This is a genomic window from Erwinia endophytica (genome assembly GCF_009295515.1).
GTDB classification, from domain to species: Bacteria; Pseudomonadota; Gammaproteobacteria; order Enterobacterales; family Enterobacteriaceae; genus Erwinia; species Erwinia endophytica.
The window spans coordinates 1-107,866 of record NZ_RQVV01000040.1; the positions used below are offsets into that span (position 1 = coordinate 1).

General features: G+C 51.8%; 100 protein-coding genes, 1 tRNA gene, 1 other RNA gene and 2 pseudogenes. 61 read left to right on the top strand and 43 right to left on the bottom strand.

What is annotated here, in order from left to right:
- Positions 1-45: 45 nt before the first annotated feature.
- The 3 genes and pseudogenes from EH228_RS12425 to smpB all read right to left on the bottom strand — a co-directional run.
- Positions 46-327, bottom strand: a pseudogene (locus EH228_RS12425) (integrase arm-type DNA-binding domain-containing protein); the annotation flags it as partial.
- 184 nt (positions 328-511) lie between these two features.
- Positions 512-875: a transfer-messenger RNA gene (ssrA, locus tag EH228_RS12430) on the bottom strand.
- 47 nt (positions 876-922) lie between these two features.
- Positions 923-1,405 carry an SsrA-binding protein SmpB gene (smpB, locus tag EH228_RS12435; RefSeq protein ID WP_152321972.1) on the bottom strand — a complete coding sequence of 161 codons (483 nt, stop codon included), beginning with the start codon at positions 1,403-1,405 and terminating at the stop codon, positions 923-925.
- Positions 1,406-1,565: 160 nt separating this feature from the next.
- Between smpB and EH228_RS12440 the strand changes: the two genes are divergently transcribed.
- On the top strand, positions 1,566-2,000 hold the full coding sequence (locus EH228_RS12440) for a type II toxin-antitoxin system RatA family toxin (RefSeq protein WP_152321973.1): 435 nt from the start codon (positions 1,566-1,568) through the stop codon (positions 1,998-2,000).
- Positions 1,993-2,274 carry an RnfH family protein gene (locus tag EH228_RS12445; protein WP_152321974.1) on the top strand — a complete coding sequence of 94 codons (282 nt, stop codon included), beginning with the start codon at positions 1,993-1,995 and terminating at the stop codon, positions 2,272-2,274. The genes EH228_RS12440 and EH228_RS12445 overlap by 8 nt, the downstream gene beginning before the upstream one ends.
- A 58-nt stretch (positions 2,275-2,332) precedes the next feature.
- Here the strand turns inward: EH228_RS12445 and bamE are convergent, their stop codons facing one another.
- From bamE to nadK, 3 genes are all read right to left on the bottom strand, one after another.
- Positions 2,333-2,680, bottom strand: a complete 348-nt coding sequence (bamE, locus tag EH228_RS12450; RefSeq protein WP_152321975.1) for an outer membrane protein assembly factor BamE — start codon at positions 2,678-2,680, stop codon at positions 2,333-2,335.
- Between the two features lie 152 nt (positions 2,681-2,832).
- On the bottom strand, positions 2,833-4,494 hold the full coding sequence (recN, locus tag EH228_RS12455; protein WP_152321976.1) for a DNA repair protein RecN: 1,662 nt from the start codon (positions 4,492-4,494) through the stop codon (positions 2,833-2,835).
- 88 nt (positions 4,495-4,582) lie between these two features.
- Positions 4,583-5,461, bottom strand: coding sequence for an NAD(+) kinase (nadK, locus tag EH228_RS12460; RefSeq protein WP_152321977.1), 879 nt, complete (start codon positions 5,459-5,461; stop codon positions 4,583-4,585).
- 124 nt (positions 5,462-5,585) lie between these two features.
- On the opposite strand from nadK, the gene grpE reads away from it, so the two are divergent.
- The gene (gene grpE / locus EH228_RS12465; protein WP_152321978.1) at positions 5,586-6,167 is read left to right on the top strand and encodes a nucleotide exchange factor GrpE; all 582 of its coding nucleotides are present in this window, start codon (positions 5,586-5,588) and stop codon (positions 6,165-6,167) included.
- A gap of 178 nt (positions 6,168-6,345) precedes the next feature.
- On the opposite strand, the gene ung is transcribed toward grpE, so the two are convergent.
- The gene (ung, locus tag EH228_RS12470) at positions 6,346-7,026 is read right to left on the bottom strand and encodes a uracil-DNA glycosylase (protein WP_152321979.1); all 681 of its coding nucleotides are present in this window, start codon (positions 7,024-7,026) and stop codon (positions 6,346-6,348) included.
- A 295-nt stretch (positions 7,027-7,321) separates the two neighbouring features.
- On the opposite strand from ung, the gene grcA reads away from it, so the two are divergent.
- Complete coding sequence (grcA, locus tag EH228_RS12475; protein WP_152321980.1) at positions 7,322-7,705, top strand: autonomous glycyl radical cofactor GrcA; 384 nt, start codon at positions 7,322-7,324, stop codon at positions 7,703-7,705.
- A gap of 491 nt (positions 7,706-8,196) precedes the next feature.
- Here grcA and srmB read toward each other — a convergent pair whose 3' ends face one another.
- On the bottom strand, positions 8,197-9,528 hold the full coding sequence (gene srmB / locus EH228_RS12480) for an ATP-dependent RNA helicase SrmB (RefSeq protein ID WP_152321981.1): 1,332 nt from the start codon (positions 9,526-9,528) through the stop codon (positions 8,197-8,199).
- 132 nt (positions 9,529-9,660) lie between these two features.
- On the opposite strand from srmB, the gene trmN reads away from it, so the two are divergent.
- Positions 9,661-10,398, top strand: a complete 738-nt coding sequence (trmN, locus tag EH228_RS12485) for a tRNA(1)(Val) (adenine(37)-N(6))-methyltransferase TrmN (RefSeq protein ID WP_152321982.1) — start codon at positions 9,661-9,663, stop codon at positions 10,396-10,398.
- Here the strand turns inward: trmN and nadB are convergent, their stop codons facing one another.
- Positions 10,399-12,000 carry an L-aspartate oxidase gene (gene nadB, locus EH228_RS12490; RefSeq protein WP_152321983.1) on the bottom strand — a complete coding sequence of 534 codons (1,602 nt, stop codon included), beginning with the start codon at positions 11,998-12,000 and terminating at the stop codon, positions 10,399-10,401.
- A gap of 49 nt (positions 12,001-12,049) precedes the next feature.
- Positions 12,050-12,379: a hypothetical protein gene (locus EH228_RS12495; protein WP_152321984.1), complete on the bottom strand. Its 330-nt coding sequence runs from the start codon at positions 12,377-12,379 to the stop codon at positions 12,050-12,052.
- A 96-nt stretch (positions 12,380-12,475) separates the two neighbouring features.
- Between EH228_RS12495 and rpoE the strand changes: the two genes are divergently transcribed.
- The 11 genes from rpoE (at position 12,476) to acpS (ending at position 21,923) form a co-directional block, all read left to right on the top strand.
- Complete coding sequence (gene rpoE, locus EH228_RS12500) at positions 12,476-13,051, top strand: RNA polymerase sigma factor RpoE (RefSeq protein WP_152321985.1); 576 nt, start codon at positions 12,476-12,478, stop codon at positions 13,049-13,051.
- A gap of 30 nt (positions 13,052-13,081) precedes the next feature.
- Entirely contained in the window at positions 13,082-13,747 is a 666-nt protein-coding gene (rseA, locus tag EH228_RS12505; RefSeq protein WP_152321986.1) for an anti-sigma-E factor RseA, read from the top strand.
- A gap of 2 nt (positions 13,748-13,749) precedes the next feature.
- Complete coding sequence (rseB, locus tag EH228_RS12510) at positions 13,750-14,703, top strand: sigma-E factor regulatory protein RseB (RefSeq protein WP_152321987.1); 954 nt, start codon at positions 13,750-13,752, stop codon at positions 14,701-14,703.
- A complete protein-coding gene (gene rseC / locus EH228_RS12515) occupies positions 14,700-15,164 on the top strand; it encodes a SoxR-reducing system protein RseC (protein WP_152321988.1) in 465 nt (154 codons plus the stop codon). The genes rseB and rseC overlap by 4 nt, the downstream gene beginning before the upstream one ends.
- Before the next feature lie 329 nt (positions 15,165-15,493).
- The gene (gene lepA / locus EH228_RS12520; protein WP_152321989.1) at positions 15,494-17,293 is read left to right on the top strand and encodes a translation elongation factor 4; all 1,800 of its coding nucleotides are present in this window, start codon (positions 15,494-15,496) and stop codon (positions 17,291-17,293) included.
- Positions 17,294-17,318: 25 nt separating this feature from the next.
- Positions 17,319-18,281 (top strand): signal peptidase I, encoded by a 963-nt coding sequence (lepB, locus tag EH228_RS12525; RefSeq protein WP_152321990.1) that lies wholly within the window; start codon positions 17,319-17,321, stop codon positions 18,279-18,281.
- 133 nt (positions 18,282-18,414) lie between these two features.
- A complete protein-coding gene (gene rnc, locus EH228_RS12530) occupies positions 18,415-19,095 on the top strand; it encodes a ribonuclease III (protein ID WP_152321991.1) in 681 nt (226 codons plus the stop codon).
- A complete protein-coding gene (gene era, locus EH228_RS12535) occupies positions 19,092-19,997 on the top strand; it encodes a GTPase Era (RefSeq protein ID WP_152321992.1) in 906 nt (301 codons plus the stop codon). The genes rnc and era overlap by 4 nt, the downstream gene beginning before the upstream one ends.
- Before the next feature lie 5 nt (positions 19,998-20,002).
- Positions 20,003-20,737 carry a DNA repair protein RecO gene (gene recO, locus EH228_RS12540; protein ID WP_152321993.1) on the top strand — a complete coding sequence of 245 codons (735 nt, stop codon included), beginning with the start codon at positions 20,003-20,005 and terminating at the stop codon, positions 20,735-20,737.
- 74 nt (positions 20,738-20,811) lie between these two features.
- Positions 20,812-21,543 (top strand): pyridoxine 5'-phosphate synthase, encoded by a 732-nt coding sequence (pdxJ, locus tag EH228_RS12545; RefSeq protein WP_152321994.1) that lies wholly within the window; start codon positions 20,812-20,814, stop codon positions 21,541-21,543.
- The gene (gene acpS, locus EH228_RS12550; protein ID WP_152321995.1) at positions 21,543-21,923 is read left to right on the top strand and encodes a holo-ACP synthase; all 381 of its coding nucleotides are present in this window, start codon (positions 21,543-21,545) and stop codon (positions 21,921-21,923) included. The genes pdxJ and acpS overlap by 1 nt, the downstream gene beginning before the upstream one ends.
- Before the next feature lie 24 nt (positions 21,924-21,947).
- Here the strand turns inward: acpS and EH228_RS12555 are convergent, their stop codons facing one another.
- The 3 genes from EH228_RS12555 to EH228_RS12565 all read right to left on the bottom strand — a co-directional run bounded on the left by EH228_RS12555 (position 21,948) and on the right by EH228_RS12565 (position 25,067).
- Positions 21,948-22,205 carry a YfhL family 4Fe-4S dicluster ferredoxin gene (locus tag EH228_RS12555; protein ID WP_152321996.1) on the bottom strand — a complete coding sequence of 86 codons (258 nt, stop codon included), beginning with the start codon at positions 22,203-22,205 and terminating at the stop codon, positions 21,948-21,950.
- A gap of 304 nt (positions 22,206-22,509) precedes the next feature.
- A complete protein-coding gene (locus EH228_RS12560) occupies positions 22,510-23,784 on the bottom strand; it encodes an O-antigen ligase family protein (RefSeq protein WP_152321997.1) in 1,275 nt (424 codons plus the stop codon).
- 443 nt (positions 23,785-24,227) lie between these two features.
- Positions 24,228-25,067 (bottom strand): MurR/RpiR family transcriptional regulator, encoded by an 840-nt coding sequence (locus EH228_RS12565; RefSeq protein ID WP_152321998.1) that lies wholly within the window; start codon positions 25,065-25,067, stop codon positions 24,228-24,230.
- Between the two features lie 282 nt (positions 25,068-25,349).
- Between EH228_RS12565 and murQ the strand changes: the two genes are divergently transcribed.
- From murQ to tadA, 3 genes are all read left to right on the top strand, one after another.
- On the top strand, positions 25,350-26,252 hold the full coding sequence (gene murQ, locus EH228_RS12570) for an N-acetylmuramic acid 6-phosphate etherase (protein WP_152321999.1): 903 nt from the start codon (positions 25,350-25,352) through the stop codon (positions 26,250-26,252).
- A 131-nt stretch (positions 26,253-26,383) separates the two neighbouring features.
- The gene (gene yfhb, locus EH228_RS12575) at positions 26,384-27,025 is read left to right on the top strand and encodes a phosphatidylglycerophosphatase C (protein WP_152322000.1); all 642 of its coding nucleotides are present in this window, start codon (positions 26,384-26,386) and stop codon (positions 27,023-27,025) included.
- Positions 27,026-27,068: 43 nt separating this feature from the next.
- Positions 27,069-27,581: a tRNA adenosine(34) deaminase TadA gene (gene tadA, locus EH228_RS12580; RefSeq protein ID WP_152322001.1), complete on the top strand. Its 513-nt coding sequence runs from the start codon at positions 27,069-27,071 to the stop codon at positions 27,579-27,581.
- A 77-nt stretch (positions 27,582-27,658) separates the two neighbouring features.
- Here the strand turns inward: tadA and mltF are convergent, their stop codons facing one another.
- On the bottom strand, positions 27,659-29,122 hold the full coding sequence (mltF, locus tag EH228_RS12585) for a membrane-bound lytic murein transglycosylase MltF (RefSeq protein WP_152322002.1): 1,464 nt from the start codon (positions 29,120-29,122) through the stop codon (positions 27,659-27,661).
- A gap of 271 nt (positions 29,123-29,393) precedes the next feature.
- Between mltF and purL the strand changes: the two genes are divergently transcribed.
- From purL to glnB, 5 genes are all read left to right on the top strand, one after another.
- Positions 29,394-33,281, top strand: a complete 3,888-nt coding sequence (gene purL, locus EH228_RS12590; RefSeq protein ID WP_152322003.1) for a phosphoribosylformylglycinamidine synthase — start codon at positions 29,394-29,396, stop codon at positions 33,279-33,281.
- Positions 33,282-33,911: 630 nt separating this feature from the next.
- On the top strand, positions 33,912-35,339 hold the full coding sequence (locus EH228_RS12595; protein WP_152322004.1) for a sensor histidine kinase: 1,428 nt from the start codon (positions 33,912-33,914) through the stop codon (positions 35,337-35,339).
- Positions 35,340-35,343: 4 nt separating this feature from the next.
- Positions 35,344-36,045, top strand: coding sequence for a two-component system QseEF-associated lipoprotein QseG (gene qseG, locus EH228_RS12600; protein WP_152322005.1), 702 nt, complete (start codon positions 35,344-35,346; stop codon positions 36,043-36,045).
- Positions 36,042-37,376, top strand: coding sequence for a two-component system response regulator GlrR (gene glrR / locus EH228_RS12605; RefSeq protein ID WP_152322006.1), 1,335 nt, complete (start codon positions 36,042-36,044; stop codon positions 37,374-37,376). Before qseG ends, glrR begins: the two co-directional genes overlap by 4 nt.
- Positions 37,377-37,518: 142 nt before the next feature.
- The gene (glnB, locus tag EH228_RS12610; RefSeq protein ID WP_152322007.1) at positions 37,519-37,857 is read left to right on the top strand and encodes a nitrogen regulatory protein P-II; all 339 of its coding nucleotides are present in this window, start codon (positions 37,519-37,521) and stop codon (positions 37,855-37,857) included.
- Positions 37,858-38,008: 151 nt separating this feature from the next.
- Here the strand turns inward: glnB and mgtE are convergent, their stop codons facing one another.
- Together mgtE and EH228_RS12620 are read right to left on the bottom strand one after the other, a co-directional pair.
- A complete protein-coding gene (gene mgtE / locus EH228_RS12615; protein ID WP_152322008.1) occupies positions 38,009-39,445 on the bottom strand; it encodes a magnesium transporter in 1,437 nt (478 codons plus the stop codon).
- Positions 39,446-39,574: 129 nt separating this feature from the next.
- Complete coding sequence (locus tag EH228_RS12620; protein ID WP_152322009.1) at positions 39,575-39,754, bottom strand: YfgG family protein; 180 nt, start codon at positions 39,752-39,754, stop codon at positions 39,575-39,577.
- Between the two features lie 300 nt (positions 39,755-40,054).
- Here EH228_RS12620 and EH228_RS12625 point away from each other — a divergent pair, with 300 nt between their 5' ends.
- Positions 40,055-42,325: a sensor domain-containing phosphodiesterase gene (locus tag EH228_RS12625; RefSeq protein WP_152322010.1), complete on the top strand. Its 2,271-nt coding sequence runs from the start codon at positions 40,055-40,057 to the stop codon at positions 42,323-42,325.
- Here the strand turns inward: EH228_RS12625 and tehB are convergent.
- Genes tehB through ppk1 form a run of 3 tightly spaced genes read right to left on the bottom strand, consistent with a single transcriptional unit; the run spans position 42,315 to position 46,516 of the window.
- Positions 42,315-42,920 carry a tellurite resistance methyltransferase TehB gene (tehB, locus tag EH228_RS12630; protein WP_152322011.1) on the bottom strand — a complete coding sequence of 202 codons (606 nt, stop codon included), beginning with the start codon at positions 42,918-42,920 and terminating at the stop codon, positions 42,315-42,317. The genes EH228_RS12625 and tehB overlap by 11 nt on opposite strands.
- A complete protein-coding gene (gene ppx / locus EH228_RS12635) occupies positions 42,917-44,449 on the bottom strand; it encodes an exopolyphosphatase (protein ID WP_152322012.1) in 1,533 nt (510 codons plus the stop codon). The genes tehB and ppx overlap by 4 nt, the downstream gene beginning before the upstream one ends.
- Positions 44,450-44,455: 6 nt before the next feature.
- Positions 44,456-46,516 carry a polyphosphate kinase 1 gene (gene ppk1, locus EH228_RS12640; RefSeq protein WP_152322013.1) on the bottom strand — a complete coding sequence of 687 codons (2,061 nt, stop codon included), beginning with the start codon at positions 46,514-46,516 and terminating at the stop codon, positions 44,456-44,458.
- Between the two features lie 135 nt (positions 46,517-46,651).
- Between ppk1 and EH228_RS20220 the strand changes: the two genes are divergently transcribed.
- Positions 46,652-46,801, top strand: a complete 150-nt coding sequence (locus EH228_RS20220) for a hypothetical protein (RefSeq protein ID WP_193323339.1) — start codon at positions 46,652-46,654, stop codon at positions 46,799-46,801.
- 173 nt (positions 46,802-46,974) lie between these two features.
- On the opposite strand, the gene purN is transcribed toward EH228_RS20220, so the two are convergent.
- The gene (purN, locus tag EH228_RS12645) at positions 46,975-47,613 is read right to left on the bottom strand and encodes a phosphoribosylglycinamide formyltransferase (RefSeq protein WP_152322014.1); all 639 of its coding nucleotides are present in this window, start codon (positions 47,611-47,613) and stop codon (positions 46,975-46,977) included.
- Entirely contained in the window at positions 47,610-48,650 is a 1,041-nt protein-coding gene (gene purM / locus EH228_RS12650) for a phosphoribosylformylglycinamidine cyclo-ligase (protein ID WP_152322015.1), read from the bottom strand. Before purM ends, purN begins: the two co-directional genes overlap by 4 nt.
- A gap of 245 nt (positions 48,651-48,895) precedes the next feature.
- Here purM and upp point away from each other — a divergent pair, with 245 nt between their 5' ends.
- The 3 genes from upp (at position 48,896) to hda (ending at position 51,722) form a co-directional block, all read left to right on the top strand.
- On the top strand, positions 48,896-49,522 hold the full coding sequence (upp, locus tag EH228_RS12655; protein ID WP_152322016.1) for a uracil phosphoribosyltransferase: 627 nt from the start codon (positions 48,896-48,898) through the stop codon (positions 49,520-49,522).
- Between the two features lie 122 nt (positions 49,523-49,644).
- Positions 49,645-50,928: a uracil permease gene (gene uraA / locus EH228_RS12660; protein WP_152322017.1), complete on the top strand. Its 1,284-nt coding sequence runs from the start codon at positions 49,645-49,647 to the stop codon at positions 50,926-50,928.
- 92 nt (positions 50,929-51,020) lie between these two features.
- Positions 51,021-51,722: a DnaA inactivator Hda gene (gene hda / locus EH228_RS12665; RefSeq protein ID WP_240116287.1), complete on the top strand. Its 702-nt coding sequence runs from the start codon at positions 51,021-51,023 to the stop codon at positions 51,720-51,722.
- Between the two features lie 66 nt (positions 51,723-51,788).
- Here the strand turns inward: hda and arsC are convergent, their stop codons facing one another.
- Positions 51,789-52,151: an arsenate reductase (glutaredoxin) gene (arsC, locus tag EH228_RS12670; protein WP_152322019.1), complete on the bottom strand. Its 363-nt coding sequence runs from the start codon at positions 52,149-52,151 to the stop codon at positions 51,789-51,791.
- 11 nt (positions 52,152-52,162) lie between these two features.
- The gene (bepA, locus tag EH228_RS12675; protein ID WP_152322020.1) at positions 52,163-53,623 is read right to left on the bottom strand and encodes a beta-barrel assembly-enhancing protease; all 1,461 of its coding nucleotides are present in this window, start codon (positions 53,621-53,623) and stop codon (positions 52,163-52,165) included.
- A gap of 882 nt (positions 53,624-54,505) precedes the next feature.
- On the opposite strand from bepA, the gene EH228_RS12680 reads away from it, so the two are divergent.
- From EH228_RS12680 to EH228_RS12705, 6 genes are all read left to right on the top strand, one after another.
- Positions 54,506-55,111: a DsrE family protein gene (locus EH228_RS12680; RefSeq protein WP_152322021.1), complete on the top strand. Its 606-nt coding sequence runs from the start codon at positions 54,506-54,508 to the stop codon at positions 55,109-55,111.
- A gap of 282 nt (positions 55,112-55,393) precedes the next feature.
- On the top strand, positions 55,394-56,410 hold the full coding sequence (locus tag EH228_RS12685; protein WP_152322022.1) for an ABC transporter substrate-binding protein: 1,017 nt from the start codon (positions 55,394-55,396) through the stop codon (positions 56,408-56,410).
- A 74-nt stretch (positions 56,411-56,484) separates the two neighbouring features.
- Entirely contained in the window at positions 56,485-57,288 is an 804-nt protein-coding gene (locus tag EH228_RS12690; RefSeq protein ID WP_240116288.1) for an ABC transporter permease, read from the top strand.
- Positions 57,288-58,109, top strand: a complete 822-nt coding sequence (locus tag EH228_RS12695) for an ABC transporter permease (RefSeq protein WP_152322024.1) — start codon at positions 57,288-57,290, stop codon at positions 58,107-58,109. Before EH228_RS12690 ends, EH228_RS12695 begins: the two co-directional genes overlap by 1 nt.
- Positions 58,109-59,089, top strand: a complete 981-nt coding sequence (locus tag EH228_RS12700; RefSeq protein WP_152322025.1) for an ABC transporter ATP-binding protein — start codon at positions 58,109-58,111, stop codon at positions 59,087-59,089. Before EH228_RS12695 ends, EH228_RS12700 begins: the two co-directional genes overlap by 1 nt.
- Positions 59,090-59,109: 20 nt before the next feature.
- Complete coding sequence (locus tag EH228_RS12705) at positions 59,110-59,946, top strand: phosphodiesterase (protein WP_152322026.1); 837 nt, start codon at positions 59,110-59,112, stop codon at positions 59,944-59,946.
- A gap of 112 nt (positions 59,947-60,058) precedes the next feature.
- On the opposite strand, the gene bcp is transcribed toward EH228_RS12705, so the two are convergent.
- Together bcp and EH228_RS12715 are read right to left on the bottom strand one after the other, a co-directional pair.
- Positions 60,059-60,526, bottom strand: coding sequence for a thioredoxin-dependent thiol peroxidase (gene bcp, locus EH228_RS12710; RefSeq protein ID WP_152322027.1), 468 nt, complete (start codon positions 60,524-60,526; stop codon positions 60,059-60,061).
- Between the two features lie 2 nt (positions 60,527-60,528).
- Positions 60,529-61,098 (bottom strand): glycine cleavage system transcriptional repressor, encoded by a 570-nt coding sequence (locus tag EH228_RS12715; RefSeq protein ID WP_152322028.1) that lies wholly within the window; start codon positions 61,096-61,098, stop codon positions 60,529-60,531.
- Positions 61,099-61,255: 157 nt separating this feature from the next.
- On the opposite strand from EH228_RS12715, the gene dapA reads away from it, so the two are divergent.
- From dapA to ypfH, 6 genes are all read left to right on the top strand, one after another.
- A complete protein-coding gene (gene dapA / locus EH228_RS12720) occupies positions 61,256-62,134 on the top strand; it encodes a 4-hydroxy-tetrahydrodipicolinate synthase (RefSeq protein ID WP_152322029.1) in 879 nt (292 codons plus the stop codon).
- A 15-nt stretch (positions 62,135-62,149) separates the two neighbouring features.
- Positions 62,150-63,184: an outer membrane protein assembly factor BamC gene (gene bamC, locus EH228_RS12725; RefSeq protein ID WP_152322030.1), complete on the top strand. Its 1,035-nt coding sequence runs from the start codon at positions 62,150-62,152 to the stop codon at positions 63,182-63,184.
- Positions 63,185-63,313: 129 nt separating this feature from the next.
- Positions 63,314-64,027: a phosphoribosylaminoimidazolesuccinocarboxamide synthase gene (gene purC, locus EH228_RS12730; protein ID WP_152322031.1), complete on the top strand. Its 714-nt coding sequence runs from the start codon at positions 63,314-63,316 to the stop codon at positions 64,025-64,027.
- A gap of 254 nt (positions 64,028-64,281) precedes the next feature.
- Complete coding sequence (ypfJ, locus tag EH228_RS12735; protein ID WP_152322032.1) at positions 64,282-65,148, top strand: KPN_02809 family neutral zinc metallopeptidase; 867 nt, start codon at positions 64,282-64,284, stop codon at positions 65,146-65,148.
- The gene (locus tag EH228_RS12740) at positions 65,148-67,163 is read left to right on the top strand and encodes a tRNA(Met) cytidine acetyltransferase TmcA (RefSeq protein ID WP_152322033.1); all 2,016 of its coding nucleotides are present in this window, start codon (positions 65,148-65,150) and stop codon (positions 67,161-67,163) included. Before ypfJ ends, EH228_RS12740 begins: the two co-directional genes overlap by 1 nt.
- Positions 67,164-67,246: 83 nt before the next feature.
- The gene (ypfH, locus tag EH228_RS12745) at positions 67,247-67,942 is read left to right on the top strand and encodes an esterase (RefSeq protein ID WP_152322034.1); all 696 of its coding nucleotides are present in this window, start codon (positions 67,247-67,249) and stop codon (positions 67,940-67,942) included.
- 36 nt (positions 67,943-67,978) lie between these two features.
- On the opposite strand, the gene EH228_RS12750 is transcribed toward ypfH, so the two are convergent.
- Genes EH228_RS12750 through EH228_RS12760 form a run of 3 tightly spaced genes read right to left on the bottom strand, consistent with a single transcriptional unit; the run spans position 67,979 to position 69,668 of the window.
- Positions 67,979-68,167 (bottom strand): YpfN family protein, encoded by a 189-nt coding sequence (locus EH228_RS12750; RefSeq protein ID WP_152322035.1) that lies wholly within the window; start codon positions 68,165-68,167, stop codon positions 67,979-67,981.
- An 11-nt stretch (positions 68,168-68,178) separates the two neighbouring features.
- Positions 68,179-69,306 carry a succinyl-diaminopimelate desuccinylase gene (gene dapE, locus EH228_RS12755; protein ID WP_152322036.1) on the bottom strand — a complete coding sequence of 376 codons (1,128 nt, stop codon included), beginning with the start codon at positions 69,304-69,306 and terminating at the stop codon, positions 68,179-68,181.
- A gap of 2 nt (positions 69,307-69,308) precedes the next feature.
- A complete protein-coding gene (locus EH228_RS12760) occupies positions 69,309-69,668 on the bottom strand; it encodes an ArsC family reductase (protein WP_152322037.1) in 360 nt (119 codons plus the stop codon).
- 144 nt (positions 69,669-69,812) lie between these two features.
- Between EH228_RS12760 and EH228_RS12765 the strand changes: the two genes are divergently transcribed.
- The gene (locus EH228_RS12765) at positions 69,813-70,007 is read left to right on the top strand and encodes a hypothetical protein (RefSeq protein ID WP_152322038.1); all 195 of its coding nucleotides are present in this window, start codon (positions 69,813-69,815) and stop codon (positions 70,005-70,007) included.
- Positions 70,008-70,137: 130 nt separating this feature from the next.
- On the opposite strand, the gene acrD is transcribed toward EH228_RS12765, so the two are convergent.
- Both acrD and narQ read right to left on the bottom strand, forming a co-directional pair.
- Positions 70,138-73,251: a multidrug efflux RND transporter permease AcrD gene (gene acrD, locus EH228_RS12770; RefSeq protein ID WP_152322039.1), complete on the bottom strand. Its 3,114-nt coding sequence runs from the start codon at positions 73,249-73,251 to the stop codon at positions 70,138-70,140.
- A gap of 302 nt (positions 73,252-73,553) precedes the next feature.
- Positions 73,554-75,233, bottom strand: a complete 1,680-nt coding sequence (gene narQ, locus EH228_RS12775; protein ID WP_152322040.1) for a nitrate/nitrite two-component system sensor histidine kinase NarQ — start codon at positions 75,231-75,233, stop codon at positions 73,554-73,556.
- 317 nt (positions 75,234-75,550) lie between these two features.
- Between narQ and ansP the strand changes: the two genes are divergently transcribed.
- The 3 genes from ansP to EH228_RS12790 all read left to right on the top strand — a co-directional run bounded on the left by ansP (position 75,551) and on the right by EH228_RS12790 (position 79,524).
- A complete protein-coding gene (ansP, locus tag EH228_RS12780) occupies positions 75,551-77,020 on the top strand; it encodes an L-asparagine permease (RefSeq protein WP_152322041.1) in 1,470 nt (489 codons plus the stop codon).
- Between the two features lie 281 nt (positions 77,021-77,301).
- A complete protein-coding gene (gene nudK / locus EH228_RS12785) occupies positions 77,302-77,898 on the top strand; it encodes a GDP-mannose pyrophosphatase NudK (RefSeq protein WP_152322042.1) in 597 nt (198 codons plus the stop codon).
- A gap of 531 nt (positions 77,899-78,429) precedes the next feature.
- Entirely contained in the window at positions 78,430-79,524 is a 1,095-nt protein-coding gene (locus EH228_RS12790; RefSeq protein WP_152322043.1) for a DUF1176 domain-containing protein, read from the top strand.
- 52 nt (positions 79,525-79,576) lie between these two features.
- Here EH228_RS12790 and tkt read toward each other — a convergent pair whose 3' ends face one another.
- Complete coding sequence (gene tkt / locus EH228_RS12795) at positions 79,577-81,580, bottom strand: transketolase (protein WP_152322044.1); 2,004 nt, start codon at positions 81,578-81,580, stop codon at positions 79,577-79,579.
- A 57-nt stretch (positions 81,581-81,637) separates the two neighbouring features.
- Complete coding sequence (tal, locus tag EH228_RS12800; protein WP_152322045.1) at positions 81,638-82,588, bottom strand: transaldolase; 951 nt, start codon at positions 82,586-82,588, stop codon at positions 81,638-81,640.
- Between the two features lie 632 nt (positions 82,589-83,220).
- Between tal and EH228_RS12805 the strand changes: the two genes are divergently transcribed.
- Positions 83,221-83,970: a helix-turn-helix transcriptional regulator gene (locus tag EH228_RS12805; protein ID WP_152322046.1), complete on the top strand. Its 750-nt coding sequence runs from the start codon at positions 83,221-83,223 to the stop codon at positions 83,968-83,970.
- Here the strand turns inward: EH228_RS12805 and EH228_RS12810 are convergent.
- The 3 genes from EH228_RS12810 to hemF all read right to left on the bottom strand — a co-directional run bounded on the left by EH228_RS12810 (position 83,942) and on the right by hemF (position 86,112).
- On the bottom strand, positions 83,942-84,574 hold the full coding sequence (locus EH228_RS12810; protein WP_152322047.1) for an acyl-homoserine-lactone synthase: 633 nt from the start codon (positions 84,572-84,574) through the stop codon (positions 83,942-83,944). The two genes, EH228_RS12805 and EH228_RS12810, sit on opposite strands and share 29 nt — an antisense overlap.
- A gap of 104 nt (positions 84,575-84,678) precedes the next feature.
- The gene (locus EH228_RS20225) at positions 84,679-84,855 is read right to left on the bottom strand and encodes a hypothetical protein (protein WP_193323340.1); all 177 of its coding nucleotides are present in this window, start codon (positions 84,853-84,855) and stop codon (positions 84,679-84,681) included.
- Between the two features lie 348 nt (positions 84,856-85,203).
- Positions 85,204-86,112, bottom strand: a complete 909-nt coding sequence (gene hemF / locus EH228_RS12815; protein WP_152322048.1) for an oxygen-dependent coproporphyrinogen oxidase — start codon at positions 86,110-86,112, stop codon at positions 85,204-85,206.
- Positions 86,113-86,452: 340 nt separating this feature from the next.
- Here hemF and EH228_RS12820 point away from each other — a divergent pair, with 340 nt between their 5' ends.
- From EH228_RS12820 to EH228_RS12835, 4 genes are all read left to right on the top strand, one after another.
- Positions 86,453-86,878: a GNAT family acetyltransferase gene (locus tag EH228_RS12820; protein WP_152322069.1), complete on the top strand. Its 426-nt coding sequence runs from the start codon at positions 86,453-86,455 to the stop codon at positions 86,876-86,878.
- Between the two features lie 47 nt (positions 86,879-86,925).
- On the top strand, positions 86,926-87,381 hold the full coding sequence (locus EH228_RS12825) for a DUF2919 domain-containing protein (RefSeq protein ID WP_152322049.1): 456 nt from the start codon (positions 86,926-86,928) through the stop codon (positions 87,379-87,381).
- Between the two features lie 118 nt (positions 87,382-87,499).
- Complete coding sequence (locus EH228_RS12830) at positions 87,500-88,123, top strand: RpoE-regulated lipoprotein (protein WP_152322050.1); 624 nt, start codon at positions 87,500-87,502, stop codon at positions 88,121-88,123.
- Between the two features lie 155 nt (positions 88,124-88,278).
- Complete coding sequence (locus tag EH228_RS12835) at positions 88,279-89,175, top strand: Dyp-type peroxidase (RefSeq protein ID WP_152322051.1); 897 nt, start codon at positions 88,279-88,281, stop codon at positions 89,173-89,175.
- An 85-nt stretch (positions 89,176-89,260) separates the two neighbouring features.
- Here EH228_RS12835 and EH228_RS12840 read toward each other — a convergent pair.
- A pseudogene (locus EH228_RS12840) lies at positions 89,261-89,446 on the bottom strand (glycoside-pentoside-hexuronide family transporter); the annotation flags it as partial.
- 335 nt (positions 89,447-89,781) lie between these two features.
- On the opposite strand from EH228_RS12840, the gene EH228_RS12845 reads away from it, so the two are divergent.
- The 7 genes from EH228_RS12845 to EH228_RS12875 all read left to right on the top strand — a co-directional run bounded on the left by EH228_RS12845 (position 89,782) and on the right by EH228_RS12875 (position 96,778).
- Entirely contained in the window at positions 89,782-90,798 is a 1,017-nt protein-coding gene (locus tag EH228_RS12845; protein ID WP_152322053.1) for a sulfate ABC transporter substrate-binding protein, read from the top strand.
- The gene (gene cysT / locus EH228_RS12850; RefSeq protein ID WP_152322054.1) at positions 90,798-91,631 is read left to right on the top strand and encodes a sulfate/thiosulfate ABC transporter permease CysT; all 834 of its coding nucleotides are present in this window, start codon (positions 90,798-90,800) and stop codon (positions 91,629-91,631) included. The genes EH228_RS12845 and cysT overlap by 1 nt, the downstream gene beginning before the upstream one ends.
- Positions 91,631-92,500 (top strand): sulfate/thiosulfate ABC transporter permease CysW, encoded by an 870-nt coding sequence (gene cysW, locus EH228_RS12855; protein WP_152322055.1) that lies wholly within the window; start codon positions 91,631-91,633, stop codon positions 92,498-92,500. Before cysT ends, cysW begins: the two co-directional genes overlap by 1 nt.
- Positions 92,497-93,585: a sulfate/thiosulfate ABC transporter ATP-binding protein CysA gene (gene cysA / locus EH228_RS12860; protein WP_152322056.1), complete on the top strand. Its 1,089-nt coding sequence runs from the start codon at positions 92,497-92,499 to the stop codon at positions 93,583-93,585. Before cysW ends, cysA begins: the two co-directional genes overlap by 4 nt.
- Positions 93,586-93,663: 78 nt before the next feature.
- Positions 93,664-94,545, top strand: coding sequence for a cysteine synthase CysM (cysM, locus tag EH228_RS12865; RefSeq protein ID WP_152322057.1), 882 nt, complete (start codon positions 93,664-93,666; stop codon positions 94,543-94,545).
- 206 nt (positions 94,546-94,751) lie between these two features.
- Positions 94,752-95,432, top strand: a complete 681-nt coding sequence (locus EH228_RS12870; RefSeq protein ID WP_152322058.1) for a response regulator transcription factor — start codon at positions 94,752-94,754, stop codon at positions 95,430-95,432.
- Positions 95,429-96,778 carry an ATP-binding protein gene (locus EH228_RS12875; protein WP_152322059.1) on the top strand — a complete coding sequence of 450 codons (1,350 nt, stop codon included), beginning with the start codon at positions 95,429-95,431 and terminating at the stop codon, positions 96,776-96,778. The genes EH228_RS12870 and EH228_RS12875 overlap by 4 nt, the downstream gene beginning before the upstream one ends.
- Positions 96,779-96,881: 103 nt before the next feature.
- On the opposite strand, the gene crr is transcribed toward EH228_RS12875, so the two are convergent.
- The 5 genes from crr to cysZ form a co-directional block, all read right to left on the bottom strand.
- Complete coding sequence (crr, locus tag EH228_RS12880) at positions 96,882-97,385, bottom strand: PTS glucose transporter subunit IIA (protein ID WP_152322060.1); 504 nt, start codon at positions 97,383-97,385, stop codon at positions 96,882-96,884.
- A 43-nt stretch (positions 97,386-97,428) separates the two neighbouring features.
- A complete protein-coding gene (gene ptsI / locus EH228_RS12885; RefSeq protein ID WP_152322061.1) occupies positions 97,429-99,156 on the bottom strand; it encodes a phosphoenolpyruvate-protein phosphotransferase PtsI in 1,728 nt (575 codons plus the stop codon).
- 222 nt (positions 99,157-99,378) lie between these two features.
- Complete coding sequence (gene ptsH / locus EH228_RS12890) at positions 99,379-99,636, bottom strand: phosphocarrier protein Hpr (RefSeq protein WP_125289603.1); 258 nt, start codon at positions 99,634-99,636, stop codon at positions 99,379-99,381.
- Between the two features lie 388 nt (positions 99,637-100,024).
- On the bottom strand, positions 100,025-100,996 hold the full coding sequence (gene cysK / locus EH228_RS12895; RefSeq protein WP_152322062.1) for a cysteine synthase A: 972 nt from the start codon (positions 100,994-100,996) through the stop codon (positions 100,025-100,027).
- Between the two features lie 132 nt (positions 100,997-101,128).
- Entirely contained in the window at positions 101,129-101,890 is a 762-nt protein-coding gene (gene cysZ, locus EH228_RS12900; protein ID WP_152322063.1) for a sulfate transporter CysZ, read from the bottom strand.
- A 218-nt stretch (positions 101,891-102,108) separates the two neighbouring features.
- Here cysZ and zipA point away from each other — a divergent pair, with 218 nt between their 5' ends.
- From zipA to EH228_RS12915, 3 genes are all read left to right on the top strand, one after another.
- Positions 102,109-103,080, top strand: coding sequence for a cell division protein ZipA (zipA, locus tag EH228_RS12905; RefSeq protein ID WP_152322064.1), 972 nt, complete (start codon positions 102,109-102,111; stop codon positions 103,078-103,080).
- A gap of 113 nt (positions 103,081-103,193) precedes the next feature.
- Positions 103,194-105,212 (top strand): NAD-dependent DNA ligase LigA, encoded by a 2,019-nt coding sequence (ligA, locus tag EH228_RS12910; RefSeq protein ID WP_152322065.1) that lies wholly within the window; start codon positions 103,194-103,196, stop codon positions 105,210-105,212.
- Between the two features lies 1 nt (position 105,213).
- Positions 105,214-105,429 carry a DUF3820 family protein gene (locus tag EH228_RS12915; RefSeq protein WP_152322066.1) on the top strand — a complete coding sequence of 72 codons (216 nt, stop codon included), beginning with the start codon at positions 105,214-105,216 and terminating at the stop codon, positions 105,427-105,429.
- Between the two features lie 131 nt (positions 105,430-105,560).
- Here the strand turns inward: EH228_RS12915 and EH228_RS12920 are convergent, their stop codons facing one another.
- Positions 105,561-106,586 carry a bile acid:sodium symporter family protein gene (locus EH228_RS12920; RefSeq protein ID WP_152322067.1) on the bottom strand — a complete coding sequence of 342 codons (1,026 nt, stop codon included), beginning with the start codon at positions 106,584-106,586 and terminating at the stop codon, positions 105,561-105,563.
- 96 nt (positions 106,587-106,682) lie between these two features.
- Between EH228_RS12920 and EH228_RS12925 the strand changes: the two genes are divergently transcribed.
- Positions 106,683-107,603: a LysR family transcriptional regulator gene (locus tag EH228_RS12925; RefSeq protein ID WP_152322068.1), complete on the top strand. Its 921-nt coding sequence runs from the start codon at positions 106,683-106,685 to the stop codon at positions 107,601-107,603.
- A gap of 129 nt (positions 107,604-107,732) precedes the next feature.
- On the opposite strand, the gene EH228_RS12930 is transcribed toward EH228_RS12925, so the two are convergent.
- Positions 107,733-107,808, bottom strand: a tRNA-Lys gene (locus EH228_RS12930).
- Positions 107,809-107,866 lie beyond the last annotated feature (58 nt).

Genomic DNA, 107,866 nt, shown 5'->3' on the forward strand with positions numbered 1-107,866 from the left:
GGTCATTGGACATTATCTGAACATAAAACACTATCAGTAAATTGGAATCATTACCTGTGTCTGTGGGTCAATGCCATTAGCGAGTAAGGATAGGTAATCAGCACGTAGGCGCCTAGCATCTGCCAGCGACAGGGCAGGGAAGGCACCGAGGCCCATCATAGTACGCTGCTTTGTTGCTGGCCGCTGATAGCGAAAGCGCCAGAGTTTCTTACCGCTCGTTTTCACCACCATAAAAAGCCCGTCGCCATCGTGCAGCGTCAAATCTTTATCGGTAGCTTTGGAGTGGAGTACTTCGGTATTGGTTAGTGGACGCGTTGTCCTTGCCATGTGGGGCGTTCCTTCGTGAATTGGTATACGTAATTGGCATACATCTTAGCGTATACCAATACGTATACCAATTATCGCCGGATTCAGCCGGATATCCTCGGACAACGACAGACACAAAAAAGCCCGCAAACCTAGGTGGGATGCGGGCTTTCCGTACTTCACCGGACGTGTCCGGATCAAGATTTGGTGGAGCTGGCGGGAGTTGAACCCGCGTCCGAAATTACTACACCGTCGGCACTACATGCTTAGTCCAGTTTTTACATTCGCCTGTTAGCTGCGAACGGACACGCCACTAACAAACTAGCCTGATTGGATTTAACGCTTCAACCCCAGGCAGGGCATCCACGCGATCTCTTTTAGGTTTGACCTCTCTTGATCCCCGTCCTAAGAGCGGAGGCTAGGGAGAGAGGGCTCTAAGCAGGTTATTAAGCTGCTAGTGCGTAGTTTTCGTCGTTTGCGACTATTTTTTTGCGGCTTTTAACGAGGCCAACCGCCCCTCGGCATGCTCCTTGGGCTTCGCAAATCCCGTCGAATCCAGAATCAGCCCCAAAGTGTGACGCAGTATAACAGAAAAACTCATCGCCACGCCAGTCACTTAGCGATTAGCATGTTTCATTATACGTGCTTTGTCTAATTTCCATTCGCGATCTTTAATGTCATCGCGTTTGTCGTGCTCTTTCTTACCTTTTGCCACGCCAATTTTCAATTTGGCCCAGGCGTTTTTCCAGTACAACGACAGTGCCACAACGGTGTAACCTTCACGATTAACCCGCCCATAGAGTGAATCCAACTCGCGCTGCTTCAGTAGCAGTTTACGGTTACGAGTTGGATCGCAGACTACATGGGTAGAAGCCACCGTCAATGCCTGGAATGTGGCGCCGAACAGATAGGCCTCACCGTCGCGCAGTAGAATGTAGCTGTCGCTGATATTGGCCTTACCGGCCCGGAGAGATTTGACTTCCCATCCTTGTAGCGAAAGACCCGCTTCGAACTCTTCTTCAATAAAGTATTCATGGCGGGCACGCTTGTTCATAGCAATGGTAGCAGAACCGGGTTTATGTGTTTTTTTCTTCGTCATAGTGCTGGTTAGTGTACATGAAGCGATGATTTATGGCATCCCCTGTAACAACAGCGTCAGGGAAAAGCGTTATGTTAACAGAACACTGGCGGCTGCGAATTTTTGTTTGATCGCCGGATAATGATATTATTGCGATGTTATAAGATTAACAGGAAATACTATGTCCCAGATTAGTCGTTCCGCGCTGGTGCCCTACAGTGCGGAGCAAATGTTCCGGTTAGTAAATGATGTGGATGCTTATCCGGAATTTCTTCCAGGGTGTACCGGCAGCCGGGTTATTGATGCCAATGCTCAAGAGATGACGGCATCAGTGGATGTTTCTAAGGCAGGGATTAGCAAAACTTTTGTGACGCGTAATACGCTGACCGATAATCAAAGCATCCATATGCAGCTGGTTGACGGGCCGTTTCGCAAGCTGACTGGCGGCTGGGTGTTTACGGCGTTAAGTGAAGAAGCGTGCAAGGTTGAGCTGAATCTGGAGTTTGAGTTCACCAATATGCTGGTGGAAATGGCCTTTGGACGGATTTTCAAAGAATTAGCCAGCAGTATGGTGCAGGCTTTTACGCGCCGTGCCAAAGAGGTTTACAGTGCCTGATATTGCAGTTGAAGTGGTCTATGCTCTGCCGGACAAACAGTATCTCTACACGGTAAATGTGGCAGAAGGCAGCACCGTTGAGCAGGCTATTAAAGCCTCTGGGCTTCTGGAACTGCGCAGCGATATTGATCTGGGTAACAATAATAAAGTAGGCGTATTCAGTCGTCCGGTGAAACTCAGTGATGAGGTGCACAGTGGAGACCGGATTGAGATCTATCGTCCTTTGCTGGCTGACCCAAAAGAGTTACGTCGTCAGCGGGCGGCAAAAAAGTAAGGCGCGTTGAGCGCCTTACTGCTTTTCAAAACCCGCGGTGGCAGAACCGCGACTCAACTCAGCCTTTCTGGCCGGCCAGTTTCGGTTTGTTATCAATGTTGGTCAGTATGCCATTTTGGTCAAAGGTCAGCGTCAGCGTTTGCTGTGTCACGGGCTCATGGCCTGGTTCCTGACGGAACACGTAATACCAGACATTGCTACCAAACGGGTCATGCATCATCGGTGTTCCCAGCGTGTAGGCCACTTGCTGCTGGGTCATGCCGGTATGAATTTTAGCAACATCACTGGCAACCAGGTAGTTACCCTGGTTGATATCTGGCCGGTAAACCACACGTTCCAGAGTGGAACATCCAGCGGTCATCATCAGAAGAACCACCGCCGCAACAGTCAGCGTTTTACAGCGCATAAGTATCTTTATTCCTTTTAGGGCCAACAATCTGGCTGCATCGAACACTTGCGACGATAACAGCGTAAGAAGTGGATGATAATAAACCTTTCCGCAGTTTGAAACCTCTACGAAGCATGGTTATGACCACAGGCACCTAAAAAAGTGCGACATCAGGCGGCTAAAAGCTCTTTCGCATTCGCCAGTGTGTTACGGGTTACCTGACTTCCTCCCAGTAAACGCGCCAGTTCCTGCAGACGTGAGCGTTTGTCGAGCGGTTGCATATGTGTTTCTGTCATCTCACCATCAGTCTCTTTGCTGACGTAAAAATGATGATTACCGCAACCCGCGACCTGAGGCAGATGTGTCACGCACATCACCTGAGTGGACTCGCCTAATTGACGCAGCATTTTGCCCACAACAGCGGCGGTTGGTCCGCTGATGCCCACATCCACTTCATCGAAAATCAACGCCGGGGTATCCATTTTTCGTGCGGTAATCACCTGAATGGCTAACGCGATACGTGAGAGTTCACCGCCTGACGCGACTTTAGACAGCGGTTGCAACGGCTGGCCAGGGTTAGTGCTGACATGGAAGTCAATGTGGTCGGCACCTTCTGCGGTGAGATGGTCAGCGTTGAACTGAACCTCAATAGCAAACTGACCATGCGGCATTGATAGCGCGTGCATGCTCTCACTGATCAGCTGGCTGAGTTCCTGTGCGTAATGCATACGACGTTGGTGCAGTTTTTCCGCACAACTCATCGCGAGCTGGCGATATTGTGCAGTGCTAGCCGTCAGTTCGTCCTGATCATTTTCTTGTTGATTGATCAACTCTTGCTCTTCCAGCAACTGCTGATGGAACGCAGGCAATTCCTCCGGCGCAATATGATGTTTACGCGCCAGCGAAATTTGTCGGGAAAGACGTTGTTCAAGTTCGTGCAGGCGGTTCGGATCCAGATCCAGCTGATCACAATAATGGCGCAATTCATCGCTGGCTTCACTAATTTGTATCGCTGCTTCGTCCAACAGGGTATATACGCTGTTCAGTTTATCGTCCATAGCGACCAGTTCACTGAGCAGTTGCTGGGTGTTATATAGCAGGTTTTGCAACGTGTGCTCTTCACCATCGGTCAGTAGCATCAGTGCTTGCTGGCTGGTGGATAATAGCTGCCCACTGTTCGCCAGGCGTTTGTATTCTTCATCGATCTGCTCGTATTCACCGGCCTGTGGTGCGAACTCATTCAACTCTTTCAATTGGTATTGCAATAGTTCACGGCGAGCTTCACGTTCCTGAGAAAGTTGCTGATGCTGGGCTAAAGCACGACAACTTTGGTGCCACTGGTGATAGCTGCTGGCCATATCTTTTAATAGATTGTTTTCACCGGTATAGCCATCCAGCAGGGTTTTCTGATACTCAGATTTCAGTAACAGTTGATGGGCATGCTGGCCATGGATCTGGATCAGCAATTGACCGAGATCGCGCAATTGCGAAAGAGGTACGGCGGTGCCATTAATAAAGCCCCGGGAGCGTCCATCGCTGTTGATAACGCGGCGTAGCAGGCACTCGTTGCCGTCATCAAGCTGATTATCGAGCAGCCACTGTAATGCTGAGGGGGTATCCTGGAGGGAGAAACGGGCGCAAATGTCGGCACGCGCGGCCCCCTGGCGCACCATATCTGCTTCAGCACGTCCCCCGAGACACAGACCCAGCGCATCAATAGCGATGGATTTCCCCGCGCCGGTTTCACCGGTAATTGCAGTCATTCCACGCTGAAAATCGATTTCAAGATTACGAACAATCGCAAAATTACTGATGGTCAGTTGTGCCAACATCGTTATTGCTCCTGTATGAAAACACAGATGTGGTTTTTTATACAGTATATACTGGTTTTATAACCAGTAAAGTAATTGGTGCCGGATTTTAAAACAATTTTTTCGACCAACCCAGTTTTGTGCTTAATGTATTGAAATAACTGTAACTTTTTGGGTGAATTAGGTTGAGGTGATCCTTGTTTTTGCGAATTAACACGTCTTCTCCCTCTTTGATCGGTAACGCTATCTGACTGTCACAACTGATCTCCAGGTCATTGCTCATATGGGAAAAGCGCAGGCGGATACTGCTACTGCTGTCGATGACCAGTGGACGAGCAGAAAGCGTATGCGGAAACATTGGCACAATGGCTATCGCATCCAGAGAAGGGGTCAGGATCGGGCCACCGGCAGAGAGCGAGTAGGCGGTGGAACCTGTCGGTGTCGAAATGATCAAGCCGTCAGAACGCTGTGAGAAAGCAAAGGTCTCGTCGATATAGACTTCAAACTCAATCATGTGCGCCACTTTACCCGGATGGAGCACCACTTCGTTAATCGCCGTGCCAATTCGCGGAGAGCCTTCCTGACTACAAACCTGAGCCTCCAGCAGTAAGCGACTTTCCGTGATGTACTTGCCTTCCAGTACGTCGGCCAACTGCTGCTGGGCATTATCCGGGTCCAGATCGGTAAGAAATCCCAGATTGCCACGGTTGATGCCAATCACTTTGATTCCGTAACGGGCCAGCACACGGGCGGCACCTAACATATTTCCGTCGCCGCCGACTACTACTGCCAGATCCGCCTTTTGACCAATTTCGGTCAGTGTTCCGGTCGCCACATCAGAAAGGTTTAGCTCGCGTGCAATTTGCTGTTCGATAATCACCTCGTAGCCTTTCGCCATCAGCCAGCGATAAAGCATTTCGTGGGTCGTCAGCGCGGTAGGATGGCGCGGATGCCCCACAATACCAATGCAGTTGAAATGGTTGTTCATAATGCTGGCGTTCCTCATGAGGTAAACTACCTCAGACAATGTGACCGGTTCCCTTGAAACCGCAATTCTGATCCCCATAATAAGCGAACCAGCGAGATGAATGTGCATAAACGCGGAGAATTTCATGAGTAGTAAAGAACAGAACACCCCAAACGAGCAAGTCTCAGACGATATTGAGATGGAACAGACGAAAAGTCAGGATACCGAGACGGCAGAAGAGGTTGATCCGCGTGATGAGCGCATTACCGAGCTGGAAGCCCAGTTAGCGCAGGCACAGGGTGGCGTGCGTGAAGCGCAATTACGCGCCCAGGCAGAGATCGAAAATATTCGACGTCGGGTCGAACAGGACGTGGAAAAAGCCCACAAATTTGCCCTGGAAAAATTTGCCAATGAACTGCTGCCAGTGATCGATAGTCTTGAGCGGGCGTTGGAAGTGGCTGATAAAGAAAATCCTGAGTTGACCGCGATGATTGAAGGGATCGAACTGACGCTGCAATCCCTGTTGAGCGCCGTGCGTAAATTTGGCGTGGAAGTGGTTGGCGAAGTCAATGCACCATTTAACCCTGAAATCCATCAGGCGATGTCGATGATGGAATCTGACGAAGTCGCGCCTAATCACGTGTTGATGGTGATGCAGCGTGGCTATACACTGAATGGTCGTCTGCTGCGTCCGGCAATGGTCGCGGTGTCTAAAGCTAAAGCGTAATCGCCAGCCTCAATTAAAAAGCACCGTGATAAAGGGCCATGCTGCGCATTTAAAAGTGCGGTTGAGCGATTTCGGTGATGGGAGCTAAAAGGGTTCATGTCCAGCATGGACCCTTTTTAAATGAAACTTTTACCCACTCCCAGGATGATCAATTTTTATGTTTTATCGCGGCAGCGCGCTAATCCGGCAGAACTGGCGTCCAGTCTATCGGTTGTTCACCGTGCTGGAGCAGCCACTCATTGGTTTGGGAAAAGTGTCTGCAACCAAAAAAGCCGCGATGAGCCGAAAGCGGGGAGGGGTGAGGCGCCTGTAAAACATGATGCCGTTTCCTGTCGATAATTGCGCCTTTCTTTTGGGCGTGTGATCCCCACAGTAAAAACACCACGCCTTCACGGTGCTGATTAATTGCTGCAATAACATTATCGGTAAACGTTTCCCAGCCAAAACGGGCGTGGGAATGGGCCTGACCCGCTTCCACTGTTAAAACGGTATTGAGTAGCATCACTCCCTGCTTCGCCCAGCTTTCGAGAAAACCATGCCGGGGAGCGGTAAACCCCGGAATGTCGCTGGTTAGTTCTTTATATATATTGACCAGCGAAGGTGGAATAGCAACCCCAGGCAGGACAGAAAAGGCCAGACCGTGCGCCTGATTGGGACCGTGATAAGGATCCTGCCCCAAAATCACGACTTTCACCTCGCCAAGTTCGGTGAGTCGAAAGGCGTTAAACACCTCTTTCTGTGGTGGATAGACCGTTTTTCCGGCGGCGCGTTCTTTTGCTACCGACGCGAGAGTATCAATAAAGTAGGACTGTTTTTTTTCTTGTGCCAGCACGTCGTGCCAGGTCAGTGCATTGACCATTTACACCTCCTTAGGGGTAGATGGCCATAGCTTAACGCGGATCGTGATCGGCTCAAAATTAAAATAAAATTGAAAATATACAAAAAAAATACAAAATTGGTTTTTTGGTAAAATTGAACTAAATCAAAAAGTTGATTCTTGGGTGTTTTTGTCATGAGGGGTGATTTTGATTTAAATCAAAGTAGCTGGCTGGGCAGGCTGATATACAGGTCAGATAGCATCTCTGAATTGACTGAACTTTTATTTTTTTACCCGCTGATAATTTTCAGCACAGAACTGCCTGGGAGGCACAATCATGATTACCGGAATCCAAATTACCAAAGCAACCAATGCGGCACTGATGAATTCATTCTGGCTGCTGGATGATGAGAAAGCTGAAGCTCGTTGTGTTTGTGCAAAAGCTGAGTACAGTGAAGACCAGATTGTACCCGTCAGCAATCTTGGCGATATTGAATATCGCGAGGTTCCACTTGAAGTCAAACCTCAGGTACGCGTGGAAGGGGGACAGCACCTGAATGTTAACGTGTTACGCCGTGAAACGCTGGAAGATGCTGTTAAGCATCCAGAGAAGTATCCACAGTTGACTATTCGTGTTTCAGGTTACGCAGTGCGTTTTAATTCTCTGACGCCAGAACAGCAGCGTGATGTTATCGCCCGTACTTTCACTGAAAGTCTGTAATAGATGCTGATGGGACCAGGTTTATCGCCGGGATAAATTAGCGCTTATGGAAAACAACACCAGGGAAGGTTCGTTTCTAATATTATGGAAAATAAAAAATAATTATATTCAGGTTTAAGCTGAAAGCGGATGATTCATGGATAAATGAATCATTCTGCGTAGATACGGTACTGTGGCGCAGGTTTTATAAAAACGCGCTAATGCCGTAAGGCCGATATCAGTTAAGCCTGGCATGTAACGGTTGGACCGGACCAATAAATACCGGAAAAATCCGCGATTACCGAGAGGTGATTGCGTTTTTTTATACCTGCCGTAGATCAATCGGCTGCATGAGTACAGCCAGTTTTGTCGCATTAACGGTGACGGGCCAGCAAACTCGGGGCATGGCCAGGTAACTGTCACAAAAAAACAGCATGCTACCTGATGAATCGCCGCTTAATGCGACAGAACCCCATCAGGCGCTTTGTCTCCAACCGATTATAGCGCTGTGGTTATTCAACGCTTTCAGCTTTAGCTGTTCCGCTTGGCTTGCGACGCTTACCAATATTTTTGGTATCACGATGGCGTTTCTTTATACGCGGTTTAGCCACTTCACTGTCTTTCGCTTTTTGCTCTTTACGTTTGGCCAGCGCTTTCTTTGATGGTTTACCACTCATTTTTTCACTCGGAGCGCGGGTGGTCGGACGCAATTCATCAATAGTACGTGCTTTCAGCGGTTCGTTGATATAGCGGCTGATTTTGCCCAGCAGAGCATAGTCGTGCGCTTCGACCAGAGAGATTGCGCTGCCTTTCTTACCGGCCCGACCCGTACGGCCAATCCGGTGCAGATAGGTATCCGAAGTGCGCGGTAGATCGAAGTTAAAAACGTGGCTGACATCATCAATGTCGATACCACGAGCGGCCACGTCGGTGGCAACAAGCACGTTCACCCGACCATCAACGACGCGTTTGATCGCTTCATTACGCTTGTACTGCTCCAGTTCGCCTTCCAGATAGCTGGTATTGATACCTGCTTCGCGCAGCCAACCGCAAAGCTCATGTACCCGCTCACGTTTACGGACAAAAACCACTGAACGGCTTACTTCCGGCTGCTTCAACAGGTGGATAAGCAACGCGGTCTTATGCTTAACATCATCCGCACGGTAGTACCATTGCAGGATCTTTTTGCGTTCGCGACGGGCAGGAATGGCGTCAATCTCAACCGGATCGTTCAGCAGACGCTCAGAGAAGTCTTTGATCGCCTCGCCTTCCAGGGTGGCGGAAAATAGCAGGGTCTGCTTACGCCAGCGGGTTTCTGCCGCGATGGTTTCAATATCCTGCGCAAAGCCCATGTCCAGCATGCGATCAGCTTCATCCAGAATCAGCGTTTCTACTGCCCGGCAGTCGAAGTTCTCTTCTTTGATGTACTGCAGCAGGCGACCCGTAGTGGCAACCACCACATCCTGGTTTTCACTAAACACTTCGGCATGGTTCATATATGCCACACCACCGGTGATGGTGGCTATATCCAGGTGAGTGTGTTTGGCCAGTTCACGCGCCTGGTCAGCAACTTGCATCGCCAACTCGCGGGTAGGTGTTAGCACCAGGATACGTGGCGGACCTGATTTCTTACGGGGAAAATCGAGTAGATGCTGTAGCGCCGGCAGTAGATAAGCGGCTGTTTTTCCTGTACCGGTTGGTGCCGACCCCAGAACGTCGCGACCCTCCAGTGCAGGCGGGATCGCAGCAGCCTGGATGGCCGTGGGGCGTGTGAAGCCCTTTTCCTGCAGAGCATCCAGCAGGCTTTCATCAAGTTCGAGTTCGGAAAAAGTACTTACAGTCATGGTCTACCTCAGTTTGGGGCGCTGATTATAGACAGATTGAACGCGATCTTCATCTGTTTGTGTGTTCTGAATGGCTTTTCCTTATTTCTTATTTGTCCTATGCTAACGCCGTTTCTTCTTCAGGTCAGTCAAATGTCTCAACAGAAAGTGTCTCTCCGAAGCAACGGGTTTACCTTTAAACAATTTTTTGTCGCCCATGATCGCTGTGCGATGAAAGTTGGGACCGACGGGGTGCTGCTTGGTGCCTGGGCACCGGTTACAGGAGCTCAACGGGTGCTGGATATCGGTACCGGAAGCGGCCTGATAGCGCTGATGCTTGCTCAGCGTACGGGAAAAACGGTGCCCATCGATGCGGTTGAGCTGGATGAACAAGCCGCAGGACAAGCGCAGGAAAATGCCGCGGCCTCACCCTGGAGCGAGCGGATCACTATTTATCAGGATGATATTCTGCGATGGGTGAAAACGAGCGAACAACGTTACTCGTTGATTGTCAGCAATCCACCTTATTTTTCGCCAGGTGTCGACTGCGCCACACCAGAGCGCGCTGTAGCGCGTTATGCCGCTGATTTAACGCATGATGCGCTGCTGACCTGTGTTGAAAGTCTGATTACGCAAGAGGGCTATTTCTGCCTGATCCTGCCGGAGACAGCAGGTAACAAACTGCTGGCGTTGGCGCAGCAACGCGGTTGGTATTTGCATTTTCGTACCGATATCTCCGATAACGAGAGGCGTCCGCCTAACCGCGTGTTGCTGGCGCTGTCACCCAAAGCGGGCGAACCATTTCATGACCGGATGACGATTCGTGGACCGGATCAGCGCTATTCTGCGGCACATTGCAACCTGACCCGGGAGTTCTATCTTTTTCGCTGATTAAGGTGACAAGATGGTCGGTTCTGCTTCATCCAGTTGCTGTGGATAATCCAGCGTATAGTGAAGACCCCGGCTCTCCTTTCTCGCCATGGCGCAACGGACCATCAGCTCAGCGACCTGAACCAGGTTGCGTAGTTCCAGTAAATTGTTGGAAATGCGGAAGTTGGCGTAGTATTCGTCAATTTCTTGCTGCAGCATATTGATACGGCGCAGTGCGCGTTCCAGACGTTTGGTGGTGCGCACTATCCCGACGTAATCCCACATCAGCAGACGCAGTTCGTGCCAGTTGTGCTGGATAACCACGTGCTCGTCTGAATCATCCACGCGGCTTTCATCCCACACCGGAAGCGCTGTAACAAGCGGAACTGCCTGTAGATGTTCGTTGATGTGTAGCGCCGCCGACCAGCCGTAGATCAGGCATTCCAGCAGTGAGTTAGAGGCAAGACGGTTCGCGCCATGCAGGCCGGTGTAGCTGACTTCACCAATAGCATACAGGCCGTTGACATCCGTCAGTCCCTGCTGATCAACCATAACACCGCCACAGGTGTAATGCGCCGCTGGAACGATCGGGATAGGTTCTTTGGTCAGATCAAAGCCCAGCATTTTTAGCTTTTCATCGATAGTCGGGAAATGTGCATGGATGAAGTCAGCCGGTTTATGGCTGATATCCAGATACATACAGTCGGCACCAAGGCGTTTCATCTCATGGTCGATAGCCCGTGCGACGATATCGCGTGGCGCCAGCTCGGCTCGTTGATCAAATTCAGGCATAAATCGTGTACCGTCAGGACGCTTCAGTAGCGCGCCTTCACCACGCAGTGCCTCAGTCAGCAGGAAATTTCGTGCTTCAGGATGGAACAGGCAAGTCGGATGGAACTGATTAAATTCCAGGTTTGCCACACGGCAACCTGCACGCCAGGCCATGGCGATGCCATCACCTGAGGCCACGTCCGGGTTGGTGGTGTACTGATAGACTTTGGCCGCGCCTCCCGTTGCCAGCACGACAGCGCGAGCGCTGTAGGTCTCCACTTTTTCGCGTTTACGGTTCCAGATATAAGCCCCGACAACGCGGCGTTGGCCGGGCAAGCCGATTTTATCAGAAACGATCAGGTCAACAGCGTTGCAGCGTTCGATAATCCGAATATTCGGATGGCTCAGCGCCTGGCTTACCAGCGTGTTTTCTACTGCGCGACCCGTAGCATCCGCACGGTGCAGGATACGACGATGACTGTGTCCTCCTTCACGAGTGAGATGATAGGGACCATCACGGTGCTCAGGACTCTCTTTATCGAACAGCATACCGTTATCAATTAGCCACTGCACACAGTGCCGGGCGTTACTGGCGATAAAAGAGACCGTTTCACGTTCACATAAGCCACTTCCAGCGGTCAGGGTATCTTCAACGTGGGACGCGATGCTGTCACATTCATCGAATACCGCAGCGATACCGCCCTGGGCGTAAAAGGTTGAGCCTTCGCTGACCGGCCCTTTACTTAATACGGCGACCTGGTGATTTTCAGCCAGGCGAAGCGCCAGCGTAAGGCCTGCGGCACCGCTACCAATGATCAACACGTCACAGCTATAATCGGAAGAAGAAAGCATGTTGTTTAATTTACTAAACAGGTTGTTTGCTGAGCATAGCACCCAATTTTCACCGGGAAAAAGTCTTTTTTTGCTGATTACGGGAGAATGTGAACTCGTCGATATTTTTAACATCGCCAGAAATCGGGCTATGGCATCGTTTTTTGTGACAGGAGAGTTTAATATTGCGAACGAACTCGAATCTCAGTGATTTTAAGGTGAAAAAACGGGCTTCATGGGTTACTCTGCGGCGTTGACGGGAGGCTTTCATGCCTGAAGCAAAAGTACCAAAGAGAAGCAGTGGCTGCTTAAATCGGTCAGAAATCATAAAAATGATCGCTGATTTATCCTCTTCCCGCACCGGCATTACAAATAAAACGGATAACGGAACTTTACTCATGATGATCACTCTAAGCGCATGCTTGCTCAAAAAGTATGAGTTATTGTGGGGAGTTCCGATACGCGTGGAACAAGATTTGGGGAGACATTACCTCGGATGAGCGAGCAGTTAACGGACCAGGTTCTCGTAGAGCGAGTCCAGAAAGGAGATCAGAAGTCATTTAATTTACTGGTAGTGCGCTACCAGCATAAAGTGGCGAGCCTGGTTTCCCGTTATGTGCCGTCTGGAGATGTACCTGATGTAGTGCAAGAATCATTCATCAAAGCGTATCGTGCGCTGGAATCGTTCCGTGGCGATAGTGCCTTCTACACATGGCTCTATCGAATAGCCGTCAATACGGCCAAAAATTACCTTGTTGCTCAGGGGCGTCGACCTCCTTCCAGTGATGTGGATGCTATTGACGCTGAAAACTTTGAAAGTGCGGGTGCGCTAAAAGAAATTTCGAACCCTGAGAACTTAATGTTGTCGGAAGAACTGAAACAGATGGTTTTTCGTACCATTGAGATGCTGCCTGAGGATCTCCGTATGGCGATTACTCTGAGGGAGCTGGATGGCCTGAGCTATGAAGAGATAGCCGTCATTATGGATTGCCCGGTTGGTACGGTTCGTTCACGTATCTTCCGTGCTCGCGAAGCCATTGATAACAAAATTCAACCGCTTATCCAACGCTAGCAATAGCGGATACAGGAAGGGTACTGAGGCATGCAGAAAGAACAACTTTCCGCTTTAATGGACGGTGAGACTTTAGATAACGAAGTTTTGTCAGCATTGTCTAAAGACACCAGGTTGCAACGAGACTGGGAAAGCTATCACCTTATTCGCGATACTCTGCGCGGTGATATTGGGCCGGTTATTCATTTAGATATCTCTGCCCGGGTGGCTGCGGCGCTTGCAAATGAACCGCTGAACAAAACGGCAACGCTGATCCCTGAAGCGCAACCAACGCCAGAGCGTTATAGCAACATGCCGTTTTGGCACAAAGTACGTCCATGGGCTGCGCAAATTACCCAGATCGGTGTTGCCGCCTGCGTATCACTGGCGGTGATTGTTGGTGTGCAGCACTATAATCAACCTCAGAACGGGCCAGCCCAGTCTGATTCGCCTGTGCTGAATACATTACCGATGATGGGGCAGGCTTCCCCGGTGAGTTTGGGTGTGCCTTCTGATAGTGTAACGAACGACAACGTGCCACAGCAGGTTCAGGAACAGCGACGCCGTGTGAATGCAATGCTGCAAGATTATGAATTGCAGCGTCGTTTGCATTCCGAACAGATCCAGTTTGAGCAAAGCCCACCTCAGCAGGCCGCTGTCCAGGTCCCGGGTAATCAGTCATTAGGAACCCAGCAGCCGTCAGGAATTCAACAGTAGTAATGAAGCAACTTTGGTGTGCCGTCAGCCTTATGGCTGGCAGCCTGATATACTCCAGTGTCGCCCTGGCGGATACCACCCCCGGGGCGCTGTTGCAGCAAATGGAGCAGGCCAGCCAGTCTCTCAATTACGAATTCGCCTACATCAATGTTTCAAGACTGGGGATTGAATCCTTACGTTATCGTCATGCGGTTTTGAACAACAAAGTGTATGCCCAGATGCTGCAGATGGATGGTCCTCGTCGTGAGATTATCCAGCGTGGTAATGAAATCAGTTACTTCGAACCAGGTTTGATGCCTTTTACCTTGCCTGGTGATCATATTGTTGATGCGCTGCCGTCGCTGGTTTACGCTAATTTCCAGAAACTGGCTGCTACCTATGATTTTGTGTCGGTAGGGCATACCCGTATCGCTGACCAGATGTGTGAAGTTATTCGCATTGTGGCCCGTGATGGTACGCGATACAGCTATATTGTTTGGGTAGACAGTGACACCCGGCTGCCGTTACGCGTCGATTTACTTGATCATGACGGTGAGACGCTGGAACAGTATCGGGTCGTTAGTTTCGCAGTGGATGATGGCGTGCGAAGAATGATGCAGGGACTGGAAAAAGCCAATCTACCGCCGTCTCTTTCGGTGCCGGTGGGCGATAACTCCACTTTTAACTGGAGTGTCAGTTGGTTACCCGATGGCATGCAACAGGTGACGCAGAGCCGCAGGCAGATCCCCTCATTGAATAAACTGGTTGAATCCCGTTTGTACTCTGATGGTTTGTTCAGTTTTTCGGTCAACGTTGGCGCGGCAGACAAAAACAGCGTCCCTCAGCTATTGCGCACTGGACGTCGTACGGTGCAGACTGAAATACGTAATAATGCGGAAATTACGGTGGTTGGCGAACTACCACCATCAACCGCCAAGCGTATTGCAGATGGCGTCAACTTTGGGGTGGCACGATGATGAGAGAATGGGCCACGGTCGTTTCGTGGCAGGATGGGGTGGCCACCTTGCACTCCGAGATGAAAACTTCCTGCAACAGTTGTTCAGCCCGTAAAGGGTGTGGTAGCCATATGCTGAACAAACTGGGGCCGAAAAACGCTCACGTGATGAAAATTGCCAGTGCTGAACCTTTGCAGGTTGGGCAGCGTATTGAGCTGGGTATTGAAGAGAAGAGCCTGCTCAGTTCCGCTTTGCTGGTTTACATGACCCCTCTGTCAGGTCTGTTCCTGATTGCTGGTTTGTTTCAGAGCCTGTTCAACAGTGATTTGTCTGCGGCCGTGGGGGCGTTGCTGGGGGGGATCGGTGGTTTTATCGTGGCGAAGGGGATTTCCAGTTATTGGGGGAAATCGGCTTCTTTTCAGCCCGTGATCCTCAGCGTGGCGCTCCCACCGGATGCTCTGCGGGTGGAGACAGAAGCGTAGTTCGCTGGACTGGCGGTTAAACGTGATTTTAATCAGTTTGTTACGAGTTTCAGGTTTCTGTCTGGGGTCGCTTTGGCGGCCTTTTTACTTTTGTGGCGCGACCGGCTTTTTTATTGGCGGCGCAGTGGTGTCATTAATCGCCCAACCAACAGCTGAATGATATTTCTCGTTGCTAATTTGATTACAGGCAATGTGTGTGAATTCTTTCGTGCGGGGGGCTAACAGTGTAAGATGCGTGCTCATTGATGGCGGGTACATTGCAGTAAGTGTTGACAGCCATGTCCACCGCGAGAATTAAATCGAACGTTTAAGCGAAAATATTCATATAAATGAAGCATATAAGAAATTTTTCTATCATCGCTCATATCGACCATGGCAAATCAACGCTCTCTGACCGTTTGATTCAAATTTGCGGTGGCTTGACCGAACGTGAAATGGCTGCACAGGTTCTGGATTCCATGGAGTTGGAACGTGAACGAGGTATCACCATCAAGGCGCAGAGCGTGACGCTTGATTACCACGCCGCAGACGGTGAAACTTATCAGCTTAATTTTATCGACACGCCGGGCCATGTAGACTTTTCATATGAAGTATCCCGTTCTCTGGCCGCCTGTGAAGGCGCGTTGCTGGTGGTTGATGCCGGACAAGGTGTGGAAGCACAGACCCTGGCTAACTGTTACACCGCGATAGAAATGGATTTGGAAGTGGTGCCGGTACTGAACAAAATCGATCTACCCGCGGCCGATCCTGATCGCGTGGCGCAGGAAATCGAAGATATTGTCGGTATTGATGCTACTGATGCCGTGCGTTGCTCCGCCAAGACGGGGGTAGGTGTACCGGATGTACTTGAGCGACTGGTGCGTGATATCCCGGCACCGCAAGGCGATCCTGAAGGCCCATTACAGGCGCTGATCATCGACTCATGGTTTGATAACTACCTGGGCGTGGTCTCGCTGGTACGTATTAAAAACGGTCGCTTGCGTAAAGGCGATAAAGTAAAAGTAATAAGTACCGGTCAGGTCTACAATGCCGATCGTCTGGGGATCTTCACGCCGAAACGTGTTGACCGTGAGGTGCTGGACTGTGGTGAAGTCGGCTGGCTGGTTTGCGCTATTAAAGATATCCTCGGCGCACCAGTTGGGGATACGCTAACACTGTCGCGTAACCCGGCGGATAAAGCGTTGCCAGGCTTTAAAAAAGTGAAGCCGCAGGTTTATGCCGGTCTGTTCCCTGTCAGCTCGGACGACTATGAAGCTTTCCGTGATGCTCTGGGTAAACTGAGCCTGAATGATGCTTCGTTGTTCTACGAACCAGAAAGTTCCAGTGCGCTGGGATTCGGCTTCCGTTGTGGTTTCCTCGGCTTGTTGCACATGGAGATAATTCAGGAGCGTCTGGAACGGGAATACGACCTGGATTTGATTACTACCGCGCCGACGGTGGTGTATGAAGTGTTGACCACCTCTGGCGAAACGGTCTACGTTGACAGCCCGGCCAAGTTGCCGCCGCTGAATAACATTGAAGAGCTGCGTGAACCGATTGCCGAGTGTCACATGCTGTTGCCGCAGGAATATCTGGGCAATGTCATTACCCTGTGTGTCGAAAAACGTGGTGTGCAGACCAACATGGTTTATCACGGCAACCAGGTTGCGCTGACTTACGCAATCCCGATGGCGGAAGTGGTACTGGATTTCTTCGATCGACTGAAGTCCACCTCGCGCGGCTATGCTTCACTGGATTATAACTTTAAGCGCTTCCAGGCCTCAGATATGGTTCGAGTTGATGTGTTGATTAACGGCGAACGAGTCGATGCGCTGGCGCTGATCACTCACCGCGATAATTCGCAGTACCGTGGGCGTGAGCTGGTGGAAAAGATGAAAGATCTGATCCCGCGTCAGCAGTTCGATATTGCGATTCAGGCGGCCATTGGTAACCACATCATTGCCCGTTCGACAGTGAAACAGCTGCGTAAAAACGTGCTGGCTAAATGCTACGGCGGCGACGTCAGTCGTAAGAAAAAGCTGTTGCAGAAACAAAAAGAAGGTAAGAAACGGATGAAGCAGGTAGGGAATGTTGAACTACCTCAGGAAGCGTTCCTTGCCATTCTCCATGTCGGTAAAGACAGTAAATAACCCCCAAGTTTACGAGGGAACTGGAATGGCTAATATGTTCGCCTTGATTTTGGCGATAGCAACATTGATAACCGGGATTATCTGGTGTGTTGATAAATTTAAATGGGCTCCAGCCCGTAAGGCTAAATTGAGCGAAGCGGCTGCTCAGGCTGGCAACTCAGGGGAGAACATCGCAGCAAAGCCACCCGGTTGGGTTGAAACAGCCGCCTCTGTTTTTCCCGTGTTGCTGCTGGTGTTCGTGGTGCGTTCTTTTATCTATGAGCCTTTCCAAATTCCTTCCGGATCGATGATGCCGACGTTGTTAATTGGCGACTTCATTTTGGTGGAGAAATTTGCATATGGTATTAAAGATCCGATAACCCAGACGACACTGATCCCGACGGGGCACCCTAAGCGTGGTGACATTGTGGTCTTCAAATACCCGAAAGATCCAAGCATGGATTATATTAAACGCGTAGTGGGTCTGCCAGGGGATCGGGTGACTTATGATCCTCAAAGCAAAACGGTGACTGTCAATCCAGGCTGTTCTTCAGGAGATGATTGTCACTCAGCGCTGCCGATAACCTATTCGGATGTGCAACCAAGCGACTTCGTCCAGACTTTCAGCGGCTTTGACGGCAATGAAGTGGGTAATGGTTTTTACTCGCTACCACAGGGAGAGTCTATGCCCGGGGGGCTGCGCCTGGCTACGCGTAATGAAACCCTGGGGGGGGTGACCCATCGTATTTTGTTGGTGACACAGGCACAAAGTCAGCCGGGCTCTTACTATCAGCAGCCCGGTCAGCCACAGTCCACCTGGGTAGTGCCGCAGGGCATGTACTTCATGATGGGCGATAACCGCGACAATAGCGCGGACAGCCGTTACTGGGGGTTCGTGCCGGAGAAAAACCTGGTTGGCAAGGCGACGATGATTTGGATGAGCTTTGAGAAGCAAGAAGGACAATGGCCGACTGGCGTTCGTCTGAGCCGTATTGGTCGTATTCATTAATGGCGCCTCCGGGTACCGTTGGTAAAAAAGGGTGGCTTCCTGCGGGGAGCCACTGCACACGAAACAGTCTTGTGTTGGCGAGGACAGCCCTGTTCCGTGTGCAGCATAATTGACGCATTCAGACTGGTAACACATGAATCCCATCGTAATTAACCGGCTCCAGCGAAAGTTGGGCTACACTTTTACCCATCAGGAACTGTTGCAACAGGCGCTTACTCATCGTAGTGCCAGCAGCAAGCACAACGAAAGGCTGGAGTTTCTGGGCGACTCGATCCTCAGTTACGTGATTGCCAATGCGCTCTATCACCGTTTTCCTCGTGTGGACGAAGGGGATATGAGCCGTATGCGTGCCACCCTGGTGCGTGGAAACACGTTGGCGGAGATGGCCCGTGAATTTGATTTGGGCGAGTGTCTGCGTCTTGGGCCTGGCGAACTGAAAAGCGGGGGATTCCGCCGTGAGTCGATCCTGGCTGATACCGTGGAAGCGTTGATTGGTGGCGTTTTCCTGGATAGTGATATCCAGACGGTAGAAAAATTGATCCTGAATTGGTACGCCAGTCGTCTCGAACAGATAAGTCCAGGTGACAAACAGAAAGATCCAAAAACGCGTCTGCAGGAGTATCTGCAGGGTCGCCATTTGCCGCTGCCTTCCTATCTGGTGGTGCAGGTGCGTGGTGAGGCGCATGATCAGGAATTTACTATCCATTGTCAGGTGAGCGGTATGGCCGATCCGGTTGTAGGAACAGGATCCAGTCGTCGCAAAGCTGAGCAGGCAGCGGCCGAACAGGCGTTGATTAAGTTGGGGCTTGAATGAGCGAACAAACCACCCATTGCGGCTTTATTGCGATTGTCGGCCGTCCAAACGTTGGGAAATCCACACTGCTGAATCAGCTTTTGGGGCAGAAGATCTCAATTACCTCGCGTAAGCCGCAAACTACCCGTCACCGTATTATGGGTATCCACACAGAAGACGGCTATCAGGCCATTTACGTGGATACGCCCGGGTTGCATATGGAAGAAAAACGGGCGATAAACCGCTTGATGAATCGTGCGGCCAGCAGTTCCATTGGTGACGTTGAGTTAGTGATCTTTGTCGTGGAAGGCACACGCTGGACCGCTGACGATGAAATGGTATTGAACAAACTGAAAGACAATAAGGTGCCGGTGCTACTGGCGATCAATAAGGTCGATAACATCACCGACAAAAGCATTCTGCTGCCGCACATGCAGTTCCTCAGCGAGCAGATGAACTTTATGGACGTCGTGCCTATTTCAGCGGAAAGCGGTAAGAATGTTGATACCATCGCCAGTATTGTGCGCAAGCGTCTGCCGCTCGCGGAGCATCATTTTCCGGAAGATTATATCACTGATCGTTCTCAGCGTTTTATGGCCTCGGAAATCATCCGTGAAAAGCTAATGCGTTTCCTTGGCGCCGAGTTGCCCTATTCCGTCACCGTTGAGATTGAGCAGTTTGTTAGCAACGAACGTGGTGGATATGATATTCACGGTCTGATTCTGGTTGAGCGTGAAGGCCAGAAAAAAATGGTTATCGGCAACAAAGGCGCGAAGATTAAAACCATCGGTATTGAAGCGCGCAAAGACATGGAAGACATGTTTGAAGCCAAAGTACATCTGGAACTGTGGGTGAAAGTGAAGTCCGGTTGGGCGGATGATGAACGCGCCCTGCGTAGCCTGGGCTATGTAGACGATTTCTGATCCCGATGGAAGGCTGGCAGCGTGCATTCGTCCTGCATGGACGCCCTTACAGCGAAACCAGCCTTCTGCTTGACCTGTTTTCTGAAAACTATGGTCGTATCCGGGTCCTTGCCAAAGGTGCGCGGGGCAAACGCTCCAGTCTGAAGGGGGCTTTACAACCTTTCACGCCGTTGCTGGTGCGTTGGGGGGGGCGTGGCGAAGTGAAAACGTTACGTAGTGCAGAACCCATTTCTCTTGCTCTCCCGCTTTCTGGCGTCTCTCTTTACTGTGGGCTGTATGTCAACGAATTGCTGTCCCGCGTGCTGGAACAGGAAACCGCGTTTACTGAACTCTTCTTCGATTACCTGCATTGTATTCAGGCGCTGGCTGTTACCTCCGGTTCACCGGAACCTGCTCTGCGTCGGTTTGAACTGGCGATGCTGGGGCATTTAGGGTACGGCGTGGATTTTTTGCACTGTGCTGGCAGTGGGGAAGAAGTGGCTGATGAGATGACTTACAGCTACCGGGAAGAGAAAGGCTTTATTGCCAGCCTGGTGATAAACCATAAAACCTTTACTGGACGCCAGCTGCGAGCGCTGTCTGAACGGACTTTTCCTGATGCTGATACATTGCGGGCGGCCAAACGCTTTACTCGTATCGCCCTCAAACCCTATCTGGGGGGGAAACCTCTAAAGAGTCAGGAGCTTTTTCGCCAGTTTGTGCCGAAAAAACGCGCAGATAAGCCGCCCGAACCGGAGTAAGCCGATCCGTTCATAACGGTTCCGGCGCAGAACGATGTACACTATTGCGACGATGTATAATTCCGAGGACCGTCATGGCTGAGTTATTGTTAGGTGTAAATATCGATCACGTTGCTACTGTCCGGAATGCGCGAGGGACCCATTATCCCGATCCGGTGCAGGCCGCTTTTGTGTCTGAACAGGCAGGTGCTGATGGCATTACTGTTCATCTGCGTGAAGATCGCCGCCATATTACGGACCGTGACGTTAAGATCCTGCGTCAGACTATCCAGACCCGGATGAATCTGGAAATGGCCGTCACCGATGAGATGGTTGACATCGCTTGTGAAATCAAACCGCATTTTTGCTGTCTGGTACCGGAAAAACGTGAGGAAGTGACAACCGAAGGCGGACTGGATGTGGCTGGCCAACTGGACAAAATTACCACGGCAGTGGCGCGTTTGGCAGAGGCCGGGATCCTGGTCTCGTTGTTTATCGATGCTGACCACCAACAAATTGATGCGGCGATGGCTTCCGGTGCGCCGTATATCGAAATCCATACCGGTGCCTATGCTGATGCGCCAGAGGGGCGGGGGCGGGATGCAGAGTTCAGACGCATCAAAGATGCGGCGGTTTATGCTGATGGAAAGGGGCTGAAGGTGAATGCCGGGCATGGTCTGACCTATCATAACGTGTTGCCGATTGCCGCATTGCCACAGATGCATGAATTGAACATTGGCCATGCGATTATTGGGCGTGCGGTAATGACGGGCCTGGCGGAGGCGGTTAGAGAGATGAAAGATCTGCTACGGGAAGCCCGCCGCTGATGGCGATCCTTGGCCTTGGAACCGATATCGTGGAGATCGCCCGTATTGAGGCGGTTGTCTCCCGCACCGGGGACCGGCTGGCTCAGCGGGTACTGAGTGAAAACGAATGGGCGCAGTATCAGGCGCATCAGCAGCCGGTACGTTTTCTCGCCAAGCGATTTGCCGTCAAAGAGGCAGCGGCAAAGGCCTTTGGCACCGGTATTCGCGGCGGTATAGCGTTTAACCAGTTTGAAGTGTACAACGATGAGTTAGGTAAGCCAGGATTGCGTTTTTTCCTACAGGCATCGGAAGTAGCAAAGAAACTGGGGGTGGCCCATGTGCATGTCACGTTGGCCGATGAACGGCACTACGCCTGTGCGACAGTGATTATCGAAAACTAATCAATCAGGGTGCGCGTCAACTCATCACGACGAAGTGTGGTGCAGAGACACAAACTTTTCCCACAGGCGTTCAGTATCCTCGATATGCTTCGGATCAGTAATGATGGTGTTGTCGATAGGGCAGACCTGCTGGCAGGTTGGTGTATCGTAGTGCCCAACGCATTCGGTACAGCGGTTAACATCAATTTCATAAAAGCTGTCCCCCATTGAAATCGCCTGGTTAGGGCACTCAGGCTCGCACATGTCACAATTGATGCAGCGTTGGGTGATGAGTAAAGCCATGCTGGAATCGTTACCTTTATGTGCCCTGAACCGTTGGAAGGGCGATAATTTATCATATCCGGCGGGAACCCCAAAATGAAGATGGGTTTCACTCAACTGCGATGTCGCAGTAATGGTTCAGGTACGCCAGCCTATAACGCGGACATCCTGTTTGCTTATCATACTTCAAGCGGTAGATGTGTTGATAGGTGTTAAGTCAACCGAATCACTTACCCGGGTATGTGATTCGGGATATCTTCGCTGGCCTCATGATTCGGCTGGACGCTTCACCCACGAGGCCATGGTCGTTGTCCAGCAACTTGACTTATTGGGAGGGTAATACAACATCATTAATTCTGTTATTGATAATATTCAGTAGTAAATACAGAACTGAAAATAAAATAATATATTCATTGGAGGTTAAAAGTACGTCAGTCATTCCATAAGCAAAGGCTGATATCGTTATCATGGCAATCGGGTTGGTTAATATATTTCCATCTGATTTCCTGAAAATAAAGCTTGCATAAAAATACAGCAATATAATAATGCCAAAGACGCCAAAAAGAGAAGCGTACTGAATAAACTCATTATGTAAATGTACATCAATATATTCAAGAGCATAAGAGTTAGGATCATTTTTATCGAGAAAGCTCTTGATTACATCATTCCGATGGATTTGCGTCTGGCCAAAAGGTTCTTGAGTGAAAGTGAGTATCCCCATTTTCCACAGTGTAAACCTTGACCCCAGTGAGGTATGATCATTGCCTTGTCCATATTCTGTTATTTCTTCTTTGGTTAGATCAATACGGGATTTCACCGGGCTTTTATTCATAAAAAAAACAGTGGCTATTATGACCAAGATAATTGGGATAAATAATGCTTTAATGCCACTTTTTTTGAATGAAAAATGAATAACGATAATTAAGGATAATAATGTATGAAAAAAAATCGCCGAACGAGTTTCTGTCAGGGAAATAATATAGACAGAAAGCAACCATACCAATATTATTAATGGGTATTTATTGAAAGGAAGAACAGCGCTGCTGATTAAAGCCAGGAGCGCCAGAGCCAGAGCGCTGTATGCATAGGCTGACATGGTGGCGCGATCAATGCCCAGAATAATGCGCTCTATACCATTGCTGTGCTCCCACAGTCCATAACTGCTGGCGAAAATAAAAGCGACGAATAATGAGGATATAGCAGAATATTTTAATAATTTCTTACTGACAGGGGTGTGTGCAATAGACCATGTTACATATATGATGATCAACGATGCCAGAAACCATCTTTTAGCTGCGGTGAATACAACTCCATTATTAGCATGCGGGGGGGAATAAAATTTCGCATAGCATGACCATAAAAAAAATAATGCTGTAAGCGATAATAAAGGTAATGCTGCCTTAATGTAGGGTAGTGCAGACTTTAAGCTTTTATACTGAAGTAACATACCCAGTAAAGATAAGTAACTGCAAAGATAGAAAAATATTCTTCCCAGTTTTTCATCAATAAAAAAAAATGGTAAAACCAGGAAAAGGAATAAAAGAGTAATGAAAAATATGCTCTTTGTGAAAGAGATATCCTGTTTTGCAACTGGAAACAAAATTTAGACCTCCAACAAATAATAAACTGGAAATTGAAGACTTAGTCGGGGAGTGTTGTAATGACCGATGGAATATAATAAGAACAATATGCAGAGGGAAATGTCGTCCGTGTCTAAAAAGAACAGTTTTATTCTTTGTTTGTCTGACATTATTTGAAGCATAACGATAACATCAGAACGCATGTCTCTGTCGGGAAAACCTTCATCAATAATTCTGTCGAACCATCCTTCTTTCATACCAGAAATCCAACTTGACAAGGCCATTTAAGCGCCAAAGTATACTAAATATAGTCGTGAAGCGGCAATCAGTTTATTCCCATCTTTCAGCCAACAGTTACTTACTGACGCATGCTTCGGGCTGATAGCCTCATCTCTTTGGATTCAGCTCTGGATTATTTCGGCCACGGTTGAATTCGGACATGTCTTACTTGCTCTTGTTGCCATTACACTAACTTCTTCACTAACGCTTCGTTATGCCGGATATGGTTGGTGGTACGCTCAGGGTCGCGTTGTACCAGCGCCATAAACAGCAGGTCGGTCAATACCAACTGAGCGGCAGTGGAAGAAATAGCGGCACTGCGGGTAGTCTGTTCTTCGGCGACGGTGTACAGACAATGGGTGGCACGTTGTTGCAGTGTGTTCGGCGTAAAACCCGTTAAAGCCAGTACATTGGCGCCAACACGCTGTGCTTCCTGGGCGGCCAGATTAATTTCACGTCGTTCTCCGGTATAGGAGATCGCCAGGAGTACATCGCCGATGCTCAGTGCCTGCACACTGGCCAGCAGGGCGTGCATGTCCTGTTCGGCCACAGCATTCATACCGATTTTCATCAGCTTCCACGAAAAATCTTTCGCGACCAGGCCCGATGCGCCAATGCCGACTAATACAATGCGGTTGGCCCTTTTCAGCAAGCGCAGCGTCTCCAGCAGCATTTCTTCGCTGTTAATATCCAGAGTGGCTCTGATCGCTGATAGCTTTTCTGCCAGCAGTTTTTCACCTACCATTTTCAGCGGATCATCGCTAAGGATCAAGTTGTGTACGGTGATGGCATCTTTAGCCGCCAGTGATTCGCTGAGCGCCAACTTTAATGCCGGGAAACCTTTGTAGCCCAGTTTCTGGGCAAACTTCACTACACTTGACTGGCTAACGCCAGATTCTTCCGCCAGTTTTTGTGAGCTGAGGTGACGTGCCCGATCCGGTTGCGATAGCAGGAAATCTGCCAGTCGGCGCTCGTTCAGCGCCAATGTCGGATATAACTGACGAATACGCAACAGTGAACTCATCGTTCGAAATCTCCAGATAGTGATGCCAACAGCGCAAATTATCAGAACAGACAATAGACGATTGGCAGATAAGCACTGCGTTATACGGGGCATATTTCAAGTTGTAGCATAATTGGCTGACTCGTTCGTCCTTATCGACTAGCCCTGGATTCCCGACTTTGCACATTTTTTCTCTGCAACTCGAATGATATTGACGATAACATTGAGTAATAATCGACGGTTGTGAATATAATATTCGAAAATTTAACCATCTTAAGAATTAAAAATTCAAAAGAGGATAGCATGAATCTTGCGGCACTGGTTTCCGAAACGCGTAACGCCGAGACAATGGAGCTTGATAACCTCTCCACACTGGAAGTGGTGACCAAATTTAACCAGCAGGATGCCACGGTGGCCGAGGCGGTAGGTAAAACCCTGGCGGATGTCGCCAGCGCGGTAGATGCGGCGGCACAGGCGCTCAGAGAAGGGGGACGACTTATCTATATGGGAGCGGGTACCAGTGGCCGTCTTGGCGTGCTGGATGCGTCTGAGTGTCCTCCGACTTTTGGCGTGCCGCATGGACTGATCATCGGGCTGATTGCCGGGGGCCCCTCTGCGTTACTCAAAGCAGTTGAAGGCGCGGAAGATGATGAACAACTGGGCGTCAGCGACTTGCAGGCACTGGAACTGACTGCGCAGGATATGGTGGTGGGGATTGCCGCTTCTGGTCGAACGCCCTATGTGATTGGCGCATTGCGTTTCGCGCGTCAATTGGGGTGCCGAACAGCGGCGATTTCTTGTAATCCCGATTCTCCCATTGCCCATGAGGCAGAAATCGCTATCTCGCCTGTTGTCGGGCCGGAAGCATTGACGGGATCCACACGTTTAAAGTCTGGTACGGCTCAGAAACTGGTACTGAATATGATTTCTACTGGGGCGATGATCAAAATTGGTAAGGTCTATCAGAACCTGATGGTGGATATGCAGGCCACTAACATTAAATTGCTGGATCGAGCCCGTCGCATGGTTTGCCAGGCGACGGGCTGCGCAGTGGAGGACGCTGAAGCGGCGTTGAAGCAAACGCGCTATGAAGTAAAAACCGCTATTCTGATGGTTCTCAGCGGGTTATCGGCAGAGCAGGCTAAAGCGTTGTTGGTGAAGCATCGCGGTTTTCTGCGGGCCGCGCTGCAGGAAGCAAAGATATAGCCCATGAATGCACGGAGGGCTCTGGTGTTCAATGTTGCCTCTGGCAAGGTGAGGAAATGCCTGTAGGACTGTGGTCGTTCACGGTTTTCTGTTTGCCTGAATGATGGGTTTAATGCCCTGAGGAGTGATATTTGTTAACTGGTCAGGAACGACGGGGGGTGTTTTTCGACCTTGATGGCACGTTGCATCAACAGGATATGTTCGGCACGTTTATGCGCTATTTGCTCTGGCGGCAGCCGTTGAATGTGCTGCTGGTCGTGCCATTGTTGCCGGTTATTGGTGTCTGGCTGTTGCTGAAAGGGCGAGCAGCCCGCAGACCCATGAGTTTGCTACTGTGGGCGATCACCTTTGGGCACAGTGAGGATAACCTCAAGCTGAAAGAAAAGCGTTTTGCCCAGTGGTTTCGTCAACGTGTGAAAGCGTTTCCCACCGTGCAGCAGCGGCTGATGGATTATCTGAACAGCACGGATGTCGATGTCTGGTTAATTACCGGATCGCCTCAGTCACTGGTTGAACAGGTTTATTTTGATTCGGCGTTTTTACCGAAAGTGAAGCTGATCGCCAGTCAGATGAGCCACGGTTTGGGGGGCCGCGTGCTGGTGTTGCGTTGCCTGGGTCATGAAAAAGTTGCACAGTTGGAGCAGCAGATGGGTACACCTTTGCAACTCTACAGCGGTTATAGCGACAGTCATCAGGATGACCCGTTACTGTTTTTCTGTCAGCATCGTTGGCGAGTGACGCCACAGGGCGAACTGCGGCAACTGGACAACTAGAGTAAACAGGGTGACTGCCCCGCGTTTTTAGCTGGAGGCTCAGGTGAGCAATATTGTAAGTGATGAATTCTGGATGCGGCATGCCCTGGTGCTGGCTCGCCGCGCCTGGGACGAGGGGGAGGTGCCGGTCGGCGCCGTGCTGGTACAGGGCGAACGGGTGATTGGTGAAGGCTGGAACCGTCCTATCGGTCATCATGATCCAAGCGCTCATGCAGAGATTATGGCTCTGCGCCAGGGCGGTAAAGTTTTGCAAAACTATCGTCTTATCGACACAACCTTGTATGTGACGCTGGAACCCTGTGTGATGTGCGCAGGGGCAATGGTTCATGGTCGAGTGAGTCGGCTGGTTTATGGTGCTAAAGATGAGAAAACGGGTGCGGCAGGATCGCAATTGAATGTCTTTGGACATCCGGGGATGAATCATCAGGTCAAAATTGAACAGGGCGTGCTGGCGGAAGAGTGTGCGGCATTGCTGAGTGATTTCTTTCGCTATCGCCGGGCAGAAAAGAAGGCACTGCGCGACAAATTACGCGCACAGTCGCCGCAAATTGACTAAAGGCCAGTGACGGGAACGCTATGCGCCAGGCGGTTGTGGCCGCGCTCCCTGTTGCTGGTAAGCAGCCAGCTTTTTCCTCATGGGCTGTTTAACACAATCTGAGGTTCGACCGCGGGATACCCTTTACTCAGAGCGGCTTGCATTGCTTCCTGCTGCGCCATTTTTTTCTCCTGATTCTGCAAATACCCGACCAGACCTGATTGATAAATACGGATGTTTTCCACATAGTTGTAAGCTTCCTGGCCGCGGGCATAGCCGTAACTGGTCTGGCTGTAATAGCGCTTCAGACTTAGCATGGGCAGACGTTGTTTCACATCAGCCCAGCTGTCAGGATTGCCTTTCTGTTTTGCTGTCAGCTTGCGGGCGTCCAGCATATGTGCGTAACCCATATTGTAAGCAGCCAGCGCAAACCAGATCTTCTCATCTTCAGGAATGGTCGCGGGCACTTTTTCCATTATGTGCATCAGATATTCACTGCCGCCGCGGATACTCTGTTCCGGATCGGTACGATCACTGACATTCAGACTTTCTGCCGTGCTGCGTGTCAGCATCATCATCCCGCGTACGCCAGTAGGGGAGGTGGCCTGCGGGTTCCAGTGCGATTCCTGGTATGAGATTGCCGCCAGCAATCGCCAGTCAATGGCGTTAGCGTATTTCTGGAACAGGGGTTTGAGTGTGGGGAGGGTTTCATCAATAGCGCGCAAGAAGGCTCTGGTATCGACATAGTCAAATGTACCGACATGGCCGAGATATTTCTCATCCAGTCTTGCCATCGCGCCTTCTTCTGCCATCTGGTTGAAGTAATCCAGCATTGCCGCCTCCAGACTATCATCTTGATCGCGCTGCATATACCAGGTCACCGGTTCTTCATCAGTCACATCGAACGCGACGGCCAGTTGGGGATGAACCCGCTGTAGTAAAGCAATCGATACTGAATCACCTATCGTGTAGTCGAGTTTGCCATCCGCGACGGCTTCGAGTAGCGAGGTGGGGCTTTGATCGGTTGAAATCGCCCAGTCAAGATCGGGATATTGGTGCTGTTTTATGTTACGCAACGTGGATAAATAGGCAGAATCAGACGCAACGGTTAAACGGCCTTTCAGTGCCCCGAGATCTGCCGGGCGTGGATGACCTATCCGGTATACCAATTGTTGGGATACTGAGTAATATGCCGGTCCACTACGGAAGTGAGACATCCGCTCATTATTGTAAATTAATCCGGCCGCCAGCATGTCAGCTTTATCATCTTCCAGATCGTCAAACAAATCGCTCAGGTTATGACGGACAGTAATTTGCAGTTTTACCCCCAAATAATTGGCGAAACGTTTTGCCAGCTCATAATCCATTCCGGCCGGGGCATTGTTCACAGTATAGTAAGTTAGCGGTGAATTTATCGTACTGACCCGCAGTAGTCCCCGCGATTTTATTTGTTCTATCCGGTTCTGAGTTCCCCCGTACCAGGGAATCGACGGCCATAGCGCCAGCCCGAGTAGCATGGTAACCAGTCCGATGAACAGATAATTAATTTTAAGGCGTCTCAAATAGTTATCTCTCGATTGCTCTCAGGCCTCTGCCTGTATCGGCAGTATTTGTGGTTTATAATGGTTCCTGAGCGTGGGGCATTTTGCGCAACTCAGATGCCCTGTGCAACCGAATTCGTCCTGGTTTGTGTCATTTTTAGTCAGTAATCTAACCTGAAAAAAGCTACGCAAACGGTTTCGTAACGGAGGGGGATTCTCTATAATACCGCCCGTTTTCCCTGTTGCGCCCCAAGAAGCGTCGTCCGGCGCTTCGAAGACGAGAGATCTTTAGATGATGGAAATTCTGCGTGGTTCGCCCGCTCTGTCAGCATTTCGTGTTACTAAATTGCTGGCCCGCTTTCAGGACGCTCACCTGCCGGTGAGTGACATTTATGCTGAGTACGTCCATTTTGCCGATGTCAGTGTGCCACTTGCAGATGCTGAAAAAGCCCGTTTACAACGCTTGCTAAAATACGGTCCCTCTCTCGCCGGGCATGCTCCAGAAGGCCGTTTGATTCTGGTAACGCCCCGTCCCGGCACGATTTCTCCCTGGTCTTCCAAAGCAACTGACATCGCCCATAATTGTGGCCTGTCTCAGGTGTTGCGCCTTGAGCGCGGCATAGCCTTCTATATTACAGCCCCGCAACTGACTGAAGCTCAGTGGTCACAACTGGCCGCCCTGTTGCATGACCGAATGGTGGAAGTGGTTCTCAGCGACCTGTCGCAGGCTGAGCAACTGTTTGTTCATCACCAGCCCGCGCCAATGCAAAGCATCGACCTGTCAGGCGCAGGTCGCCCCGCGCTGGAACAGGCTAACCGTAAGCTGGGCCTGGCGCTGGCGGACGATGAAGTTGACTATCTGCTGGCAGCGTTTAAAAAACTCGGGCGAAACCCGAACGATATTGAACTGTATATGTTTGCCCAGGCAAATTCAGAGCACTGCCGACATAAAATCTTCAACGCAGACTGGATAATTGATGGTCAGCCGCAGGCGAAGTCATTGTTCAGAATGATCAAAAATACCTTTGAGACCACCCCGGATCACGTCCTGTCGGCATACAAAGACAATGCGGCGGTCATGGAAGGTTCTCAGGTTGGTCGTTTCTACGCCGATACAAAGGGTCAGTACGCTTTCCACCAGGAAGAAACCCATATCCTGATGAAAGTAGAGACGCATAACCATCCGACGGCGATTTCTCCCTGGCCTGGCGCAGCTACCGGATCCGGTGGTGAAATTCGTGATGAAGGCGCGACGGGACGGGGGGCTAAACCGAAGGCAGGCCTGGTGGGATTCTCTGTTTCCAATCTGCGCATTCCTGGTTTTGAACAACCCTGGGAAGAAGATTTCGGCAAGCCGGAAAGGATTGTCAGTGCACTGGATATCATGATTGAAGGCCCGCTGGGCGGCGCGGCGTTCAACAACGAATTCGGCCGTCCGGCACTGAACGGTTATTTCCGTACTTATGAAGAACAGGTTAACAGCCACAACGGCATTGAGCTACGGGGCTACCACAAGCCTGTTATGTTGGCGGGTGGTATCGGCAACATCCGTGCGGACCACGTGCAGAAGGGGGAAATCCCCGTGGGCGCTAAACTGATCGTACTGGGTGGCCCGGCGATGAATATTGGCCTGGGCGGTGGTGCGGCTTCTTCGATGGCGTCCGGCCAGTCCGATGCTGATCTGGATTTTGCTTCCGTACAGCGCGATAACCCTGAAATGGAACGTCGCTGTCAGGAAGTGATTGACCGCTGCTGGCAGTTGGGGGAGGACAACCCGATTCTGTTTATCCATGATGTGGGGGCCGGTGGTTTGTCCAACGCCATGCCGGAATTGGTCAGCGATGGGAAGCGCGGTGGTCGTTTCAATCTGCGGGATATTCTGAGTGATGAGCAAGGCATGAGCCCGCTGGAAGTGTGGTGTAATGAATCACAGGAGCGTTATGTTCTGGCGGTCGCACCTTCGAAGTTAGCTGAGTTTGCGGCGTTGTGTCAACGTGAGCGCGCACCTTATGCGGTGATTGGTGAAGCAACGGAAGAGCTGCATTTGTCGCTGTCCGACCGTTATTTCGATAACAAACCGATTGATATGCCGCTGGACGTTTTGCTGGGTAAAACCCCGAAGATGACTCGCGATGTCATCTCGCTGAAAGCACAAAGTCAGGCGTTGGTGCGTGACGGTATTACGCTCGCCGATGCAGTTAAACGGGTTCTGCATCTGCCCACAGTCGCGGAGAAAACCTTTCTGGTGACTATCGGTGATCGTTCTGTAACCGGCATGGTTGCCCGTGATCAGATGGTCGGTCCGTGGCAGATCCCGGTCGCCAACTGTGCGGTGACCACGGCCAGTCTGGACAGCTACTATGGTGAAGCCATGGCGCTGGGTGAACGTGCTCCTGTGGCGTTGCTGGATTTTGCCGCTTCCGCTCGTCTGGCTGTTGGCGAAGCGATCACTAATATTGCCGCCACGCAAATTGGTTCATTACAACGCGTCAAGCTTTCCGCTAACTGGATGGCGGCTGCCGGCCATCCGGGTGAGGATGCCGGTCTGTACGAAGCGGTGAAAGCCGTCGGCGAAGAGCTTTGCCCGGCACTGGGCATCACTATCCCGGTAGGGAAGGACTCGATGTCGATGAAAACCCGCTGGCAACATGGTGCAGAACAACGTGAGATGACCTCTCCTCTGTCATTGGTTATCACGGCTTTTGCCCGCGTGGAAGATGTTCGCCACACTGTGACGCCTCAGTTGCATCCACAACAGGATAATGCGCTGTTGCTGATTGACCTGGGACGGGGCGTTAACGCGCTTGGCGCCACGGCACTGTCGCAAGTATACCGCCAGTTGGGCGACGAGCCTGCCGATGTCCGTGATGCGCAGCAGTTGGCAGGCTTTTTCAATGCGATTCAGGTATTGGTGACTGGCAGCAAGCTGCTGGCCTACCATGACCGTTCTGATGGCGGCTTGTTGGTCACGCTGGCTGAGATGGCCTTCACTGGACATTGCGGTCTGCGGGTGGATATTTCGGCTCTGGGTAACGATGTGTTGGCCGCCTTGTTTAACGAAGAGTTGGGGGCGGTGATTCAGGTTGCCGCCGCTGAGCGTGCCCAGGTTGAGCAGGTCTTGGCTGATAATGGTCTGGCGGACTGTGTTCATTATCTGGGGAGTGCTCAGGAAGGGGATCGTTTTGTTGTCACTTCCGGGGATTCTGTGGTGTACAGCGAAAGCCGTACTACGCTGCGTACCTGGTGGGCGGAAACTACCTGGCAAATGCAGCGTCTGCGTGACAACCCAGCCTGTGCTGATCAGGAACACGAAGCGAAGAAAAATGATCTCGACCCTGGTTTGAATGTGGTGCTGACCTTCCAGCCGCAGGAAGATATTGCGGCACCGTTTATCGCTACCGGTGTGCGTCCAAAGGTGGCCGTGCTGCGTGAGCAGGGCGTCAATTCCCATGTTGAGATGGCCGCAGCTTTCCATCGTGCCGGTTTCAATGCGGTTGATGTGCATATGAGTGATTTGTTGTCAGGACAGCGTGGTCTGGCAGACTTCCAGGCGCTGGTGGCCTGTGGTGGCTTCTCTTATGGTGACGTGCTGGGGGCAGGTGAAGGCTGGGCGAAATCGATTCTGTTTAACCGCCGGGTGCGTGATGAGTTCGAAACCTTTTTCCACCGTCCGCAGACGTTGGCGCTGGGGGTGTGTAATGGTTGCCAGATGATGTCTAACCTGCGTGAACTGATCCCTGGTAGCGATGCCTGGCCGCGTTTTGTGCGTAACCAGTCCGAACGTTTTGAAGCCCGCTTCAGTTTGGTGGAGGTGGCGACAAGCCCGTCACTCTTGCTGGACGGTATGGCAGGTTCGCGTATGCCTGTTGCCGTGTCGCATGGTGAAGGTTTTGTTGAAGTGCGTGACGAAACGCATCTGGCAACGTTGGAGCATAAAGGTTTGGTGGCGCTGCGCTTTGTGGATAACTTCGGTAACGTTACCCAGCAGTATCCGGCTAATCCGAATGGCTCGCCAAACGGTATTACCGCAGTAACCAATGAAAGCGGTCGCGTCACCATCATGATGCCGCATCCGGAACGGGTATTCCGTACCGTCAGCAATTCCTGGCACCCGGCAGAGTGGGGTGAGGACAGCCCATGGATGCGTATCTTCCGTAATGCGCGTCAACAACTGGGCTAACGGCTTGATAATCGGTAATTAATCAGGGGCGCCAGGCCCCCTCAAACAGACAAGGGCAATCTTCAGCGGTTGCCTTTTTTTTCGTTTCTATGGGGGGTGTTGCAAAACCACGACATCGGTTATAAGCAGATGTCTCCAAAAGGAGACACTTAACGTATTGATTTTTATTTATTTTGTGTTTTTTATCTCATGCTGTTTCCGATTAGCGACAAATCGATTTGTCGGGTGGTCAAAAATACGGTGAATGGAGTGATGAGGGTTTTATTTTTCATATATAAATCAATGAATTATTTTTTATTTTTTTGTGTGGCACGATTGTTGCATTAATTATAGCAGTGGCTCATTCACCTGGTTATGGTTAGCCCTGCGCAAGCGGACAAGTGCTCCTTAACACCTCGAATGACGCACAATACGGTGCCTGCCGTCCACCAGACCGATAACAGACCACGCGTGGCTTTATCAAGCATCGGACGTAACGTTGAGTGAGGCACCCCCTTATTTTCGGTGAGGAACCCTCCTTACCCCGAAATGGCAGATTCTTTGAATCTGCCATTTTTCGTTTTGCCGTCCGGGCTTTCTTCCTGCGGCACACTCCGCTAGCATCGGAACAGATTGTATGGAGAGTGTCCCGTGAAAACATGGCGTTTATTTCCCCGTTCCCTGCGTCAACTGGTGTTGATGGCGTTTCTGCTGGTGTTGCTGCCACTGCTGGTGTTGGCCTGGCAAGCGTGGGAGAGTCTCTCGGCGCTGAGTGATCAGGCGGCCGAGACTAACCAGACTACCCTGACCGATGTGCGTCGTAGTGAAGCAATGGCCCGGACCGCACTGGAACTGGAGCGCAGTTACCGGCAGTACTGTGTGCTGGGCGCCCCCATGCTGGCGAATCTCTATCAGACGCAACGCAGCCAGTATGCTCAGTTGCTGGAGGCTCATGCTTCCGTGCTGCCAGACACGCGTATTTACGATTCGTTGCGTCAGTCGCTCTCTCAGTTGAGTAAAATCACCTGTGAAAACAGTAATCCGCTCAAAGCCGCTTCCGGCGAGCTGGAAGCCTTTTCTGCGGCGAATGCTCAGTTGGTGCAATCGACGCGCGAGGTGGTATTTTCCCGCGGATTACAATTGCAGCGAGAGATAGCCGATCGGGGCCAATACTTTGGCTGGCAGGCATTGATTTTGTTTTTACTCAGTCTCGGGCTGGTTCTGCTGTTTACCCGCATGATCATTGGACCGGTGAAAGCGGTCGAACGGATGATCAACCGACTGGGGGAAGGACGGACGTTGGGCCACAATCTGGCTTTCAAAGGCCCACGTGAACTGCGATCCCTGGGGCAGCGGATCCTGTGGCTGAGTGAGCGTCTGGCCTGGCTGGAATCGCAGCGCCACGAGTTTTTGCGTCATCTTTCTCACGAGTTGAAAACGCCGCTGGCGAGTATGCGTGAAGGCACCGCGCTGCTGGCGGACGAGGTGGCGGGGCCGCTGACTTCCGACCAACAGGAAGTGGTCAGTATTTTGGACGAAAGTAGTCGACACCTGCAGCGGTTGATTGAACAGTTACTGGATTACAATCGCAAACTTTCCGAAGCGCAGATAATGCTGGAGCCGGTGCAGTTGAACCCGCTGGTGGATGATATCGTCGCGACCCATAGTTTGACGGCGCGAGCTAAAATGATGCACACAGACATCGAACTGTCTGCCAGCGCCTGTCTGGGGGAGCCAACTCTGCTCGCCAGGGCCATCGATAATCTTTATTCGAATGCGATACACTATGGGGCGGAATCCGGTACCATCTGGATCCGTAGCCATCAACAGGGCCGCAAGGTGGTCATCGAGGTGGCAAACACGGGAACACCGGTGCCAGAGGCTGAGCAGGCAATGATTTTTGAGCCATTTTTTCAGGGGAGCCAGCAGCGCAAAGGGGCTGTCAAAGGTAGCGGACTCGGGCTCAGTATTGCCAAAGATTGTCTGCACCGTATGCAGGGCGATCTGCAACTGGTCAGCAGTGACGGGGCGGATGTTTGCTTCAGAATCGAACTCAACACCACTGCCGGGAATGAATAATCGAATGAGAATAACACCCCTGTTTGCTGTTTTGCTTACTGTGCAACTGGCTGCCTGTAACGCGAAAATGTCTCACCAGGCGAACCAGGATAGCGCGATGGTTGTGCCTGAAATCAAGGTCGCCGATTTCCAACAGGTACCGTGTGATCGCGTCTGGCAGGCTGGCGATGAGCAAAGCTATGCCAATGTACTTTACTGGCTACGGGCAATGGATTGTGCGGTGAAGTTGTCCCCTGCTGATGCACGGGCCGAAGCTGGTCGCTGGCCGGGTGATAACTGGCATAACGCGTTCAAACAGGGTGTGCTGATGGCTAATGGCAACGTCACGCCAACAGAAAGACGTGATTATTTGCAAAAACTGGACTCGTTCAGCCAGGACTATCCCGCTACGGTGCGGGGGGTGATACAACTTTGGCGCGCTGATCAGATGGGGCAATTACAGTTGTCGGAAGAGCGCACACGCTACCAACATCTGCAGCAAAACAGTGACGCGCAGTTGGATATTCTGCGCCAGCAACAGGCCAGCCTGACGAAAGAACTTAACGTTACCCGACATAAGCTGGAAACATTGACTGACATTGAGCGTCAGCTATCGTCGCGTCGTTCGCCTGATTCTGCCGATAATAGCCACGTGGATAAAAGTGATCGTGCAGACACCGGTGGTGCGTCACCGGGTAATAACACAAAGGACCGCAGACAGCCATGATAAAAAAATCGGCCAGCCTGCTGCTGGTAGATGACGATCCCAGTTTGCTTAAGCTGTTGGGGATGCGTTTGAGTAGCGAAGGTTTCAGCGTTCTGACGGCGGAAAGTGGGCCGGAAGCATTGCGGATGCTACAACGTGAGAAAACAGATCTGGTCATCAGCGATCTGCGTATGGATGAGATGGACGGCCTGGCGTTGTTCAGTGAGATTCAGAAGATCCAGCCGGGGATGCCGGTGATTATCCTGACGGCGCACGGTTCCATTCCCGAAGCGGTGTCAGCGACCCAACAGGGGGTATTTAGCTTCCTGACCAAACCGGTAGATCGTGATGCGCTTTACAGTGCCATCGACCAGGCATTGGCCCACCGTGCGCCTGTGAGTGACGATGCCTGGCGGGCAAATATCGTCACCCGCAACCCGTCAATGTTGCGGATGCTGGAGCAGGCAAGAATGGTTGCCCAGTCCGACGTCAGTGTGTTGATTAATGGTCAGAGTGGAACGGGTAAAGAGATTTTGGCGCAGGCGATCCATGCAGCCAGCCCGCGGGCGGATAATGCTTTTATTGCGATCAATTGCGGTGCGTTGCCTGAGCAACTGCTTGAATCCGAACTGTTCGGGCATGCTAAAGGCGCATTTACTGGCGCAGTCAGTCATCGTGAAGGGCTGTTCCAGGCCGCCGAGGGGGGAACGCTGTTCCTCGATGAAATTGGTGATATGCCGCAGGCGCTGCAGGTTAAGCTGTTGCGTGTTTTGCAGGAGCGGAAGGTTCGTCCGTTGGGGAGTAACCGTGATGTGGCTATTAATGTCCGTATTCTGTCGGCCACCCATCGCGATCTGCCTAAAGCGATGGAGAAAAAAGAGTTTCGTGAAGACTTATTTTACCGCCTGAATGTGGTGAACCTGAAGATCCCGGCGTTGCACGAGCGTTCCGAAGATATACCCTTGTTGGCAAATCATCTGCTGAAGCAATCAGCTGAACGGCATAAACCATTTGTGCGCAGTTTTTCTACCGATGCCATGAAACGGCTGGTGGCGGCGAGCTGGCCGGGTAACGTTCGTCAGTTGGTTAACGTCATTGAACAGTGTGTGGCGTTGACTTCGGCGCCAGTGATCAGTGAAGCGCTGGTCGAGCAGGCACTGGTCGGGGAAAACACGGTGTTACCGACTTTCGTGGAAGCGAGAAATCAGTTTGAACTGAATTATTTACGTAAACTGTTACAGATGACCAGGGGGAATGTCACCCATGCCGCACGGCTTGCCGGGCGCAACCGGACTGAATTTTATAAACTGTTGTCGCGTCATGAGTTGGATGCGTCTGATTTTAAAGAGTAGTTTTTTTCAGTGCCGTTTTGTTGCCGGGATATGGTAGTTTAAGCCTCCTGAAAAAGAGACAGACCGCACGGCGGGATCTGTCCGCTGCACATATACTGAAAAAATGACCTTCCGGCTGCGGAGGGCATGAAAAGGGTCTGCCATGAAAAAGATTGATGCAATTATCAAACCGTTCAAACTTGATGACGTGCGTGAAGCGCTGGCTGAAGTAGGGATAACCGGCATGACCGTCACGGAAGTAAAAGGTTTTGGTCGCCAGAAAGGACATACCGAGTTGTATCGCGGTGCGGAATATATGGTTGATTTTCTGCCGAAAGTGAAGATTGAAATCGTTGTTGCTGACGACATTGTTGATGTTTGTGTGGAAACCATCATGCGTACCGCCCAGACAGGCAAAATCGGTGACGGTAAAATCTTTGTCTTCGATGTGTCGCGCGTAGTGCGTATCCGTACTGGCGAAGAAGACGAAGAAGCAATTTAATCACTGACGGTGAGCAGGAATGAGAAAAAGGGGAGACGATCAGATTCTGATGATGTCTCCCTTTTTTGTACCTTGATGCGCGAGCAAACAAGGCGGCTGGCGCTTGGCCTTCTCACCGGTTGCACTGTTGCCCGCTACCATGTTGTCAGACTCAGTGCAGCAGAAAAATCGTTGCCAGCCCCAGGAAAATAAAGAATCCGCCGGTGTCCGTCGTGGCGGTAATCAGCACGCTGGAGCCGACGGCGGGGTCGCGCTTCAGTTTGAGCATGACCAGTGGGATTAACACCCCCATTAACGCGGCGAGCAGCAGGTTCAGGATCATCGCCAGCATCATCACCCCGCCCAGCGCCAGGTTGTCATACATCGCCCAGGTTATCCCGCCCATAATTCCTCCCCAGCACAGGCCGTTAATCAGCGCGACACCCAGTTCCCGGACGATCAGGAAGGAGAAATTACCCGGCTCAACCTGATGTAACGCCAGCGCGCGCACAATCATCGTGATGGTTTGATTACCGGTATTGCCACCGATACCGGCCACGATTGGCATGAGTGTGGCCAGCGCCACCAGATGCGAAATAGTCTCTTCGAACAGGCCGATCACCCTGGAGGCGACGAATGCGGTGCAAAGGTTGATAGCCAGCCACGTCCAGCGAGTACGAACGGCTTTTCTGACGGGCGCGAACACATCTTCATCGGGGTTCACACCCCCCATTTTACGGATATTGCTGTCGTTTTCTTCATTTACCAGATCGACAACGTCCTCAATGGTTACACGCCCCATCAGCTTGCCTTTAGCATCGATCACGGCCGCTGAAATCAGGTTATAACGTTCGAACGCGCCTGCGGCATCTTCCGCTTTGTCATCAACACGGAATGTGGTCGGCATGTCGTTCATCACATCGACGACCCGCATTTCAGGCCGATTAAGCAGAATATCAGTCAGTGCCAATTCCCCTAACAGGGTATTATTTTTATCGATGATAAACAGTTTATCGGTACCTTCAGGGATCATTTTTCTGCGCCGCAGATAGCGCTGCACGGTAGCCAGTGTGACATCGGCTGGCATGGTGATGAGCTTGAAATCCATGATGCGGCCAACGCGATCACGATCGAAGTCCATGACTTCAAGCACACGGGAGCGCTGATCGGGTTCCAGTGACGTCAGCAGACGGCCGGTTAAATCACGAGAGAGGTATTTGACGAGATAAACCTGATCGTCAATATCCAGTGGTTTGATGGTGCGCAGTAAATCACGGTCACTCATCTCTGCAATCAGGCTTTCCCAGACGTTCTCAGAGACCTCGACCAGTACCATCCCCCGGCGTTCGGTACCTATCAGACGCCACAGCGCCAGACGTTCATCTTCCGGCAGGGCTTCAAGCAGGTCAGCAAGGTCAGCCGCATGGAGCAGGGGGATGTAACTTTTTATCTCCGCTACCTGTTCCTCATGCGCTTTGGCTTCCGTTTCGCTCTCTTTTAGCGGTCGTTGCCGCAAGGTATCGACCAAATCGCTGTCATTGAGGAGCAGGTTCAGGATACGGCTTCGGATTTCAGCAAGTTGCTGACGATGAGACTGAGCTACAGACATAAAAATTCCCTTGTGTCTGGCAAAGGGCTGGCGATGCAGTAAGTATTATCTAAATCAGGCATGAGACACGATTAAGTCGCATTTTTCAGGCAACTCCGTAGGTCAGGTCGCCAGCTACCGCCACGATGACTATTTAGTGAGGGTCGTGGAGACAGGAACATCCTGTTTTTTTTGCTGATGGTGGGCGATAGCACCAGGAATGACGTAAATTAAGCGTCCCACTAAGATGATGAAACTGACCAGCAGTACGATACGAGTCATCCGACTGGTTTTCTGACGTTTTCTGATAAATGACATGGCGCGGTTCACGCAGTTAATCCTGAAGTAAGCCCGAGGGCGACGATGCCATTTAGTCACAGCTTATCAGGCGGGTCAATGTGAACCGTCCGTTCGGCGCTCCCCTCCTGTGACATGGCAGGAATAAAATATATCTTGAAACCAGGTCCCTTTTCTAAACCGCAGACATACAGATAAGAAAAAAACGCTGGTAATTGATCTGCGTCAAATTAACCTCTGAATTTATCCCTAGTATTGCGCAAGATCCAGTGTCGCACTGTCTGATTACTTGCTTTTTCCGGGCAAATTATGCCCAAACCTGTAACGAGTATAATGAGAATTTCACCTTGCCTGAGCCGTTTTTACCATAGTTCCTGGGGACTGGCTCTTCTGTTACCCTTGATCCTGATGCCTGTGTCCTCGATGCTGTCCGTGCGCTTATGGGTCCCGGGAGGCTATGTCTATCTGATCTACCTGCCGCTGGCGCTGATGATCGCAATGTTACAGGTCTATGACTGGGGGGCGATGCCAGGCATTATCCTCGGGCTGATAACCTACTATTTTCATCATTATCCTCCGGCACAGGCGGCCATTATTGTTTGCGTTTTTATCAGCGTACTGGTTTGCGGCTGGGCAGGTTACCGCATCCAGGTTCGGCGCCGATGGAGTGTCGATTACGGCGACCTGCGAATGATGCCGATTCGTTTGTTCTGGTTAAGCTTTTTGATCCCGACTCTGCTTGTTTTCGCTACACAGCTGATGGTGTCGATCGGAATGATGCCGCTGGGTCAGTCCGTTTTTCCGCACGAGCTGTTTTCATTGCATACGTTGCTCAATTGGCAGTCTGCCTTATTGTCATGCCTGACCATGGTACAAATTTGCTATCTGTTCATTCGTTGCCTGCGTAATCCCCGATTTATTCGTCTGGCCCGGCAACGTATCATCAGACAAGTTTCGCCAGGCGTCAAAACGAGTGAATGTCTGCTTTGGATTGGGTTGGTGGCTTTTCTGCTGGTTTTGCTGACGCAGTTTAACGAATCAAAACATAATTTGCTGAGTACTGATTATGGCCTGCCGTTACTTCTGCCATTGATGCTGTGGGCAGCGATGCGCTTTGGTTACCTGTGCACTTCGCTGAGCTGGGCCTTGTTGTTGGTGGTGTTGTATCAACTGCGCGATCGTTTTCTTCACCCGACCACCGATCCTTATAACCTGGCGGTTCTGTCGGCGAACTTGCTGATTTTTAGTTTGACTATTTTGTTTATGTCCGCCATCAGTACGCGCCAGCGCGGCACCTTAGCCATGGCTAAAGCTGCCGCGCTGAACGATCCGGTGATGAACATGCCTAATTTACGTGCGCTAAGTCATGCATTGGAAAAAAATTCGCGCTCCACATTGTGTTTTCTGAGTATTCCAGACCTGGATCGTCTGAGCCGGACCTATGGTCTGCGGCTACGTATCCAGTACAAGCGCAGCCTGGCCAGCCATCTAAAGGTCGATTTACTGCCGGGTGAAGAAGTTTATCAACTGCCCGGATTTGATTTGGTAATGCGCCTGAAGGATGAAGGACATCTGGAGAGGATCGAGAACATCGCGGCCCGGCTGAAAGACTATTATCTGAATTGGGAGGGGCTACCCATCCAACCCCAGGTCGGGCTGAGCTACTGTAGTGTGCGTCCGCCGGTGACTCATCTTTATGAATTATTGGGAGAGATGAGTGGGATGGCCGGGGTGTCACTGACCAGTGGGGTGGTGGAGAACCTGCAACAGAATGCCAAACTGTCGGTACAACGTCTTGTTACCCAAAAAATCACCCTGCTGAACGATATTCAGTTGGCGTTGAAAACCGAGGGTTTCCAACTGACGGCGCAAAAAATTTGCGGTGTACGCGGCGATGATTATTACGAGATAACGCCCGGGATGAAAGACAGTCAGGGCGATGAAGTCAAACCAGAATTGTTGCATCTGGTGGTCAACGAATTTGCCCTGCACTGGAATGTAGATCGGTGGGTATTGGTGCAACTGCTGACATTTATTAATCAACACCGGGCAACTCTGCCAGGGCTGCGTTTTTCAATGAGTCTGTTCGCTGCCACTCTTTGCCGTCCACAATTGGCTCGTGAAGTGGAGGCGTTACTGCGGGAGTATAATGTTGAATCCTGGCAACTGATTTTTGATGTGGAAGAGTCGCCGAGCCTGACCGACTATAGTTGGGGGAACCGTACCATTGCTCAGTTGCGAAACCTTGGTTGTCGGGTCGCGATTGACGATTTTGGTCGAGGTTATGCCAGCTATGCCAGGTTGAAAGAACTACAGGTCGATATGTTGAAAATTAACGGTAATTTTGTGCGTAACATGACGCATAGCAGCCTGGATTATCAGATTATTGAGTCAACTTGCGTCATTGCCCGGCTGAAAAAGATGCAGATCCTGGCTAAATGTGTGGAAGTAAAAGAAGAGGACGATTTGCTGCGTGGGCTGGGGGTCGATTACCTGCAAGGGCCGCTATATGGTCAGCCATGCCTTCTGGAAGAGATAGCTGACAGGCGTCATATTGCAGCGCGGAGAATCGTTTCAGAGACGGAGATGGTGACTAGTTTTTGAGTTGTGTTTTTTGGGCCAGCAGCGTGGCGAAACGGAGAGAAATGCGCTTGCCGTGTTCATCCGTGCGGTGCAGTTGGCCCACGTGTTCGTTGTACTTCAGGATATGCCAGCGGCGATAGTACTCGCTCAGTTCGCCGGATTTGAAAGTGAATGGGAAGCCGACGTTGCAAGGATAGTCTTCGCTGTCCATTGCCGACACAACCAGATTGTAGCCGCCCGGAATCGTGCTGGCTTGCATGTCGGCTATCAACTGCGGAATGCTGTTCGGTTGCAGGAACATCATGACCACCGTAGAAATTACCCACTGATAAGCGCCATTAAAACGCAGATCATTGAGATCTTTCTCGGCGGTGTGAATGGCGCTCAGACCTTCGTCAGCAATGATCTGGTTAAGCTGCGCCAGACTGGCCGGATTACGATCCCAGGCGGTGACATCAAACCCTTTCAGGTTGAGATACAGGGCATTGCGTCCCTTGCCGCAACCCAGATCTAACACACGTCCTGGCGGGATGAACTTAACCGCTTCCACCACTTCGGAGTGGGGAGCGGTGAGCTGGTATTTTTCCGTGTAATAGCCTTCCGCTTTGTCGTTCATTCTGCAGGTTCCTCCTGAATAATTAACTGCCAGCCGGTTATCTCCTTCCAGTAGTGCTGCTCACGTTCCAGATCGAGCTGAACCAGCGTGTTTTGGCTGAAGTAATCACGAGGAAACGTCAACGTCCAGTGCCCGTCATCGGTTTCCAGTTTTAGCGAGGAAGGTCGGTTCGTCGCCTGGCGCTGGTTATTCAGCAGCGCCCCCAGGCGTAGCAGGAACACCATCGGTAGAAACTGTTTCTTTTTGAACAGCGTCAGACGGGGCATTTCATCAATTTTTATCGCCTTGCGATGGAAGCGAACCAGGGTTGCCAGCAGCGTTTGTTGTTCCTGAGTAAAACCCGGCATATTGGTATTTTGCAGGATATAGGAGGAGTGGCGTTGCAGGCCGCTATGATTGATGGTTAGCCCCACTTCATGCAGCATCGCCGCCCACTTCAGCAAGGTGGCCAGTTGTGGGTTTGCCTGTTTTGGGTTTTGATCGCGCCATTGTACATACAACTGCTCGGTGGTTTCCAGAACGCGTCTGGCCTGATCGCTGTCAATGGCATAATGATTGGCAAGGCTTTGCGCTGTACGGCTACGAATGTCCTGATGGCGGAAGCGGCCTTCCATCTCATACAGCACGCCTTCACGCAATGCGCCATCTGACAGGCGCAATTCGCGGATAACCAGCGCATCAAACACGCCGCAGATAATAGCCAGTCCAGGTACGAAGACCACTTTGCGTTCGTCTGATAAACCCGGCAGGCTGAGGGCATCAAACGATTTATATTTGATGACCTCATTGTAAAGCATCTCCAGTCGTTCCGGTGTGAGCAGCTTTTCCTTCTCGCCCATCGCCAGCAGCACTTCACAGGCGGCTTTGATGGTTCCTGATGCCCCAAGTGCAGACTGCCAGCCCATCAGACGGTATTGCCAGGCTATCGTTTCCAGCTTTTGCGCGGCGGCCAGGCGCGCACGGCGGAAATTTTCTTTGCTGATAACGCCGCCAGGGAAATAAATATTGGCAAAGCTAACGCATCCCATCCGCCGACTTTCTACCAGACGGGGTTCGAAACCTTCGCCGATCACCATTTCGGTTGAACCTCCACCGATATCGATAACCAGTTTACGGCCTTTTTCCGGCTGCGTATGCGCGACGCCCATAAAGATCAGCCGCGCTTCTTCGTGTCCGGAAATCACTTCAATCGGGTAGGGGATGACCTCTGCGGCTCGATGCAAAAAATCCTCTGCGTTGATCGCCTGGCGTAGCGTGTGCGTGCCAACAATAGTGACATTCGCCGGATTGAATCCCTGCAAACGTTCAGCAAACAGCGTCAGACAACTCAGGCCACGCTGAATAGCATCTTCTGTCAGTTTATTATTGTTATCCAGACCGTCGGCCAGATGCACGCGTTGTTTCAACCTGCCGAGTACCTGCATGGCGCCGTCGACCACGCGAGCAATCACCATGTGAAAACTGTTCGAACCCAAATCGATGGCGGCGAATTCCTGTGGTTTGGGGGTATTCTTCTGGGATATTGGCATAGTGAGTTAATCAGGTTGTTCCAGCGATTTAATGTAATCATAGATAGCTAACTGTGCACGAACCTTGCGACGGTTGCCGCGTGGAACGTAACGATTGCTGAGCTCTTTATCTATGTAGCGCGCTTTAAGCGTATCACTCAACAGGATGTTAATAATATCCAACACCCGTTGTTTCAGAATGGGGTCCAGTATGATGACGGCCACTTCAATACGGTAATCGATATTGCGGGTCATCCAGTCAGCCGAAGAAAGGAACACTTTTTTATCGCCGCTGTTCTCAAAAATATAGACGCGATCGTGTTCCAGATAGCGGTCAACGATGCTAATCACCCGAATATTTTCACTGATGCCTTCCAGGTCGGGGATCAGCGAACACATGCCGCGGATTAAAAGATTGACCTTCACGCCGACGCTGCTGGCGGTGTAAAGCCGGTCGACCAACCCTTTATCCACCAGGTTGTTGACCTTCAGTGTGATGCCAGCCGGGATACCGTTTTGCGCATTGGCGATTTCGTTGTCGATCAACTGATACAGTACCTGGCGAGTGTTTTGTGGCGACACCATCAAATTTTCAAAACTCACCGGACGGTAAGGGTTTTCAATAAAATTGAAGACACGTCGCACTTCATTGGTGATCCGCGCATCGGCGGTCAGCAGTGAATAGTCGGTGTAAAGTCTCGCGGTTTTTTCGTTGAAGTTACCGGTACCGATATGAGCATAACGGACAATTTCACCCTTCTCACGTCTTGATACCAGGAACAGCTTGGCGTGGATTTTCAGACCAGGAGCGGAAAAAATAACATGCACACCCGCTTCAGTCAGGCGTTTCGCCCAGTGGATATTAGCCTCTTCATCGAAGCGCGCTTGCAGTTCTACTACCACGGTCACTTTCTTACCGTTGTAGGCTGCGTGGATCATCGCATCGATAATGCGTGAATGTTTCGCCACGCGGTAGATGTTAATTTTGATCGCCAGCACGGACGGATCAAACGACGCCTGGCGCAGTAGTTCCAGCACATGTTCGAAGGTGTGATAGGGATAATAGAGCAACACATCGCGGTTGCGGATTGCATCAAAGCCGTTGCGGAAGCGGTCAAACCAGATATGACGTAGCTGTGGCAGTGACTTGTTCACCAGATTGGCTTTGCCAACATTAGGGAAGTTGATGAAATCTTTGAAATTATGATAGCGGCCACCCGGTACAATGGAGTCGTAGCTGCTGATGTTCAGCTTTTTACTCAGCATTTCCACCATCGCATCCGGCATATCACGTTGATAAACAAAACGAACCGGCTCGGCCGTCAGGCGCTGTTTCAGGCTGGAAGACATCAATTCCAGCAGACTGGATTCCATTTCCGTCACCAGATCGTATTCGGCGTCGCGGGTCATCTTCATTGAATAGGCGTTAAGTGCATCGTAATCAAAAAAGCCCCGGAATATATCACCCAAACAGTAACGTAGAATATTATCAAGCAAAATCATTGGCTTGCGACGGCGAGGGGCTTCCGGCGGCAGATTGACAAAACGCGGAACTTTATCGGAGGGAATTTCCAGCAGCGCGTAGTCGATCGCCTCACCGTGGATTATCTCTACCGCCAGATAAGTGTAATCATCCTTCAAAAACGCAATCAGATCAGTGTCATGATTGACAAGAATCGGAGTGATGTGCTGGCGCAGATGATGCTTAAAGTAGTGGCGTAACCAGTTCTGTTGATTGGGGGACAACTGGCGCTCGTTGATCAGGAAAATTTGATTACGCGCCATCTCCAGCAACAAATCATTGTACAGACTGTCAAATTCCTGGTCGGCTTTCAGAACCCGGGCCTGAATCTTATTTAACAAATGACGGGGGGTATTAGGAGAACCCTGTTCTTCACCAATTAGTATGCGGCGCTTTAAATCCGCGAAGCGGACTTTATAGAATTCTTCCAGATTATTGGAATAGATACCAAGAAAGCGCATCCGTTCAATCAATGGATTGGTTTTATCCGCCGCTTCCTGTAAGACGCGTTCATTGAACGATAACCAGCTTAACTCTTTTTCTATATACAATTTTTCCTGACCCATTTTTACTCCGATCTGCAGATCCCGCCTGAAACTGGTCATTGTTCAGTATCATTATGGCGAGAGTATGGCAGTGATGTCCACGGACATTGTTTATCGTCTTAGGTTAACTACATCCGGGCAACATAACGACGCCTGATGAAAATGGGGTATCTGTCCAGCGGTTACAGGGGGCGACGGCCGGATCCTTATGACACGGTAGAACGGCAGTTGCGTGCAGTGGCGCTGTGGCCGGAAGCGAAAGAGAATGATGGTATCCAGTCGACAGCAGTAACGACGGGTAATTGAAGAACTGATGAGCAGCTTGAAACAGCATTTCACGCTGGTGTGCATCATGATGCGGCAGGACCGTGTGGCGGAATTGGGTGAGATGGACACCCTGTGTATCACACCGTGTCAGCGTTACCGGTTGTTATGGTTGAGTCAGGTTTTCCTGAGCCGGTATTTAATCCGCAGACAGCTCAGTCGACCGCATACCCTGCGGGGGATAATTTTTCACCATCCAGCCAGGCCGCGCCATCGCGTAACGCCAGTCGTCCTTCAACAAACCAACTCACGACTAACGGATAGATGGCATGTTCCTGGTTTTTGACCCGGGCAGTGACGTCCTGTTCGGTATCATTGGCAAAAATCGGCACTTTCGCTTGCAGAATCACCGGGCCACCGTCCAGATGCTCAGTGACGAAATGTACCGAGGTGCCGTGTTCTTTATCACCGTTTTCAATCGCTTTGCGGTGGGTATACAGGCCAGGATATTTCGGCAGCAGGGAAGGGTGGATATTCAGTATCCGGCCAGCATAGTGTTGCACAAACGCAGGGCTGAGGATCCGCATATAGCCTGCCAGTAGTAACAGATCGGGCTCCCAGACACCGATCTCCCGCATCAGTTGACGATCAAAAGCTTCACGCTCAGCAAACTGCGAGGCGAGAAGGACATGGGCGGGAACCCCGGCCTCACGTGCCCGCTCCAGTCCAAAGGCATCGGACTTATTACTGAACACGGCAACGACATTACCGTGGATCCGTCCCTGCTGGCAGGCATCCAGAATTGCCTGAAGATTGCTTCCCTGGCCGGAAACCAGCACGACTAATCGTTTCATGCGTTAATAACCACTTGCTGCTCAGAATCCGCGCGTTTAATCACGCCGATTTTCCAGGCTTTCTCTCCCGCGTCAGTCAGCAGTTGTAGCGCTTTGTCAGCGTCGTGAGCGCTAAGGGCGATGATCATGCCAACGCCGCAGTTAAAAGTACGGTACATTTCAAAGCGGCTGACATTACCGGCATCCTGCATCCAACGAAAGATGGCCGGCCACTGCCAGCTTGACTCTTCCAGCACCGCCTGAGTGTGCTCTGGCAACACGCGAGGGATGTTTTCCCAAAAGCCGCCGCCGGTCAGATGAGCGATAGCGTGGACCTCAACGTGTTCGATCAGGCTGAGGATATTCTTCACATAGATACGGGTTGGGGCCAGCAGGTGATCTGCTATTGGCCGGCCTTCCAGCAGGGTCGCTGCCGGATCCGTTTGGCTGACGGCCAGAATTTTACGCACCAGTGAAAAACCGTTAGCGTGTGGACCGCTTGAACCCAGAGCAATGAGCACATCGTCTTCTTGTACTTTGCTGCCGTCGATGATGGCTGATTTTTCCACCACGCCGACACAGAAACCGGCTACATCGTAATCTTCGCCGTGATACATACCCGGCATTTCTGCCGTCTCGCCACCAACCAGCGCACAACCTGACTGAGAACAGCCTTCGGCGATACCGGTTATCACCCTGGCCGCGGTGTCGACATCCAGCTTGCCGGTCGCATAATAATCGAGAAAAAACAACGGCTCAGCACCCTGTACCACCAGATCATTCACACACATCGCGACCAGATCGATACCAATAGCGTCGTGGCGTTTCAAATCCATCGCCAGACGCAGCTTGGTGCCAACACCGTCAGTACCGGAAACCAGCACGGGCTCACGGTATTTTTGCGGCAATGCACAAAGTGCGCCGAAACCGCCCAGTCCTCCCATCACTTCTGGGCGACGGGTCTTTTTCACGACACCTTTGATCTGTTCGACTAAAGCATTGCCCGCGTCAATGTCTACGCCGGCGTCTTTATAGCTGAGAGAGGTTTTATCGGTCACTGCGAAATCCCCACGCGATTATGCGGTTGTGGTGGTATGGAAAATAAAGCGCGCTAATTCTAGCAGTGCAGGCAAACGTTTGCGAGTGCCTTCTGCTGTCATATTGCGGATAGATAAATTTTAGCCGATGCTTAATCACAGCATGAGGAAACCGTCAGAAAAGGGATTAATTGGTAGGGCAGAGCAGACAAATGGCGCTATAATCTCGCGATTTTTTTGTAGCTTAACACTCCGGGAGAACAACAATGAAGATCGTGGAAGTCAAACACCCGCTGGTCAAACATAAACTGGGCCTGATGCGCGAACATGATGTCAGCACCAAGCGTTTTCGTGAACTCGCTTCAGAAGTGGGAAGTTTACTGACCTATGAAGCCACTGCTGATTTAGAGACGGAAACTGTCACGATCAAAGGGTGGAACGGCCCGGTCGCCATCGAACGGATTAAAGGCAAAAAAATCACCGTGGTACCGATCCTGCGTGCTGGTCTTGGCATGATGGAAGGGGTGCTTGAGCACGTCCCCAGCGCGCGTATCAGCGTGGTAGGCGTTTACCGTGATGAAGAGACGCTGGAGCCGGTACCTTACTTCCAGAAACTGGTTTCCAATATAGAAGAGCGCATGGCGCTGGTGGTCGATCCGATGCTGGCGACGGGCGGTTCAATGATTGCCACTATCGACCTGCTGAAAAAAGCGGGCTGTAGTAGCATTAAAGTGCTGGTATTGGTGGCCGCGCCGGAAGGCATTGCCGCACTGGAAAAAGCGCACCCGGACGTGGAGTTGTATACTGCGTCAATCGATCAGGGATTGAACGAAAAAGGCTATATTATCCCGGGGCTGGGCGATGCAGGCGATAAAATTTTTGGTACTAAGTAACGATGACTCAGCCCGGCCTGCAACAAAGTCTCCTTTGTCAGGGGGGCACGAATTTTAATTTTTTAATGCCCAAGCCGACCTGAGAGTCGGCTTTTTTCGGCAAAACTAAAAGGATAAATACGATGACGCGTCGCGCTATCGGCGTTAGCGAGCGCCTTCCACTGTTGCAAACCATTCCACTCAGCTTGCAACATTTATTCGCTATGTTTGGCGCAACGGTGCTGGTGCCCATTCTTTTTCATATTAACCCGGCTACCGTATTGCTGTTTAACGGTATTGGCACATTGCTGTATCTGTTTATCTGTAAAGGTAAAATTCCCGCTTATCTCGGTTCCAGCTTTGCTTTCATTTCCCCGGTTTTGCTGTTGTTGCCGCTGGGCTATGAAGTGGCGTTGGGCGGCTTTATCCTTTGCGGCGTGTTGTTCTGTCTGGTGGCGCTGCTTGTCAAAAAAGCCGGAACTGGCTGGCTGGATGTGATGTTCCCGCCGGCGGCGATGGGCGCCATCGTCGCGGTGATTGGCCTTGAACTGGCTGGCGTGGCGGCGAATATGGCCGGACTGCTGCCTGCCAGCGGTACTCCCGCTGACGGTAAAACCATCCTGATATCCATGGTTACCCTGGGCGTGACCGTGTTCGGTTCGGTGCTGTTTCGTGGTTTTATGGCCATTATCCCCATTCTAATCGGGGTACTGGCGGGTTATGCGCTGTCTTACTTTATGGGCATTGTTAACTGGTCTGCGGTAGCGGCCACCCCGTGGTTTGCACTGCCCACCTTCTACAAACCGCGTTTCGAATGGTATGCGATGCTGACTATCCTGCCTGCGGCGCTGGTGGTGATCGCTGAGCATGTCGGGCATCTGGTGGTCACCGCGAATATCGTCAAGAAAGACCTGCTGAAAGATCCGGGTCTGCACCGCTCGATGTTTGCCAATGGGATCTCAACGGTTATCTCGGGCTTTTTTGGCTCCACCCCTAACACCACTTATGGTGAGAATATCGGTGTTATGGCGATCACCCGGGTTTACAGCAGTTGGGTGATTGGCGGTACGGCTATTCTGGCTATTTTGCTCTCTTGCGTGGGGAAACTGGCTGCGGCTATTCAGGCTGTGCCGGTTCCGGTCATGGGCGGTGTGTCACTGTTGCTGTATGGGGTTATCGGCGCGTCGGGGATCCGCGTGCTGATTGAATCGAAAGTCGATTATAACAAGGCGCAGAACCTGATCCTGACCGCCGTTATCCTGATTATCGGTGTTAGCGGCGCAACGGTGCATATTGGTGCCGCTGAGCTGAAAGGGATGGCACTGGCGACCATTGTGGGTATCTGTCTGAGTCTGATTTTCAAGGTCATCAGCCTGAGTCGGCCAGAAGACGAAGTTCTCGATCCGCAGGAGCGTGATCCCAGCTAGACGCCGGGCTGCGGTGTCTGCCTGTTTCATTATCTTCGCCAAGTTATGATAAACTTGCGCCGGATTTTGTCCGACCAACACTTGAGGTGCTTCTGAACACACCGGCACAGCTGTCATTGCCACTGTATCTACCTGATGACGAGACCTTTGCCAGTTTCTGGCCAGGGGATAATCCGTCACTGATTGCTGCGTTGCAAAGCGCGTTGCAACAGGAGCATGGCAGCTATCTCTATTTCTGGTCACGTGAAGGCGGTGGACGCAGCCATCTGCTGCATGCAGCTTGTGCGGAACTTTCAGCCAGCGGCGAAGCCGTGGGTTATGTGCCGCTGGATAAGCGTACCTGGTTTGTGCCGGAAGTACTCGATGGGATGGAACAACTGGCGTTGGTCTGTATCGACAATATTGAGTGCATTGCCGGGGATGCGCTCTGGGAAATGGCGATCTTCGATCTGTATAATCGCATTCTTGAAACCGGCAGAACCCGTCTGCTGATAACCGGCGATCGCCCGCCACGCCAGCTTAATTTGAAACTTCCTGATCTCGCTTCGCGCCTCGACTGGGGACAGATTTACCGTTTGCAGCCGTTATCGGACGACGATAAATTGCAGGCATTGCAACTGCGGGCCAGACTGCGAGGATTTGAGCTGCCGGAGGATGTTGGGCGTTTTCTGCTCAAGCGTCTTGATCGCGAGATGCGCACGCTGTTTGTGACGCTGGACAAGCTGGATCATGCTTCGATCAGCGCCCAGCGCAAACTGACCATCCCTTTTGTTAAAGAAGCACTCGGTCTCTGACCTTCCCGGTGCTTCAGCGTCATTCAACCTCAACACGGCGTCATACTGTGGCCGCAAGATTTATTGTCACTGTGGCGTTAAAATCTCCAGTACCTGCCTGGGTGGTCGGCCCAGCCGCGCTTTACCGTGGGCTACGACGACAGGACGTTCGATCAACTTCGGGTGTTCTGCCATCGCTTGCAACAATTGAGCCTCACTCAGAGTCTTGTCCGCCAGATTTAACGTTTTATAGATTTCTTCCTGGGTGCGCATCAACTGGCGGGCTGAACTGAATCCCAGTTTTTTGAGCAGCGCCTGTAAGGTTGCGACATCGGGCGGCGTATCCAGATACAGCACCACCTCAGGGGTGAGCCCTTGTTCCTGCAGCAGCGACAGCGTTTCACGACTCTTGGAACAGCGTGGATTATGGTAAATCTGTACGTCGGACATGTTTTACATCCTTATGATTTTTGGTACTGGCGAAAACGTTGCTGGAGTTGGCGCAACTGGTCAATACGGGCATCGTAACGGGCCTGTTTCAAACTGCCCAGCGGAACGGAGGCGCTGGCGCTGCTCAGGCTTCTGATCGCTTGATCGAGCTGGCCATTCAGTGCCAGACTTTCAGCCCGGGCCGCTTGTTCTTCGTCAGTCAGACCCTGATCGGCTGAAGCCTGTGCGAGCAGATCCCAGCCGTTAGGATCGTCCTTGTGCGCCCAGGTGTAGCGATAGAGAATTTTACTGGCATTTGCAGGCTGCTTCGCTTCCACATAGGCGTTGGCCAGGTTTAACTGGATAACTGGGTTATTGCTGACGCTTTTGGCGGCCAGTAACATGGCGATAGCCTGCTGAGGTTGTTTCAGACCAATCTCAATATCGGTCATAATATCGAGATACCAGATATTATCCGGCTGTTTTGCCAACAGCGGCGCGATAATCTTTTTGGCGTTATCGAAACTTTTCGCCTGCAGAAACTGCACCGCTTTACCATACTGGGCTGCAGTCTGCTCCCGGCTGTTGCCTTTACTGAGGGTCGTCAGCAGATCATCAGTCAGTTGGTTCTGCCCGGTGGCGTACATGCCCAGTGCCCGCACTTTCGCCATGTAATAATCCTGTGACGATTGTACTTTGACGGGCTTCATCTGATTAGCGCGGTTACGCGTATCCGCCAGACGACTGTCCGGTAGTGGGTGAGTCAGCAATATTTCGGGGGGTTTAGAAGCGAAGCGCGACTGGTCGGCCAGTTTTTGCAGAAAATCAGGCATGGCCTCCGGATCGAACCCTGCGCGTTGTAAGACCTGAAGACCAATGCGATCCGCTTCCTGCTCGTTTTGCTGAGTAAAGCTGATAATCCCTTGCTGGGTGCCAGCCAGCGTACCGCTTAAGGCTGCCATCCCCGCTTGTGGGTTTGCCATCGCCAACAGAATCGAACCCAGCGCGCCAACCCAGGTCAGGGGAGCGTCACGCTGTTGTTGTTCCATCGCACGTGCCAGGTGACGCTGGGTCACGTGCGAGATTTCATGTGCCATTACTGAGGCCAGTTGACTCTCGTTATCGGTATAGCGAAACAACGAGGAATGGAGTACCACGTTGCCACCAAAAAAGGCGAAAGCATTAATCTCATCATTACTGATCAGAAAAAAGTGGAAGGGCGTTTTTACCGACCAGGCATGGGTGACTAACCGTTGTCCCAATTGATTGATGTAGTCATTCAGCAGTGGATCGTTAATCAACGGCGCACTGGCACGCAACTGGCGGACATAAAAGTCGCCCATCTGCATTTCCTGGTTGATGGAGAGTGTGCCGCCAGCGGTAGTGCCAATATCGGGCAGATTATCGCTAACATCGGCTAAGACAGGTATTGATGTCGACATCAGCGCAGCAATCAGCGAGACCAGCGCACATTTTTTCAATCGGTTAATCATGCTGAATCCTATTCTGATGAGGTCCTCATTTAGCCGTTGCCGGCCAGCCTTTCCGAGCCGTAAATCTCCTTATGGGTATCTTAACTACTGGACTGGCGGAAAGAAACGTCTGAGGGAGGGATAAAATGCAGCAGAATGTTATCAATAGTCATCAATGACATAAAAAATTGAACAATATGAACCGCCATTGAGGTTCTCATCAGCGTGATATGATGGAAATACCCTTGCGGTTCTGGCTGGATCGACACTGTTAACTTTTTTAGTTCTACAAGTGTAATTGATTAAATTCAGGTTAATTTATTCAGTTAATTTGATGATAGAACGAAAAACGATGAGGTTTACTCTGAAAAAAGGTGTAACTAAGAGGGGCCGTCAGGTTACGGTAGGGTAAATGGATGTTTATTTTTTATCTTGAGCCATTGTTTTTATTTAGAGCCATATTTAAATGTGAATAATACGATGGTGATAATAATTCCATTCGCAATAATTTTATTTAATAAAGGTCTCACGTATTAAACTGCCTGACAGTTTACTCAATGTCAGTGAGCGGATGTCACTTGTTAGGTTAGCGCTAAAATATGACCAATATAAAATAAATATGATGAGCTTCAGGATTGATTTTTATGGGGGGGTATTTCCGCGGATTCAGTATGAAATGGTCTTATATTTTTACGAGTATTCTAACGTGAGGGAAATACAGGGGAGGGTATGGCCAGCCAGTAATCATCTCCACCTGACGTAAATCCATTATTTCAACTTTTTTCCCGCGTAACATTCTGCTCTGGTTATGTTATAGATCTACGGGTGCTGGCGAAACCCGGCAAGACGATGACTTTTAATCCTCAATTATCTGACCTGTAACCCCGTTACGGAGAGTATTCTATGCGCCAAGTTGTATCCTATGTGTTGATCGCCGTGGTGGCGGGATTTGTCGGAGCCAGTATGTCTAAGGCTCCCGAAATAGTAGAGAAATTTGACCGACATTTCACATCCCAGCCCACTGACCCGGAAGGATTTTGGTCAACGCCGGCTATTGCGGGATATGGCAAGATTCATTACGAATCTGATGTAGCCTATAAACCCTCCATCCGCGACAGTAATAAAATAATTTTCCAAATAACTAAAGCGGAAAATGGCCCGAACGATCCTAACCTGGGTCTGGAGCGTGTTGCTCGTGTCGTGAACTTATATGTGGCATCAGGCGTTCCCGTCGGGCAGCTTAAATTTGTCGTTTCGGTGACCGGCGATGGTACTCCCGCAATGTTGAATAACGAGCAATATAAAAAGATGTTTGGTATGGATAATCCCAATCTCAAGCTGATCAGTGAACTACGCAGCAAAGGGGTGGATGTATCAGTTTGCGATCAGTCGGTGGCTTTTCATCACTTCCAGCGTGACTGGATAGATAAATCGGTCACCCATGCGTTATCCAGTCCGACGACGGTTTCTACGCTGGAAAACCAGGGCTATGCTTTCCTCGCGATGTGAACTGTATGGCGTCTTTACTGTCAGGCGGGTCAGCGACCCGCCGAACAGGACGTCGTCTCTCATGTGTCTGACGTTCAAGAGTTTTGAACACTAAGACCCTGGTTGTTGCTGCCGATGTTGTTCTCTGGACGTATCCCCGCCGCTGTTCGTCATTCATTTTTCTGTCATAAAGCGCTGATAATTTCCCATACCGGAAGCATGCACTGAGTAGTCAATATAAGCGCAAGACGGCTTCATCATATTTGGCCAACGCCTTTACGATATCAACAGCCAGGAAAATGTATGTTACAGCGTAAACCTTTCAGCAAAATAGCCGCCGCACTACTGGCTGGCGCGATTCTGGTCAGCCAACAGGTGATGGCCGCTGATGCTATCTGTTATAACTGCCCACCGGAATGGGCGGACTGGGGCACTCAGTTACACGCTATTGCTAAAGACACAGGCATTAACGTCCCGCAGGACAACAAAAACTCGGGCCAGGCGCTGGCGCAACTGGTCGCGGAAAAGGCTAACCCGGTGGCGGATGTCGTGTATCTCGGCGTGACATTTGGTATTCAGGCGGCGAAATCCGGTGTGGTGGCGGATTATAAACCTGCTGAATGGGATGATATTCCGGCGGGCATGAAAGATCCGCAGGGTAAATGGGTCGCGCTGCACTCCGGCACCCTGGGCTTTATGGTTAACGTTGATGCGTTGGGCGGCCTGCCGGTTCCGCAGTCCTGGGCTGACTTGTTGAAGCCGGAATACAAAGGCATGATCGGTTTTCTTGATCCTTCCAGCGCTTTTGTGGGGTATGTCGGTGCTGTGGCGGCAAATCTGGCGCTGGGCGGCACGTTGCAGAATTTTGCGCCTGGCCTGGCGTACTTTAAAAAGCTTTCGGCCAACCAGCCAATCGTTCCCAAACAGACCGCCTATGCACGCGTGCTTTCCGGCGAGATCCCGATCATGCTGGATTATGACTTCAACGCCTATCGGGCGAAATATACCGACCATGCTAATGTTGCTTTCGTTATTCCTAAAGAGGGCACCATCACCGTTCCGTATGTCATCAGCTTAGTGAAAAATGCGCCTCACGCTGATAACGGCAAGAAAGTTATCGATTATGTCTTATCCGATAAGGGACAGGCGATTTGGGCTAATGCCTATTTGCGACCAGTACGCCTCAGCGCCATGTCGGCAGAGGCGAAGCAGGGCTTTCTGCCGGACAGCGACTATGCGCGGGCGAAAACGGTGGATTATCAGCAGATGGCTGATGCACAGAAAGCGTTTTCTGCCCGTTATCTGAGTGAGATGCAGTAATGTCCGTACCGTCAGTCCACCGCGATGTATACCCGGTGACCGGGGCACGTTTCACTCGCCGGCCTCGCCGTAGAATGGTGCCATGGATGCTGGTTCCGGCGTTGGTATTTTTTGCCGCTTTCTGGCTGCTGCCATTTGCCGCATTGGTCATGATGGGCACGCAGCCGGATAACAACACCCGGATGACGGCCTACTGGACGATATTGGTCCATGTGCAGTATCTGCGCAGTCTCGGCATTACCGTGCTGCTTTCTCTGTTGGTTTCCCTGTCGGCGGTAGCGATTTGCGCCATCGTCGGCTGTTTTCTGGCCCGCCATCACTTTGTCGGTCGTTCACTGTTGTTGGCTGTGCTGACGTTTCCGCTGGCCTTTCCCGGTGTGGTGGTGGGGTTTCTGGTGGTGATGCTGGCCGGGCGGCAAGGCTTGCTGGCGCAAGTCGGCCTGGCGCTGGTGGGTGAGCGCTGGATGTTTGCTTATTCGCTGAGCGGTCTGTTTATCGGTTATCTCTATTTCTCCATTCCCCGGGTGGTGATGACACTGGTTGCCGCATGCGAAAAATTGGATACCTCACTGGAAGAAGCCGCCCGTTCACTTGGTGCTAACCCGTGGCGGGTCATTTGGGATGTGATTGTTCCGGGGATGTCTCCGGCGCTGTTTTCCAGCGGCGCTCTCTGTTTCGCCACCAGTATGGGCGCGTTTGGTACCGCTTTTACCCTCGGTACCGACCTGAATGTATTGCCCCTGACGATTTACGGTGAATTTACCAATTACGCTAATTTTGCCACGGCCGCCGCGCTGTCGGTGGTGATGGGCGGCGTCGCCTGGTTGGCGCTGGTGCTGGCGCGCAGGCTGGCCGGTGAACATCGGGGAGGGGGGTGATGAAACGTTCCGCTCTGTTTTGGCTACAGTTGATTTTCACGCTCAGCCTGTGCCTGTTCATGCTGGTGCCTATCGTATTGTCACTGCTGGCGGGAGTCACCGGGAACTATTTTATCGGCCTGAAAAGCGGCCTGACCCTGCGCTGGGTGATCGAAGTCTGGCAGATGTATGCCGATACCTTCTGGTTGTCGCTGCTGATTGCGATCAGTTGTCTGGCCTCGGTGTTGGTGCTGGGGGTGCCAGCCGCCTGGGGATTATTGAAGACGCCGTCCCGCTGGGCCAGCCGTATTGAAGAATTCCTGCTGTTACCGGTAGCGCTGCCAGGGTTGGCGACGGCGCTGGGACTGATCTTGATTTATGGCGGTTTCCACCGTCTGCGTGACAGCTGGCTGTTTATTCTGATTGGCCATGTGCTGTTTACACTGCCATTTATGGTGCGTCCCGTATTGGCGGTAATGCGTGCCAGTCAATTGCGACAGTTAGAAGAGGCCGCGGCAAGCCTGGGGGCGAGTTTCTGGCGACGTTTTTTCAGCGTGATTGTGCCTAATTGCCGCAACGGCATCCTGGCGGGGGCATTTATGGTGCTGACGTTGTCAGTCGGCGAGTTCAACATTACCTGGATGCTGCACACGCCGCTGACTAAAACCCTGCCGGTAGGGCTGGCGGACAGCTATGCCTCAATGCGGCTGGAAGTGGGATCCGCTTATACCCTGATTTTCCTGATGATGATTCTGCCATTGCTGTTGGCGCTGAGCGGGCTGAACCAATTGACTCAGCGCCAGGCCGCTATGCGTGCGCGACAGGTTAAGGAGACGGTTTGATGACACATTCGCTGAGTATTCATTTACGTCAATGCTCTCGCACTTTTGCTGGTGGCGTTGTCGCTTTGTACCCACTGGACCTGGATATTGTGGCTGGGGAAACCCTGGTGCTGCTGGGGCCGTCAGGCTGCGGTAAAACCACCACCCTGCGTATTATCAGTGGTCTGGAATCACCGGATGCGGGTGGCGAAGTATGGTTTGGCGATCGGGATGTCACCGCGCTGCCGATTGAGCAACGCAATGTCGGCATGGTATTCCAGAACTACGCATTGTTTCCGAATATGAACGTGGCTGAAAACGTCGCTTATGGTTTGCGTGTTCAGGGCATACCGAAGTCTGATATCCGCGCAAGAGTCGATGAGATGCTGACGATGGTCGATCTGCTGCCGTTGGCCACGCGACCTGTTCAGGCGTTATCTGGCGGCCAGAAACAGCGTGTCTCTTTGGCCCGCGCACTGGCTGCCCGGCCTAAGGTCTTGCTGTTTGATGAGCCGCTGGCGGCGCTGGATGTCAAGTTACGGGATCGGTTACGGGAAGATATCGGCCATCTGCTGCGCAAGCTGGGCATGACCGCGGTCTATGTGACGCATGATCAGCAAGAAGCGATGGCGCTGGGTGACCGTATCGCGGTGCTGGAACGCGGGCGAATTGCGCAGATAGCGACTCCGCAGGCGATTTATCAGCATCCTGCCACACGCTTTGTGGCTGATTTTGTCGGCGCCATTAACTGTATCAGCGCGGCACAGCCAGGTTCTCCAGCGCGTTATTGCCGTCCGGAAGATATCCGGTTGAGCGAGGTGACCACGGGTCAGCGTAGCGGACGTATTGTCGGAATGCAGTTTCTTGGCGCCAGTCAGCGACTGTTGATTGATATTGGCATGGATAAACCGGTCCAGGTTGAGTGTTCGGCCCGGGAACGCTGGCAGCCCGGTCAGCAGGTGGGCATGTTGATCAATGATGATGTGCTGATGAATTTCTGAGATCGGGAAGGGGAGAAAAAATGTCCAATCAGCAAGCTGTTCTGGTCGCGCAAATTAGTGACCTGCATATTAAAGCTCACGGAAAATTGTCGTACCGTAAAGTGGATACCCTCGGGGCGCTGCGCAAGGTGATTGCCCGTTTAAATGCGCTACAACCGCGTCCTGACACCGTGGTTATCACCGGTGATCTGGTGGATTTCGGTCATGAGTCTGAATATCAGACCCTGAAAGAGGCGTTGCAGTCACTGGATATTCCGTTCTGGTTGCTGGCGGGTAACCATGATGACCGGCAGATGATGCGACGGGTTTTCGCCGATCAACCCTATCTGTTCCAGCAGCAGGAATTTATCCAGTGGGAGGGCGAGTGCGGGCCACTGCGTTTGCTGGCGCTGGACTCCACTGTGCCACAACAGCCGCAGGGGGCGTTGTGCGCAGAACGTTTGGGTTGGTTGGCTGAACGGCTGAGCGCGGAGCCGACGCGCCCCACGTTGGTGATGTTGCATCATCCTCCGTTCATCAGCGGCATTGGGCATATGGACCGTCAGCGGCTGGTCAATCCTCAGGCGCTGGCCGAAGTAATTGCGCGCCATCCACAGGTCGAACGTGTGTTGTGCGGCCATCTGCACCGCAGTATGCACATTAACTTTGCCGGCACGCTGGCGTGCAGTGCGCCAGGGGTTTCCCATCAGGTGGTGTTTGATCTGCGGGAAGAGGGCATCGCTAATTTCTGTCTGGAACCCGCGGGTTTTCTGCTGCATCGCTGGACGGCGGATCAGGGAGTCATTACACATCAATGCGTGATTGACGCCTTCGACGGACCTTACCCTTTCTATGATGAGAACGGTCTCATCGATTAATGCTGATTATCAGGGATGAACGTTATCACCACGCGGCAGGGGGATGTGGGTAACAGAACCGACGCCGGGGAGATATTGCTAATGGGCGGAGTGATATCCGCCCGTTTTAATCTCAGGCTGATTTTAGATAATCCAGCACAATATCGTGGTGGTTACTGGTTTTGAAATCATCAAACACTTTTTCAACTTTACCGTCAGTGCCAATCAGGAAACTGATGCGATGAATACCGTCATAGGTTTTGCCCATAAACGTTTTTTCGCCCCAGACACCAAACTGTTCGGAAACCTGATGATCTTCATCTGAAAGCAGGGTGAAGTTCAGGAGTTCTTTTTCAACAAACCGTGACAATTTTTCTGGCTTATCGGTGCTGATACCGAGAACTTCAACACCCGCCTTTTTCAGCTCATCCATGCTGTCACGCAAGCCACACGCCTGTACGGTGCAACCTGGCGTCATCGCTTTCGGGTAGAAATACACCAGAACGCGTTGTCCCTGGAAGTCGGTTAAATTTACTTGTTCGCCATCCTGATCGGGCAAGCTAAATTTCGGTGCTAAATCACCGGCTTTCAGTGGATTCATCACTACATCTCCATTTTTTCATCATGCTGTGGATACTGGACCACGCTAATAGTGCCTTGCGCGTACAACTCTGTACAGAGGCGGTTAAATGCCTGCTCAATAAATGAGGCATCCTGGCTGGCAGGACTGTGGGCCGTTATTTGAATATAGAGCAACGGCGGTTGATTTTCTTGCGCGGGTTGAGTGCGTGACACTAATTCGGCGATATGCATCTGATGCGAATCAAAGAGATCGGTAAAACGCTCGATAATATGCGCAGAATCGGCGACTTCCACCTGCACCCAGACCGTCGCAGGCATTGGTGGCCGCTCGCGGAAAGTGGTGCGCTTCATCACTATCAGCAGTTCCAGCTCGGCGCCCTTGAGCGGCAAGGTGGATTCAATCAACGTAATGGCATTCCAACTGCCGGAAAGCAGCATGATGAAGGTGAATTCATCCCCCAGCATGGCAAGACGGCTATCTTCAATGTTGCAACCGCAACTGCTGACGTGACGGGTGATGGTGTTGACAATTCCCGGGCGGTCGACTCCCAGTGCGGTGATAACCAGATGATGTTGCTCTGACAGCGGCAAAATGATGTTTCCTGTCCGTCAAGATGATTAGCCATTGTGATAACGCTAAGGTAAACATAAAAAATACCCTCTGCCAAGAGGCCAGACGGCATGTACGCTTGCTTTTCAATAGCGGTAAACCGTACCATGCAGTACTTGTTTGTGGAGGGGATGGCTAATGTTCACGGGAAGTATTGTTGCGCTCGTTACGCCGATGGATGACAGAGGGTATGTCTGCCGTGCGAGTTTGAAAAAACTGATTGATTATCATGTTGCCAGCGGAACCTCGGCAATCGTCTCGGTAGGAACCACTGGTGAATCTGCCACGCTGAGCCATGAAGAACACGCTGATGTGGTGCTGCTGACCCTGGAACTGGCCGATGGTCGCATCCCGGTTATCGCAGGAACCGGTGCTAATGCTACGGCGGAAGGCATAGCGCTGACCAAACGCTTCGAAAAAAGCGGCGTAGTGGGTTGTCTGACCGTCACTCCTTACTATAACCGTCCTACTCAGGAGGGGTTGTACCAACATTTTAAAGCGATTGCCGAGAGCACCGACCTGCCGCAGATACTGTATAATGTTCCGTCGCGTACCGGTTGTGACATGCTGCCGGAAACCGTTGGTCGTCTGGCGAAGATCAAAAATATTATCGGAATTAAAGAAGCCACCGGGAACTTATCGCGGGTTAGCCAGATCCAAGAGCTGGTTGATGAAGACTTTATCCTGATCAGCGGCGATGATGCCTCTGCTCTGGACTTCATGCAGTTGGGGGGACGGGGGGTCATCTCGGTGACGGCAAATGTCGCCGCGCGCGAAATGGCAGAGCTTTGCTCGCTTGCACAACAGGGTAACTTTGTGGAAGCTCGCCGCCTTAATCAGCGCCTGATGCATCTGCATCAGAAGCTATTCATTGAGCCTAATCCTATCCCGGTAAAATGGGCTGCTAAGAAATTAGGATTAATTGCAACCGACACGTTGCGTCTGCCCATGACGCCGATGACTGATGCTGGTCGTCCGGTTGTTGAGCAGGCATTGAAAAACGCAGGCCTGCTGTAAATTTAGGGAGAATTAATGGCTTACTCAGTACAAAAATCCACGGTCGCGAAAGTCGTTGGATTATCGCTGGTGATGATGTTGGCTGGTTGTTCCAGCGATCAACGTTACAAGCGTCAGGTTAGTGGCGACGAATCCTATTTGCAGGCCGCTGACGTCAAAGATTTGCAAGCGCCTGCAGGGATGATCCTGCCGCTGCAAAACGGGGATTATGATATTCCACCCGCCAGTACTAGCGGGGCGGTAGGCAAACAGTTGGATATTCGTCCGCCCGCTCAGCCGCTGGCGCTGCTCAATGGCGCCCGTACCCAGTTTACGGGCAATTCAGGCGTGCTGATGTTGGATAACAATCGCAGCGGCGCGTTGTGGCCGCAGGTGGTGGATGTGGTGCAGGCGCGTCATTACCCTATCGCCAGCCGTGATGACGCCAGCCAGACGTTGTCGACTGACTGGGTGCAATGGAACCGCGCGGATGAAGACCATCAGTATCGGGGGCGCTACCAGATAAATGTTCAGCAGCAGGGTTACCAGCAGGCATTGACCGTTAAGTTGCTGGAACTGCAACAGGAAGGCAAAAGCGTCACTTCGCCAGTACAGATTCAGCGCTACACCGCGCAGATGATGAATGAGCTGAGCAGTGGTCTGGATAAGATCGAAAGTTCGCGTGAAGATGCCGCCGCTAAACGTAGCGCGACTCAGATTGATGTACAGAGCGGCGCTGATGATACCGGCCTGCCAAATCTGATCGTCCGTGCGCCATTTAACGTCGTCTGGGGACGTCTGCCTGCCGCGCTGGGCCGCGTTGGGATGAAAGTCACCGACAATAACCGTTCGCAAGGTAGCCTCAAAGTGACTTATAAGGCACCCGGCAGTGATGTTTGGGACCAGTTGGGTGCTAAAGATCCTAATCTTCCTGATGGAGATTATAAGCTGCAGGTCGGCGATTTGGATAACCGCAGTAGTTTGCAATTCCTCGATCCTAAAGGCCATCCGCTTACTCAGTCGCAAAATGATGCACTGGTGGCGGTATTCCAGGCTGCCTTCAGTAAATAACATAACAGGCCGGACAGTTCCGGCCTTTTTTCTTTGTTGCTGCGTAAACGATTGCTTCGGTTTTTTCGCCGCAGAACGTACAATAGTTCCCGCCAATATTTTCAGTTCTATTATGTGGAGTTAAAGAAGATGCAAAAGCAAGCTGAGTTGTATCGCGGCAAAGCGAAAACCGTATACAGCACCGAAAATCCGGATCTGTTGGTACTCGAATTCCGCAACGATACATCAGCACTGGACGGTGAGCGCATCGAACAGTTTGATCGTAAGGGAATGATTAACAACAAATTCAATTATTTCATTATGACTAAACTGCAGGAAGCCGGGATCCCGACCCAGATGGAAGCGTTGCTCTCTGACAATGAAGCGTTGGTGAAGAAACTGGATATGGTGCCAGTGGAATGCGTGGTGCGTAATCGCGCGGCGGGTTCACTGGTGAAGCGTTTGGGCGTGGAAGAAGGGACTATCCTGAACCCGCCGCTGTTTGACCTGTTTCTGAAGAACGACGCCAAACACGACCCGATGATCAATGAGTCCTACTGTGAAACATTCGGCTGGGTGAGCAAAGAGAACCTGGCGCGCATGCGTGAGCTGACTTTGCAGGCTAATGAGGTGCTGAGCAAGCTGTTCCTTGATGCGGGTCTGATTCTGGTGGATTTCAAGCTGGAGTTTGGTCTGTTCAAAGGTGAAGTGGTGCTGGGCGACGAATTTTCCCCGGATGGCGCGCGCCTGTGGGACAAAGAAACCCTGAACAAAATGGATAAAGACCGTTACCGCCAGAGTCTCGGTGGTCTGATTGAAGCCTACGAAGAAGTCGCAAATCGTCTGGGCGTTAAGCTGGGCTGATAACTACCGTAGTGGCAGGCGGGTGGGTTCAATGTTGCTACCCGCCTGCCATGTATAGAAATGCTAAAAGTGCCGTCATCCGTGATGGAATACGGGATGTTCGTTCAGCCTCCCGGCGCTTTTCCTTCCGCGTTTTCTATTACTTATTGAAATGTCTCCATACTGTCGTCATATACCCCGATGCTGGTGTTAATCCGTCTCGCCGACTAGAATCACTGCATTAAGCGCAAGGTGATTATAACAAGGGGTAATTTATGCGTTGGCAAGGGCGTCGCGAGAGTGACAATGTGGAAGACCGTCGCGATCAATCTGGCGATGCAATGGGCGGTGGCCGCATCCGTATTCCGCGCGGCAAGGGTGGGATTATCCTGCTGATTATCGTCATGATTGCCGGTTACTATGGCTATGATTTAACGCCATTGCTCAGTGGTGAATCAACCACGCTTTCGCAGCCTGCCCCACAGCGGCAGCACAGCGATCCGCAGCAGGATGAAGCGGCCAAATTCACCAAAGTGATCCTCGCCACGACGGAAGATACCTGGGCGACAATTTTCCAGAAAATGGGTAAAACCTATACACCGCCCCATTTGGTGATGTACCGCGGCGTAACGCGCACGGGGTGCGGTACTGGCCAGTCGGTGATGGGGCCTTTTTACTGCCCAGCCGACAGCACGGTGTATATCGATCTCTCTTTTTATGACGAAATGAAAAATAAACTGGGCGCGGGCGGCGATTTTGCCCAGGGTTACGTGATAGCCCATGAAGTGGGGCACCATGTACAGCACCTGCTGGGCATTGACGCCAAAGTTCGTCAGTTGCAGCAGGGGGGCAGCCAGACTCAGGCGAATAAACTGTCGGTAAAAATGGAGCTACAGGCTGACTGTTTTGCTGGCGTGTGGGGGCATTATATGCAGCAGGAAAACGTGCTTGAGACAGGCGATTTGCAACAGGCGTTAAATGCTGCCAACGCGATTGGCGACGATCGGCTGCAACAGCAGAGCCAGGGACGGGTGGTGCCAGACAGCTTTACTCACGGTACCTCACAGCAACGTTACAGCTGGTTCAAAACAGGGTTCGATAGTGGTCATCCTGGCCAGTGCGACACCTTCAGCCGTAGCTGATGGCTGAAGTCAGCGAGAAGATCATTGCCCATACCGCCGCGCTGAAGCGTCAGGGTATGCGGCAGATGCTGGTGATCAGCGGTGAGGCGGTGTGGTGCCTGCAGCAGGCTGAACAGTGGATGGCCTTGCTGGCGGGTGACTGGTTGTGGTTGGGGAATATACCGTACCGCAAGCCGCACTGCGCACCACATGCCGTGCGCACACTGCTCGGGCAGGAATTTTTACATGCTGTTTTTGACGCGCGTGAGGGGTTTAACGCGGATGCGTTGGCGGCGCTGAGCGGTACGTTGAAGGCCGGAAGCTGGTTGCTGCTGTTGGTTCCTGCATGGCAGAACTGGCCCAGCCAGCCGGATACTGACTCATTACGCTGGAGTGAGACCGACTCCCCGATCCCGACACCGAACTTTGTCCATCGCCTGCAACGGCTGATGCAACAGGACCCGCAGGTGGCTATTCTGCGGCAGCATTTCCCCCTGCAATTACCCGCTCTGCCACCAACGTCCGACTGGCAGCCTGATGACCGGTCACAACAGCAACGGTTGTTGGATGAATTGATCGCCAGTCAGCCTGGTATCTTTGTGCTGATTGCCCCGCGAGGGCGGGGGAAATCAGCGCTGGCTGGTTTGCTGGCAGCACGCTGGCCTGGACGTATCCTGATAACCGCTCCCGCTAAGGCTTCTACTGAGGTGCTGGCGAAATTCGCCGGCGAGGCCTTTACGTTCATGGCCCCTGACCAACTGCTTGCGCGGTCACTGTCCCCATGCTTGCCGGATATTGACTGGTTGCTGATTGATGAAGCCGCGGCCATTCCAGCGCCGCTGCTGCATAAGCTGGTGCGTCTCGCGCCCCGGGTGCTGCTTACCACCACGCACCAGGGGTATGAAGGAACCGGGCGCGGATTTCTGTTGAAGTTTTGCGCCAGCTTGCCAGATGCCACGGTTCTGAAACTGGACCAGCCATTACGCTGGTCGCCGCATGATCCGCTGGAGCGATTTGTCGATAACGCACTGTTGTTTACCGAAGCGGAGCCCCTGAGCGGCCAGGCAGCGATCGATTATTGTTTTCCGCTGCAGGCTGACTGGCACACAACGCCGCAGGTGAATGAGGGAATGTATCAGTTGCTCGCCAGTGCCCATTACCGCACCTCGCCGCTGGATTTACGGCGGATGATGGACGCGCCGGGGATGCACTTCAGCGCGGCATTGCAGGGGGAGACGGTGCAGGGGGCGCTGTGGCTGGTGGATGAAGGGGGCCTGAGCGAGATGCTGGCTCAGGCGGTGTGGGCCGGACTGCGGAGGCCTGGCGGTAATCTGGTGGCGCAGTCTCTTGCGGCCCATGCAGGCTGGCCGGAAGCGGCCCGGATGCGTTCACGGCGTATCAGCCGTATTGCTATCTCTCCGGCGCTACGACGGTGCGGCATGGGGCGAGAGATGGTGCGGCAAAGTCAGGAACGGGCGGAGGGGCTGGATTTTCTCTCGGTGAGCTTTGGTTATACTTCGTCGCTATGGCGGTTCTGGCAGGCATGCGGCTTCCGGCTGGTGCGGTTGGGGTGTAAACCGGAAGCCAGCAGTGGTTGCTATACGGCAATGGCTTTGTTGCCGTTGAGTGCGCAGGGGCAGGCATTGGCTGACAGAGCAGCTGACCGACTGGCGCGGGACTGGCCCTGGTTACAACGCTTTGTCGCTGGCGTCAGTCTGGAGCTGCCGCTGACCCGACACGATGATGAACTGGATGAGTATGACTGGCGTGAGTTGGCGGGATTCGCCTGGGCGCACCGACCGTTTGAAGCCAGCATCGGCGCGCTGGGGCGCCTCGTTAACCTGTGGCAAGGGTTGCCGTTGCTACAGGGAATACTGCTTAACCGTTTAACCCCAGCCGCATTGTGCCAGCAGTTTGGCCTGACGGGGCGAAAAGCCTTGCTGGCGGGGTGGCGACAGGAAGTGCGGCAGGCGCTGGACGCACTGGACGCCAGCCGCAGTGCCGACTGGCAACGTTGCATTAAATCGTTAAATTAAATCCAACATCCTGGTCAATAATTCTCACTTTTCTTCAACGTTAGCCAGCGTATAGTCACTCCGACATCCCTGAGGAGGAAATCATGAAACTTGATCATTTTGTCGTGCAACGCCCCGTGTCCACTCCGTCACAGTTATTTCTGCTTTATCACGGCGCAGGCGATAACCCGGTGGCGATGGGACAGATTGGTCGCTGGTTCGCTGAATCTTTCCCGCAGGCGTTGGTTATCAGCATTGGCGCACCGGTGTCGGGCAGCGATAATTTCCGCCAGTGGTATGCCACTGATAACCTGACTGATGAACATCGGCAATATTGCGTGGATGCGGTGATGGGGGATTTTGTTGATTCGGTTCATCACTGGCAACAGGAAAGTGGCATCAAGGCTGAAGCCACCGCGCTGATTGGTTTTTCGCAGGGCGGCACGATGGTGCTGGAAGGGATCAAAGCCGCGCCGAATCTGGCGGGGCGAGTGGTGGTCTTCTCCGGGCGTTTTGCCAGCTTGCCGCAGCAGGCCCCCCGGCGTACCACCATCCACTTGATCCACGGGGACGACGACGACCAGGTGCCGTTGAATTACGCGCAGGAGGCTGAAGCGAAACTGCTGGAATTGGGCGGTGATGTGACGCTGAATATCGTTGAGGATTTAACTCATGCTATTGACCATCGTGCGATGCAGTATGCGCTCGATCATCTGCATTATACGGTGCCGAAGCGGTATTTTGACGAGGCGCTGAGTGGCAGTACGCCAGGTGATGAGGATGTGATAAGCCTGATTTGATGCGCGGGCTGGGGCGAGGGCCCCGGCCGGGCGGGTTTATTGTTTTTTCGGCCAGTCATCGTCGTCGTCCCACTTATCGTTGCAATCACGATGGGGCGGCAGTTTCGGTTTGTTCGCCATGTATTTTTTGTGGTCGATGCGTTTCAGATCCTTATAGACGTTCATCAGTACGCCCACCATCAGCAGGATCACCAGGATCCACCCGTATTCTTTAAAAAATTCCATATTTTCACCTGTCAGGCTATCAGCTGTTCCATAATGCGCTGGTACATGCGGCTCAGTAGTTGCAAGTCAGCGGCTTTCACACTTTCATTGATTTTATGAATGGTGGCATTGACCGGTCCTAATTCCACCACCTGAGCGCCCATTCGGGCAATAAAGCGTCCGTCAGAGGTGCCGCCAGTGGTCAGCAATTGCGGCTTAATTTCATTATAGTGCTCAACGGCTTTCACTACCGCATTGACCAGTTTGCCGCTGGCGGTCAGGAAGGGCTGACCGGAGACCTGCCAGTCCAGGCTATAACGCAACTGATGGCGTTCCAGCAACGCCTGCACCTGCTGTTTGATCATCGCGTCGGTCAGTTCGGTGCTGAAACGGAAGTTGAATTGCACCAGGAGTTCGCCGGGGATCACGTTGTTGCTGCCGGTTCCGGCTTGCACGTTGGCAATCTGCATACTGGTCGGCGGGAAAAATTCATTACCCTGGTCCCATTCCGTCGCCACTAACTCGTTCAGCGCGGGGAGCGCGCGATGGACCGGGTTATCGGCCAGATGCGGATAAGCGACATGTCCCTGCACGCCGTGTATGGTCAGGTTGGCGGTCATTGAACCACGTCGGCCATTTTTCACCACGTCACCGACGATTTCAGTGCTGGAAGGTTCGCCGACCAGGCAGTAATCCAGCCGTTCGTTACGCGCCATCAACGTCTCAACCACTTTGACCGTGCCGTGAGTCGCGCTGGCTTCTTCATCTGAGGTTATCAGAAAAGCCAGACGACCTTTATGGTTGGGATGATGGGCAATAAAGCGTTCTGCGGCAACGATCATCGCCGCCAGCGAACCTTTCATGTCTGCCGCGCCGCGACCGTAGAGCACGCCATCACGGATAGTGGGTTCGAACGGCGGATTGATCCAGCGGCTGACATCGCCGGTCGGCACCACATCAGTATGGCCGGCAAAGGCCAGTGTTTCGCCCTCGCCGCGCCAGGCCCAGAAGTTCAGGGTGTCGCCAAAGTTCATTGGCTCGACAGTGAACCCCAGCGCTTGCAGACGCGCGATCATAATGGCCTGGCAACCGGCATCATCCGGACTGAGGGAAGGACGACGAATAAGCTGCTGCGTCAGCTCAATGACCGGACAAAACATAATCAGGATTTCTCCGCGATAAAGGATTGGTAAGTGGTTTCACTGAAACCCAGCAGCATAGAGCCGTCGGCGCGACAGAGCAATGGGCGTTTGATGATGGCGGGCTGTTCAAGCATCAGGTCCCGCGCGGTCGCGGCATTATTCACGGCGTTGCGTGTTTCTTCACTCAATTTACGCCAGGTCGTTCCCCGGGTATTGAGCAGCGCTTCCCAGCCCAGGGTATCGATAAAGCTTTGCAGAAGCGGCGCCGTAAGGCCATCGGCACGGTAATCATGGAACTGACAGGCCACGCCGTTAGCATCCAGATATTTACGGGCCTTCTTGATGGTGTCGCAATTTTTGATGCCGTACATCTTCAGCATAACCATTCCCTTCTTTTTTTTATGGGTTTCAACTATATTCGATACTGTTCAGGTGTTTAGTCTACAACGGATGCGCCTGCAAGACAGCATGGAAAGGTGATATAACACCACAGAGACAGAGACTTAGCGAGAAGGAGGGGCCACATGAATTATCTGAAAGCGTCTTCCGTTCATACGGTTGAAGAGACCCAGTCGATGATAGTTATCGCCAGAAAGAAAAAGAGCCGCTGCGATGAGTTCAATCACATCGTTGAGGCGGTACTCGCCGAGTACCCGGAGGCTAAAACGCATATTGATAGTGACAGCGGTGGTTACGACAAAGTGATTGTTTTGAAATAACCGCGACGGTCTCCCTGGTTTTTGAGCTGCCGCTCAGCAATTATCATGTCAGCCCCGTCTGCCTGCGGATTTGTCTTAATGTGTGGTGTCTGACGGCAAAACCGTGCCGCACCACACATTGTCGCTCCGGTCATCTCGGTTTCGCTTTCGCCGGGAAGCGCCGGCGTATCAGCACGAAGAACAGCGGCACGAAGAAGATGGCCAGTATACAGGCAGAAGTCATCCCACCAACGACTCCGGTACCCACGGCGTGTTGGCTACTGGAGCCTGCGCCATGGCTGACTGCCATTGGCAGCACACCGAAAATAAATGCCAGTGATGTCATCAGGATGGGACGCAGACGCTGACGGGAGGCTTCCAGCGTGGCTTCCAGCAGGTTACGTCCCTGGCTATGCAGCTCATTGGCAAACTCCACGATCAGGATGGCATTCTTCGCCGACAGGCCGATAACCGTCAGTAACCCAACCTGGAAGTAGACGTCGTTTTCCAGCCCGCTCAGCCAGGTGGCTAACAGCGCGCCTACTACGCCAAGCGGTACCACCAGCATTACCGAGAACGGTATCGACCAGCTCTCATACAGTGCGGCGAGACACAGGAACACCACCAGCAGCGAAATAGCATACAGCGCCGGAGCCTGTGAGCCGCTCATGCGTTCCTGCAGTGACGCGCCAGTCCACTGCAGGCCAAAACCGTCAGGTAACTGGCTGACGATTTTTTCCATAATATCCATCGCGGTTCCACTACTGACTCCCTGGGCAGGTTCTCCGACGATTTCCACTGACGAATAGCCATTATAGCGTTCCAGACGTGGAGAACCGGTTTCCCAATGGGTAGTGGCGAAGGTGGAGAACGGCACCATACCGCCGCCACTATTACGGACATACCATTTGTCGAGATCATCCGGCAACATCCGGTAGGGCGCCGCGGCCTGTACATAGACCTTTTTCACCCGGCCACGGTCAAGGAAGTCATTAACATAGGTCGAGCCCCAGCCGGTTTGCAGGGTATTATTGATGTCATCAATGGATACGCCCAGTGCCTGTGCTTTGTGCTGATCGATATTGATGCGCAACTGCGGGGTATCATCCAGCCCATTGTGGCGCACACGAACCAGCGATGGATTATGGCTGGCTTTCGCCAGTAGTTCATCACGCGCTTTCATCAGAGCATCGTGGCCCAGTCCGGCGTGGTCCTGCAGCTCCAGATCAAAACCGGCGGCGTTGCCCAGTCCGGTGATCGCCGGAGGACTGCTGGCGATAACCCGTCCTTCACTGACGTTGCGGAAGGCTTTGGTGGCGCGTTCAATAATGGCAAAAGCACTGTTTTCTGCGCCGGAACGATCCCCCCAGTCTTTCAGGCGCACAAACATACGCGCCACGTTTTGACCGTTACCGCCGGGGCCTGCACCGATCGTGGAGAATACCGACAGCACATTATTTTTTTCGTGGGTCAGATAATACTGCTCAACTTGGTTCACCAGCTGGTGGGTTTGTTGCAGTGTTGAGCCTGGCGGCAATTGCACCTGGGTCGTAAAGACACCACGGTCTTCCAGCGGCAGGAAGGACGTCGGCAGATGCAGGAACAGGAAGACCATCCCGATGATGATCAGCAGGTACAACAACAACCAGCGTCCGGCTTTAGCGATAATTTTACCGACGCCCCGCTCGTAGCGCTCTGCATTGCTGTTGAACACCCGGTTAAACCAGCCGAAGAACCCCCGCTGACCGTGATGATGCCCCGGCGGCAATGGTTTAAGCAAGGTGGCGCAGAGGGCAGGAGTGAGGATCATCGCCACCAGTACCGAAAGCACCATCGCGGAAACGATGGTGAGGGAAAACTGACGATAAATAGCGCCAGTGGTACCACCGAAGAATGCCATCGGAATAAACACCGCTGACAACACCAGCGCAATACCGACCAGCGCGCCCTGAATCTGCCCCATTGATTTTCGCGTCGCTTCTCTGGGTGACAGTCCTTCTTCACTCATGATGCGTTCGACATTTTCCACCACCACGATGGCATCATCCACCAGCAATCCGATGGCCAGCACCATGGCAAACATCGTCAGAGTGTTAATACTGGAACCACAAGCGGAAAGAATGGTGAAGGTGCCGAGCAGCACCACCGGTACCGCGATGGTCGGAATTAATGTCGCGCGAAAGTTTTGCAGGAACAGATACATCACCACGAATACCAGTAACACCGCTTCGAACAGTGTTTTCACTACATCCTCAATTGAGGCGGTGACAAATGGCGTGGTCTCGTAGGCGATTTCGGCCTTCAAACCGTGCGGGAAGTAGCGAGAAAGCTCCGCGATACGCGCGCGCACCAGTTTGTCGGTTTGCAGTTCGTTGGCACCGGAGGCCAGCTTGATACCCAGGCCGGAAGCGGGGTGGCCATTGTACTGACTCTCGTAGTCATATTTCTCGGCCCCCATAGCGACGTCGGCGACGTCGCTGAGTTTGACCTCTGAACCATCCTGATTCACGCGTAGGGTGATATTGCGGAACTGCTCAGGTGTATGGAGCAGTGATTGCGAGTTAATCGTCGCATTCAGCGCTTGCCTGTTCACCGCGGGCAGCCCTCCCAGTTGACCGACGGCGACCTGGCTGTTCTGGGCTTTAATGGCGCTGACCACATCTGAGGTGGTCACGGCATAATCGATCATTTTGTTGGGATCGAGCCAGATACGCATCGCATACTGTGAACCGTAAGCATCTACCTCACCCACGCCGTTGATACGACTCAGCGGGTCCTGAACATGGCTGGCGACGTAGTCGGAGATGTCCTGTTTATCCATACTGCCGTCAGTGGAAACAAACGCCACCATCAGGATATTAGCATCGCCGGTTTTGGTCACGGTGACGCCCTGGGACTGAACATCCTGCGGTAATTTACGTAGCGCGCTCTGCAACTGGTTTTGCACCTGTTGACGGGCTTCATCCGGATTGGTGCCAGCCACAAAAGTCAGGGTGATGGTGGCCTGCCCAGTGTTACTGCTCTGGGAGGACATGTACATCAGGTTATCAATGCCCGTCATGTTCTGTTCAATAACCTGGGTCACGGTATTTTCCAGGGTTTCGGCAGACGCTCCGGGATAGTTCGCGGTGATACGGACATTGGGTGGCGTAAGGTCGGGATATTGCTCAACAGGTAGCGATAAAATAGCCAGTGTGCCAGTCAGGCACAGCAGTATCGCTATCACCCAGGCGAAGATGGGGCGATCAATAAAAAAATTCGCCATTGAATATGAACTCCAGGCAATCTATCAAGGAATGAAGGCGCATCACTCCTTGCGCACGAATTTTTAACCGTTGGCCAGAACAAATTGTTTAATTTATTCAATAGGCTTCGGTACCCGTTCACTTTACCTACCACAGGTCGAATAATCGTGGAGAAATTGAGGGGAAAATGTAAATTATCGTGCGATTTCGTTGGACCCCATGTTACCAGATCGAATGACACGGGCTGCGACAACACCTGGGCTGGCAACGGTTTACAGGGTATTGACCAGCCCTGCAGGCGAATTTCCCTGGATGTGGAGCATCAGTCTCCACTGCGCGGAAATTGTAATGTGACCACTGTGCCGCCGCCAGGCGCGACGTTGATCTTCAACTGGCCGTTCAGGTTTTTCGCCCGCTCTTGCATAATCGTCAGACCGTAGTGGTTGGGATGTGTTTGCGGCGAGGTCATGCCCTGACCGTTATCACTAATTTCTATCAGATTATCGCCATTATCCGTCTGACCGCAGCGCAGGATAATCTGTGTGGCATCGGCATGTCTGATCGCGTTGAGCAACGCTTCGCGCACAATCTGCAGGATATGCACGTGTTGCTGCGCATTGAAGTGCTGTTGTGAAGGGTTACCTGTCAGTAACATTTCCGCGGCGGTTTGTGGCTGGAGTTGGGTCACGACCTGTTGCAGCGCCGTGCCCAGGTCTGCGGGTTCAATCGACAGACGAAAGGTGGTCAGCAGTTCGCGCAGTTGACTGTTGGCTTCGGTCAGCGCCCGGTCAATTTCAGCGACAATATTCTGCGCGGGCGAGTCATCGTTGCTGACCATTCGCTTCAGACGCGTGATTTGAATCCGCAGGTAGACCAGCGACTGAGCCAGTGAATCATGTAACTCGCGGGCGATAGTCGCGCGCTCTTCCATCAACAACAGATGACGGACTTTCTGCTCGGCACGTTCCAACTGTAGCGCACGGGTCAGCATACTCGCCAGCCCTTGCATCAACTGGGGTTCACTGTATAACGCCTGCCAGCGCAGTTCTCCCGCCTGGCTGCCAGATGCTGCGTCCAGTGGCAAGCGCAGCCACTGCTGGTGCTCAATAACCTTACCGACGGTTATCCGACAATGAGGCGGGGCGATGAGTTCAATGGCATAAAGCTCGGCGTGTTCCAGCGCTTGTTCCAGTACTTGCGGATAGGCTCTGCCGCCGCTCAGTTGTGGGCTGGTCAGTATCTGTGAACAGCGGTAAAGCAGCGTCAACCTGCGATTAGCCTGTTGTAAATCACTGGTCTTCTCTTTTATTGCCTGCTCAAGATGAATATAGTGTTTTTCCAGTTCCCGCGACATATGGGTGAAGGCCTGCGCCAGTACGCCAAGTTCATTAGGTAACGCGGTATTCAACCGTCCGAAGCGGAAGTTAGCCCGTTTTATCTCATGGCTGGCCTGCACCAACTGGTTGAGCGGCGTGACGACCTGTTGTCGTACCAGCCGCAGCGTCCAGAACACCAGCAGCGCAATGGCGATAAAGCCCAACAGGCTGGCGCTGACAACCAGCGTCATTTTCAACTCGGCCCAGTGTTGCAACGCCAGGACAAAGTGATCAATTTCCGCCACGTAGTGCGCAACCTGCTGCTGATAATGCTGTGTCTTGCCTGCCAGCAGTTCGGGCTGGAGTTTTTGCCAGGAAAGCAGTAACGCCTGATAACGTTCCTTCACGCTGGTGGGAACATAACTCCGTTGCAGCGCATGCAACGCTGGTGCGGTCACCGACTGCTGATAATTGAGAATGTCGTGGGGCAGGTCAGGAGAGCCGTTGCTGGCATCCCAGGCCAGGCGGTAACTCTGCATCCGCAACGATCCGGCGATGTTTATCGCCTCGGCATCGCGCAGACTGGCGGACAGAGTTAGCAGCGCCAGACCGGAAGAGAGCACCGCCAGCACCACAATGGCAAACAGAGCGCGGGCCAGGCTGCTGGTGACAGAGCGTTTTAACATCCATTATATCCTCACAGTGAGAAACAGGAGTATACCGGCGCAACGGGCATGATCGACTGCGTGGTATGCGTATTTTTTGCGCTAACAGTCAAAAATTACAAACACTCACGATTTCCACCACAGAATTTTTGCGTCAGAATTACAGAACGGTTAGGATGCATCGCCGCAATTTACCCACTTCCGCCAAGAATATAATTACAGGAAGAAAGGGCTTGGCCAGAGGTTTGTGCTGATGCGCAATCGTTTGGTCGGCATAGATAAATCCGGACACCTGGGAAGGGGGCCGTATTACTGTGGACAGGATAATAGGATAGAAAATGAAAGCTGATAAAAAAGCGGTTGCAGATAAGCGTGCCGCAAGAAGACGTTGGTTAAATTCCCATGATTCCGGTTATCAAAAAGCAATGGATAACCGCCACGTGCAGATGATTGCGATCGGTGGGGCGATTGGTACGGGTCTGTTTCTTGGCGCGGGTGCCCGCCTGCAGATTGCAGGTCCCGCGCTGGCCATTGTCTATTTAGTCTGTGGTATCTTCTCCTTCTTCATATTGCGCGCGCTGGGGGAACTGGTATTGCACCGCCCCTCCAGCGGCAGTTTTGTCTCTTATGCCCGTGAGTTCCTCGGCGAAAAAGCGTCCTATGTGGCAGGCTGGATGTACTTCGTTAACTGGGCGATGACCGGTATCGTCGATATCACCGCAGTGGCGCTGTATATGCACTACTGGGGGGCTTTTGGCGATGTTCCACAGTGGATTTTCGCGTTGGGCGCGTTGGCCATTGTCGGGACCATGAACATGATCGGCGTGAAGTGGTTCGCCGAGATGGAATTCTGGTTTGCGCTGATTAAAGTGCTGGCTATTGTTATCTTCCTGATCGTGGGGGTGGTCTTCCTCGGCAGCGGTAAACCGCTGGATGGCAATACAACCGGTTTCCACCTGATTAGCGATAATGGCGGTTTCTTTCCTCATGGCCTGTTACCGGCGCTGGTACTGGTGCAGGGGGTGGTTTTCGCCTTCGCTTCTATCGAATTGGTAGGAACGGCGGCGGGTGAATGTAAAGACCCGAAAACCATGCTGCCGAAAGCGATTAACAGTGTTATCTGGCGTATTGGCCTGTTCTATGTCGGATCGGTGGTGTTGTTGGTGCTGCTGCTGCCGTGGAATGCCTATCAGGCAGGCCAGAGTCCGTTTGTGACCTTCTTCTCTAAATTGGGCGTGCCTTATGTTGGTAGCATCATGAATATCGTGGTGCTGAGCGCTGCGCTCTCCAGTCTGAACTCTGGCTTGTACTCCACCGGACGCATCCTGCGTTCCATGTCAATGGGCGGTTCCGCGCCGAAGTTCATGTCGAAAATGAGCGGTCAGCAGGTGCCTTACATGGGGATTCTGGTGACGATTGGCGTGTACATCATCGGTGTTTACCTGAATTATATCGTCCCGTCTCGCGTGTTTGAAATTGTGCTGAACGTGGCGTCGCTGGGGATTATTTCTTCATGGGGCTTTATCGTTATCTGTCAGATGCGTTTGCGGAAAGCCATTAAAGAAGGAAAAGCCGAAGACGTCAGTTTCAAACTGCCTGGCGCGCCGTTCACCTCATGGCTGACGCTGCTGTTCCTCGCCAGTGTACTGGTGCTGATGGCGCTCGATTACCCGAATGGTACCTGGACCATTGCCTCGTTACCGTTAATTGCGTTAATCCTGGTCCTCGGCTGGTTCGGTGTACGTAAGCGAGTTAACGAGGTCGCGCAGACCGAACATGCAAAGGTTGGCGACGATCTGCGTAAATAATCACTGACAGACTCATTCATAAAGCGACCCACTGGTGGTCGCTTTTTTTATCTCTGTTCATATTTCAGAAGTCGAAGCATGGGCCGTCAGTTTCCCTCTGGCGCGTTGTCATCAGCCAAACGCATATATCGCGGTAGCAGATTGAGTGGTCGGTATCACCGCGATTGCCTTGCCCGTCATCCGCTGGCGCGGTGAGCAGGCAACCGCTGTTTTAGGATAGTTTTTCTACGGCTCGGGATTTATGATGACAGGCTACCGAAAACGCGACGGAGCCTGTATGTATGCCAGCCAAAATCGAAGTGATTAAAAACCAAATCCTGTCAGACAACTGGTTTGTCCTGCGTAATTTTACCTATGAACTCACCACCAAAGAGGGGGGCATTATTCGCCACAAGCGCGAAGTTTATGATCGGGGGGATGGTGCCACCATCCTGCTGTATAACCGTGAAAAAAACAGTGTGATCCTCACTCGTCAGTTCCGCATTGCCACTTTTGTGAACGGTAACGACAGTGGCATGCTGATTGAGACCTGTGCCGGGTTGCTGGACGATGATTCACCGGAAGACTGCATCCGTAAAGAGGCGATTGAGGAAACCGGTTATCAGGTGGGGGCGGTGGAGAAACTGTTCGAGCTGTATATGTCCCCGGGCGGTGTGACCGAAGTGCTCCATTTTTTTGCCGCGGAATATAATGAATCACTGCACACCAGCGCAGGCGGCGGTGTTGATGACGAAGATATCGACGTGATGGAAATTTCTTTTCCACAGGCATGGGCGATGGTGAAGGACGGGCGTATCAACGATGGTAAAACGGTGATGCTGCTGCAACACGCGTTGATCGAAGGCTGGCTGAAGCTGGACCCGGCGCATGGTTGCTGATACATCGCAAACCATGTGTTGGCCACGGTGCCTCTGCCAGAATAGCCACTTGTGGCGAAACCTGTATTCGTCCTGCCGCCTCAACAGCGGCAAGGCGTAGAGAGGGGGGCGGCTTATTCCATAGACCGTAAAAATTCCTGCTTTCGTTATTTTATTTCAGCGTATTGAATATTATAAATACACCTGCCACGGTAATAAAAAATGTGGAAAATTCAGGTCGCTGCTGTCGATGAATATGTTCTAAATAATTCAATTCGTAGAAAAGGAACAATGAGAGAATACGGTTAAGTATCATCAGCTCAGTAATTTCAATAACTGAATGCGGTTGACAAAAAAACGGTCTGAAATCTTATGGCGATCGTCGTGGTTGCCGGATCAGACGGGAAAATAGCAGCGCCTTTTCTAGTGTGTTAATGTGTGGTCGTGGCCTGTTTTTCGCTAAAATTCTGCAGGCGAACAGTTATTACGTTATGCTTAGGGCTTCATTAGATTGTACTTACTGCTTCTTATTCCCCGGGGTTCATGTTACCAATGCGTTACTGGATGAAATACCCTTTTGCCTTGTTATCTTTTACGGCCTCGCTGCATGCTGAACCGCTACAAAAGATTTTTTCTGATTGGCAGATAAGCTGTAATAATCAGAACTATTGTGTGGCTCGCAATATTCCCGGAAATAATGGTTTGGTGATGACGGTTAGCCGCCATGCCGGGAGCGATGATCGCCCGTCGCTGCGTCTGGACTATGGTAACGCCTATACTGGCGAGTTGAGTGGTGCAGCGCTGGAGGATAACCTGTTATTGGATGGGCAACAGTTGAAGCTTGAGCTTCAGCACTGGGATGTGCAACCTCACCATCTGATGACCATCGATACACATTCCATTGACGCGTTTTTCGCTCAGGTGATGGATGCCAATCATATCCAGTTACAGTATCGTCCCACGGCCACAATCTCGTTACAGGGGCTGAAGGCAGCCCTGTCATTGATGGATGATATTCAGGGGCGGGTAAATAACATGAGCGCGTGGATCAAACGAGGTGACCGCATCGCCAGTGAGGTACCGCCTGAACCCTCTGTTCCGGATGTTATCCCGTCATCTTCTCCGACGCCGACATTGGCGTTGACGCATGATGAAATGGCCGGGCTGACTGATTTTGGTATCTGGCGGGTGAATACCAATGAGTGTCCGCTTGAGCCAGCACGGCGGAAAGTGACGGTCTGGCCGCTGAGCGATGAAAAAGCACTGTTGTTGGTGAACTGTGAGATGGGGGCGTATAACGTTATCGATCTGGCTTTTGAAGTGACACGAACCCAGCCTTACGTGGCGAAGGGGATTACCCTGAAGTTGCCGTTTGTCCCACCAGGCCGAGGTAAAAAGCAGATCGAGCTGATTAACGCCAATTATGATCCGGATAAAGAGGTGTTGCGGACTTTCAGTAAAGGCAGGGGATTAGGGGATTGCGGTGTGACAACGCGTTGGCAGTATCATGAGCACAAGTTTGAGTTGGTTGAATACGCGCAAGAGCAGACTTGTGACGCCTGGCACGGACGCGATGACTGGCCCACATTGTGGGTCAGTAATACCACAGCACAGTGGTCCTCTGGCAATGGCGAAATGTCGCCTTAAGCTGGGGGCGAGGGAGTAAACCAGGCCGGTATCGCCGGACCTGGTTTTATGCTCATCCGTGTGGCTTGAGCAACTTTTCCGCATGACTGACGATGTTTTCCACCGTGAAGCCAAATTCGTTGAACAGCTTATCTGCCGGAGCCGATTCACCGAAGGTAGTCATGCCGACGACGGCGCCGTTCAAACCGACATATTTGAACCAGTAATCGGCAATCCCGGCTTCCACCGCCACGCGTGCAGTGACCGTTGCAGGCAATACTGATTCGCGGTAAGCCACATCCTGCTTATCAAATATATCGGTAGAAGGCATGGACACCACGCGTACTTTGTGACCGTTGGCGGTCAGTTTCTCCGCCGCGCCGAGGGTTATCTCCACTTCCGAACCGGTCGCGATCAGGATCACTTCCGGCGTACCCTGAGAATCTTTCAGCACATAGGCGCCGCGAGAGATATTCTCCAACTGTATTTTGCTACGGTCAGGTTGGGCCAGATTCTGACGAGACAGGATAAGCGCGGTCGGGCCGTGGTGGCGTTCAATCGCCTGTTTCCATGCCACTGCGGTTTCTACCTGGTCACAAGGACGCCAGACGCTCATATTTGGTGTGACGCGCAGGCTGGCCAACTGTTCAACCGGCTGGTGGGTTGGGCCATCCTCACCCAAACCGATTGAGTCGTGGGTGTAAACCATAATCTGCCGGGCTTTCATCAATGCCGCCATGCGCGCCGCATTACGGGCATATTCAACAAACATCAGAAAGGTCGCGGTGTACGGGATAAAGCCACCATGAAGCGCAATCCCGTTAGCAATGGCGGTCATCCCGAATTCACGCACACCATAGTGGATATAGTTACCGGCGATGTCTTCATTCAGTGGTTTAGACCCTGACCAGAGCGTGAGGTTGCTGGGAGCCAGGTCAGCGGAGCCGCCCAGTAATTCGGGCACGTTTTTACCCCAGGCTTCCAGGGTATTTTGTGAAGCTTTACGGCTGGCGATTTTTTGTGGATTAGCCTGCAGATGCTCGATAAATTGCTGTGTTTCATGTTGCCAGTTATCCGGCAATTCCCCCGCGGTACGACGGGTAAACTCTTGGGCCAATTCCGGCCAGGCCGCTTTATAAGCCGTAAACTTCTCGTCCCACGATTTTTCGTATTTTGCACCGGCTTCTTTGGCATCCCATTGGGCATAAATATCTGGTGGGATTTCAAACGCTGGATAGTGCCAACCCAACTGCTTACGAGTCAGGGCGACTTCTTCCACGCCCAGTGCTGCGCCATGCGCTTCCTCTTTACCGGCTTTGTTTGGCGAACCAAAACCGATTATCGTTTTACAAATAATCAGTGAAGGCTTGTCGGTGACGCTTTGGGCTTCTTTAATTGCTTTGCTGACGGCGTCTGGGTTGTGGCCGTCGATATCGCGAATGACATGCCAGTGGTAGGCCTCAAAGCGTTTGGCGGTATCGTCAGTAAACCAGCCCTCTACTTCACCATCAATGGAGATACCGTTGTGGTCGTAGAAACCAATCAGTTTACCGAGCCCCAGGGTTCCGGCCAGCGAACAAACTTCGTGTGAGATACCTTCCATCAGGCAACCGTCACCCATAAACACATACGTATAGTGATCGACGATTTGATGGCCTGGGCGGTTAAATTGTTCGCCCAATGTGCGTTCGGCAATGGCCATACCGACGGCGTTTGCCAGCCCCTGCCCCAGCGGGCCGGTGGTGGTTTCAACGCCCGGAGTATAGCCAAATTCAGGATGGCCTGGCGTTTTGGAATGCCATTGACGGAAGTTCTTCAGCTCGGATATTGGCAGATTGTAACCCGTCAGGTGCAGCAGGCTGTACAGCAGCATTGAGGCGTGACCGTTAGACAGGATAAAACGGTCACGATCAATCCATGCCGGATTGGCCGGGTTATGGCGCATAAAATCTCGCCAGAGTACTTCCGCGATATCAGCCATTCCCATTGGCGCACCTGGATGGCCGGAATTGGCTTTCTGCACGGCATCCATACTGAGTACACGGATTGCATTAGCCCGCTCTTTACGTGAAGACATGTTTTTCTCCCTGCTTAGGTGGGAGGGCAGATTGCAGACTGCCCATTCAGAGTTTGGTTACAATCTGGCGGCCAGCAGCTCTTCCAGCTTTTGCTGGTCAACGGCGAACTGACGAATACCTTCAGCCAGTTTTTCGACCGCCATCGGATCCTGATTATGTTCCCAGCGGAACTCCGTTTCGGACAAGGGCGCGGGTTGGTGAAAAGCCTCGACCGGTGGGGTGAGTTTACGCTCAACCGGCGCATCGCTGGCCTGTAACGCTTCCAACAGATGAGGGGAGATAGTCAGGCGATCGCAGCCCGCCAGTGCAAGGATCTGCTCGGTTTTACGGAAACTGGCCCCCATGATGACCGTGTTGTAGCGATGTTGCTTGTAGTATTGATAGATTTTACGCACGGAGACCACGCCCGGATCCTCATCCACTCTGTAAGGGGCTTGTGGTTTGCGGCTGTTGTACCAGTCATAGATCCGGCCGACGAATGGCGAGATCAGGAATACGCCCGCTTCGGCACAGGCACGCGCCTGGGCAAAGGAAAACAACAGGGTCAAATTACAATTGATACCGTTTTTCTCCAGCTCTTCCGCCGCGCGGATGCCTTCCCAGGTGGAAGCCAGTTTGATCAGAATTCGTGAGCGGTCAATGCCGTTGTCTTCGTACATTCTGACCAGCTTTTCTGCTTTGGTCACACACATACCGCGGTCAAATGACAGGCGTGCATCCACTTCGGTAGAGACGCGGCCAGGGATGCTTTTCAGAATTTCCATACCAAGGTTGACAGCGACTTTATCACTGGCATTAATAATCTGAGTTTCTTTGCTGCCGCCTTGTTTTTTTGCGTAGTCAATCGCATTGGTAATCAGGTGTTGGTAAGAATCAAGGCCGGATGCTTTCAGGATCAGCGACGGATTGGTGGTGGCATCTTCTGGGTGGTAGTTACGGATGGATTCGATATCGCCACTGTCAGCCACCACGGTGGTGTATTGTTTCAGTGCGTCTAGCTGGTTCATCTATTGGCTCCTTGATGTGCAATTTGGCAGGTAATCTGCAAAACAATAGGGTCGTGCGGGGAGAATTTTCATGAGACAGCGTCGGAACGCCCCGACACGATAGTTTGTTCTCAGGCCAAACATTGCATCAGATGATCTTTAATAGGAATGCGGTTTCTCTGATTGTTGCAATGGGTTAGCTCAATGATGGGCTGGTACGAATAGAAAAATGCCGCATTCATCAGTCTAGCACCTTCACCAGATTTAGCACGGCGACGCTTTGCGCATCTGTTCTGCGGATTAGGTCGGGATATTATGCGAGCTTTGGTGGTCGCTGAATCCGCCGGACTCTGGCGAAAGAGGGGACTGATACCCGGAACAGGCACTGTTTTGAACGGATAATGATCCAGTGATATCATGAGTTTCCCGGCCAGCGATGACTTTATAATGATTGTCTCGTCTGGCCGGAAGATTTTTCCTGGTGTTGGCTATCCTGGCGATCTGACCCCACGAGTCAGTTTTTTTACCGCTGAAATAACGGTTGTGATTCTAACTACTGGAAATGCCTTTGTAACTTGTGCTTAAGTATGGCGGATCCTGTGCTAAAGTGCAGGTACTGTTCTAACGCTGTGCAATAAGTCATGTGAACCTGAATGTTTTCTTTCTTCAATGAAAATCAAACAGTAATAGATACGCTTCAGGCATATATACGTAGAAAATTATCTCTGTTTGGTAACCCGGAATATGCATACACTGTCGTCAGTAAGAAAAATCCTTCAGATGTGCTGATTGTTTCCAGTTATCCCGATGAGTGGATTTCACTTTACCGACTCAATAATTTTCAGTTGACCGATCCAGTCATTCTTAACGCTTTCAGACGGACTTCGCCTTTTATCTGGGACGAAAATATTACGCTGATGTCGGACCTGCGATTCACCAAGATTTTCTCTCTTTCCAGGCAGTACAACATTGTTAATGGCTTTACCTTTGTACTGCATGATCATATGAATAATCTGGCATTGCTATCGCTCATTATTAACGGTAACGAGCAGTCGGCGCTGGAGCAGAGACTGTCATCTGAGCAGGGAGCCCTGCAGATGCTGCTGATCGATTTTAATGAGCAGATGTACAAGCTGGCTGGCTCAGAAGCTGGCGGAACGCGGGATATGCATGAAAGCAATAGCAGGACTATTTTTACCTTACGTGAGAATGAGGTGCTGTACTGGGCAAGCATGGGAAAAACCTATGCTGAAATCGCGGCTATCACTGGGATTTCCGTCAGTACGGTAAAATTTCATGTTAAAAATGTTGTCGCCAAACTTGGCGTTAGCAACGCCAAGCAGGCTATCCGGCTGGGCGTTGAACTGGATCTGATCAGACCGGCAGCCTCAGCGGCCAGGTAATGGCAGACTGGGGTGGACAGGTTGTTCGGTTGATAATGCTCTGTGCCAGGTGCTGCTGATCGTGGTCTCCCGCGGGCAGACTCAAAAGATAAATCCGTTCCTTTTCACTCAGGAAGGACTCTTTGATCACCTGGATTTGCCAACCGGAACGCCGGAGGATCGTCAGCATCGCCCGGCTTACTATGGTGTAAATATTGCTGTAATCATGATGCCGGGCCCAGTTGACCATGGACAGAAACAGGATCTGACTGACAGGGTAGTGTTCGCCAAGGAGCTGTCGCGCGCGTGCTTTGTCGACAAAAAAACGGCTCGACTCGATACCCGCATCGGGAAGACTGACCGAGTTAAAACAGTGGTTGAAGGTGTGAGTTATCATATTGGGTTGGTTAAGGCGGGTGAAACGTACGCTACACACCAACTGACCCGCGCATATTCCAAGGATATAGCGCGTTCCCGGCCCATCAAATTCATCCGATTCCATGCCCTGGCTGCAAACGACTTCCCATCCCAATCGATCACTAAAGGTTTTTTTTCTCAGCTTATACAGCTCTTCTGCACGAGTCGTTTTAAGCTCTTCATAACTGACGTCAAAAAGTTCAAACATTCCATATCCTCTAAAAAAATGACCGTGGCTCTCTGGTTAAATCTTGAAGCTCGTACTGCGCACGATGGGTGATGTGCGACAGATCCGGTAGCTGGACTACTCGTTCACCTGACCGGAAATGAGCCGCCTCGGGTGGCGGTAAAACGGTATAGCATTGGCGCCAGGATAATGGTTAATAGCCAGGACAATTGCAGCAAGGCAAGATTGTCATTCTGATCGTACGGGTAGTTGACAACATCCAGGATAAGTCGCTCTCCATGACATATAATACGGTATTGCATTATGATTGTTCAGTATCGTTATATAAAACAGGATGTTGTTCAATAAAATACCCATGGTAAACGGCATATATTTTTATTGGTAGCGTGCTGGAAACCGGGCAGAAAAACGCCACAGTACTGCGTAAATGCAGGCGCAGTACTGGCCGGGGCAGCCTGAAACATGGCCTGTTCCCGGTTAACCCGGACGATATAGAGTTGTGCGATTCGCTGTGACGCGGAATGACCCGCGTTACTGAAGGATCGGCTGACACGCTTTGTGGGCAGGGCGACAGAAAGTCTTTTTCATTAACGCCTGTGTCAGCCCGATGACTTTATTGTAATGAACTGAATCGTATGATGATTTTCAGCTTAAATCCATGCTTTAACGGGCAGGAAATCGCGATATAACGCCTCTTCCGGGGAACCGGGTTCAGGCTGATAATCGTATTCCCAGCGCGCCAGTGGTGGCATGGACATCAGGATCGACTCGGTACGGCCGCCAGTCTGTAAACCAAACAACGTACCGCGATCCCACACCAGATTAAACTCAACGTAGCGCCCACGGCGATAAAGCTGGAAATGACGTTCACGCTCACCCCACGGCAGATTTTTACGCCGGGCAACCACGGGTAAATAAGCCTTAAGGAAACCTTCACCGACTGCCTGCGTAAAACGAAAGCAGTAATCAAAGTCAGGCGTGTTCAGATCGTCAAAAAACAGGCCGCCAATGCCACGTTGTTCATTGCGGTGCCTGAGAAAGAAGTAATCGTCACACCATTTTTTGTAGCGAGCGTAAACATCCTCGCCAAACGGCTGGCAGAGGTCGGCAGCGGTCTGATGCCAGTGCACGGCATCTTCGACAAAGCCGTAGTAAGGGGTCATATCAAAGCCACCGCCAAACCACCACACTGGCGTGGTTCCCGGTTTTTGCGCGATAAAAAATCGGACATTGGCATGACTGGTTGGCACGTAGGGATTTTCAGGATGGATAACCAGCGACACCCCCATGGCTTCAAAGCTGCGACCAGCCAGTTCGGGGCGGTGCGCGGTGGCTGAGGCAGGCATTTGATCGCCATGGACGTGAGAAAAATTCACTCCAGCCTGTTCAAAAACCGCGCCGTTGCGCAGTACACGACTCCGTCCGCCACCGCCGCCTTCACGCGTCCAGCTATCTTCTTCAAACCCGGCCTGGCCATCGGCCTGAGCCAGTTGCTGGCAAATTTGCTCCTGTAAATTGAGCAGAAACTGTTTAACCTGGGCGATATCGGGTGTGTTCATGGCATACCATACCTTGACGTAAAATTAACGCGCGCAGTATACGTCAAAAAGACGCAAGTGGAGCGGCGGTTATTGGCATTGAACGCATCAAAATAGCTGATTATCCCGTCAGCAATGGCGCGGGCTATTTCATTACAACGTCCTCAGATATAATTGATATGTTATATCATAACGATTCTGGCGCGAGCGAGAAGAGGGCTATTTCAATGCTTTACTTTTTATTTCAGTAAAATAATGGCCGGATGAGCCGATTTTTTTCGTTATTAATCAGCCGGAGACTTGCACCTGTGAGGGAAAGCGTGATAATCAGCAAATTATGGTTAACATCTGGGGTAACGCCATGGAAATCCGCGTATTTAACCAGGACGATTTTGAAGAAGTGATCACCCTCTGGGAACGTTGTGATTTATTGCGTCCGTGGAACGATCCTGAAATGGATATTGAACGTAAGCTCAACCATGACCCCGATCTGTTTTTGGTGGCGGTGGTGGGAGGGGAAATTGTTGGCACGCTGATGGGCGGTTATGACGGGCATCGCGGGTCGGCCTATTATCTGGGCGTACATCCTGATTATCAGGGGCGGGGCTTTGCCAATGCACTGATTAATCGGCTGGAGAAAAAGTTGATTGCACGTGGTTGTCCAAAAATCAACGTTATGGTGCGTGAAGAGAACGATGCGGTGCTGGGGTTTTATGAGAAGCTCGATTATGAGCAGCAGGACAGCATTCTGCTGGGTAAACGCCTGATTGAAGATCGTGAATACTAACGGGCTGGGTGGCATGTTTTCACCTGGTCTTTCCCGTCTGTGAACTGATGAACCTGACGTATTCCCCCGATGACTATGATGCTCGCGGCCAGTTAAAACTGCCGCTGGGCTTCTGGATAATTTTGTTACTACAGGCCCGCACTTGGGCGTTGTTTGTGATGGCTGGCGCCTCCCGGCAGCAAGGCGCGACGCTGTTGGCACTGTTTTATCCTGATCCACACGCTTTCTGGATTGGACTGGGGCTGGGCGTTCCGGCTGTGCTGGGTTTGTTGCTGACCGGTTATCGTCAGCGTTTGCCCTGGTTGTGGCAAGCGTGGCGATGGGTACTGTGCCTGGCGCTGGCGGCGATCATTGTCCAGCAGGCGATCCTGCTGTGGCAGGGGGATGAGATTGTCTCACCATGGGGGGTTTTGTTCAGCGTCTTTGATTTACTGGGGCTTGTTTATTGGGTGATGAGCCGCCGTCTGCGAGATTGTTTTAACCCGTTACTGAATGCCGGATAAAACTTTTTCATAGAACCGGACTCCAACTCGTTCGATATCCTTTGCAGATTGTAGATGAGTTGGCTGCAACTTGAATGATTTGGGATATAAAAATTTGCTCATAATGACAGGAGTTGCAATGAAAACTGTTCGCCCATTAGCGATAGTCGCCGCTTTACTGCTGGCAAGCTGCGCCAGTTCCGGCTCCAGCTCATCTTCGGGATCGGATAATGGGGCTACCTGGTGGAATCCACTGACTTATTCCTGGTCCAGTCTGGCGCCATGGCACTGGTTTGGTTCTTCTCTGCATGTGACTGAGCAAGGCGTCGGGAAGGTGAATGGCAGTACGGCAATGAACGAAGGTGCCATCCGTGATGGGCTGAACGGCAATTATCAGGTGCGAAAAGGGATGCGTGGCGAAGATGGCGGCGTGGTTACCTTTTTCCAGGCGGTCAGTGATAATCAGGTCAACGTTGAAGTGACCGGCGCTGCGACGGTCAGCCAAATTGAGGTCATGGACAGCGCGATCGCCACCGCTGATGGTAAAAAAATCGGCACGCCTTTCAGCGATATTTACAGTAAGGCGTTTGGTGTCTGTCAGAAAGGCTCGGGGCGCGATCGCGAAGGTGTGGAGTGTAAAGCGCCGGGCAGCCAGCATATTAGCTATCTGTTCAGCGGTGAATGGCATGGCCCGGATAGCCTGTTGCCAGCAGATGAAACGCTGAAAAAATGGACCATCAGTAAAATTATCTGGCGTAAGTGATTTTACTCCCCGGGTCGTTTGCCAATGGCCCGACCAGAACAAGCTTTGTTATCCAAATTTTGGGTTATTGGAGCCACTATCCAACATGACATCGGGTATGATGTGCGATGATTCTCATCAGCAATACAATAAAAGTACACTCAGGAGATGACTAAATGTCTCAGTGTCAGAGCGGAATTTTATTAGAACACCGGCGTTTCGCCATTTATCTTGAGGCCATGGTGGTGGGGGATATTGCCGCCCTGCGGCGCAGTACTCATGTGTTTCTTCAGCAACTGGCTCAATTACAGCAAAAGTTTCCCGATGCCGGATTGGGGGCTGTGGTGGCTTTCGGTAGCGCACTATGGCGAGATCTTAACCCTGACCGCTGTATCACAGAATTAAAAGATTTTCAGCCGATGGGCAAAGGCATGGCGCCCGCCACCCAGCGCGATATGTTGATCCATATTCAGTCGCTGCGTCATGACGTCAATTTTAGTCTGGCTCAGGCGGCTCTCAGTGTGTTTGGCGAGGTTATCCGCATTGAAGAAGAAACCCACGGTTTCCGCTGGGTGGAAGATCGCGATCTCAGCGGTTTCGTCGATGGCACTGAAAACCCGCAGGGTGAACAGCGTGCCGCTGTGGCGATTATCGCGGCAGGGGAGAATGCCGGCGGAAGCTATGTCTTCAGTCAGCGCTGGGAACATAACCTGAAACTGTTTAATCGCCTGGCGATAAACAAACAGGAGCAGATTATTGGTCGCTCCAAAGAGCGCAACGAAGAGCTGGAAAGATCGGCCCGGCCGGTTACCTCGCATATCAGCCGGGTTGATTTGCAAGAGAATGGCAAGGGGCTGAAGATCCTGCGTCAAAGCCTGCCTTATGGCACGGCCAGCGGCACCCATGGCTTGTTTTTCCTCGCCTACTGCGCGACGTTGCACAACATTGAGCAGCAACTGCGCAGCATGTTTGGTGAAACGGATGGTCAGTTCGATGCCATGCTGCGTTTCACCAAACCGGTCAGCGGCAGCTATTTCTACGCACCGTCTCTGGCACAGTTGGCCGCGCTGTAATCATTCATCATCGCAGGGCGGGGCAATCCCGTCCTGCGGTTTCTTGATCGTATCCGCTCCCTCCGTTTCGCAACCGGTAAAAAAACGGTGTATTCACCGTATCCAGCCGACTTTGTAGAAACATCGTACCGACGAAAGCCGCCGGAAGACCAAAAATATCCGTATAGAAAAACATCAAATAGAGCATCACATTATCAAAGACGATATGGCTGGCTGTATCGCCCAGACCATAGCCAATTTTCTCTTTAATACTGAGTTGTTGATGGCTCATATCCAGAGACTCCCGGCTTATTGCCGATATTAAGATTTAAGGGAGCCTCAGGTTTTAAGGGATATCTGCGGGTTAAACTATTATGTAATTACATAATTAAATTACGTTTATTAGCTTTTGTGATTCTGATTACTGCTTCTGCCCGTGGATCCGGCCGGGCGGCATGTTTTTGCAACATTATTTCCCACCCTCTGCATAAGCAATTCCATTCGCTTATAGCTTTTTAAACTTCCAAATCACCAAACGGTATATAAAACTGTTACTGCTTTTAGTGGGGTTATAAATAAACTGACTGTTCTTCAGGCCGTGAGCCGGGCTGTTTTTCAGGGTGCTAAATGACGTTACCGATAATGAAAAAGTTTCTCAGTGGAGCGGTTTTCACCATGCTGCTGGCGGGTTCTGCCCAGGCCACCGAGCTGCTGAACAGCTCTTATGACGTCTCTCGCGAGCTGTTTGTCGCGCTTAACACCCCCTTTGAGCAGCAATGGGCCCGTCAGCATCCCGGCGATAAGTTGACCATCAGGCAGTCGCATGCCGGTTCTTCTAAACAGGCGCTGGCTATTTTGCAGGGACTGAAAGCGGATGTGGTGACCTACAACCAGGTGACTGATGTGCAGATTCTGCATGACCGGGGCAACTTAATCCCGGCAGACTGGCAGCAACGTTTGCCGAACAACAGTTCACCGTTCTACTCCACCATGGCTTTCCTGGTACGCAAAGGGAACCCAAAGCATATCTACAACTGGGACGACCTGGTCAGAAGCGACGTGAAACTGGTGTTTCCGAATCCAAAAACCTCTGGTAACGGTCGTTATACCTGGCTGGCGGCCTGGGGGGCGGCAGACAAGGCCAATGGTAAAGACAGGGCTAAAACTGAACAGTTTATGACCCGCTTACTGAACAATGTTGAGGTGTTCGATACCGGTGGCCGTGGTGCCACCACAACGTTTGTTGAGCGCGGGCAGGGTGATGTGTTGATCAGTTTTGAATCGGAAGTGAATAACATTCGCCATCAGTACGCCAAAGATGGCTATGAGATAATCGTGCCGAAAACCAATATTCTTGCCGAGTTTCCGGTGGCGTGGATCGATAAAAATATCGCCGCCAACCATACTGAGCGCGCGGCCAAAGCTTACCTGAACTATCTTTACAGTCCGCAGGCGCAGAAGATCATCACGCAGTATTACTATCGCGTGAACAATCCTGAGTTAATGGCGCAACAAAAGGATCGTTTTCCATCGGTCGACCTTTTCCAGGTGAGCGATGTTTTCGGCAGTTGGGATCAGGTGATGAAAACGCAGTTTGCCAGCGGTGGCGAACTGGATAAGTTGTTAGCAGCGGGGCACCAGTGATGTTTGCCACCAAGAGTAAGCGTGTTCTGCCTGGCTTTGGTATCAGCCTGGGTAGCAGTCTTTTTTTCACCTGCCTGATCCTGTTATTGCCGATCAGTGCGTTATTGATGCAATTGTCGCATATGACGCTGGCTCAGTACTGGGAAGTGGTGACGAATCCGCAGATGGTGGCGGCCTATAAAGTCACGCTGCTGTCGGCGGGCGTAGCGGCTATTTTCAATGCATTTTTCGGTATGCTGATGGCCTGGATCCTCACGCGTTATCGTTTTCCCGGTCGCACCTTGTTGGATGGCCTGATGGATCTGCCTTTTGCGCTGCCAACCGCCGTAGCCGGTCTGACGTTGGCTGGGCTGTTTTCTGTTAATGGCTGGTATGGCCAATGGCTGGCGCAGTTCGATATCAAAGTTTCTTACACCTGGCTGGGTATCACGGTAGCGATGGCCTTCACCAGCATTCCCTTTGTGGTGCGCACCGTGCAACCCGTGTTGGAAGAACTGGGGCCTGAATATGAAGAAGCGGCGGAAACCCTTGGGGCCAGTCCATTTCAGAGTTTCCGCCGTGTCGTGTTGCCGGAAGTGGCGCCAGCCTTGCTGGCCGGAACCGCGCTGTCCTTTACCCGCAGTATTGGCGAGTTTGGCGCGGTTATTTTCATTGCCGGTAACATCGCCTGGAAAACCGAAGTGACGTCACTGATGATTTTTGTGCGCTTGCAAGAGTTCGATTATCCGGCGGCCAGCGCGATTGCTTCGGTGATTCTGGCCGCTTCGCTGATATTGCTGTTTGTGATTAATACGTTACAAAGCCGTTTTGGTCGCCGTCTGGGAGGTCATTAATGACGGATATAACCGAACTGAAAAGTACCGCGCGCAGCCCTGCTAACTGGAGTAAATGGATCCTGATTGCTGTGGGTATGCTGGTCTCTTTTGGCCTGTTGGTGGTGCCGTTAATTGCTATTTTCGCCAGTGCTTTTTCTGACGGCGTCACAGCAATGTTCAGCAATCTGAAAGACGGTGACATGTTGCACTCAATTGGGTTGACGGTACTGATGGCGCTGATTACCGTGCCAGCCAATCTGGTGTTTGGTACGTTACTGGCCTGGCTGGTGACACGCTTTACTTTCCCCGGGCGCCAACTATTGCTGACGCTGTTTGATATTCCTTTTGCCGTGTCGCCAGTGGTGGCAGGGCTGATGTATTTGCTGTTCTGGGGCGTGAACGGCCCTGCCGGCGGCTGGCTGGATGCCCATAATATTCAGTTGATGTTTTCCTGGCCGGGAATGGCGATGGTGACTATTTTTGTCACCTGTCCTTTTGTGGTCCGTGAACTGGTGCCAGTGATGCTCAGTCAGGGCAGCAATGAAGATGAAGCAGCGGTGTTGTTGGGCGCATCCGGCTGGAAGATGTTCTGGCGCGTGACGTTGCCGAATATTCGCTGGGCGCTGCTGTATGGGATGGTACTGACCAATGCCCGTGCAATTGGTGAATTTGGTGCGGTCTCGGTGGTATCGGGATCGATACGTGGCGAGACGTACACGCTGCCATTACAAGTTGAATTGTTGCATCAGGATTACAATATCGTCGGTGCTTTCACTGCGGCGGGCCTGCTGACCTTGATGGCAATAGCGACGCTATTTCTGAAAAGCGCGCTGCAATGGCGTTTAGCACGTCAGAACGCACGTTTGCAACAGGAAGGGGAATCATGAGTATTGAAATCGCTAAAATTAACAAATCGTTTGGTCGCACGAAGGTACTGAACGATATTTCACTGGCAATCCCTTCTGGTCAGATGGTGGCGCTGCTGGGACCGTCCGGTTCCGGGAAAACCACCCTGTTGCGTATTATCGCTGGCCTGGAAAGCCAGAGTAGTGGACGACTCAGTTTTCACGGTAATGACGTGACGCAACTGCATGCCCGTGATCGCCACGTTGGCTTTGTTTTTCAGCATTACGCGTTGTTTCGCCACATGACAGTGTTCGACAATATCGCGTTTGGTTTGACGGTGTTACCACGTCGTGAGCGTCCTTCCACTACGGTTATCAAAGAAAAAGTCACGCGCTTGCTGGAGATGGTGCAGCTCGGCCATTTAGCGGGGCGTTTCCCGGCACAACTGTCTGGCGGACAGAAGCAGCGTGTGGCGCTGGCTCGCGCCCTGGCGGTTGAACCACAAATCTTATTACTTGATGAACCCTTCGGCGCGTTGGATGCTCAGGTGCGTAAAGAATTACGCCGCTGGCTGCGTCAGTTGCATGAAGAGTTGCAGTTTACCAGCGTATTTGTCACCCATGATCAGGAAGAGGCGATGGAAGTGGCTGATCGGGTCGTGGTGATGAGCCAGGGTCATATTGAACAGATCGGCACACCGGATGATGTGTGGCGTGAACCTGCGACCCGTTTTGTTCTGGAGTTTCTGGGGGAGGTCAACCGCTTCGATGGTGAAGTACATGGTTCGCAGTTCCACGTTGGCGCCCACCACTGGCCGCTGAACTATACGCCAGCGTATCAGGGGGCGGTTGAGTTGTTTCTGCGTCCCTGGGAAATCGATATCAGTCGCCAGAGTAGCCTGGAAACGCCATTACCGGTGCAGGTACTTGAAGTCAGTCCGCGTGGACACTATTGGCAGATGGTGGTGCAACCTGTTGGCTGGGGCCATGAACCGGTCACGTTGGTGATGGACAGTGGCCAGACGGCACCGATACGCGGTGAGCGTCTGTTTGTCGGATTACAGCAGGCACGGTTGTACAAAGGTGAAACCTCGCTGCGACAGGTTGCCTTTGCCCAAAGTGCCTGATATTTTCTAGCGGGACAGGGTCAGGCTTGCCTGACCTTTTTTTTGCCAGGGCTTGGCGCTTTCCAGGGACATTGCACCGTGACAACGCTTGAAAACACTATCGGTAACACGCCGCTGATCAAATTGCAGCGCCTCACTCCCCGTGGCAGTGAGATCTGGTTGAAGCTGGAAGGCAATAATCCCGCGGGATCGGTGAAGGATCGCGCGGCATTCTCGATGATACAGATGGCCGAACAGCGCGGAGATATCCAGCCCGGTGATGTGTTGATCGAGGCTACCAGCGGTAACACCGGTATTGCGTTAGCCATGATCGCAGCAATGAAAGGTTACACGCTGAAGTTGTTGATGCCGGAGAATATGAGCAGCGAGCGCCAGGCGGCAATGCGCGCTTATGGGGCTGAACTTATCCTGGTCAGCTGTGAATTGGGTATGGAAGGCGCCCGGGATATGGCGAAAGAAATGCAGGCTTGTGGCGAAGGTAAGGTATTGGATCAGTTTAATAATCCTGATAATCCGCTGGGTCATTACACCACTACCGGGCCGGAAATCTGGCAGCAAACCGCCGGGCGATTGACCCACTTTGTCTCCAGCATGGGGACGACCGGAACGATTTCCGGCGTGGGACGTTTCCTGAAAGAGCAGAGTGACAGCGTACAGATTGTCGGTTTGCAACCCGCTGAAGGCAGCAATATTCCGGGGATTCGCCGCTGGTCCGCAGCCTACCAGCCGGGTATTTACCGCCCGGATTTGGTGGACAGGATAATCGATATGGCCCAGGGCACCGCTGAGAAAACAATGCGACAACTGGCTCAGCGTGAAGGGATCTTCTGTGGCGTCAGCTCCGGTGGCGCAGTCGCGGGGGCATTACAACTCGCGGAAGAACAACCCGGTAGTATTATTGTGGCGATCATTTGCGATCGCGGAGATCGTTATTTATCCACTGGCATCTACCAGGCTTAAGCATATTTATCCCCTGATACTTTTTGCTGCCAATGAGTCTCTTTGTCCCTGCTGTTCTTCACATTATCCGCCATTTCAATGTGTTATTTTCTCTGAGTATGTTGGCATTATAGTTCAATTGATACACTGTAAGAATTAGGTAAAACAGGCTGCGAATCTTTGCCTGACAGGTGAAAATAGCGGCTATTTCATTTGAGAGGCTGCACATGAAAATTTTACTGGTCGATGATGATCTGGAACTGGGCACGATGCTCAGTCAGTATCTGATAGCCGAAGGGTTTGATGCCTCGCTGGTACTGAGTGGTCAGGCAGGGATTGAAGGCGCGATGTCCGGTGAATACAGCGCGATGATTCTGGACATTATGTTGCCAGATATGAGCGGTATTGATGTATTGCGACAGGTACGCCAAAACTGCCGGTTGCCGGTTATCATGCTCACGGCCAAAGGCGATAATATCGATCGAGTGATTGGACTGGAAATGGGGGCCGATGATTATGTGCCAAAACCATGCTATCCACGTGAACTGGTTGCACGACTGCGTGCTGTCCTGCGTCGTGTCGAAGAACAACCCGCGGTGGCGGAGAACAAAGAGCCGATCAGGTGGGGTGAACTGACGCTTAATCCAGCGACTCGCATCAGTGAATGGAAAAAACAGCCTTTTGATTTAACCGCTTCTGAGTTTAACCTGTTGGGTCTGCTGATCCGCTCGCCTGATCGTGTTGTTTCAAAAGATGAACTGTCGGAGAAAGGTCTGGGGCGTCCTCGTGAAGCCTATGACCGCAGTGTCGACGTGCACATCAGTAATATCCGCCAGAAGCTGTCCGCCTTAACTAACGACACCATCATTATTGAGACTGTACGCAGCATAGGTTATCGCATCCGATGAAAGCTGGCTTTCGTGGATTTTTGTTCTGGAAAATCCTGCTGGGTTTTTGGTTGACCTTTCTGATCATGAGTCAGTTGTTATGGCTGGGTTTCCAGTTGTATGGCAGACATCATGAGCCGCCAGAAAATCTGGCGGCGCGTCGCATTGTGAATTTGCAGATGACGTCAGCGGTTTCTGTGTTGCAGCGAGGCGGAATGGACGCGCTGAACGACATGATGGCCGACTGGTCTGACAGCGATCGGCGTTTCTTCTCGGTACAACAGATACAGGGGCCGTCACAGGCGCATCCTCATGGCGATTTGCTGCGGGATTTAAAGCCGGGTGTTTTCCCTAATGAAGTGGTTGAATGGGTGACGGGCGCAGATGGTCAACAGTATCGGGTACGGTATGACGTTCAGGGACTACGTGAAGACAGCAATATGGGGGGGCCACGGCGTAGTTTCCTCAACGTTCCAGACCCCTTTCTGTTTATTGGTGGTGGAGGAGGGTTGTTGTTCAGTCTGCTCCTCGCCTGGAATCTGACCAGACCGATGCACCAGTTACGGGCTGCTTTCGATCGTGTCGCCAAAGGTGATCTGTCTGTCCGTCTGTTTCCGAAGATGCGCCACCGTCACGATGAGATGTCGGTTGTGGCACAGGACTTTGATGCCATGGTGGAGCGCCTCTCCGTGCTGGTGCAGGCGCGTGAAGAGTTACTGCATGATGTATCCCATGAACTCCGTTCACCCCTGGCGCGTTTGCAGCTGGCGACCGGTCTGGCAAGACAAACCCCGGCGTCAGTGGAGCAGTCGCTTGACCGTATTGATGAAGAGGCGCGTCGGTTAGATAAGATGATCGGTGAACTGCTTACTTTGTCGCGTGTTGAGCACAAAAATCTGCCGGATGAACAGTATTTCGATCTGCTGGGATTGTTGGAAGTGGTGGCGAACGATGTTCGCTATGAGGCACAGATTCCAGGGGTGGAGATTCTGCTTTTTGCCGATGAGAATAGTGACTACACGGTGAAAGGGGATGCGATGTTAATCCGTTCTGCAGTGGAAAACGTGGTTCGCAATGCGCTGCGTTACTCCCAGCATGGGCAGCAAGTGAAAATTGTCCTGCGCCAGGAAAATGGCTGGCTGAATATCATCGTGAGTGATCAGGGACCCGGGGTGGATGCTGATAAAATTTCCAGTATTTTTGACCCGTTTGTACGGGTAAATTCACCACTCTCGGATAAAGGATATGGGCTGGGATTGTCTATCGTACGTAAGGTTCTGCAAGCTCATCAGGGAGAAGTCAGCGCGGTAAACGGTCAGAATGGTGGACTGGAACTCACGCTGAGTCTGCCGCATTGGATGGTTTAATTGTGAGGTCGCTGGATTTTAGGCGCCCGTGAGAGAGATAGAATAAAAAAACCTCCTGATAGTTCAGGAGGTTTTCAGCTCTTTCTTCGCGGTTGCGTGGTGATTATTTTTTGATGCGGATAACCGGCGTTTCACCCACGATTACGCTACCGGTTAGTTTCACCAGTTCTTTGATCTCATCCATATTTGAGATAACAACCGGCGTTAGTGTGGATTTCGCTTTTTCTTCCAACAGGGGCAGATCGAATTCGATGACGACGTCGCCTTTCTTCACTTTTTGCCCTTCTTCAGCGATACGCTTGAAACCTTCGCCTTTCAGCTCAACTGTATCAATGCCGAAATGGACAAACAGTTCAATACCGCTATCGGATTCGATAGAAAAGGCATGATTGGTTTCGAAGATTTTACCGATGGTGCCATCGACCGGCGCGACCATTTTATTGCCTGTGGGTTTGATAGCGATACCGTCGCCAACAATTTTCTCCGCAAACACCACATCCGGTACATCTTCGATATTAACTATTTCTCCGGATAGCGGTGCTACGATCTCAATGGCACCAGATGTGGCATCTGATTTGTCACCAAAAAGTTTTGAAAACAACCCCATGATCTTCTCCTAAGCAGTAATATTGGGCCAGCGTTACCAGCTATCAGCAGAGTGTTTTTTCTTCAATGAACTTATTGACCAGATTCATTAACTCTTCCGCTGTTGGTTGAGCCAGAGCCTGCTCCGCTAAAGTTTTCGCATCTTCAAAATTCGTATTACGAATAATTTTCTTGATACGTGGGATAGAAATGGCACTCATGCTGAATTCATCCAGCCCCATTCCCAGTAACAGTAGTGTAGCACGTTCATCGCCCGCCAGCTCACCACACATCCCTGTCCATTTTCCTTCAGCATGAGATGCATCAATAACTTGCTTGATAAGCTTCAGCACGGATGGCGTCATCGGATTATACAAATGGGAGATCAGATCGTTACCCCGGTCGACCGCCAGGGTATATTGCGTGAGGTCGTTGGTACCGATACTGAAGAAATCGACTTCTTTCGCCAGATGATGAGCGATGACGGCTGAAGCCGGTGTTTCCACCATAATGCCCGTCTCAATCGTTTCATCAAACGCTTTACCTTCGTTACGCAGCTGCGCTTTCAACTCTTCCAACACGCCTTTCAGGGTGCGAACTTCTTCCACTGAGATAATCATCGGGAACATAATGCGCAACTTACCGAAGGCGGAAGCACGCAGAATAGCGCGCAACTGAGCGTGCAGAATTTCCGGACGATCCATGGCGATACGGATAGCACGCCAGCCGAGGAACGGGTTATCTTCTTTTGGCAGGTTCATGTAGGGCAAGTCTTTGTCGCCACCAATATCCATGGTGCGGACAATAACCGCCTGCTGCCCCATAGCTTCCGCCACGGCTTTATAGGCCTGGAACTGTTCTTCTTCGCTGGGTAAAGAATCACGGTCCATAAACAGGAATTCAGTACGGTACAGACCGACGCCTTCAGCGCCGTTACGCTCAGCCCCCGCCACATCGCGCACGGTACCGATATTAGCGCAGACTTCAACCTGATGACCGTCCAGCGTGATTGCGGGCAGGTCTTTCAGTTTGGCAAGCTCGTTTTTCTCCGTCACGTACTGATGCTGAATGGCTTTGAGTTCGTCGATTTTATCCTGTGACGGATTAACGTAAATCTGATTGTTGACGCCGTCCAGAATCAGGTAATCACCGTTTTTGACCTGGCTGGTGACATCGCCAGTTCCGACGATAGCGGGCAGTTCCAGAGAACGCGCCATGATCGAGGTGTGTGAAGTACGGCCACCCAGATCGGTAATAAAGCCCAGCACTTTGTCCAGATTCAGCTGCGCGGTTTCTGAGGGCGTCAGATCCCTGGCGACCAGCAACACTTCCTCATTGATCGCGCTGAGATCGACAATATGCAGGCCCAGAATGTTTTGAAGCAGACGCTTACCAATATCACGCACATCAGCTGCACGTTCTTTCAGGTATTCATCATCCAGTTCTTCCAGCGCTTTCGCCTGGCCGTCAATGACCGAGAATGCCGCTGCGTCGGCAGACGACAGATCATCTTTAATCAGGGCTATGATTTCCTGTTCCAGCTCTTCATCTTCCAGCAACATGATGTGGCCTTCGAAGATGGCTTCTTTCTCTTCGCCGAAGGTTTCTCCGGCTTTGATTTTGATCGCTTCTAACTGCGTGGCAGCTTTGCTACGACCATCAAGAAAACGCTGAATTTCCTGCTCAATCTGGTCGGCAGAAATCTTTTTCCGGTTGATAACTATCTCATCTTCTTTTAGCAGAAGCGCTTTACCAAAAGCGATACCCGGTGATGCTAAAATGCCTGAAATCATAACCCTACCTTTTTAATAACGGATAATTGCCTGGGCAATCTTTCCGGAAACTGTCGGCCAAATCTACTCAACGGACCCGCCATAATCAGAACATATAAAACACACTGATTTACCGTCGTTTGACACCGTGAGGTATTCTACACAAGCGATAACGCGGACATGCTGTCCGCGATCAATATGTCGACAAAATATGCCTGAAAGGCCGCGCGTGAGAAATGGTGCTTATTCGAGCTCTGCCATCAGTTTGACCAGATGTTCAACAGCTTTTTGTTCATCTTCACCTTCAGCTGACAGAGTAACAACAGTTCCCTGCGTCAAACCCAGCGTCTGCAACTTGAACAGACTTTTCGCGCTGGCTGATTTGCCGTTAGAGGTTACGGTGATTTCAGAGACAAAGGCTTTGGCTTCTTTCACGAACTGAGCGGCAGGACGAGTGTGCAGACCGTTAGGTGCGGTAATAGTCACTTCTTGCTGGAACATTATATTTCCCCAACTTAATTTGGTTTGGTGTTGTCGTTCTAAAGTCTAGCCTGGCGGTCGGACTTTAGCCTGGATATGTCGCACTGGTTTGCGTACGATAACGCACCCCAAAAAAATGCTCTGATAAAGGCGAGTAGGCGACAGGGTTAAAACCAAGGGTTTACCCGCCCTATTATGCCGTGATTTGCGTCGCTGCGCCAAATCAGTAAATCGATTCAGCTTGATCTATCTCTCGTAGCGATTAATTTCGCAGATCGAAATAATTGGCTGCTTAGATACCAGACACCTGAGGGTAAAAGCAATTGTCTGGGTGACAAAACTTTGACGAACTCCACAAAAAAGCACCCAACAGGGTGCTTTTTTCGACAAATTCGCACGAATGGCATCATTACTGCTGCAATTCTTTCTCGGTGAACAAATCAGCGAACAGCGCGGTACTCAGATAACGTTCACCAGAAGAGGGCAGGATCACCACAATATTCTTATTCGCGAAGGCTTCATCTTCCTGTAACTTCAGCGCGGCGGCAACGGCGGCACCGGAAGAGATACCGGCGAGGATACCTTCCTCTTCCATCAGGCGACGTGCGGTGGAAATCGACTCTTCGTTAGTGATGGTCACCACGCGATCAACCAGATTCAAATCAAGGTTGCCAGGGATAAACCCAGCGCCGATGCCTTGGATCTTGTGCGGACCTGGTTTGACTTCTTCACCCGCCAGTGTTTGGGTGATCACCGGAGAGTCGGTTGGCTCCACGGCAACAGTGATTAACGCTTTTTTACCTTTGGTATTTTTGATGTAGCGGCTGACACCGGTCAACGTTCCGCCAGTGCCCACACCCGCAATAAATACATCCACTTCACCATCGGTATCTTCCCAGATTTCAGGACCGGTGGTTTTTTCATGGATTTCCGGATTTGCCGGGTTGCTGAATTGCTGAAGCAACACGTACTTGTCCGGATCGCTGGCAACAATCTCTTCCGCTTTAGCAATCGCGCCTTTCATACCTTTGGCGCCTTCAGTCAGTATCAGGTTTGCCCCCAGCGCCTTCAGCAATTTACGGCGTTCCACGCTCATGGTTTCCGGCATGGTGAGGGTTAGCTTATAACCGCGAGCAGCGGCAACATAGGCCAGAGCGATGCCGGTATTACCGCTGGTAGGCTCAACCAGTTCCACGCCAGGTTTCAAAATACCGCGTTTTTCCGCGTCCCAAATCATATTGGCGCCGATACGGCATTTTACGCTGAAGCTGGGGTTGCGGGATTCCACTTTTGCCAGAATGCGACCGTTACCGATGCGGTTCAGTCTAACCAGCGGCGTATGACCGATAGTTAATGAGTTATCTTCGTAGATCTTACTCATGGCCCGTCCTTAACTAACTGTATGAAATATGGGAATGCTATGAGCATACCTCGTTCAGTTTTCCAGGGAAGTAAGGAAATCGTATATATATATGTTATGCAGCAATAAGGGAAAATGAAAAAGGCATAAGGCCTACTTCGCCCGTCCCAGCGAGCTGCGGTAGCGATCGACCCACATCGCCGTCGCGCCGCAGACAGCCACTGGCATGATGACCAGGTTAAGAATCGGAATCATGGTAAACAGCCCGACCAGCGCACCAAACTGCATGTTATCGGTTTTGTACTGTTTAAGCGCGCTGCGCATCTGACGGAAACTCACTTTATGGTTATCGAAAGGGTAGTCGCAATACTGAATAGAGAGCATCCAGGCGCTGAACAGGAACCATAATAACGGCGCTACTGTCTGACCAAAAAATGGAATGAAATGGAGCAGTAACAGGACGATGGCCCGCGGCAGATACCATGCCAGTTTCTGCCATTCACGCTTCATAATACGGGGGAGGTCTTTCACTATACCGGCCCAACCACTGTCCGGCAGTGGTTTGCCAGTCAGTCTGCCTTCAAGCTGCTCGGCCAGTAGCCCACAAAATGGGGCGGCTATCCAGTTGGCAATGGTAGAAAAGAAATAGCTGAACACCAGTAGAATCGAAACCACCGTCAGCGGCCAGAGCAGGTAATTGAGCCACTGCAACCAGTTCGGAACATAGGACATCAGCGCGGGAATCCAGTGGTTCAACTCCCTGAAGAGCCAGATAAAGGCACCGCCCATCAGCAGAATATTCACCAATAAAGGCACAATGACGAAACGCCGGATGCCTGGCAGACGGATCAACTGCCATCCCTGAGTGAAATAGTGGATACCGTTAGTGGTGGTATCTGTTGAGTGAGTGGTCATGTCCGATTTTCCTTATTTTGCGACCTTGCGGCGCTATCATAACTCAGCCTTTTGCGCTGAGTCGTGGTGGTTTGGACGAAAAAACAGCAAAAAACCGTGTTGATCCCTGCTTATTTGTCAGAAAATACTGCACGGACTTGCACTTGTGAACCGGGGCAAATACAGTTAGAGGATAAAGTTTGCCGCGGTGGCAAGGTATTGGAACAACAGAGAATACAATGATGCAGGATTTGCGTCTTATATTAATCGTTGTTGGCGCGATCGCTATAATAGCGCTTCTTCTTCACGGCTTGTGGACCAGCCGTAAAGAGCGCTCGTCTGTTTTTCGCGATCGTCCCCACAAGCGTTTAAAGCAGGACAGAGAAGAGCCATTCGACGATGTCGATGATGGGGTGGGGGAAGTGCGCGTCCAGCGTAGTCGTGCGCGTGGGGAAGAAGATAATGAGCCTGCTATTGGTGCCTTAGACCATGACGACGCTCTTGCAGGTCAATCGAAACCGCGTGTACATGTACCGCCGGAACCTGCTCGCCATCAGCCGCAAATTGATCAACAGCCGGAGCTTGATCCTCTGTTCGGCGGTGAGTTGCCACACGCGCCAGAGCCAGAGTTTGATGATGAAGACCCCGTAAACGAACCGGTTCGTCAACAGCAGCCTACCGTGTCTCGTTCGCCATCTGAACCGGTCGGGCAGCCGCGCTCGCCGGTGCCAGAGGGTGAAGAACAGCCGAAAACCGTGGAACAGCCGGTTGAGCCGAAGCAGGAACCGCGTAAAGAAACCGTGTTGGTTCTCCATGTGGGGGCTCATGCAGGAGGGGTGCTGAATGGCGAGACGTTGTTACAGAGCGTGTTACAGGCAGGATTCCAGTTTGGTGAAATGAACATTTTCCATCGACATCTGAACCCGACGGGCAGTGGCCCGGTGTTGTTCAGCCTGGCAAACATGGTTAAACCCGGGTCATTTAATCCGGATGAAATGGCTGATTTCTCCACGCCTGGTGTTTCGATCTTTATGATGGTGCCGTCTTATGGCGATGCAAATCAGAACTTCAAGTTAATGCTGCAATCAGCCCAGCGTATCGCCGACGATGTGGGTGGCGTGGTGCTGGATGATCAGCGTCGAATGATGACGCCTCAAAAGCTGGAAACCTATAAGAGCCGTATTCGTGAGGTGATTGAGGCTAATGCCTGAATGCCGGAGATACCCTAAGCCTTTTGCGGAACAAAAACGCTAAAAGAGGCAGTATTTTCCCTGTATAACAAGACCCCCGCCTGTCGGGGGTTTTTTATCGCTATGGTGCCGCTATGGAATCCGTACAAGAAAAAATGATCGCGCTGCAAACCCTGCTGCGTCGTTACGAATACCAGTATCACGTACTGGACGAGCCAGAAGTGCCGGATGCGGAATATGATCGTCTGATGGGCGAACTGCGCACACTGGAGGAGGCTCACCCGGAGTGGATCACATCAGATTCGCCGACTCAGCGTGTCGGGGCGGCGCCATTGAGCGCATTTGAACCGGTACGCCATGAAGTGCCGATGTTGTCACTGGATAACGCTTTTGATGAGGAGAGTTATCTGGCGTTTAACAAGCGCGTGCAGGATCGTCTGAAAAGCAGCGATAACATTACCTTTTGCTGCGAGTTAAAACTGGATGGGCTGGCGGTCAGTCTGCTTTATGAAGAAGGCGTGCTGGTCCGTGCGGCAACTCGGGGCGATGGGACTACCGGTGAAAATATTACTGCTAACATCCGTACTATCCACGCCATTCCATTGCGTCTCCACGGGGAGAATCTCCCGGCGAGAATTGAAGTGCGCGGTGAGGTTTTTATGCCTCAGGCTGGTTTTGAAGCATTGAATGAACAGGCGCGTCGTACGGGCAGTAAGGTTTTCGCTAATCCACGTAATGCAGCGGCAGGATCACTGCGCCAGCTTGACCCCCGGATTACCGCCAAACGCCCGTTGACCTTCTTCTGCTATGGTGCTGGCCTGCTGGAAGGCGGCGAGATACCGCGTAGCCATCTGGCGCGTTTGCAGCAATTTAAAGCCTGGGGTCTGCCGGTCAGTGAGCATATCCGCCTGTGCCAGACTTCCGCGGAGGTGCTGGCATTCTACCGGGAAATCGAACAACAGCGTGCCACGCTCGGTTTTGATATTGACGGCGTGGTTATCAAGGTCGATTCACTGGATCTGCAGGAGCAACTGGGTTTTGTCGCCCGCGCGCCGCGTTGGGCGGTGGCGTTTAAGTTCCCTGCTCAGGAACAGATGACTACCGTACGTGATGTAGAGTTTCAAGTGGGGCGTACCGGTGCTATTACCCCGGTGGCCCGACTGGAGCCGGTTAAGGTAGCGGGCGTAATGGTCAGCAACGCGACATTGCATAACGCCGATGAAGTCGAACGGCTGGGGTTGCGTATTGGTGACCGCGTGGTGGTCCGTCGTGCTGGAGATGTTATCCCGCAGGTGGTTGGCGTTATTGAAGCCGAACGTCCACAAGATGCCAGAGACGTGGTGTTTCCGGCTCATTGTCCTGTTTGTGGCGCCGATATTGAACGCGTGTCTGGCGAGGTGGTGGCCCGCTGCACCGGCGGCCTGACTTGCGGGGCGCAACGGAAAGGGGCGCTAAAACATTTTGTCTCACGGCGCGCGCTGGACGTGGACGGTTTGGGCGACAAAATCATCGACCAACTGGTGGAGAAAGAGTACGTCAAAACGCCCGCGGATTTGTTCAGCCTGACGGTAAATAAACTGTCGGGTCTGGAACGCATGGGAACAAAGTCTGCACAAAATGTGATTAATGCTCTGGAGAAAGCCAGACACACCACACTGGCCCGTTTCCTCTATGCATTGGGGATCAGCGAAGTGGGTGAGGCGACCGCAGCAAACCTGGCGGCGCATTTTGGTTCGCTGGAAAAGATTATTGCAGCCGATCTGGACGCATTGATTGCGGTACCGGATGTCGGTACGGTGGTCGCTGCCCACGTGCGTAATTTCATGGATGAAGAGAGTAACCGCGAGGTTATCCGCCAGTTAGTTGAGGAGGCGGGTATCACCTGGCCCGCAGTGAGCGTGGTGAAAGCGGAAGAAATTGACAGTCCCTTTGCCGGTAAAACCGTTGTACTGACCGGTTCATTGTCCATATTGTCCCGCGATGAGGCGAAAGACCGCCTGACCGCGTTGGGGGCAAAGGTGAGCGGCAGTGTTTCAAAGAAAACCGATCTGGTCATTGCCGGAGAAGCCGCTGGATCGAAGTTGGCAAAAGCACAGGAACTGGGGATTACCGTTATCGATGAAGCTGAAATGATCCGCCTGTTGGGTGAATAATATGGAAAAAGAGCACCTGATTGAAATCGCCAACACCGAGATGCCTTTTGGTAAATACCAGGGGCGGGTGCTTATCGACCTGCCAGAACCTTATCTGTTGTGGTTCGCCCGTAAGGGTGAATTCCCGGTCGGCCATCTGGGCGAGTTAATGCAGTTGACGTTGGCAATCAAAATTGAAGGCCTGGAAGGGTTAGTGAAGCCGCTGAAAAAGGGCTGAATTTTACAGTGGCTGGCGTTCAATGGCGCGTTAGCGCCTGGCTGAATCCCTGGCGTGAATGCAGCCGGGAATCTGCATGACTCAGACGCCTGCGTTTCTCACGCAGGCGCGTTGTTAGCCATTGGATGCGTTTACTTTTGTGATTCAACCACGGCCTTAGCTGGTTTGTCTGCCTTTTGCTGCTTTTCTATCTGTTTTTCTCCCGCCCTTTTATAGCATTGAGCCAGCAGTGAACAGACCATCAACTGGACCTGATGGAAGATCATTAACGGCAGCACAAGGATACCTACAGAGGCGGAGGGGAACAGAATATTGGCCATTGGCACCCCGTTGGCCAGGCTTTTCTTCGAACCACAGAACAGAATGGTAATCTCGTCCTGGCGGTTAAAGCCGAATAGCCGTGCGGCGAGCAGGTTAATCAGCAACACCACAAACAGCAGGCTCAGACTTCCGGCGACAATATAGAGCAGCGTGTCGACGCCAACACGATGCCAGATACCGTTGACCACCGCTTCACTGAATGCGGAGTAGACCACCAGTAGAATCGACATCTGGTCGGTTTTGCCAATCAGTCCACGGTGTTTTTCAACCCAACCCCCGATCCAACGGCGTGAGATATGGCCCAGCACGAACGGTAGCAGCAGTTGCAGCATGATTTTCCCCATTTGCTGCAGATTCCCTCCTGCCGCATCGTTATGGATGTTCATCACCACGCCAACCAGCAGAGGGGAGATAAACACACCCAGCAGGCTTGATGCTGAGGCGCTACAAACCGCCGCAGCAACATTACCTCCGGCAAGCGAGGTCAACGCGATGGCTGACTGTACTGTCGCGGGCAGAATACACAGGTAGAGAAAACCGGTATAGATTGCCGTGCTGACCGGGAGAGGATGCCACCAGACAAACAGCAGGCCGAGGAGCGGAAAAATTACAAAGGTGCTGATCATCACCCACAGGTGCAAACGCCAGTGGCTGCCGCCTGCAATAATTTTCTCGCGTGACAGCTTGGCACCGTGCATGAAGAACAGCAAAGCAATGGCCGCGGTGGTCAGCCATTCAAAGATATCGACAAAATAACCGCGAGCGGGCAGAAAGGAAGCCAGCAGTACGGTAATAATCAGTTTGATCATCAGTGGATCGAGACGAAAAAAACGCATTGTTAATGCCCTGTTAAAAAAAGCGATAACGCTATTGTGCGATGGACAGGTTTATAAATAAAATTAATTTATTGAATCAATATATGAGAAAAATAGATGAATTATTCTTTACGCCAACTTCGCGTGTTTGTCGCCGTCGCCCACCACAAGGGCTTCAGCCAGGCCGGGCAGATCATCGGTTTGAGCCAGTCGGCGGTCAGTCACAGTATTAAAGAGCTGGAAAATGAGATGGGCATTCGTTTACTGGACCGTACCACGCGGGAAGTGGTGCTGACTGAAGCCGGTATACAACTTGCCAGCCGCCTGGAACGTCTGTTGGAAGAGTTGAACACCACGCTTCTGGATGTGCGCCGTTATGGCCAGCAACGCAGCGGTACGGTGAGAGTGGCAGCCAGTCAGACTATCTCAGCACATCTGATGCCGCAATGCCTGGCAGCCAGTCAGATTCACTTTCCAGACATTAAGGTGATGCTGCGCGACAGGCCACAGCAGTGGGTTTTACAAAGCATTCATAACGCAGAGGTGGATTTTGGCATCGTCATTGGGCCGTTGTCGCCAGAAGAGTTTGAGTGCGAAGCGATTTTGGATGAACCTTTCCTGCTGTTGTGCCGTCAGGACGACCCGCTGGCACAGCAGCAGGTTGTCAGCTGGCAGATGCTGAACCAGCGTTTACTGGTACTACAGGATTACACCTCGGGAAGCCGGGTGTTGATCGATGAAGCGTTGAAGGGGCAGCAGGTGCAAACGGAGATAGTTCAGGAAATTGGCCATCCGGCAACGCTCTATCCCATGGTGGAAGCGGGGATCGGCATCAGTATTTTGCCAGCGCTGGCGTTGCCGCTACCGCAGGGACGGCCGTTACTGGTCAAACGCATGGTCCCGGAAATCAACCGGACGATTATGCTGGTGCGTCGCAAAAACCGCTCGCTGACACCCGCCGCCGATGCTATCTGGCAGGAAGTGCGCCAACAGGCAGTGTTGCTGACCCGGCAACGTGAGAATACGCCAGCATTTTAGATAAAAACGTTCCGCGAATAAGTTGCCGCGGGCAACGTTGTTTCACTGTGTTCGACTCGATCTGCTGTAGGTTTGACCCCTGCCGAATCACAAATAGCAAAAAGGCGCCTTTAGGGCGCCTTCTTACACTGGTGGGTCGTGCAGGATTCGAACCTGCGACCAATTGATTAAAAGTCAACTGCTCTACCAACTGAGCTAACGACCCGAAATGGTGGGTGATGACGGGCTCGAACCGCCGACCCCCTCCGTGTAAAGGAGATGCT

Bases quoted from the DNA above. Each gene is read 5' to 3' on its own strand.
- qseG (WP_152322005.1), top strand. From the start codon at position 35,344: ATGAGAATAACACCCCTGTTTGCTGTTTTGCTTACTGTGCAACTGGCT.
- EH228_RS12765 (WP_152322038.1), top strand. From the start codon at position 69,813: ATGAATTATCTGAAAGCGTCTTCCGTTCATACGGTTGAAGAGACCCAG.
- EH228_RS12705 (WP_152322026.1), top strand. From the start codon at position 59,110: ATGTCCAATCAGCAAGCTGTTCTGGTCGCGCAAATTAGTGACCTGCAT.
- tal (WP_152322045.1), bottom strand. From the start codon at position 82,588: ATGAACCAGCTAGACGCACTGAAACAATACACCACCGTGGTGGCTGAC.
- arsC (WP_152322019.1), bottom strand. From the start codon at position 52,151: ATGTCCGACGTACAGATTTACCATAATCCACGCTGTTCCAAGAGTCGT.
- bcp (WP_152322027.1), bottom strand. From the start codon at position 60,526: ATGAATCCACTGAAAGCCGGTGATTTAGCACCGAAATTTAGCTTGCCC.
- EH228_RS20225 (WP_193323340.1), bottom strand. From the start codon at position 84,855: ATGCAATACCGTATTATATGTCATGGAGAGCGACTTATCCTGGATGTT.
- lepA (WP_152321989.1), top strand. From the start codon at position 15,494: ATGAAGCATATAAGAAATTTTTCTATCATCGCTCATATCGACCATGGC.
- EH228_RS12830 (WP_152322050.1), top strand. From the start codon at position 87,500: ATGAAAACTGTTCGCCCATTAGCGATAGTCGCCGCTTTACTGCTGGCA.
- cysK (WP_152322062.1), bottom strand. From the start codon at position 100,996: ATGAGTAAGATCTACGAAGATAACTCATTAACTATCGGTCATACGCCG.
- rnc (WP_152321991.1), top strand. From the start codon at position 18,415: ATGAATCCCATCGTAATTAACCGGCTCCAGCGAAAGTTGGGCTACACT.
- EH228_RS12750 (WP_152322035.1), bottom strand. From the start codon at position 68,167: ATGGAATTTTTTAAAGAATACGGGTGGATCCTGGTGATCCTGCTGATG.
- EH228_RS12810 (WP_152322047.1), bottom strand. From the start codon at position 84,574: ATGTTTGAACTTTTTGACGTCAGTTATGAAGAGCTTAAAACGACTCGT.
- EH228_RS12565 (WP_152321998.1), bottom strand. From the start codon at position 25,067: ATGAGTTCACTGTTGCGTATTCGTCAGTTATATCCGACATTGGCGCTG.
- grcA (WP_152321980.1), top strand. From the start codon at position 7,322: ATGATTACCGGAATCCAAATTACCAAAGCAACCAATGCGGCACTGATG.
- cysZ (WP_152322063.1), bottom strand. From the start codon at position 101,890: ATGACCACTCACTCAACAGATACCACCACTAACGGTATCCACTATTTC.
- trmN (WP_152321982.1), top strand. From the start codon at position 9,661: ATGTCTCAACAGAAAGTGTCTCTCCGAAGCAACGGGTTTACCTTTAAA.
- acrD (WP_152322039.1), bottom strand. From the start codon at position 73,251: ATGGCGAATTTTTTTATTGATCGCCCCATCTTCGCCTGGGTGATAGCG.
- cysT (WP_152322054.1), top strand. From the start codon at position 90,798: ATGTTTGCCACCAAGAGTAAGCGTGTTCTGCCTGGCTTTGGTATCAGC.
- purC (WP_152322031.1), top strand. From the start codon at position 63,314: ATGCAAAAGCAAGCTGAGTTGTATCGCGGCAAAGCGAAAACCGTATAC.
- srmB (WP_152321981.1), bottom strand. From the start codon at position 9,528: ATGACTGTAAGTACTTTTTCCGAACTCGAACTTGATGAAAGCCTGCTG.
- EH228_RS12555 (WP_152321996.1), bottom strand. From the start codon at position 22,205: ATGGCTTTACTCATCACCCAACGCTGCATCAATTGTGACATGTGCGAG.
- bamC (WP_152322030.1), top strand. From the start codon at position 62,150: ATGGCTTACTCAGTACAAAAATCCACGGTCGCGAAAGTCGTTGGATTA.
- EH228_RS12835 (WP_152322051.1), top strand. From the start codon at position 88,279: ATGTCTCAGTGTCAGAGCGGAATTTTATTAGAACACCGGCGTTTCGCC.
- hemF (WP_152322048.1), bottom strand. From the start codon at position 86,112: ATGAACACACCCGATATCGCCCAGGTTAAACAGTTTCTGCTCAATTTA.
- recO (WP_152321993.1), top strand. From the start codon at position 20,003: ATGGAAGGCTGGCAGCGTGCATTCGTCCTGCATGGACGCCCTTACAGC.
- crr (WP_152322060.1), bottom strand. From the start codon at position 97,385: ATGGGGTTGTTTTCAAAACTTTTTGGTGACAAATCAGATGCCACATCT.
- rpoE (WP_152321985.1), top strand. From the start codon at position 12,476: ATGAGCGAGCAGTTAACGGACCAGGTTCTCGTAGAGCGAGTCCAGAAA.
- nadB (WP_152321983.1), bottom strand. From the start codon at position 12,000: ATGCTTTCTTCTTCCGATTATAGCTGTGACGTGTTGATCATTGGTAGC.
- EH228_RS12820 (WP_152322069.1), top strand. From the start codon at position 86,453: ATGGAAATCCGCGTATTTAACCAGGACGATTTTGAAGAAGTGATCACC.
- narQ (WP_152322040.1), bottom strand. From the start codon at position 75,233: ATGTTAAAACGCTCTGTCACCAGCAGCCTGGCCCGCGCTCTGTTTGCC.
- bepA (WP_152322020.1), bottom strand. From the start codon at position 53,623: ATGATTAACCGATTGAAAAAATGTGCGCTGGTCTCGCTGATTGCTGCG.
- upp (WP_152322016.1), top strand. From the start codon at position 48,896: ATGAAGATCGTGGAAGTCAAACACCCGCTGGTCAAACATAAACTGGGC.
- zipA (WP_152322064.1), top strand. From the start codon at position 102,109: ATGATGCAGGATTTGCGTCTTATATTAATCGTTGTTGGCGCGATCGCT.
- nadK (WP_152321977.1), bottom strand. From the start codon at position 5,461: ATGAACAACCATTTCAACTGCATTGGTATTGTGGGGCATCCGCGCCAT.
- EH228_RS12870 (WP_152322058.1), top strand. From the start codon at position 94,752: ATGAAAATTTTACTGGTCGATGATGATCTGGAACTGGGCACGATGCTC.
- mgtE (WP_152322008.1), bottom strand. From the start codon at position 39,445: ATGTCTGTAGCTCAGTCTCATCGTCAGCAACTTGCTGAAATCCGAAGC.
- ppk1 (WP_152322013.1), bottom strand. From the start codon at position 46,516: ATGGGTCAGGAAAAATTGTATATAGAAAAAGAGTTAAGCTGGTTATCG.
- EH228_RS20220 (WP_193323339.1), top strand. From the start codon at position 46,652: ATGAAAATGGGGTATCTGTCCAGCGGTTACAGGGGGCGACGGCCGGAT.
- purN (WP_152322014.1), bottom strand. From the start codon at position 47,613: ATGAAACGATTAGTCGTGCTGGTTTCCGGCCAGGGAAGCAATCTTCAG.
- glnB (WP_152322007.1), top strand. From the start codon at position 37,519: ATGAAAAAGATTGATGCAATTATCAAACCGTTCAAACTTGATGACGTG.
- ppx (WP_152322012.1), bottom strand. From the start codon at position 44,449: ATGCCAATATCCCAGAAGAATACCCCCAAACCACAGGAATTCGCCGCC.
- EH228_RS12875 (WP_152322059.1), top strand. From the start codon at position 95,429: ATGAAAGCTGGCTTTCGTGGATTTTTGTTCTGGAAAATCCTGCTGGGT.
- murQ (WP_152321999.1), top strand. From the start codon at position 25,350: ATGAATCTTGCGGCACTGGTTTCCGAAACGCGTAACGCCGAGACAATG.
- EH228_RS12805 (WP_152322046.1), top strand. From the start codon at position 83,221: ATGTTTTCTTTCTTCAATGAAAATCAAACAGTAATAGATACGCTTCAG.
- acpS (WP_152321995.1), top strand. From the start codon at position 21,543: ATGGCGATCCTTGGCCTTGGAACCGATATCGTGGAGATCGCCCGTATT.
- lepB (WP_152321990.1), top strand. From the start codon at position 17,319: ATGGCTAATATGTTCGCCTTGATTTTGGCGATAGCAACATTGATAACC.
- ypfJ (WP_152322032.1), top strand. From the start codon at position 64,282: ATGCGTTGGCAAGGGCGTCGCGAGAGTGACAATGTGGAAGACCGTCGC.
- EH228_RS12625 (WP_152322010.1), top strand. From the start codon at position 40,055: ATGAGAATTTCACCTTGCCTGAGCCGTTTTTACCATAGTTCCTGGGGA.
- EH228_RS12700 (WP_152322025.1), top strand. From the start codon at position 58,109: ATGACACATTCGCTGAGTATTCATTTACGTCAATGCTCTCGCACTTTT.
- EH228_RS12695 (WP_152322024.1), top strand. From the start codon at position 57,288: ATGAAACGTTCCGCTCTGTTTTGGCTACAGTTGATTTTCACGCTCAGC.
- EH228_RS12440 (WP_152321973.1), top strand. From the start codon at position 1,566: ATGTCCCAGATTAGTCGTTCCGCGCTGGTGCCCTACAGTGCGGAGCAA.
- tehB (WP_152322011.1), bottom strand. From the start codon at position 42,920: ATGAACGACAAAGCGGAAGGCTATTACACGGAAAAATACCAGCTCACC.
- EH228_RS12845 (WP_152322053.1), top strand. From the start codon at position 89,782: ATGACGTTACCGATAATGAAAAAGTTTCTCAGTGGAGCGGTTTTCACC.
- EH228_RS12495 (WP_152321984.1), bottom strand. From the start codon at position 12,379: ATGAGTAAAGTTCCGTTATCCGTTTTATTTGTAATGCCGGTGCGGGAA.
- dapE (WP_152322036.1), bottom strand. From the start codon at position 69,306: ATGTTTTGTCCGGTCATTGAGCTGACGCAGCAGCTTATTCGTCGTCCT.
- ptsH (WP_125289603.1), bottom strand. From the start codon at position 99,636: ATGTTCCAGCAAGAAGTGACTATTACCGCACCTAACGGTCTGCACACT.
- EH228_RS12825 (WP_152322049.1), top strand. From the start codon at position 86,926: ATGAACCTGACGTATTCCCCCGATGACTATGATGCTCGCGGCCAGTTA.
- EH228_RS12920 (WP_152322067.1), bottom strand. From the start codon at position 106,586: ATGCGTTTTTTTCGTCTCGATCCACTGATGATCAAACTGATTATTACC.
- EH228_RS12680 (WP_152322021.1), top strand. From the start codon at position 54,506: ATGCGCCAAGTTGTATCCTATGTGTTGATCGCCGTGGTGGCGGGATTT.
- nudK (WP_152322042.1), top strand. From the start codon at position 77,302: ATGCCAGCCAAAATCGAAGTGATTAAAAACCAAATCCTGTCAGACAAC.
- smpB (WP_152321972.1), bottom strand. From the start codon at position 1,405: ATGACGAAGAAAAAAACACATAAACCCGGTTCTGCTACCATTGCTATG.
- ansP (WP_152322041.1), top strand. From the start codon at position 75,551: ATGAAAGCTGATAAAAAAGCGGTTGCAGATAAGCGTGCCGCAAGAAGA.
- dapA (WP_152322029.1), top strand. From the start codon at position 61,256: ATGTTCACGGGAAGTATTGTTGCGCTCGTTACGCCGATGGATGACAGA.
- cysA (WP_152322056.1), top strand. From the start codon at position 92,497: ATGAGTATTGAAATCGCTAAAATTAACAAATCGTTTGGTCGCACGAAG.
- ypfH (WP_152322034.1), top strand. From the start codon at position 67,247: ATGAAACTTGATCATTTTGTCGTGCAACGCCCCGTGTCCACTCCGTCA.
- EH228_RS12690 (WP_240116288.1), top strand. From the start codon at position 56,485: ATGGTGCCATGGATGCTGGTTCCGGCGTTGGTATTTTTTGCCGCTTTC.
- EH228_RS12740 (WP_152322033.1), top strand. From the start codon at position 65,148: ATGGCTGAAGTCAGCGAGAAGATCATTGCCCATACCGCCGCGCTGAAG.
- tkt (WP_152322044.1), bottom strand. From the start codon at position 81,580: ATGTCTTCACGTAAAGAGCGGGCTAATGCAATCCGTGTACTCAGTATG.
- era (WP_152321992.1), top strand. From the start codon at position 19,092: ATGAGCGAACAAACCACCCATTGCGGCTTTATTGCGATTGTCGGCCGT.
- ptsI (WP_152322061.1), bottom strand. From the start codon at position 99,156: ATGATTTCAGGCATTTTAGCATCACCGGGTATCGCTTTTGGTAAAGCG.
- ligA (WP_152322065.1), top strand. From the start codon at position 103,194: ATGGAATCCGTACAAGAAAAAATGATCGCGCTGCAAACCCTGCTGCGT.
- purL (WP_152322003.1), top strand. From the start codon at position 29,394: ATGATGGAAATTCTGCGTGGTTCGCCCGCTCTGTCAGCATTTCGTGTT.
- rseB (WP_152321987.1), top strand. From the start codon at position 13,750: ATGAAGCAACTTTGGTGTGCCGTCAGCCTTATGGCTGGCAGCCTGATA.
- EH228_RS12925 (WP_152322068.1), top strand. From the start codon at position 106,683: ATGAATTATTCTTTACGCCAACTTCGCGTGTTTGTCGCCGTCGCCCAC.
- EH228_RS12760 (WP_152322037.1), bottom strand. From the start codon at position 69,668: ATGCTGAAGATGTACGGCATCAAAAATTGCGACACCATCAAGAAGGCC.
- EH228_RS12790 (WP_152322043.1), top strand. From the start codon at position 78,430: ATGCGTTACTGGATGAAATACCCTTTTGCCTTGTTATCTTTTACGGCC.
- rseA (WP_152321986.1), top strand. From the start codon at position 13,082: ATGCAGAAAGAACAACTTTCCGCTTTAATGGACGGTGAGACTTTAGAT.
- glrR (WP_152322006.1), top strand. From the start codon at position 36,042: ATGATAAAAAAATCGGCCAGCCTGCTGCTGGTAGATGACGATCCCAGT.
- uraA (WP_152322017.1), top strand. From the start codon at position 49,645: ATGACGCGTCGCGCTATCGGCGTTAGCGAGCGCCTTCCACTGTTGCAA.
- ung (WP_152321979.1), bottom strand. From the start codon at position 7,026: ATGGTCAATGCACTGACCTGGCACGACGTGCTGGCACAAGAAAAAAAA.
- pdxJ (WP_152321994.1), top strand. From the start codon at position 20,812: ATGGCTGAGTTATTGTTAGGTGTAAATATCGATCACGTTGCTACTGTC.
- grpE (WP_152321978.1), top strand. From the start codon at position 5,586: ATGAGTAGTAAAGAACAGAACACCCCAAACGAGCAAGTCTCAGACGAT.
- cysW (WP_152322055.1), top strand. From the start codon at position 91,631: ATGACGGATATAACCGAACTGAAAAGTACCGCGCGCAGCCCTGCTAAC.
- rseC (WP_152321988.1), top strand. From the start codon at position 14,700: ATGATGAGAGAATGGGCCACGGTCGTTTCGTGGCAGGATGGGGTGGCC.
- bamE (WP_152321975.1), bottom strand. From the start codon at position 2,680: ATGCGCTGTAAAACGCTGACTGTTGCGGCGGTGGTTCTTCTGATGATG.
- EH228_RS12915 (WP_152322066.1), top strand. From the start codon at position 105,214: ATGGAAAAAGAGCACCTGATTGAAATCGCCAACACCGAGATGCCTTTT.
- EH228_RS12685 (WP_152322022.1), top strand. From the start codon at position 55,394: ATGTTACAGCGTAAACCTTTCAGCAAAATAGCCGCCGCACTACTGGCT.
- recN (WP_152321976.1), bottom strand. From the start codon at position 4,494: ATGTTGGCACAACTGACCATCAGTAATTTTGCGATTGTTCGTAATCTT.